This is a genomic window from Flavobacterium endophyticum (assembly GCF_003634455.1).
Classification (GTDB): Bacteria; Bacteroidota; Bacteroidia; order Flavobacteriales; family Flavobacteriaceae; genus Flavobacterium; species Flavobacterium endophyticum.
The window spans coordinates 170,698-286,040 of the sequence record NZ_RBLC01000003.1 but is presented as its reverse complement, the minus strand read 5'-3'; the positions used below and the strand labels follow the sequence as shown (position 1 = coordinate 286,040).

General features: G+C 39.0%; 106 protein-coding genes and 1 pseudogene (1 of these 107 running past the window's edge). 75 read left to right on the top strand and 32 right to left on the bottom strand.

Translation table 11 applies throughout. The annotated features are described in order from the left end of the window. Nucleotides 1-5: 5 nt before the first annotated feature. From CLV94_RS12790 to CLV94_RS12765, 6 genes are all read right to left on the bottom strand, one after another. Nucleotides 6-1,163: a 5-(carboxyamino)imidazole ribonucleotide synthase gene (locus CLV94_RS12790; RefSeq protein ID WP_121376949.1), complete on the bottom strand. Its 1,158-nt coding sequence runs from the start codon at nucleotides 1,161-1,163 to the stop codon at nucleotides 6-8. A gap of 52 nt (nucleotides 1,164-1,215) precedes the next feature. Continuing rightward, nucleotides 1,216-2,292, bottom strand: coding sequence for a serine hydrolase domain-containing protein (locus CLV94_RS12785; RefSeq protein WP_121376882.1), 1,077 nt, complete (start codon nucleotides 2,290-2,292; stop codon nucleotides 1,216-1,218). Between the two features lie 80 nt (nucleotides 2,293-2,372). Beyond that, nucleotides 2,373-3,032 carry a response regulator transcription factor gene (locus CLV94_RS12780; protein ID WP_121376881.1) on the bottom strand — a complete coding sequence of 220 codons (660 nt, stop codon included), beginning with the start codon at nucleotides 3,030-3,032 and terminating at the stop codon, nucleotides 2,373-2,375. A gap of 2 nt (nucleotides 3,033-3,034) precedes the next feature. Beyond that, nucleotides 3,035-3,811, bottom strand: coding sequence for a sensor histidine kinase (locus CLV94_RS12775; RefSeq protein WP_121376880.1), 777 nt, complete (start codon nucleotides 3,809-3,811; stop codon nucleotides 3,035-3,037). After that, a complete protein-coding gene (locus tag CLV94_RS12770; RefSeq protein ID WP_147406627.1) occupies nucleotides 3,801-4,451 on the bottom strand; it encodes a hypothetical protein in 651 nt (216 codons plus the stop codon). Before CLV94_RS12770 ends, CLV94_RS12775 begins: the two co-directional genes overlap by 11 nt. A gap of 30 nt (nucleotides 4,452-4,481) precedes the next feature. Beyond that, nucleotides 4,482-5,126, bottom strand: coding sequence for a hypothetical protein (locus CLV94_RS12765; protein WP_121376878.1), 645 nt, complete (start codon nucleotides 5,124-5,126; stop codon nucleotides 4,482-4,484). A gap of 268 nt (nucleotides 5,127-5,394) precedes the next feature. Here CLV94_RS12765 and CLV94_RS12760 point away from each other — a divergent pair, with 268 nt between their 5' ends. The 5 genes from CLV94_RS12760 to CLV94_RS12740 all read left to right on the top strand — a co-directional run bounded on the left by CLV94_RS12760 (nucleotide 5,395) and on the right by CLV94_RS12740 (nucleotide 9,475). Next, nucleotides 5,395-6,276, top strand: coding sequence for a caspase family protein (locus CLV94_RS12760; protein ID WP_121376877.1), 882 nt, complete (start codon nucleotides 5,395-5,397; stop codon nucleotides 6,274-6,276). Between the two features lie 2 nt (nucleotides 6,277-6,278). Next, nucleotides 6,279-7,601, top strand: a complete 1,323-nt coding sequence (locus CLV94_RS12755) for a DUF4831 family protein (protein ID WP_121376876.1) — start codon at nucleotides 6,279-6,281, stop codon at nucleotides 7,599-7,601. 29 nt (nucleotides 7,602-7,630) lie between these two features. Continuing rightward, nucleotides 7,631-8,263: a hypothetical protein gene (locus tag CLV94_RS12750; RefSeq protein ID WP_147406626.1), complete on the top strand. Its 633-nt coding sequence runs from the start codon at nucleotides 7,631-7,633 to the stop codon at nucleotides 8,261-8,263. A 33-nt stretch (nucleotides 8,264-8,296) separates the two neighbouring features. Continuing rightward, a complete protein-coding gene (locus tag CLV94_RS12745) occupies nucleotides 8,297-8,950 on the top strand; it encodes a hypothetical protein (protein ID WP_121376874.1) in 654 nt (217 codons plus the stop codon). A 297-nt stretch (nucleotides 8,951-9,247) separates the two neighbouring features. After that, on the top strand, nucleotides 9,248-9,475 hold the full coding sequence (locus tag CLV94_RS12740; protein ID WP_317125119.1) for a YqaE/Pmp3 family membrane protein: 228 nt from the start codon (nucleotides 9,248-9,250) through the stop codon (nucleotides 9,473-9,475). A gap of 50 nt (nucleotides 9,476-9,525) precedes the next feature. Here CLV94_RS12740 and CLV94_RS12735 read toward each other — a convergent pair whose 3' ends face one another. Next, nucleotides 9,526-10,164, bottom strand: a complete 639-nt coding sequence (locus tag CLV94_RS12735; protein WP_121376872.1) for a hypothetical protein — start codon at nucleotides 10,162-10,164, stop codon at nucleotides 9,526-9,528. A 134-nt stretch (nucleotides 10,165-10,298) separates the two neighbouring features. Here CLV94_RS12735 and CLV94_RS12730 point away from each other — a divergent pair, with 134 nt between their 5' ends. From CLV94_RS12730 to CLV94_RS12720, 3 genes are all read left to right on the top strand, one after another. Then, the gene (locus tag CLV94_RS12730; RefSeq protein WP_121376871.1) at nucleotides 10,299-11,744 is read left to right on the top strand and encodes a sensor histidine kinase; all 1,446 of its coding nucleotides are present in this window, start codon (nucleotides 10,299-10,301) and stop codon (nucleotides 11,742-11,744) included. After that, entirely contained in the window at nucleotides 11,741-12,418 is a 678-nt protein-coding gene (locus CLV94_RS12725) for a response regulator transcription factor (protein WP_121376870.1), read from the top strand. The genes CLV94_RS12730 and CLV94_RS12725 overlap by 4 nt, the downstream gene beginning before the upstream one ends. 71 nt (nucleotides 12,419-12,489) lie before the next feature. Continuing rightward, nucleotides 12,490-13,194 carry a DUF2461 domain-containing protein gene (locus CLV94_RS12720; RefSeq protein WP_121376869.1) on the top strand — a complete coding sequence of 235 codons (705 nt, stop codon included), beginning with the start codon at nucleotides 12,490-12,492 and terminating at the stop codon, nucleotides 13,192-13,194. Nucleotides 13,195-13,238: 44 nt separating this feature from the next. Here the strand turns inward: CLV94_RS12720 and CLV94_RS12715 are convergent, their stop codons facing one another. From CLV94_RS12715 to CLV94_RS12690, 5 genes are all read right to left on the bottom strand, one after another. Further along, a complete protein-coding gene (locus CLV94_RS12715) occupies nucleotides 13,239-14,282 on the bottom strand; it encodes an NAD(P)-dependent alcohol dehydrogenase (RefSeq protein ID WP_121376868.1) in 1,044 nt (347 codons plus the stop codon). Nucleotides 14,283-14,446: 164 nt separating this feature from the next. Further along, nucleotides 14,447-20,134: a T9SS type A sorting domain-containing protein gene (locus tag CLV94_RS12710; protein ID WP_121376867.1), complete on the bottom strand. Its 5,688-nt coding sequence runs from the start codon at nucleotides 20,132-20,134 to the stop codon at nucleotides 14,447-14,449. A gap of 16 nt (nucleotides 20,135-20,150) precedes the next feature. Next, a complete protein-coding gene (locus CLV94_RS12705) occupies nucleotides 20,151-21,278 on the bottom strand; it encodes an ABC transporter substrate-binding protein (protein ID WP_121376866.1) in 1,128 nt (375 codons plus the stop codon). A 39-nt stretch (nucleotides 21,279-21,317) separates the two neighbouring features. Next, nucleotides 21,318-21,899: a phage tail protein gene (locus CLV94_RS12700; RefSeq protein ID WP_121376865.1), complete on the bottom strand. Its 582-nt coding sequence runs from the start codon at nucleotides 21,897-21,899 to the stop codon at nucleotides 21,318-21,320. Between the two features lie 742 nt (nucleotides 21,900-22,641). Further along, complete coding sequence (locus CLV94_RS12690; protein WP_121376863.1) at nucleotides 22,642-23,052, bottom strand: helix-turn-helix domain-containing protein; 411 nt, start codon at nucleotides 23,050-23,052, stop codon at nucleotides 22,642-22,644. A gap of 351 nt (nucleotides 23,053-23,403) precedes the next feature. On the opposite strand from CLV94_RS12690, the gene CLV94_RS12685 reads away from it, so the two are divergent. Together CLV94_RS12685 and ppk1 are read left to right on the top strand one after the other, a co-directional pair. Further along, a complete protein-coding gene (locus tag CLV94_RS12685; RefSeq protein WP_121376862.1) occupies nucleotides 23,404-24,831 on the top strand; it encodes a T9SS type A sorting domain-containing protein in 1,428 nt (475 codons plus the stop codon). 78 nt (nucleotides 24,832-24,909) lie between these two features. Further along, the gene (gene ppk1 / locus CLV94_RS12680) at nucleotides 24,910-26,979 is read left to right on the top strand and encodes a polyphosphate kinase 1 (RefSeq protein ID WP_121376861.1); all 2,070 of its coding nucleotides are present in this window, start codon (nucleotides 24,910-24,912) and stop codon (nucleotides 26,977-26,979) included. Nucleotides 26,980-27,056: 77 nt separating this feature from the next. Here ppk1 and CLV94_RS12675 read toward each other — a convergent pair whose 3' ends face one another. Together CLV94_RS12675 and CLV94_RS12670 are read right to left on the bottom strand one after the other, a co-directional pair. Beyond that, nucleotides 27,057-27,611, bottom strand: coding sequence for a hypothetical protein (locus CLV94_RS12675; RefSeq protein WP_121376860.1), 555 nt, complete (start codon nucleotides 27,609-27,611; stop codon nucleotides 27,057-27,059). A 59-nt stretch (nucleotides 27,612-27,670) separates the two neighbouring features. Next, on the bottom strand, nucleotides 27,671-28,945 hold the full coding sequence (locus CLV94_RS12670) for a PQQ-dependent sugar dehydrogenase (RefSeq protein ID WP_121376859.1): 1,275 nt from the start codon (nucleotides 28,943-28,945) through the stop codon (nucleotides 27,671-27,673). Nucleotides 28,946-29,134: 189 nt separating this feature from the next. Here CLV94_RS12670 and CLV94_RS12665 point away from each other — a divergent pair, with 189 nt between their 5' ends. The 6 genes from CLV94_RS12665 (at nucleotide 29,135) to CLV94_RS12640 (ending at nucleotide 37,307) form a co-directional block, all read left to right on the top strand. Continuing rightward, on the top strand, nucleotides 29,135-29,665 hold the full coding sequence (locus CLV94_RS12665) for a phosphoribosyltransferase (RefSeq protein ID WP_121376858.1): 531 nt from the start codon (nucleotides 29,135-29,137) through the stop codon (nucleotides 29,663-29,665). Between the two features lie 67 nt (nucleotides 29,666-29,732). Beyond that, a complete protein-coding gene (locus tag CLV94_RS12660; protein ID WP_121376857.1) occupies nucleotides 29,733-30,305 on the top strand; it encodes an adenylate kinase in 573 nt (190 codons plus the stop codon). Nucleotides 30,306-30,320: 15 nt separating this feature from the next. After that, nucleotides 30,321-31,595: a hemolysin family protein gene (locus CLV94_RS12655; protein ID WP_121376856.1), complete on the top strand. Its 1,275-nt coding sequence runs from the start codon at nucleotides 30,321-30,323 to the stop codon at nucleotides 31,593-31,595. An 87-nt stretch (nucleotides 31,596-31,682) separates the two neighbouring features. Next, a complete protein-coding gene (gene obgE, locus CLV94_RS12650; RefSeq protein WP_121376855.1) occupies nucleotides 31,683-32,717 on the top strand; it encodes a GTPase ObgE in 1,035 nt (344 codons plus the stop codon). 243 nt (nucleotides 32,718-32,960) lie between these two features. Then, complete coding sequence (locus CLV94_RS12645; protein ID WP_121376854.1) at nucleotides 32,961-34,949, top strand: LTA synthase family protein; 1,989 nt, start codon at nucleotides 32,961-32,963, stop codon at nucleotides 34,947-34,949. 210 nt (nucleotides 34,950-35,159) lie between these two features. Continuing rightward, a complete protein-coding gene (locus tag CLV94_RS12640; protein WP_121376853.1) occupies nucleotides 35,160-37,307 on the top strand; it encodes a S46 family peptidase in 2,148 nt (715 codons plus the stop codon). 1,057 nt (nucleotides 37,308-38,364) lie between these two features. On the opposite strand, the pseudogene CLV94_RS12630 reads toward CLV94_RS12640, so the two are convergent. Beyond that, nucleotides 38,365-38,607, bottom strand: a pseudogene (locus CLV94_RS12630) (alpha-2-macroglobulin family protein); the annotation flags it as partial. A 113-nt stretch (nucleotides 38,608-38,720) separates the two neighbouring features. On the opposite strand from CLV94_RS12630, the gene CLV94_RS12625 reads away from it, so the two are divergent. Both CLV94_RS12625 and CLV94_RS12620 read left to right on the top strand, forming a co-directional pair. Continuing rightward, entirely contained in the window at nucleotides 38,721-39,581 is an 861-nt protein-coding gene (locus CLV94_RS12625; RefSeq protein WP_317125118.1) for a tetratricopeptide repeat protein, read from the top strand. Between the two features lie 64 nt (nucleotides 39,582-39,645). Beyond that, nucleotides 39,646-41,004 carry a UDP-N-acetylmuramate--L-alanine ligase gene (locus CLV94_RS12620; protein ID WP_121376850.1) on the top strand — a complete coding sequence of 453 codons (1,359 nt, stop codon included), beginning with the start codon at nucleotides 39,646-39,648 and terminating at the stop codon, nucleotides 41,002-41,004. Between the two features lie 34 nt (nucleotides 41,005-41,038). Here CLV94_RS12620 and CLV94_RS12615 read toward each other — a convergent pair whose 3' ends face one another. Beyond that, nucleotides 41,039-41,614, bottom strand: coding sequence for a DUF1287 domain-containing protein (locus CLV94_RS12615; protein ID WP_121376849.1), 576 nt, complete (start codon nucleotides 41,612-41,614; stop codon nucleotides 41,039-41,041). Between the two features lie 127 nt (nucleotides 41,615-41,741). Here CLV94_RS12615 and radC point away from each other — a divergent pair, with 127 nt between their 5' ends. Next, nucleotides 41,742-42,434, top strand: coding sequence for a RadC family protein (gene radC / locus CLV94_RS12610; RefSeq protein ID WP_121376848.1), 693 nt, complete (start codon nucleotides 41,742-41,744; stop codon nucleotides 42,432-42,434). A 7-nt stretch (nucleotides 42,435-42,441) separates the two neighbouring features. Here radC and CLV94_RS12605 read toward each other — a convergent pair whose 3' ends face one another. The 4 genes from CLV94_RS12605 to CLV94_RS12590 form a co-directional block, all read right to left on the bottom strand. Then, nucleotides 42,442-42,942 carry a hypothetical protein gene (locus CLV94_RS12605; RefSeq protein WP_121376847.1) on the bottom strand — a complete coding sequence of 167 codons (501 nt, stop codon included), beginning with the start codon at nucleotides 42,940-42,942 and terminating at the stop codon, nucleotides 42,442-42,444. Nucleotides 42,943-42,977: 35 nt separating this feature from the next. Next, nucleotides 42,978-44,162 carry a hypothetical protein gene (locus tag CLV94_RS12600; protein ID WP_121376846.1) on the bottom strand — a complete coding sequence of 395 codons (1,185 nt, stop codon included), beginning with the start codon at nucleotides 44,160-44,162 and terminating at the stop codon, nucleotides 42,978-42,980. A gap of 114 nt (nucleotides 44,163-44,276) precedes the next feature. Continuing rightward, nucleotides 44,277-44,687: a hypothetical protein gene (locus tag CLV94_RS12595; RefSeq protein ID WP_121376845.1), complete on the bottom strand. Its 411-nt coding sequence runs from the start codon at nucleotides 44,685-44,687 to the stop codon at nucleotides 44,277-44,279. Between the two features lie 11 nt (nucleotides 44,688-44,698). Next, the gene (locus CLV94_RS12590; protein WP_121376844.1) at nucleotides 44,699-45,196 is read right to left on the bottom strand and encodes an outer membrane beta-barrel protein; all 498 of its coding nucleotides are present in this window, start codon (nucleotides 45,194-45,196) and stop codon (nucleotides 44,699-44,701) included. Nucleotides 45,197-45,335: 139 nt separating this feature from the next. Between CLV94_RS12590 and CLV94_RS12585 the strand changes: the two genes are divergently transcribed. From CLV94_RS12585 to CLV94_RS12555, 7 genes are all read left to right on the top strand, one after another. Then, nucleotides 45,336-47,348: a tetratricopeptide repeat-containing sensor histidine kinase gene (locus CLV94_RS12585; RefSeq protein ID WP_121376843.1), complete on the top strand. Its 2,013-nt coding sequence runs from the start codon at nucleotides 45,336-45,338 to the stop codon at nucleotides 47,346-47,348. A gap of 6 nt (nucleotides 47,349-47,354) precedes the next feature. Continuing rightward, complete coding sequence (locus CLV94_RS12580; protein WP_121376842.1) at nucleotides 47,355-48,017, top strand: LuxR C-terminal-related transcriptional regulator; 663 nt, start codon at nucleotides 47,355-47,357, stop codon at nucleotides 48,015-48,017. A gap of 90 nt (nucleotides 48,018-48,107) precedes the next feature. After that, nucleotides 48,108-48,737 (top strand): ABC transporter ATP-binding protein, encoded by a 630-nt coding sequence (locus tag CLV94_RS12575; protein WP_121376947.1) that lies wholly within the window; start codon nucleotides 48,108-48,110, stop codon nucleotides 48,735-48,737. Beyond that, nucleotides 48,734-50,005 carry an ABC transporter permease gene (locus tag CLV94_RS12570; protein WP_121376841.1) on the top strand — a complete coding sequence of 424 codons (1,272 nt, stop codon included), beginning with the start codon at nucleotides 48,734-48,736 and terminating at the stop codon, nucleotides 50,003-50,005. Before CLV94_RS12575 ends, CLV94_RS12570 begins: the two co-directional genes overlap by 4 nt. After that, nucleotides 49,998-50,555, top strand: coding sequence for a hypothetical protein (locus CLV94_RS12565; protein WP_245982561.1), 558 nt, complete (start codon nucleotides 49,998-50,000; stop codon nucleotides 50,553-50,555). The genes CLV94_RS12570 and CLV94_RS12565 overlap by 8 nt, the downstream gene beginning before the upstream one ends. A gap of 1 nt (nucleotide 50,556) precedes the next feature. Then, nucleotides 50,557-51,243 carry a YjjG family noncanonical pyrimidine nucleotidase gene (locus CLV94_RS12560; RefSeq protein WP_121376840.1) on the top strand — a complete coding sequence of 229 codons (687 nt, stop codon included), beginning with the start codon at nucleotides 50,557-50,559 and terminating at the stop codon, nucleotides 51,241-51,243. 20 nt (nucleotides 51,244-51,263) lie between these two features. After that, nucleotides 51,264-51,980: a hypothetical protein gene (locus tag CLV94_RS12555; RefSeq protein ID WP_121376839.1), complete on the top strand. Its 717-nt coding sequence runs from the start codon at nucleotides 51,264-51,266 to the stop codon at nucleotides 51,978-51,980. A gap of 1 nt (nucleotide 51,981) precedes the next feature. Here CLV94_RS12555 and CLV94_RS12550 read toward each other — a convergent pair whose 3' ends face one another. Beyond that, nucleotides 51,982-53,259: a replication-associated recombination protein A gene (locus CLV94_RS12550; protein ID WP_121376838.1), complete on the bottom strand. Its 1,278-nt coding sequence runs from the start codon at nucleotides 53,257-53,259 to the stop codon at nucleotides 51,982-51,984. A gap of 206 nt (nucleotides 53,260-53,465) precedes the next feature. Here CLV94_RS12550 and CLV94_RS12545 point away from each other — a divergent pair, with 206 nt between their 5' ends. Then, nucleotides 53,466-54,260, top strand: a complete 795-nt coding sequence (locus CLV94_RS12545; RefSeq protein WP_121376837.1) for a rhomboid family intramembrane serine protease — start codon at nucleotides 53,466-53,468, stop codon at nucleotides 54,258-54,260. A 6-nt stretch (nucleotides 54,261-54,266) separates the two neighbouring features. Here the strand turns inward: CLV94_RS12545 and rlmB are convergent, their stop codons facing one another. The 5 genes from rlmB to CLV94_RS12520 form a co-directional block, all read right to left on the bottom strand. Further along, nucleotides 54,267-55,001, bottom strand: a complete 735-nt coding sequence (gene rlmB, locus CLV94_RS12540; protein WP_121376836.1) for a 23S rRNA (guanosine(2251)-2'-O)-methyltransferase RlmB — start codon at nucleotides 54,999-55,001, stop codon at nucleotides 54,267-54,269. Between the two features lie 89 nt (nucleotides 55,002-55,090). Continuing rightward, a complete protein-coding gene (locus CLV94_RS12535; protein WP_170148798.1) occupies nucleotides 55,091-56,026 on the bottom strand; it encodes a DUF1735 domain-containing protein in 936 nt (311 codons plus the stop codon). Between the two features lie 12 nt (nucleotides 56,027-56,038). Then, on the bottom strand, nucleotides 56,039-57,514 hold the full coding sequence (locus tag CLV94_RS12530; protein WP_121376834.1) for a SusD/RagB family nutrient-binding outer membrane lipoprotein: 1,476 nt from the start codon (nucleotides 57,512-57,514) through the stop codon (nucleotides 56,039-56,041). A gap of 10 nt (nucleotides 57,515-57,524) precedes the next feature. After that, a complete protein-coding gene (locus CLV94_RS12525; RefSeq protein ID WP_121376833.1) occupies nucleotides 57,525-60,608 on the bottom strand; it encodes a SusC/RagA family TonB-linked outer membrane protein in 3,084 nt (1,027 codons plus the stop codon). 108 nt (nucleotides 60,609-60,716) lie between these two features. Beyond that, a complete protein-coding gene (locus tag CLV94_RS12520) occupies nucleotides 60,717-62,333 on the bottom strand; it encodes a BamA/TamA family outer membrane protein (RefSeq protein WP_245982558.1) in 1,617 nt (538 codons plus the stop codon). A 288-nt stretch (nucleotides 62,334-62,621) separates the two neighbouring features. On the opposite strand from CLV94_RS12520, the gene rpsL reads away from it, so the two are divergent. From rpsL to carA, 33 genes are all read left to right on the top strand, one after another. Further along, complete coding sequence (gene rpsL, locus CLV94_RS12515) at nucleotides 62,622-63,005, top strand: 30S ribosomal protein S12 (RefSeq protein WP_007136570.1); 384 nt, start codon at nucleotides 62,622-62,624, stop codon at nucleotides 63,003-63,005. A 22-nt stretch (nucleotides 63,006-63,027) separates the two neighbouring features. Beyond that, the gene (gene rpsG, locus CLV94_RS12510; protein ID WP_121376831.1) at nucleotides 63,028-63,504 is read left to right on the top strand and encodes a 30S ribosomal protein S7; all 477 of its coding nucleotides are present in this window, start codon (nucleotides 63,028-63,030) and stop codon (nucleotides 63,502-63,504) included. A gap of 10 nt (nucleotides 63,505-63,514) precedes the next feature. Beyond that, nucleotides 63,515-65,671, top strand: coding sequence for an elongation factor G (fusA, locus tag CLV94_RS12505; protein ID WP_121376830.1), 2,157 nt, complete (start codon nucleotides 63,515-63,517; stop codon nucleotides 65,669-65,671). A 12-nt stretch (nucleotides 65,672-65,683) separates the two neighbouring features. Beyond that, complete coding sequence (rpsJ, locus tag CLV94_RS12500; protein WP_056068841.1) at nucleotides 65,684-65,989, top strand: 30S ribosomal protein S10; 306 nt, start codon at nucleotides 65,684-65,686, stop codon at nucleotides 65,987-65,989. Nucleotides 65,990-66,142: 153 nt separating this feature from the next. Continuing rightward, entirely contained in the window at nucleotides 66,143-66,757 is a 615-nt protein-coding gene (rplC, locus tag CLV94_RS12495; protein WP_121376829.1) for a 50S ribosomal protein L3, read from the top strand. Beyond that, nucleotides 66,757-67,386, top strand: a complete 630-nt coding sequence (rplD, locus tag CLV94_RS12490) for a 50S ribosomal protein L4 (protein ID WP_121376828.1) — start codon at nucleotides 66,757-66,759, stop codon at nucleotides 67,384-67,386. The genes rplC and rplD overlap by 1 nt, the downstream gene beginning before the upstream one ends. Nucleotides 67,387-67,392: 6 nt before the next feature. Beyond that, entirely contained in the window at nucleotides 67,393-67,683 is a 291-nt protein-coding gene (gene rplW, locus CLV94_RS12485) for a 50S ribosomal protein L23 (protein ID WP_121376827.1), read from the top strand. A gap of 16 nt (nucleotides 67,684-67,699) precedes the next feature. Then, nucleotides 67,700-68,524: a 50S ribosomal protein L2 gene (gene rplB / locus CLV94_RS12480; RefSeq protein ID WP_121376826.1), complete on the top strand. Its 825-nt coding sequence runs from the start codon at nucleotides 67,700-67,702 to the stop codon at nucleotides 68,522-68,524. A gap of 6 nt (nucleotides 68,525-68,530) precedes the next feature. Further along, on the top strand, nucleotides 68,531-68,809 hold the full coding sequence (gene rpsS, locus CLV94_RS12475; RefSeq protein ID WP_014085019.1) for a 30S ribosomal protein S19: 279 nt from the start codon (nucleotides 68,531-68,533) through the stop codon (nucleotides 68,807-68,809). Nucleotides 68,810-68,815: 6 nt separating this feature from the next. Then, complete coding sequence (gene rplV / locus CLV94_RS12470) at nucleotides 68,816-69,226, top strand: 50S ribosomal protein L22 (protein WP_121376825.1); 411 nt, start codon at nucleotides 68,816-68,818, stop codon at nucleotides 69,224-69,226. Nucleotides 69,227-69,231: 5 nt separating this feature from the next. After that, nucleotides 69,232-69,978: a 30S ribosomal protein S3 gene (gene rpsC, locus CLV94_RS12465; RefSeq protein ID WP_121376824.1), complete on the top strand. Its 747-nt coding sequence runs from the start codon at nucleotides 69,232-69,234 to the stop codon at nucleotides 69,976-69,978. An 18-nt stretch (nucleotides 69,979-69,996) separates the two neighbouring features. Continuing rightward, nucleotides 69,997-70,422, top strand: coding sequence for a 50S ribosomal protein L16 (rplP, locus tag CLV94_RS12460; protein WP_121376823.1), 426 nt, complete (start codon nucleotides 69,997-69,999; stop codon nucleotides 70,420-70,422). Between the two features lie 12 nt (nucleotides 70,423-70,434). After that, entirely contained in the window at nucleotides 70,435-70,626 is a 192-nt protein-coding gene (gene rpmC / locus CLV94_RS12455) for a 50S ribosomal protein L29 (RefSeq protein ID WP_121376822.1), read from the top strand. A gap of 17 nt (nucleotides 70,627-70,643) precedes the next feature. Continuing rightward, nucleotides 70,644-70,904 (top strand): 30S ribosomal protein S17, encoded by a 261-nt coding sequence (gene rpsQ / locus CLV94_RS12450; protein ID WP_121376821.1) that lies wholly within the window; start codon nucleotides 70,644-70,646, stop codon nucleotides 70,902-70,904. A gap of 2 nt (nucleotides 70,905-70,906) precedes the next feature. Continuing rightward, on the top strand, nucleotides 70,907-71,275 hold the full coding sequence (gene rplN / locus CLV94_RS12445; RefSeq protein WP_007803649.1) for a 50S ribosomal protein L14: 369 nt from the start codon (nucleotides 70,907-70,909) through the stop codon (nucleotides 71,273-71,275). Nucleotides 71,276-71,286: 11 nt separating this feature from the next. Further along, nucleotides 71,287-71,601, top strand: a complete 315-nt coding sequence (gene rplX / locus CLV94_RS12440) for a 50S ribosomal protein L24 (RefSeq protein WP_121376820.1) — start codon at nucleotides 71,287-71,289, stop codon at nucleotides 71,599-71,601. Nucleotides 71,602-71,603: 2 nt separating this feature from the next. After that, nucleotides 71,604-72,155, top strand: coding sequence for a 50S ribosomal protein L5 (rplE, locus tag CLV94_RS12435; RefSeq protein WP_121376819.1), 552 nt, complete (start codon nucleotides 71,604-71,606; stop codon nucleotides 72,153-72,155). 3 nt (nucleotides 72,156-72,158) lie between these two features. Then, nucleotides 72,159-72,428 carry a 30S ribosomal protein S14 gene (gene rpsN, locus CLV94_RS12430; RefSeq protein ID WP_035637316.1) on the top strand — a complete coding sequence of 90 codons (270 nt, stop codon included), beginning with the start codon at nucleotides 72,159-72,161 and terminating at the stop codon, nucleotides 72,426-72,428. Between the two features lie 153 nt (nucleotides 72,429-72,581). Next, complete coding sequence (gene rpsH, locus CLV94_RS12425; RefSeq protein ID WP_121376818.1) at nucleotides 72,582-72,980, top strand: 30S ribosomal protein S8; 399 nt, start codon at nucleotides 72,582-72,584, stop codon at nucleotides 72,978-72,980. Between the two features lie 15 nt (nucleotides 72,981-72,995). Continuing rightward, nucleotides 72,996-73,538: a 50S ribosomal protein L6 gene (gene rplF / locus CLV94_RS12420; RefSeq protein ID WP_121376817.1), complete on the top strand. Its 543-nt coding sequence runs from the start codon at nucleotides 72,996-72,998 to the stop codon at nucleotides 73,536-73,538. 12 nt (nucleotides 73,539-73,550) lie between these two features. Further along, nucleotides 73,551-73,904 carry a 50S ribosomal protein L18 gene (gene rplR / locus CLV94_RS12415; RefSeq protein ID WP_121376816.1) on the top strand — a complete coding sequence of 118 codons (354 nt, stop codon included), beginning with the start codon at nucleotides 73,551-73,553 and terminating at the stop codon, nucleotides 73,902-73,904. A gap of 6 nt (nucleotides 73,905-73,910) precedes the next feature. Beyond that, nucleotides 73,911-74,435 (top strand): 30S ribosomal protein S5, encoded by a 525-nt coding sequence (gene rpsE / locus CLV94_RS12410; protein WP_121376815.1) that lies wholly within the window; start codon nucleotides 73,911-73,913, stop codon nucleotides 74,433-74,435. Between the two features lie 12 nt (nucleotides 74,436-74,447). Then, nucleotides 74,448-74,630: a 50S ribosomal protein L30 gene (rpmD, locus tag CLV94_RS12405; protein ID WP_017495010.1), complete on the top strand. Its 183-nt coding sequence runs from the start codon at nucleotides 74,448-74,450 to the stop codon at nucleotides 74,628-74,630. 12 nt (nucleotides 74,631-74,642) lie between these two features. Next, the gene (rplO, locus tag CLV94_RS12400) at nucleotides 74,643-75,098 is read left to right on the top strand and encodes a 50S ribosomal protein L15 (RefSeq protein WP_056068809.1); all 456 of its coding nucleotides are present in this window, start codon (nucleotides 74,643-74,645) and stop codon (nucleotides 75,096-75,098) included. 14 nt (nucleotides 75,099-75,112) lie between these two features. After that, the gene (secY, locus tag CLV94_RS12395; RefSeq protein WP_121376814.1) at nucleotides 75,113-76,465 is read left to right on the top strand and encodes a preprotein translocase subunit SecY; all 1,353 of its coding nucleotides are present in this window, start codon (nucleotides 75,113-75,115) and stop codon (nucleotides 76,463-76,465) included. Nucleotides 76,466-76,470: 5 nt separating this feature from the next. Next, the gene (gene infA, locus CLV94_RS12390; protein WP_007136545.1) at nucleotides 76,471-76,686 is read left to right on the top strand and encodes a translation initiation factor IF-1; all 216 of its coding nucleotides are present in this window, start codon (nucleotides 76,471-76,473) and stop codon (nucleotides 76,684-76,686) included. Nucleotides 76,687-76,696: 10 nt separating this feature from the next. Next, complete coding sequence (gene ykgO, locus CLV94_RS12385; RefSeq protein ID WP_002987490.1) at nucleotides 76,697-76,813, top strand: type B 50S ribosomal protein L36; 117 nt, start codon at nucleotides 76,697-76,699, stop codon at nucleotides 76,811-76,813. 2 nt (nucleotides 76,814-76,815) lie between these two features. Next, a complete protein-coding gene (gene rpsM / locus CLV94_RS12380; protein WP_121376813.1) occupies nucleotides 76,816-77,190 on the top strand; it encodes a 30S ribosomal protein S13 in 375 nt (124 codons plus the stop codon). A gap of 8 nt (nucleotides 77,191-77,198) precedes the next feature. Further along, complete coding sequence (gene rpsK / locus CLV94_RS12375) at nucleotides 77,199-77,582, top strand: 30S ribosomal protein S11 (protein ID WP_027310821.1); 384 nt, start codon at nucleotides 77,199-77,201, stop codon at nucleotides 77,580-77,582. Nucleotides 77,583-77,669: 87 nt separating this feature from the next. Beyond that, on the top strand, nucleotides 77,670-78,275 hold the full coding sequence (gene rpsD, locus CLV94_RS12370) for a 30S ribosomal protein S4 (protein WP_121376812.1): 606 nt from the start codon (nucleotides 77,670-77,672) through the stop codon (nucleotides 78,273-78,275). 18 nt (nucleotides 78,276-78,293) lie between these two features. Beyond that, on the top strand, nucleotides 78,294-79,286 hold the full coding sequence (locus CLV94_RS12365; RefSeq protein ID WP_121376811.1) for a DNA-directed RNA polymerase subunit alpha: 993 nt from the start codon (nucleotides 78,294-78,296) through the stop codon (nucleotides 79,284-79,286). Between the two features lie 62 nt (nucleotides 79,287-79,348). Then, nucleotides 79,349-79,861: a 50S ribosomal protein L17 gene (gene rplQ, locus CLV94_RS12360; protein ID WP_121376810.1), complete on the top strand. Its 513-nt coding sequence runs from the start codon at nucleotides 79,349-79,351 to the stop codon at nucleotides 79,859-79,861. A 188-nt stretch (nucleotides 79,862-80,049) separates the two neighbouring features. Beyond that, nucleotides 80,050-81,162 (top strand): glutamine-hydrolyzing carbamoyl-phosphate synthase small subunit, encoded by a 1,113-nt coding sequence (gene carA, locus CLV94_RS12355; RefSeq protein WP_121376809.1) that lies wholly within the window; start codon nucleotides 80,050-80,052, stop codon nucleotides 81,160-81,162. Between the two features lie 128 nt (nucleotides 81,163-81,290). On the opposite strand, the gene CLV94_RS12350 is transcribed toward carA, so the two are convergent. After that, on the bottom strand, nucleotides 81,291-84,833 hold the full coding sequence (locus CLV94_RS12350; RefSeq protein WP_121376808.1) for a T9SS type A sorting domain-containing protein: 3,543 nt from the start codon (nucleotides 84,831-84,833) through the stop codon (nucleotides 81,291-81,293). Nucleotides 84,834-85,143: 310 nt separating this feature from the next. On the opposite strand from CLV94_RS12350, the gene eno reads away from it, so the two are divergent. From eno to CLV94_RS12325, 5 genes are all read left to right on the top strand, one after another. Beyond that, on the top strand, nucleotides 85,144-86,436 hold the full coding sequence (eno, locus tag CLV94_RS12345) for a phosphopyruvate hydratase (RefSeq protein ID WP_121376945.1): 1,293 nt from the start codon (nucleotides 85,144-85,146) through the stop codon (nucleotides 86,434-86,436). A 196-nt stretch (nucleotides 86,437-86,632) separates the two neighbouring features. Next, nucleotides 86,633-88,600 (top strand): tetratricopeptide repeat-containing sensor histidine kinase, encoded by a 1,968-nt coding sequence (locus CLV94_RS12340; protein ID WP_121376807.1) that lies wholly within the window; start codon nucleotides 86,633-86,635, stop codon nucleotides 88,598-88,600. Nucleotides 88,601-88,603: 3 nt separating this feature from the next. Continuing rightward, nucleotides 88,604-89,365, top strand: a complete 762-nt coding sequence (locus CLV94_RS12335) for a LytR/AlgR family response regulator transcription factor (RefSeq protein WP_121376806.1) — start codon at nucleotides 88,604-88,606, stop codon at nucleotides 89,363-89,365. Between the two features lie 108 nt (nucleotides 89,366-89,473). Continuing rightward, nucleotides 89,474-92,143: a T9SS type A sorting domain-containing protein gene (locus CLV94_RS12330; protein ID WP_121376805.1), complete on the top strand. Its 2,670-nt coding sequence runs from the start codon at nucleotides 89,474-89,476 to the stop codon at nucleotides 92,141-92,143. 246 nt (nucleotides 92,144-92,389) lie between these two features. Continuing rightward, on the top strand, nucleotides 92,390-93,673 hold the full coding sequence (locus tag CLV94_RS12325) for a citrate synthase (RefSeq protein WP_121376804.1): 1,284 nt from the start codon (nucleotides 92,390-92,392) through the stop codon (nucleotides 93,671-93,673). 27 nt (nucleotides 93,674-93,700) lie between these two features. On the opposite strand, the gene CLV94_RS12320 is transcribed toward CLV94_RS12325, so the two are convergent. Next, a complete protein-coding gene (locus tag CLV94_RS12320) occupies nucleotides 93,701-95,032 on the bottom strand; it encodes a hypothetical protein (RefSeq protein WP_147406625.1) in 1,332 nt (443 codons plus the stop codon). A gap of 70 nt (nucleotides 95,033-95,102) precedes the next feature. Between CLV94_RS12320 and CLV94_RS12315 the strand changes: the two genes are divergently transcribed. The 3 genes from CLV94_RS12315 (at nucleotide 95,103) to ctlX (ending at nucleotide 98,650) form a co-directional block, all read left to right on the top strand. After that, nucleotides 95,103-96,656: an NAD(P)/FAD-dependent oxidoreductase gene (locus CLV94_RS12315; RefSeq protein WP_121376802.1), complete on the top strand. Its 1,554-nt coding sequence runs from the start codon at nucleotides 95,103-95,105 to the stop codon at nucleotides 96,654-96,656. A 51-nt stretch (nucleotides 96,657-96,707) separates the two neighbouring features. Continuing rightward, entirely contained in the window at nucleotides 96,708-97,622 is a 915-nt protein-coding gene (locus CLV94_RS12310) for a dimethylarginine dimethylaminohydrolase family protein (RefSeq protein WP_121376801.1), read from the top strand. A 92-nt stretch (nucleotides 97,623-97,714) separates the two neighbouring features. Beyond that, a complete protein-coding gene (gene ctlX, locus CLV94_RS12305; protein WP_121376800.1) occupies nucleotides 97,715-98,650 on the top strand; it encodes a citrulline utilization hydrolase CtlX in 936 nt (311 codons plus the stop codon). A 49-nt stretch (nucleotides 98,651-98,699) separates the two neighbouring features. On the opposite strand, the gene CLV94_RS12300 is transcribed toward ctlX, so the two are convergent. After that, nucleotides 98,700-99,332, bottom strand: coding sequence for a MarC family NAAT transporter (locus CLV94_RS12300; protein WP_121376799.1), 633 nt, complete (start codon nucleotides 99,330-99,332; stop codon nucleotides 98,700-98,702). Between the two features lie 151 nt (nucleotides 99,333-99,483). On the opposite strand from CLV94_RS12300, the gene CLV94_RS12295 reads away from it, so the two are divergent. Beyond that, nucleotides 99,484-100,593: a carboxypeptidase-like regulatory domain-containing protein gene (locus tag CLV94_RS12295; protein ID WP_121376798.1), complete on the top strand. Its 1,110-nt coding sequence runs from the start codon at nucleotides 99,484-99,486 to the stop codon at nucleotides 100,591-100,593. A 69-nt stretch (nucleotides 100,594-100,662) separates the two neighbouring features. Then, complete coding sequence (locus CLV94_RS12290) at nucleotides 100,663-101,028, top strand: CoA-binding protein (protein WP_121376797.1); 366 nt, start codon at nucleotides 100,663-100,665, stop codon at nucleotides 101,026-101,028. A 50-nt stretch (nucleotides 101,029-101,078) separates the two neighbouring features. Here CLV94_RS12290 and CLV94_RS12285 read toward each other — a convergent pair whose 3' ends face one another. Further along, nucleotides 101,079-102,581, bottom strand: a complete 1,503-nt coding sequence (locus tag CLV94_RS12285; RefSeq protein ID WP_121376796.1) for a sodium:solute symporter — start codon at nucleotides 102,579-102,581, stop codon at nucleotides 101,079-101,081. A gap of 96 nt (nucleotides 102,582-102,677) precedes the next feature. Between CLV94_RS12285 and CLV94_RS12280 the strand changes: the two genes are divergently transcribed. The 5 genes from CLV94_RS12280 (at nucleotide 102,678) to CLV94_RS12260 (ending at nucleotide 108,050) form a co-directional block, all read left to right on the top strand. After that, complete coding sequence (locus CLV94_RS12280; RefSeq protein WP_121376795.1) at nucleotides 102,678-103,142, top strand: hypothetical protein; 465 nt, start codon at nucleotides 102,678-102,680, stop codon at nucleotides 103,140-103,142. A 112-nt stretch (nucleotides 103,143-103,254) separates the two neighbouring features. Continuing rightward, complete coding sequence (gene recR / locus CLV94_RS12275; RefSeq protein ID WP_121376794.1) at nucleotides 103,255-103,875, top strand: recombination mediator RecR; 621 nt, start codon at nucleotides 103,255-103,257, stop codon at nucleotides 103,873-103,875. Nucleotides 103,876-103,930: 55 nt separating this feature from the next. Further along, on the top strand, nucleotides 103,931-104,719 hold the full coding sequence (locus CLV94_RS12270) for a polysaccharide biosynthesis/export family protein (RefSeq protein WP_121376793.1): 789 nt from the start codon (nucleotides 103,931-103,933) through the stop codon (nucleotides 104,717-104,719). A gap of 8 nt (nucleotides 104,720-104,727) precedes the next feature. After that, nucleotides 104,728-107,169 (top strand): polysaccharide biosynthesis tyrosine autokinase, encoded by a 2,442-nt coding sequence (locus CLV94_RS12265; RefSeq protein WP_121376792.1) that lies wholly within the window; start codon nucleotides 104,728-104,730, stop codon nucleotides 107,167-107,169. Further along, the gene (locus tag CLV94_RS12260) at nucleotides 107,154-108,050 is read left to right on the top strand and encodes an ABC transporter permease (protein ID WP_245982556.1); all 897 of its coding nucleotides are present in this window, start codon (nucleotides 107,154-107,156) and stop codon (nucleotides 108,048-108,050) included. The genes CLV94_RS12265 and CLV94_RS12260 overlap by 16 nt, the downstream gene beginning before the upstream one ends. 77 nt (nucleotides 108,051-108,127) lie before the next feature. Here the strand turns inward: CLV94_RS12260 and CLV94_RS12255 are convergent, their stop codons facing one another. Both CLV94_RS12255 and CLV94_RS12250 read right to left on the bottom strand, forming a co-directional pair. Beyond that, nucleotides 108,128-109,027, bottom strand: coding sequence for a PorP/SprF family type IX secretion system membrane protein (locus CLV94_RS12255; RefSeq protein ID WP_170148797.1), 900 nt, complete (start codon nucleotides 109,025-109,027; stop codon nucleotides 108,128-108,130). 28 nt (nucleotides 109,028-109,055) lie between these two features. Next, nucleotides 109,056-115,343, bottom strand: partial view of a lectin-like domain-containing protein gene (locus tag CLV94_RS12250; protein WP_121376790.1) — the 3' portion only. The gene runs 1,602 nt beyond the window's last position; 6,288 of the gene's 7,890 nt are visible here — the last part of the coding sequence; its start codon lies beyond the right edge, outside the window; the stop codon is at nucleotides 109,056-109,058.

The window sequence follows — 115,343 nt, the reverse complement described above, 5'->3', positions numbered from 1 at the left end:
ATTCTTTATGAGTTGCTGATCACGCGTATCAGCTTTTTTACTTCCTCTGCAGTCTTTCTTGCTTCGGCTATATTTTCATTTACGATGGTCACATGGCCCATTTTTCTGAACGGTCTTGTTTCGCGTTTTCCATAAATATGAGGTGTCACGCCATCAATGGCTAATATCTTTTCAATGTTTTGGTATACGACTTGTCCGGAATGGCCTTCTTCGCCTACAAGATTCACCATGATTCCTGCAACCTTGCTGTCGGTGTTGCCCAAAGGCAAATCTAGGATGGCCCTTAAGTGGTTTTCAAACTGCGACGTGTAGCTGGCCTCAATACTGTAGTGGCCAGAATTATGCGGTCTCGGTGCTACTTCATTAATCAATATAGTATCATCTTCTGTCTGGAACATTTCAACTGCAAGCAAGCCTACATGTCCAAAGGCTTCAGAAACCTGCAAGGCAATGGCTCTTGCTTTTGCAGCTACCTTTTCGTCAATGCGCGCCGGACAGATGACATATTCTACCTGATTGGCTTCTGGATGAAATTCCATCTCTACCACAGGATACGTCTTGATGTCGCCTTTCGGGTTACGGACTACGATTACGGCCAATTCATTCTTAAACGGCACCATGTCTTCGGCAATGCATTCCACGTCGGGAAGATTCGCCAAGTCCGTTATAGATCTTGCGACTTTCACTCCGTTGCCATCATAACCGAATTCGGCACTTTTCCATACAAAAGGAAAGGAAACAGTAGTATTTTCTACAGCCGCTTTTAATGCTCCTAAAGCGTTGAATCTTTTGAATGGGGAAGTGGGCAGGCTGTTTGCTGTATAAAAATCTTTCTGCCTTCCTTTGTTCTGGATCTTGCGTAATGTTTTTGGAGAAGGATAGACTTTTAACCCTTCGGATTCTAATTTCTCCAAAGCCTCCAGATTTACGAGCTCGATTTCAAAAGTCAGGACATCTACCTTTTTTCCGAATTCATAAACAGTATCAAAATCCATAAGGTCGCCCTGAAAGAATTTATTGCATCCCATTCGGCTGGGAGCCTCTGCACTTGGGTCTAAGACATACGTCTGTATATCAAATTTTCGGGTGTCGGCCAGCAGCATCTTGCCAAGCTGTCCGCCTCCTAGTATTCCGAGCTTGAAATCGGATGAGAAGTAATTCATTGCTGTGTTGTTGTTTGCCACAAAGATAATCATTCTTTAGAATGATGGAATATCATCGTTTAGATTTAAATGCTTTCAATGCTTCCGATGCGATATCTCGGGTCAGTTGGGTAGGCGAATTGCAGTCGCAGTTGCTGAATCCGATGACATAAATATCCTCGCTTGGGATATACACTGCCATCGACTTGAAGCCGAAAATACTCCCGCCATGCTCTCTCGTTGCGGTTCCGTCCAGTTCCGTCAGATGCCAGCCATAGCCGTACTTAATGGGATCGCCATTGTTCAAGCTTTTTTTAGTGAAAGCCTTTTTTGCCGTCTTTTTATCCAGCAGCAGATTATTGTTTAGGGCATGCTGCCAATGCAGCATATCTACTGCGGTTGCCATCAGCGAGCCAGAAGAAAACGGAATCGTAAAGCTGATGCGCCCTTTGTTGACATACGCATTGTCTTTCTTGCGATAGCCGTAAGCCCTGTTTTTAATAATAGCGGTATCATCGGCATAACGTGAATCAGACATTCCGGCTTTTTCGAAAATGTGCTTCCGGATATAGGCCTCATAGGTTTCTCCAGAAACCAACTCGATGATATGGCCCAAAATCACATAACCCGAATTGTTGTATTCGAATTTTGCACCTGGCAGAAAATCAACAGGCTCATTCTTGAAGAAATCGATTATTTCTTTTGGCGTTAGGTCTTTCTGGGCAATCTGCTGCAGGGACTTCATTTTGGTGAAATCTTTAATACCCGAAGTATGCGTCAGCAGATGGTGCAAGGTAATCTTGTCGCCCGCAGGATAGTCTGGAATGTATTTAGAAATGCTGCTGTTGAGGTCAACCTTGCCTTCTTGTTCGAGCATCAGTATGGCAACAGCCGTGAATTGTTTGGTAATCGAGCCTATCTGGAAGACTTGGTCTGTGGTCATATTGACATCCAATTCCAGATTCGCTTTGCCAAATGCCTTATGGTAAACGGGCTTTCCGTCTTTTGCTACTAAGAACACGGCACCCGGCCCTTTTTTATCGGTAAAAACGTTCGAGATCAGGCTGTCGACCTTGCGTTCAAAATTTTGGGCAGGAGCAGCTATAAAGGCAGCAATAAGCAGTAGGGAAGTCGTTAGGAATTTCTTCATTTGTGAGAGGTTGATTTTAGCGCTTTGGACGACAAAAATGGTTACCCAGTTACAACCTCAAGACAAGCACTGCTGCAGTATTATATAAAAGGTGGCGTTATCTGGTATTTAAACGAAAATAAAACCAGTCCCACTTTCGATTTGATGCCGAACCGTTCAAACAAAGCTGTCCGGTACGATTCTATAGATTTTACAGACAATCCCATGCTGTCGGCCATCTGGTCATAGGTCAGTTCTCTTTCGTCGCACACCAGCTTTAAGAATTTCAGCTCTCTATCGGACAATAAGATCTGGCTTTTGGCGTCTTTGCTCGGAGATTCGTCATAATTCCGCATCCGCTTTAGTATTTCAGAAACGTTGTTGTAGCCGATTTTTACGATGTTGTCGATGGCAAACTTCAAATCGTGTGCGGTACAGTTTTTATGCAAAAAACCTCTGGCTCCGTGATGGTAGGCTGCATCGATAATCTGCTCGTCAAAATGCTGTGTAAGCAGCAGTACTTTGTATTCGCCTTCTATTTCTTCTAGCGCTTTCAGTACTTCTATGCCGTTCATTCCGGGCATGGAATAGTCCAATATAAACAAATCAGGCGGACTTTCTAAAGGGAGCGCCGCTAAAAAGTCGGCACCATTGTCAAATTCTGCCGTAATCGTATAATTGCTGATTTTTTCCAGCAGTTCTTTTAAACCCTGCCTGACGATCTTATGGTCGTCGATGATGCCTATGGTTGTCTTTTCCATGTCTAGGAGATTTTGTTTTCTGATAGCCGAATCTTTGTGCCTTCGCCGATTACAGAATAAATGTTTACGGAATAATCAATAATAGCGGCACGGCTGATGATGTTTTGTAGTCCCATTGTAGCGGTAGTGTCCTTTATCTTTTCATAGTCGAATCCCTTGCCATTGTCGGCAATGACCATTTCAAAACTCGGGCCAGTCCTTAAGCGAATTTCGATACGTCCGGCTTTTGAATGCTTGAAACAGTTATTCATGATTTCCTGAAAGATTCTATAAATCACGATCTTCTCATTCGTCGAAAATGCCCTTTTAGTGCTTCCTTTCTGTACAAGCTCAATAGGAATAGGCCCTTTCTGCAGGCGCAGTATTTCCGATTCGATAGCTTTTGTCAAATCCTGCTGTAGCAGTACTTGGTTGTTCAGGGAATGGCTGATGCTGCGTATGGACTGGGAAAGTCCGCTGACCGACTGAGACAGCGGCTGCAAGGTCTGGTTCAGCTCCGGCGAATCGAGCTTGAGATTTTCGATCTGGAAATTAATATAGGTGAGCTGCTGCCCGGCATCGTCATGCAGGTCTTGCGATATGTTCTGCAATACCTGTTCCTGTGTCTCGATGATAGCCGCATTCATTGCCTTTTGGAAATCAATATCTTTTTGGTAGATGACCTTAGTGTAGTTTTTGATTTTGCGGATATACAGCTTTACCAGTACCACGCAAAAGAGGATGAGGAGACTGATAAATAGCAGTCCGATAACGATTCCGAAGGCTACATCATTCACCATTTTTCAACTTTTTTTCACGATAAATATAAATGTTTATCAAAGAATAATAGACGATATTCACAAAGTAAGTAATAAAGGTATAAAGTTTTATATGGCCGAAAAGAAGGAATGAGGTAACGTTTTTGCTGTTGAAACCAAACATAAAGCTCAGTCCGAAGAAAAACAGTACGGGCGCTGTAAGCAGGATATATGTGTTAGACAGAAAAAAATCGAAACTTTCTTTCCTGAGCCTATAAGAACTCTCATAAATAAAGATGATTATATACAGAAAGGCACCAACGACAAAAGTATAATAGTTGAATTTTTGTGTCCCGTCAATAAAAAGAAGGCTGGCAATGGCAAAGAGTAAAAAAGCATATAGCAACAAGAATGCAGTTTTTTGAAAAACCGCATTCCTGGCTAATAGCCACAGCCATAATCCATGATGCAGGATAGCGCCAATTGTGGATTCCAAGACTATAGACTTTGAATAGAATAGCAATATTGAATTTGTCAATTCCATAAAAAAGCACACCAACAGAATTACGAGCAAAAACCGATGTGTGATGTTTTTCCATTTCAAGCTAGACAAAGCAAAAAGCAAAGTCAGCAGTACGAGAATCTTTAGGGGCTTTGAAAATTGATAAATAAACTCTACCATTCTTTAGTAAGATAATTAATTGTTGCTGTTTTAAAGCGGTGCTTTTTTGTATCCCGAAGCATCGATTCTAGGCTCATCAGAAAAGTCGAAAAAGGTTGCCGGGTTTTTGCCGTTCAAGACCCTGAAAATAATTGTCTCCTGCTTGCTGTTGCCGACTAGCGCCCACATAAATTCAAAACTGATGTCAAGGCCTTCGTTTTCTCTAGCAATACTCCTAAAAAGAGGAAGAGAATAGCAAACTTTTGTATCGCTAAATTTAGGCTCTATCTCAATGCCTGCAATTTCTTTAGACGCATCAAGCTTAAAGCCCACATATTTTTCATATGCTGAATAGGATTCTGTCAGCTTTTTCAAATCTTCCCATTTGATTGCAAAAGACTTGCCTGTACCGAGCTTAAACGGTGTGTGTTTTATCTCATGCGTTTCTATAGTACTCAAATAAAGCGTATCAATACATACAGCCTTCCCGTATTTTCTAAGCCAATCTGCCCTCAACGAATCTTTTTTTGGAGGCTCTAGCTTTAAATCATCAATTTTTCTATACTCTTCCAGTCCCAAGCATTCTTGCTGGTTTTTGGTAGCAGCCATAGCCCTTGTGTCGTCTTGCGTTTCTTCTTTCTCCTTGCATCCTATCATTGCCAACGACAGGAATAAGAATAGTACTGTTTTTTTCATAATTTAAATATTGGAGGTTTATAATTAAGTTCATGACAAAGTTGGCTCATATCCATTTCTGACTCAATAGGGTTTTCCCTATTTCGTCTGGGTTATTTCCCCATCGCACCATAGCCTAGCTAAAATATCACTTTTTTCTTAATAATTTATGTATTTGTTGCTATTTCAATGAGTTAGGGAAAAGCCTTTGGTGCAATAGGGTTTTCCCTATTGTTGCAGTCTAAGTGTCGCGGTAGCTTTGGCCTATACAACAGCAAACAGGCACATCATGAAAACAACCTCTTATATCCGATTACAAAATGTTCAGCAAGGTGCTGTCTTTTTATGCAGCTGTTTGCTCTTCATTTCCTGCACGATGAAAACAGATAAAATGGAAACAACCGAAGGATTGGCATTGCCCCAAGGAACGGGATATGCTTTGCTGGTAGGGGCAGCAAGAACCAGCCTTTCGGGCTATAGCAATGTGTTTACCGAAAGCGCACCCTATAATGTAGATGCCCTAGAAAGAATATTGCTGAAAAATGACTTCCAAGAGCAGCATATTGCCAAACTGCACTCGCCAAAAGCAGATGTGCTGAAAGCAAATCTCCTGTCGCAGCTCCATAAGCTCACGGAAAACGATCTTTTTGTTTTTTACTTTTTCGGGCATGGCGACCAAGTTCCTGATACCGGAGTTTTAGACGAAACAGGGGACAATAAAGATGAGGTATTGATTACGGAAGACAGGAAGCTGGTTGATGATGAGATATATGAAATACTGACCAGTATCAAGACCAAGGCAAGAGTGCTATTTATTGTAGATGCCTGCAACTCCGGCACCATTTATAAATCGATGCTGAGTTTCAGAAACAAAGGCCGGGCTATTCCAGCTTTCGGATTTCTTGAAGGGAAACAAGACAATGGAATGCAATTAGACTTCTTATACCTAGGAGCCACGCAAGACGGAAGCATCGCTACAGTATACGGTTCTACCAGCCCCTTCACTTCATTGATAGAGTCGGTACTAAAAGACAAATCTTTTGAAGGAAATTATAAAGACTATTTCGGCATCCTAAGCAAAGCCATGTGGGAAGATAAAATTTTTCCAACTTTCGAGACAGGCTACGCTTCGTCCCAATTTTTAAACCAACAACCTTTTAAAATCAATTAATTATGAAAAAAATCACCCCCCTTCTCGCAATTGTAGTATTGTGGAGCTGCTCCACGGTAAGGACATCGCAGCTGAATTCAGGAACAGCATCCAATGCAAACGGATTTTACTATGCCCTGCCGAAAACCATATTAACGGCCTCTTTTGAAATCGAAAAGAAGACTATCGAAGCAGGAAAATACAGCGAATATGCCCCATGCTTTGATATTGAAGTAGAAGAAACCGCTGGCACCTCCTATAAAATCAAGAATATGGAAATTACCTCTAGGTCTATACTAGATAAGACCAAAGTCTACCAAATGAATATGAGCCGAAATTTTTTGAACAAGAATGACTTTTCCCTTGAATATTCAAAAGATGGGGAACTGACTTCTTCGGATGTAAAAAACGAAAGCCAGATAGTACCGCTGATCAGCACCGTAGTCAATTATGCAACGCTGATTCCGGGGATAGCCGGATTAGGAAGCGAACCTGTAGCATCACTACATAGTCCATGCAATAACCAAGAAGAAAAGAAATACAAGCTGGCCAAGGAAAGCTACGATAAGATATTGATTTACCAAAGCATGCTGAAAAAAATTCTGGAGAATTCAGACGGCTCCAATAAAGAAGTAGTGGAGTTCAAGCTTCAAAAAGTCAATCAATTACGAGACGAACTGTTAAGCGATTTTACAGGAAAGATTACCATAAAAAGCGTAAAAATTCAATTTGAGATTGACCCAGAAGATATGGATGAAATCGGAAATGGAGCAAGCACCTACAACAAGATCAAGCTCTTTTCTATCGACAAGACCAAAGGAATCAAGATGGCGCCCGAGTTCTCCAATTATGTCACTACCGGATTTGAAAAAGAAGAAATTACGCCAACAGAAACTATCTATATCCAGCTTCATAAAATAGAAAAAGGGATAGGAGAGGTAGTCGCCAGCCATAATAAAAAAGACGATAAAAAAGCATCTTTCTATTATACTATTCCAGCCGAAGCGCGCTTCCAGATACTTAAAGAAACAAAAGACAAAAACACGGTCGAAAAACAAGTAGACCTTATGGTGCCGCAATACGGAATCGTAGCAGCAGGCCCTTCAAACATGAAAAACATGGTTTTTAAATTGCACCCAGGCCTCGGCTCCATCTTGTCCATTTCTGGAACGACTGCTACGGTAGATTTAGAAAAGCTTAATGCCGCCCCTGAAAAAATTTCAGGAATTCTGGACAAGTTTAAAAAAGAAGAGCCTGAAGATCCTAAAGACAAGCTGATCAAGCAGCTGGAACAAGACGTCAAGATAAAAGAGCTAAAAGACAAGCTGAATGCTGTTTCTGAATAAATATACCTCTAATGTAAAAACATACCGCAATGAAAAATAGCTTCTCCCTTATCTTTTGCCTTATCGCAATGGCCTCCTATTCTCAGAATACGCTCAATGCAGGCGGATGGTCTACTTCCGGACCGGGATCCTATACGCGTATCACCGCGACCAACAACCTTGACCAAAAAGTATATTCTATACAAAATACCATCCATATGGATGATGCGATTTTGGAATTTGAGATTATAGCAGACGGCGTAACAATACCGACAAAAATATATGAAGGCGGCGTTGTTGCTGTTGAAGGCAAAAGCATCTTTATCCGCCAGACCAAGCCTGGCAAGCAGATCAAGGGCAACTGGAAGACTATTCAGCAACCCGAAACAGCAGCCACGGTCATACCTTGGGTGGGCTATCCTTCGCTGAACAAAGAAATTCTTGTAGCCAGCCTCAAGACGGAGCAGGAATTTATTATCGAAATCCACGGCAGTCTTGACTGCAACGATGCGGCCTTTCAGGTATTTATTGATAATGTTCCCGTAAAAGACAGCAGCAACAATACGCTCACATTTTGGAACGGGAGCAGTCTTATAGGAAAAGGAAAATTAGTCGTAGTCAAGGTAAGCGGAAGCTGTACCGGCTCCAAGATCATAAGCGGCTATCTCAAGCTCAAGGCATAAAGACAATTCAGACCACTTTTAAAAAAGAAAACGATGAAAAAAATAATACAGGTACTGATACTGCTGGCTGTTTTTTCTGAAAGCGCTGTCGCGCAAGATCTGGCCCAACTGCAGGCAGGCAGTACGACCTTGTCTGCCGCTGCTACGGCTGAGTCATTAGACAATCTGGCATCCTGCTCGTTTGTACTGCCTTCGCTAGAATATAGGTTTGACGACCATCTAAAGCATGGCGTATTTTTAGGAATCAAAAAGGTAAACGCGCAAAAGAATTGCGATTGTTCTTCTACTATGGGCTCGCTATGTTATGCTGTGGGAGCTACTTATAGGGCTGCTGCAGGCTATTATCCTCATACAAAAACGGGCGATATAAGCCTTCATTATGGCTACCGATATTTGTTTCTGTATGGAGAATTGGGAGCCGGATATTCATTCAGTGCGAAAGAAGCTATGCCGGGACAGTTTTTTCATTTCGGGCCTTCCATAGGTTTTGACCTTCTTGCTATCCAAGCCAATGCAGGCTATTCTTTTACCACTGAAAAAATCAATGGGAAATCGGGAGCCTTTATGCTATCCATCGTATTCTCTCCAATAAGTTTGGAGAGAAATAAAGAATACAAAAGATCCGTAAAGACAATCAACAAATCTACTGCTACAGACAGGAAAAGCTTTAGGATGGATAAGGGATAATTGCACTTTTATTCTGCATAACAACATATTGCCTTTATAGTATGTCTATAGTGACTCTATAAAAAGTACAGTTTTTATAGAGTCACTATAGACTCATTATAGACTCACTATAGACTCACCTGCAATAAAACCCAAACAAAAGTACTATTATGACCAGCGTTTGTATGGCGCTAAACTATAGTAAGATCAGTATAAAATACCTTGTGTTAAAAAGAAAAAGCTAGAAAATATATAAGCCAGACTACAGTCTGGCTTATTTTTTTATGAATAAGAAAGAATATAATTTGCTATTTTTGATTGTCAATCATCAATCCAATCATCATGCGTTATGTTTTAGCTTTTTTTCTTCCTTGGCTCTCTTTGATATTGCAAGGGAAAGTTCTTTCAGGGATATTATGTCTTATTCTGCAGCTTACCATCATCGGATGGATTCCGGCTTTTATCTGGGCCGCTACCGCCTTGAACCGGATGTATGCCGACCGCAGGACAAATAGGGTCATACGTGCCATGAACGGCAACCGTTAAGGAAATTCTTCTCGGTTTGCCAGAGCCCCCGTTGCTTAGTTTGCAAACAGCTAGTTGCCGAACCTCATCTCGAATAAGATATAGTGCCGTATCCCGAATTCTTTGCCCCAGGTTTCGATGTCCTTGCCGCTGCTTTCAACCGCGCACCAGTATTTGTTGCCCTCTTTGTCTTCATACGGCAGTATATACGCAAAAGCATAGAACGGCTTGCCTGATACGATGGGGAAATGGGTGCCGAAATCCCTAAGGCTGTAATCGTCAGAACGCATGCTTTTGTATTCTTTTTGAATCTCGAAACGGTCAAACAGAAACTTTATCTTCAAGGACTTGTCCGATGATTTTTTTGCAATTACTGTGAGATTAAGGCTGTCATTTTCAATTTTTCCGATGTAGGAGTTTGTGGCCGAACTGAAGATCGTATCAGTCTTTTTTACCTTGCCATCCCAAATTTCTTTGGCTACCATATAATATTCCGTGCCCTTTAAAGCAGCTCCCGTAAATTTCGTAGTATAATAATCCATATTGTCGAAGCGCATGACATCCGTCAGTGCCTTGTTTTCGGAATAAGAATCGCTTTTCATTTTTATAGGGGGCAATGCATTTTCTTGCGCTGTTGCCGTAAAAAAAGGAAAAAAGAACCACAGTCCTGCCCAGCCTAAAGCAGCCGTTTTAATCGCATTTTTTTTCATCACTAAAGTATTTAGAGGTTATAGTGCAAAGGTAGGCTGGCGGTAAAGGCGCTGAGGTTAACCGCCCTGAATAAGGGTTAATTAGTGTTAATGAAAATGGCAAGGGCGCTTTTAAAATTTTATCTTTGGCTCGTATGAAGCGAAAGATACTATTGGCGTTTGTCCTGATGTCCTTTTGCGTTGCGGGAATCGCGGCGCTGCAGCTCTATTATAACTATGCGACCTATACCGCCGAGCGCAGGCAGTTTGAAAGAGATTGCAACGAGGCGCTTGAAGAAGCAGTCGACAGTTCTTTTGCCAGGCACCGCCGTATCGTGGTCGGAGAGTTCAAGGGATGGCTTTACGATCCTTCTTTCATCAAGATTACGGCCCGATGGAATCCAGATGCCAAGCAGACGGTATTTACGATAAAAGAAACAGAACCCTCGGCCATAGGGCAGAGTCAGTTTAGCATGGGCATCGAAGATTTTAAAGAAAGGCTGGATAGCATTACTCCCAAAGGTAGGACAGTGCTCGTCAACCACATGGCAAGGCAGGTGGATACTGAACTTAAAAAGGGCTATATTTGGTTCTATACCCAAAAGTTGGGAGACAGCCTTAACAAGCTATCGTATGACATGCCTCTGGAATTGGGAATCTTAAAGAAAGAATACCAAGCTTCGTTGCAGAAAAGAGGCATATCATTATCTTTTGACTTTAATAGAAAACCCGACGGCCAGACCTTTCAGACTAAAAAAGTAAACATTTCCTTGAGAAGGCCGCATAAGCAAAAGCTATTGCAGGCGACTATCGTCAACACCGACCTGTTCTTGCTCCGGCAGCTCAAATGGGTGTTGATAGGCTCGGTGCTGCTTATACTCATTACGCTTTCCTGCTTCTGGTACACCTTTAGGCTGCTGCTCACCCAGCACAAGATCAACACGATAAAAGACGATTTTATCAACAACATGACGCACGAGATCAATACGCCCTTGACCTCGATTGCTATTACTGCCGAAGCGCTAAAAAAGTTTAACCACGATAAGGAAACACAGGAGAATTATATTGAAATCATACGCCACCAGAGTGGCAAGCTCATCTCGCTTACCGATGAGATACTGGCTGCCGCGCGACTGGAAAGTTCAGAAATGGAACTAAAAGATACGATAGCCATCAGCACGCTGCTGCAGGAAATTGTTGCAGGGGCAGAAGGCAGCGCACAAATCTCTATTTCTTCTGAAGAGGATAGTGAAGTAAAAGGCAATAAAAAGCACCTGAGCAGGGCAATTGCCAACCTGATCGATAATGCGATAAAATATGCAGGATCAGAAAAGCCAATTATCGAGATACAAAGTTTTGCAGAACATAAACAGCTGACGATCAGGGTTGCCGACAATGGGCCTGGGATTTCTGATGAGCATAAAGAAGCAGTTTTCAGTCCGTTTTATCGCATACCGTCGGGCAACGTACATGATGTCAAAGGCTATGGCTTGGGACTGAACTATGTGAGGAAAGTAATAGCCGCCCACAAAGGCAGTATCAGCCTGAAAGATAATGTCCCGAACGGAAGCGTATTCACCATCAAATTGCCCTTGTCATGAAGCACACGATCCTTTTGGCAGAAGATGAGCCGTTCTTAGGAAAGGTCATCAAAGACAGTCTGGAAAAGGAGGGCTATGCAGTCGAACTGGCTCCTGACGGGAAAAGGGCGTGGGAAATCTACAAGAGCCATGCATTTTCTTTATGCATATTAGACGTGATGATGCCGTACAAAGACGGGTTCTCGCTGGCTTCGCAGATACGAAATGATGATCCGAAAATACCTTTGATGTTCCTTACGGCCAAATCGGATATAAAAGACGTGATGGCAGGTTATGCCAGCGGAGGGAATGATTATCTCAAGAAGCCGTTCAGTCTGGACGAGCTTTTTCTCAGGGTAAAAGAATTGCTCCGAAGGGCAGAACCAGAAAACGAGAAAAGCGACGAGCATCGGATAGGGAGCTATGTCTTTTTGCCGAAAAGGCAAGAACTGAAACATAACGGCGAGACCGTAAAGCTTTCTCATAGAGAAGCCCAATTGCTTGTCTTGCTATTGCAGCACAAGAATCAAGTGCTTGACAGGAAATCGGCCTTGCTGCTTCTTTGGGGCGACGATACTTTTTTTAATACCCGCACGATGGATGTCTATATAACGAAGCTTCGGAAAAAACTGGAAGGCGACCAAAGCATAGAAATCCTTAATATCAGGGGATTTGGCTATAAGCTGATTTGTTGATGTAAATACTCAGGAAACAGCATAAAATCTTTTGAAAAGAAGCTAACTTTGCAAAGCTAAAACCGCACGATATGGATACGAAAATGCCTGCCCGCATACCTGCTTCAAGCTTCGACTACCTCAAGATGCTCAAAGAGAATAACGATAGGGACTGGTTTAACGAGAACAAAGACCGCTACCTAAAAGAATACGACAGCCTAGAACATTTTGCCGATGCTCTGCTGCAGGAGCTCCGCAGTCATGATGTTATCGAGACTGCATCGGGCAAAAAAAGCCTGCACCGTATTTATAGGGATACGCGATTTTCTAAAGACAAGACGCCGTATAAGACCAATTGGAGCGGCGGCTATAAAAGAGCTACCGCACTCCGTAGGGGAGGCTATTATTTTCATATCGAGCCGGGCAACAGTTTTATTGCCGGAGGTTTTTGGGCTCCCAATACAGAAGACATAAAACGCATCCGCGAAGACATCAGTTCTGACCCCGATACGCTTCGGAAAATCATAGAGAGCAAGACCTTTAAAGCAACTTTTGGGTCATTGCAGGGAGAACAGCTCAAGACGACGCCCAAAGGTTTTGATGCTGCCGATAGCGCGATAGACTTATTACGTTACAAGCAGTTCCTACTCGTCAAGAGATTTACAGATGATGAGGTGCTGAGTCCTTCTTTTTTGAAAGAGGCCGACCAGACGTTCAAGAACATGCGTCCGTTTTTTGATTACATGAGCGAAGTGCTGACAACCGATGCCAATGGCGAGCCGCTTTATAGTAGCTAACTTGCAATAAGGTTTTATGATTTCTTTTTCTGTAACGCTTGCTTTTAAAGCGTTGCCATGTCGATAACAAAACGGTAGCGTACATCGCCTTTCAGCATCCTGTCATATGCATTCTGTATGTCCTTGATATCGATCATCTCGATTTCAGATACGATGCCATGCTCGGCGCAATAGTCCAGCATTTCTTGAGTTTCGGCTATGCCTCCGATTCCAGATCCTGCCAAACTCTTTCTGCCTCCTAACAAGCTAAACGCTGCTACTGGAGAAGGCTTTGAAGGAACGCCTACGCAGATATGTGTACCGTCTGTCTTCAATAAAGAAAGATAGAGGTTGAGGTCGTGTTCTGCCGAAACGGTGTCGAGTATGAAATCAAAAGAGTTTCGGGCTGCTGCCAGCTGTGCTTCGTCGGTTGTCACGACAAAATTATGGGCACCTAATTTTCGAGCATCTTGTTCTTTGTTAGGCGAAGTGCTCAATACGGTCACTTCGGCACCAAACGATACTCCGAACTTCACCGCCATATGGCCTAGTCCGCCCAATCCTAATACAGCTAATTTGTGTCCTTTTCCTACGTTCCAATGTCTAAGAGGCGAGTAGGTAGTGATTCCGGCACACAATAGTGGAGCGACAGCCGCAAGGTTTAATTTGTCTGAAACATGAAGCACGAAGTCTTCGTTTACGACTATGGTATTGGAGTAGCCACCATACGTTGGGGTCTTTCCGTCTTGTTCCAAGCCATTATAGGTCTGCGAGTTACCTTTCAGGCAGTATTGCTCTAAATCTTTCTGGCAGTTTTCACATTCGCGGCAAGAGTCTACCATACATCCCGTTCCGGCTATATCGCCTACCTTGAATTTCTTGACATGTTCGCCTACTTTGACTACGCGTCCTATGATTTCATGTCCAGGAACCATCGGGAAGATTCCGGGAAACCAGTCGTCTTTGATCTGGTGCAAGTCGGAGTGGCATACACCGCAATATTGGATGTCGAACTGTACGTCGTGAGGTCCTACTTCGCGTCTTTCAAAGGTCCATGGCGCTAAAGGACTTTGATTGTCCTGTGCAGCGTATGATTTTGTTGTTATCATTTTTGTTGTGTTTTAAGGGATTAGAATTCGTAACTACTAAGGTAGGGAAAAAAGCAATTGATTTTGTTAAGCTATTTTTAGCTTTTCTGCAGGCGTAAAAAAAAACCGCCCATGCAAGATGCACAGGCGGTTTCGGGGAACTATATTCACTTTAACCTAACTAATTATTCTCTCATCAAGCGTTTTACTTGAGTTCCTTGAGCAGTTGTTATCTTAACCAGATAAACTCCAGAAGGGAATCTTTCCATGTTGAACTGACGGCTTGAATGTGCAGTCTTGTTCGTGTCAGAAAGGATCAATTGTCCAGTGATAGAATATACTTCTATTTTTTCTGCTGTTACGTCTCTAGAGAATTCAACAGTCACCATTCCGTTTGTAGGGTTTGGATACAATCTCATTTTGATATCTCCAAATTCAGGAACAGAAAGACCGCAGAAATTGCTAGGGTCTGTAATAGTTACAGTAGCAGTAGCTGTTGCGACATTACCGCTGTTGTCAGTTACTGTTAATGTTACGGTATTCGCCCCAACATTACTACAGTTGAAAGTGCTAGGTGAAACAGTCACGCTTGCTATGCCGCAATTGTCTGTACTTCCGTTGTTAACCTGAGCCGCAGTGATTGTAGCAGCTCCAGCCGTAAGCGGTACGGTAATATTGCTTGTAACAACAGTCGGTGGTGTTGTGTCGGCAACCGTAGTAATTGTAAAGCTTTGCGTAGCCATACAAGAGTTAGCGTCGGTAACAGTTACTGTATAGGTTCCTGCTGCCAATCCTGTAGCCGTAGCTCCAGTGCCTCCAGACGGAGCCCATGAGAACGTGTAAGAACCTGTTCCTCCAGATACTCCTACTGATGCAGATCCATTAGAACCTCCAGTACAGCTTACGTTAGTCTGTGATGGAACGATAGCAATTGCAGATGGTGCTGTAATAGTAACCGTTCTTGTAATCTGACACAGATTAGCATCTTTTATAGTTACTGTATACGTTCCTGCAGCCAGTCCTGAAGCCGTAGCCGCAGTACCTCCTGATGGAGCCCATACATACGTATAGGTACCTGTTCCTCCTGTTGCTGTAACAGAAGCCGATCCGTTAGCACCGCCGTTGCAGCTTACGTTAGTCTGAGTCGTTGTAGCAGCAAGAGCAGCAGGCTCAGTCAAGGTAACCGTTCTTGTAATCTGACATGTATTAGCGTCAGTGATAGTCACAGTATAGGTTCCTGCGGACAGTCCAGAAGCCGTAGCTGCAGTACCTCCTGATGGAGCCCAAGCATAAGTATATGCACCTGTTCCTCCTGTTACTGTTACAGAAGCACTACCGTTAGCACCGCCATTACAGAGCAAGTTGATCTGTGATGTGGTAGCGGCAAGAGCAGCAGGCTCAGTCAAAGTAACCGTTCTTGTAATCTGACATAAATTAGCATCAGTAATAGTAACTGTGTACGTTCCAGCAGTCAGCCCTGTAGCCGTAGCTCCAGTACCTCCTGAAGGCGCCCATGAATACGTATAAGCGCCTGTACCTCCTGTTACCGTAACAGAAGCCGATCCGTTAGCACCGCCATTGCAGCTTACGTTAGTCTGAGATGTTGTAGCCGTAAGGGCCGCAGGCTCAGTTACCGTAACTGTTCTTGTAATCTGGCAAGTATTAGCGTCAGTAATAGTTACTGTGTATGTCCCAGCAGATAGTCCAGAAGCCGTAGCTCCAGTACCTCCTGAAGGGGCCCATGAAAACGTATAAGCGCCTGTACCTCCTGTTACCGTAACAGAAGCCGATCCGTTAGCACCGCCATTGCAGCTTACGTTAGTCTGAGATGTTGTAGCCGTAAGGGCCGCAGGCTCAGTTACCGTAACTGTTCTTGTAATCTGGCAAGTATTAGCGTCAGTAATAGTTACTGTGTATGTTCCAGCAGATAGTCCAGAAGCCGTAGCTCCAGTACCTCCTGAAGGTGCCCATGAATACGTATAAGCGCCTGTTCCTCCCGTTGCTGTAACAGAAGCAGTTCCGTTAGCACCGCCGTTGCAGCTTACGTTAGTCTGAGATGTTGTAGCGGTAAGAGCCGCAGGCTGGTTGACTGTAACGGTTCTTGTAATCTGGCAACCATTGAAATCGGTTACAGTTACGGTATAGGTTCCAGAAGCCAATCCTGAAGCAGTAGCATTCGTTCCTCCAGATGGAGCCCATGAATAGCTATAAGGCGTTGTTCCTCCAGTAGCCGATACGGTTGCTGTTCCGTTAGCACCGCCATTGCAGCTTACGTCTGTTTTTGATATAGTACCTCCCAATGCAGCCGCTGGCTGGTTGACTGTAACGGTTCTTGTAATTTGGCAAGCATTAGCATCTGTTACCGTTACTGTATATGTTCCTGCTGCTAGTCCTGTAGCAGTAGCTGCAGTTCCTCCAGATGGAGCCCAAGAATAAGTATAAGAAGGGGTACCTCCAGTTACGGCTACAGTTGCCGTACCGTTATTTCCACCATTGCAGCTTACGTCAGTTTTTGAAGCCGTTCCTGCCAAAGCAGCCGCTGGTTGGTTGACTGTAACGGTTCTTGTAATTTGGCAAGCATTAGCATCTGTTACCGTTACTGTATATGTTCCTGCAGCCAGTCCTGTAGCAGTAGCTGCAGTTCCTCCAGATGGAGCCCAAGAATAAGTATAAGAAGGTGTACCTCCAGTTACGGCTACAGTTGCCGTACCGTTATTTCCACCATTGCAGCTTACGTCAGTTTTTGAAGCCGTTCCTGCCAAAGCAGTAGGCTGAGTGATCGTAAAGCTTCGAGTAGCCTGACATGCATTATTGTCGGTCACAGTCACCGTATAAGTTCCTGCTGCCAATCCTGTTGCAGTAGCATTAGTTCCTCCAGACGGAGACCAAGAATAAGTATACGGAGGCGTACCGCCAGTTGGCGCTACTGTAGCTGTTCCGTTAGCGCCGCCATTGCAGCTTACGTCGGTTTTGCCACCGCCTGTTGCAGCTGATAAGGCTGTTGCTGGCTGGTTGACTGTTACCGTTCTTGTAATCTGACATCCGTTGAAATCCGTAACGGTCACAGTATAGGTTCCTGATGCCAGACCTGTTGCAGAGGCATTAGTTCCTCCTGAAGGCGACCATGAGTAAGAATATGGAGTTGTTCCTCCAGTCACGACTACAGTTGCTGTTCCGTTAGACCCGCCGTTGCAGCTTATGTCTGTTTTAGAAATCGTTCCACCAAGTGCAGCCGCTGGCTGGTTGATAGTAGTAGTTCTTGTAATCTGGCAGCCATTGAAATCGGTTACCGTTACGGTATAGGTTCCTGCTGTAAGGCCAGTAGCCATAGCATTAGTTCCTCCAGAAGGCGACCATGAGTAAGAGTATGGGGTTGTTCCTCCAGTCACGGCTACAGATGCTGTTCCATTAGAACCGCCGTTGCAGCTTATGTCTGTTTTAGTAATTATTCCGCCTAGTGCAGTTGCTGGCTGATTGACAGTCACAGTTCTTGTAATCTGGCAACCATTGAAATCAGTTACAGTTACGGTATAAGTTCCTGCTGCCAATCCTGTTGCGGTAGCATTAGTTCCTCCAGATGGAGCCCACGAGTAAGAATATGGGGTTGTTCCTCCGGTCACAGATACTGTTGCTGTTCCGTTAGAACCGCCGTTGCAGCTTACGTCTGTTTTAGTAGCCGTTCCGCCTAGTGCCGCCGCCGACACGTTACTTACCGTTGGAGAAACTGTACCAGTACAACCATTGGCATCCGTAATGGTTACCGTATAGGTTCCTGCTGCCAATCCGGTGCGGTCTTCGGTAGTAATACCGCCGCCCCAGTTAAAGGTATAAGGACCTACACCTCCAGTTGGTGTCAGGTTGATAGCACCTGTATTGCCTCCAAAACAAGCAATATTGGTCACTACAGTAACTGCAGATACGGCTGCTGCTGGTTGGGTTACCACAATGCCAGAAACGGTACCTGTACAGCCGTTAGCATCAGTAATGGTTACCGAATAGGTTCCTGCTGTCAATGTAGTACGGTCTTCGGTAGTGACACCGCCGCCCCAGTTAAAAGTATAGGGGCCTACTCCGCCTGTTGGCGTAAGGTTGATAGCACCTGTATTACCTCCAAAGCAAGCCACATTGGTTACTACTGTAGTTCCAGATACGACTGCTGCTGGCTGGCCTACTGTAATGCCAGAAACGGTACCTGTACAGCCGTTGGCGTCAGTAATGGTTACTGAGTAGGTACCTGCCGTCAATAAGACACGGTCTTCGGTAGTAGCACCGCCAACCCAGTTAAAGGTATAAGGACCTACACCGCCTGTTGGCGTAAGGTTGATAGCGCCTGTATTGCCTCCAAAGCAGGCAACGTTGGTTACTACTGTAGTTCCAGATATTGCTGCTGCCGGCTGGCCTACTGCAATGTTGCTAATTGTACGTGTACAGCTATTCGCATCGGTAATGGTTACCGAATAGGTTCCTGCTGTCAATCCGGTACGGTCTTCGGTAGTAATACCGCCGCCCCAGTTAAAGGTATAAGGACCAACTCCGCCTGATGGCGTAAGGTTGATAGCACCTGTATTGCCTCCAAAGCAAGCCACATTGGTTACTGTCGTAGTTCCATTAAGTACAGGAGGTTGTGTTATTGTAAATGATCTTGTAGCCGTACATCCGATATTGTCGGTAACGGTAACAGTGTAAACTCCTACTGCTAAACCAGCAGCAGTAGCATTAGTTCCTCCAGATGGAGCCCAAGAATAGGTATATGGACCTGTACCTCCTGTAGGAGCTACTGTAGCCGTTCCGTTATTGCCACCATTACAGCTTACTGTTGTGAAACTTCCTGATGTTAGTACAATGGCTGGGTTTACGTTTACTGTGATTGATGCACATGATCCTGGCGTCACACAGCCGCCTTCACCACGAACATAATAAGTAGTCGTTACTGTCGGGCTTACTGTAAAAGATCCAGTAGAAGTAGAAGTAACTGGTGTTCCGCCACATGATCCAGAATAGACATGCCAAGCGGTAGCACTGTTCAACGTTCCAGTAATTGTAATCGTTCTGCTAGAACCGTTGCAAAGTGTTGCAGTAGATGCTGTCAATGTAGGAACCGTTGGGTTTGTACAGTTGATGCACGTTACTGAAGGTGTCGGATAGCTAGCTGGCGTAATGCCATACACAGGCGTGTTAGCGCTTACCCAGTTCGCTGGATTGTTGATTGCCGCGCGAAGCGCAATAGAAGTTCCTGTAAGTGTTCCGTTGTATTTTGCATTTGCTAATTCTGGCCCTGGTGCCGGAAATAATGAAATACAATCTACTCCGTTTGTCAGGCCTGTTGGGACTGCAGAATCTGAAGTTGCCCAGTTCATGCTGCTTGCTGATGGTGGGTTCCATGTAGTTACAGGGTCGTACTTTGTCGAATTGAAATCGGCATGGATAGCTGCAATAAAAATAGGCGAAGCAGGAGCTACGCCAGACGTTGACTGATATGCAATCATCTGATCACCTCCAGAAAGGTTAAAGCCAGTACCCTGAGCAAAAGTAACAGCTCCGCCTCCGGTTACTGTAAGTACGTCTGCAGAAGTTTCTACAACCGAAATAATCTTTCCGCAGGTAATTCCGGATGGAATTACAAAGGACAGATGGGGTTCGCCGTTACCGGTCATCCATTCGTCTCCGTCCCATCCTTGTTCGGTGAGATAGAGTGTCTCGCCAGCTGGCAGGTCGTTCAGTGCAATAAATGCAAAGCCGTCCGGACCGCTGGTGTTGTAGCCTATAAAGGCGATATCGCCTTTTTGCATAGTCTGTGCTTCCGACTTGACTCCGGTCAGGAGGCAAATCATGAAAAACAGGCAGGCTTTAAAAAAAGTAAAGTTTGTTTTCATATGGTTAATTTAAGGTTTAATGACATAAATAAGCGTTATGCCAGCCGCCAGCCGCTACCGGCGTGCTGTCTGACATGATTTTTTGGATAAATTCTCCGTTGTTTTTCAAGACGGCTTCGATCTGTGTTTCGTCTTCTGTCATCTTGAAAATATAGTGGTCAAAACGGGTCCTGTTTGTATCAGAATGAAACTCCATTTTTCCTCTTGGGCCTTCAGGAGCGTCTTCCATTCTTTCTATCAGCCTATCCAAAGCAGGAATGCCGTCGGAGTCTCTAAGCAGCGACTCGACTATGAGTCCTGATTCGTATCCGAGCATGCTGAAAACGCTAGGTTTTTCATGGAGAATGGCTTTGTATTTTTCTATAAACAGGGTGTTTTTCTTGTTTTTAAGATTTTCTGACCAAGGGGCTACAACCAAAATATCGCCTTCAAAAGCGTCTTTGTATTCTTGTCTTATCCTGTCGCTTATCGAAAATGAGGTAAAATAGAAGGGGTAGTTTTGTGCCAGCTTGTTTTTTATAAGATAAGAAGCATGTTCTTCGGCATAAATGCCGCTATGAAAAGCAAAAATGGCTTCTGGTTTTAAAGGAGCCAACGTTTCTTGCATGCAGTCTGCTTCATTTTCTCTTGGATTCAGAGGAGTGATGTAATGTCCTGAGAATTCTGAATTGTTTTGATACAGTCCAATCTCTACGGCTTGATTGATGCCGTAGCCAGAATCATAGTAGGAAGAAGAGGTCGCAATGTTCTTGTAATTCTGGGCTAAGTACTGTCCCAAATAATAAGAAGACTCCGCTATGCCAAATGAATTGACATATACGCCTCGTTTTTTTTGTAGGGCATAAGGAAGATTAGAACCGATGTCTGTGGCTAACAGAAAAAGATCATGGCTGGAGGCATATTCATATACGCTCGCGATGTTGCGATGGCCAAAGAAACCGACAAAAAACCTGATATCTTCTTGAAAAGAGAGTTTTTGCATCTTGTCGATAATCATCTTTTCGTCTGCTCCAATGCCTATGCTTTCAATATAAAATTTAACATTTAGGCCATTCAGCTTAATACCGCGCATAAAATCGCGGTCAAGGAAAGGGTATTGCTTTGATTGGGGCAGCAACATTCCGATTTTTAGTTCAGAATTCATAATTGTAAAATAAAGGGGGATTTGACTCCCCCATTAAAATTAGTTTCTTGAAGGGAAAATTCCTTCTAGAGCAATGCTCATGTATATTCCTAAGTAAGGATTACGTATTCCAAAAGGCTGGCTGCCACCTGAAATGCTAGTAGAACCGCTGATAGCCGAATGAACGCCTCCCAAAGTAGCAGTTCCGCTTGGAGACTCTCTGTAGATTTCTGGCATACTGCCTGAATCTCCTAAGCCGTTAGCGCCACTGTCTACCGTGTTGCTTGCGCTAGTACTGTTGGTAGCCGTTATAACAGTAGTTACATTTGCCATTCCGTTAACCAATGCGTGGGCGTGCATAGGCATATTGCCTTGTGTCAAAGTCATGCTTTCAACTCCTCCAACTTGTCCTTGAACAATATTAGACAGCCCAGGTCCTGTTCCTGGATGAACAATAGATCTTCCTCTCAAATCAGGAAGCGCGAATGTAGTTTGCCCATTTCCGCCATAGGTAGTTCCTAAAAGTGAAAACAAAGCTGTGTTTGAAGCGATTGACATAAGTTGGCCATCGCAGAAAGCCCATCCTCTAGGAGGGAAGTTAAATCCATAAGCCTGAATTTGGCCAAGAAAAGGTTCGAACATAGTTTTAAAGGTTTTAAGTTAAAATGTTTATTGTTTGTTTAATTTTAAATCAATTGTGAGGAGGGAATTTTTGCACTGAAAAGCAGATTTTTCTTTCATCTGCCAGTCTTCTTGCATTTCATGAGGGTGTTGAAACGCAGCTATGTCGCATTTTATCCTCTTTTTTGTGAAGGATAAGGAGCGAAAGACCATGAAAATGCTTCGTGCAATTGCTAGTGTGGGAGTTTCTTGGACAGCAACAGTATACATAACAAAAGATTTAGCAGGTTAGTTGGGACTTTCTCTTCGAATGCTTTGTTTTTCGACTTTTCAAAATTGCGATTTTTAGAAATCGCATACAATACCACAATTTTGGTATATTTTTGCCTCACCTAATTTAGTGAGGTGATTTTGAGTGCTTTTTTGTACTAATTTTAGTATAGAAACAGGCGTAGCAAGGCATTTGCCTATCGAACGATGGTCGTTATGTTCACATTTTGTGAAGCCAAAAAAGGATGTAAGGAAAAGGGCAGGGATTTAAAAAGAAGCCTAATTTTTATAGAAGCTATTTTATTTCCATTCTTTTTGCTACATCTATCGATTTCGATATTCTGAAATCATAGAGGTTAATTAAGAATGCTAATCCAATTGTATTTTATTATTAGGAAAGAGAAAAATGTTTCCTGTAGGAAGTAATAAATCCGAAAATCTTAATAGGATTGGCTCTTTTTGTGATAATCGGGGTGATTCACAAAATTGTTTATTAGTTGTCGGAAGCGCTATCAGTGTTTTTGCCGAATTCTATTTTGGCATCGATTATCTTTTTTAAGAAATCTTTGTCGTTTCTTAAGTCTTCCACTTCACGTTCTAATATCTCAATTGTCTGGTTTTTGGCATCCACAACACTGCCTTTGTTGATAAGAAACTCGCTTTCAGGTTCTTTTAGCGTATGGTTGTCAGGCTGAAGGAAGTCATTCTCATAAATAGTGCCTTTTATAAAATAATAAACAGAAACGTTTACCGATTTCGAAATCTCAATCAAGAAATCTAAAGTGATTTCTTTCGATTTGAAACGGTTTTGCAAGTTTTGGGGAGAAATGTCTAGTCTTTTTGCAACTTCATTTAGTTGTATGTCAAGTAATTGCAATTTTTTCTTTAAAATTTTCCCGTCCATATGAAAATAAATTTGTTTATTATAAATAAATATGTTTACTTTGTGACATATAATAGACCTATCAGCTATTATTGTGATAAAACGCAAGAACCAATATAGAAAAATATGGCATACAATGGCATATTTAATAAACTTGCCATGGCTTTGCGTTTCTGCCAAAAACGTAAAGTTATTGTTTTTTTCGTATCTGCAATAGGCAAAAACTAAAAAAAATACCCTGATTTCTGTAGGCTATCAGACGGTACGTATTTTTGATAGCAGTGCGGACGCATTTTCTATGCAGTCGCTTATTTATTCTTGATTATAAATTTCTTACATTGCAGGAGCTATTAAACCCTAAATGAGTTCCTTATGAAGATAATTTTACTTTCTTCTCTTGTGTTTCTTTCGCTGTGCACGGCATCAAAAGCCCAAAATTTTACGTTAAAACCCACTCCTGATATAGTAGGGCTCCAATATAGTTCTGTTGATTTTGCGGATATCGACGGCGATGGCGATCTTGATCTTTTTACTGGAGGCGCCGATCCAAGCTACATACTAACGTCAAGGATGTATAAAAATGACGGCAGTGGGAATTTTACGCTATCGGACGGAACTACTTTTATCAAGATCCGTGAAGGTGCTGCGGCTTTCGGAGACGTGAATGGCGATAATTTTCCAGATTTGGTTGTTGCTGGTAATACGCCGGGTCCGACAACCAAGCTGTATATCAACAATGGTTCTGGAAACTATAGCCTTTCGACGGTGGAATTTACACAGAGCACCTATGGCGCTTTGGCTTTTGGCGATATCGATAATGACGGTGATAATGACTTGGTGGTTACAGGTTTTTCTACCAGCTTCTATGGCATTACGGAATTGTATAAAAATGATGGCAATGGCAATTTTACGCTACTTACTGCGGCCCAGAGCGGCTTTACTGCACCGGGTGTTTTTAGGAGTTCTGTAGTTCTAGAAGACTTTGACGGCGACGGCTTTCTTGATGTTTTTGTTACCGGAAATACCTCAAACAATATACTCGTGAACACTTTGTATAAGAATAACGGAAATGGCAGTTTTACGATACGTGCCACGCCGATAGCGCCTATCCAGACAGGTTCTGTTTCGGCAGGGGATTTTGATAATGATGGTGACAAAGATCTGCTTGTTGTTGGTGCGGATGCTGTAAGTGCGAAAGTGGCGCTTTTGTATAGCAATGACGGCAATGGCAACTTTACGCTGGTTCCTGACGTTCCTTTTATAGGCGCGCAGTACGGAAGAAGTGTTTTTGCCGATGTGAACAATGACGGCTATCCCGATGTTTTTATCTCAGGCTACAGGAATCCGAATAGGAGGGCTGATCTGTATATGAATAATGGCGCTTCGGGAGGATTTACTCCAGCGACAGTTCCTTTTCAAGGATTGAATAATGCCGATGTGGCATTTGCCGATGTGGATGGCGATACTGATTTGGACTTTTTGGTCACCGGACTGTCTGAAGCCGGAACGATATCGAAACTTTATCTTAACGAACTTTTTCTGGGTATAGAAAATCCGGAAGCAAAAAATATCCGCTTTTATCCAAATCCGGTTGCAGCATCGCTTTATATGACGCTGCCTTCGGGAGTACAAGCGCTGAAGGCTGATGTGTATTCGCTTTTCGGACAGCTTGTACATTCGGAAGATTTTGCAGACGGCATCAATCCAATCGTACACTTTGATGCTCTTGCTGCGGGAGTCTACCTTATGAAGGTAACAACCGATTCGGGAACACAGGTACAGCGCATCGTGAAATCATGACAATGCCAGAAAAGAATAATAGTATCTTAATGATTTAGTCATCCTAAATTAATATTTTTATATCTATTTTGATACTATATGATTCTGGAAACCAAGAGCAAAGAAGCTGGCTTAAAGCCTAATTTTTTTGACAGAGATGTCAGCTGGCTGTCGTTTAACGAAAGAGTGCTTCATGAAGCGGCTGCTGCTGATGTGCCGCTTTTTGAAAGGATAAAGTTTCTTTCTATCTACTCTTCTAATCTCGACGAATTTTACCGAGTGAGGATACCGTCACTGATGGCACTGAAGAAAATTTCTAAAAGCGAAGCCGAAAATGGTTTTGCCTATCAGCATATCTTGGACAAGATCCAGCATATCGTAGATGACCAGCAGCATGTTTTTGGGACTATAATATCAGAAAAAATACTTCCTGCCCTTAAGAAAGAAAAATTCCATCTGCTCTATAACGAGTCTATTCGAGATACTATTCACGAAGAAATTACCCATTATTTTTTTACGGAAGTACTGGCGTTTATACAAGTTGTCGACATGTCGGCTAAAGAAATGGATTTCTTTCCAGAAAATAATAAGCTGTATAAGCTTGTTGCGATTGAAGAAGGAGCCGACTTGTACAAGCTGTTTATCTTGAATATTCCTTCAGACGATTTGCCGCGCTTTTTTTCTGTAAAAAAAGGAACCAAAAACTATATTCTCTTTTTAGATGATATCATAAAATTTGGACTCTCGCTTATCTTTAAAGATCAAAAACTGCTGGCAGATTATAATTTCAAGATTACTCGCGATGCAGCCTTGGAACTCGATGACGAATATGATGAAGCCATGGCCGAAAAAATGGAAAAAAAAATTGCCAAGCGCGATTATAGCTTTGCGACCCGTTTTTTGTTTGATTATAGGATGCCGCCTCCGTTTTTGCAATCGCTGATTGATGCCTTTAAGCTAAAAGATGCTACTGTTGTCTTGGGCGGATGTTATCACAATCTGAAAGATCTGGCTTCATTGCCTTTGAAAAAAGAGAGCCTGTCGTATCCTAAAATAACGCCGATTTCTACAGCCGTGCCTTTAGGAAAAAATCTTTTTGAAGTTGTTGCAGAAAAAGACATGCTGTTTCACGTGCCTTATCAGTCGTATGACGGCGTGTTGCGCTTTTTTAATGAAGCATCTATAAACCAAGATGTCGAAGAAGTGTATGTAACGCTGTATCGCGTGGCCAGCGATTCGAAAATTGCCAATGCTTTGATCAGTGCGGCAAAAAATGGCAAGAAAGTTACGGTTGTGGTGGAATTAAAAGCAAGGTTTGATGAAGCCAACAATATAAAATGGTCTAAGCAGTTGAAAAAAGCAGGGGTGAAGATCGTCTATAGCATTCCGTCGCTAAAAGTACACGCCAAGATAGCGCTCGTAAAGTTCAAGAAACAGAGCAAACTAGCTCCTATAGGTTTGTTTGCGACCGGAAACTTGAATGAAAACACGGCACGATTTTATACGGACCATATCTTGATGACCGCCCATAAAGAAATGCTGAAGGACTTGGAGAAAGCCTTCCATTTACTGGCAACCATTAAAAAAAATCCCAAGAAATATAAGATTGATTTCAAGCATCTGCTGGTAGCCAAATTCAACTTGAGAGAGAAGTTTATTGCTTTGATTGACAACGAAATCCAGAATCATAAAAAAGGCTTGAGTTCCGGAATAACAATCAAGCTGAACAATCTGGAAGAAAAGAGTCTGATTGAAAAATTATACGAAGCGTCTAAATCAGGCGTAAAAATTCAATTAATTGTCAGGGGAATATGCTGTCTTGTTCCAGGAATTCCGGGTATGAGCGAAACAATTTCCGTAAGGCGAATTGTGGACAGGAATCTGGAACATGGAAGGATTTTTGTGTTTGATAATAATGGCGATCCATTGATTTATATGGGTTCTGCGGATTGGATGAATCGAAATATTTATAATAGGATTGAAGTCTGCTTCCCGATTTATGATCCAAATTTAAAAAAGGAATTATTGGATATCTTGGACTTTCAGCTTGAAGATAACGTCAAAGCGGTATGGATCGGTTCAGCGCTTCAAAATATTCCAGTTAGAAATGATAAGACATTAGTACGTTCGCAGGAAAAAATCTATGAATACCTGTCTGAAAAAGCTTGATGGGCTCCATCAAGTTTCAACACTGATTAATTCAATTCGCTATAGCCTGCATTTTTATCTGACTAAAAAATTCGTTCCTATTTTAGTTTCGTCAGGATTTCTTTAGAAGCCAATTTATAAGCAGCCGAATGATTCGGATAGTCTTGTTGCAAAATAACTTTCAGCTCCGGATAAACCCAGTCTTTCACTTTTCCAAAAGAATAAAGCGCTCTCATGGCATATGCTTTTGTTGCTACTTTTTGGTCGGTAATGAGCCAATCGAAGCAAGATTCGATCATGAGTTCAAGCTGATTGTCTGTCAGAAAGACTTCTCCTGATTTTAGCTTTTTGAGATGGTGGCTCGCCGAAAAAAGACAAATTTTTGAAACGGAACGAAGTGCGCCGTCATGCGAATAAGAAGAAAGCGTCTTGCAGAAAACATCCAGATAAGGAGAAAGCCAGTCGATTTTTCTTTCATAAACCAGTTCCGAAACCCAGCAGGCTTTATGGTGGCTCTTGTCTTTTATAGTAAAGAAAACGAACATCAAATCGTGCAATAATTCTGGGTTTTCGCAAACTTCGTTTGACAAAGATTCCCGACTTGGACGGTGCGCTGTGCTTTTTTCTAATTTTTGGATAAAATCAGAATTCATTTATGCTGTTATTTTGAGCTACTTGGCGTAAAAGTATTAAAATAATTATATTCTAAAAGCTATTTTTTAAAGGCTACTCTCCAAATGGTATTGCCGCTGTCGTCATTTACTAAAAGCGATCCGTCGTTCATGACGGTTACGGCAACAGGACGACCGTAAACCTCTGCTTTTTTCTCATCGGCTATAAATCCGGTCAGGAAATCTATCGGTTTTCCAGCAGGTTTTCCATTTTTGAAAGGAACAAAAAGCACTTTGTACCCGCTTAATATCGAACGATTCCAGGAACCGTGCTGTCCGACAAAAGCGCCATTTCTATACTCGGCAGGAAATGCCTGTTTGTCATAAAATGCTAACCCAAGCGATGCCGTGTGCGTGCCTACAGGAACGTCTGGAACAAGGGATTTGGCAACGAGTTCTTTGCCTTGGCCTTTCATTCGAGGGTCTTCAATCTGTCCGTAATACGAATAGGGCCACCCATAAAATCCTTCTCTTTTAACGCTGGTGATATAATCAGGAACGAGTTCGTCGCCTAAGTCATCACGCTCGTTTACGGCTGTCCAAAGTTCATTGTTTGCAGGATTCCAGTCCATCCCGACAGGATTCCTCAATCCGCTGGCATAGATTTTTTCTCCTGTGCCGTCTGGATTTATTTCAAGTATGTTGGCGCGCCTTTTTTCTACTTCCATGCCATGCTCGGCATTGTTGCTGGCCGATCCTACAGAAACATATATTTTTGATCCGTCTGGACTAGCCAAAAGGTTTCTTGTCCAATGATTGTTGTAGCCTCCGGCAGGAAGCTCCAAAATCTTCTCTCCGCTTCCTTGGAGCTTCAGGTCGCCTTGTTTATAAGGAAAGCGGTATAATCCATCGGTATTGGCGATATAAAAATAGTTGCCTAGGATGAGCATTCCGAAAGGCATATTCAGGCCTTCCTTAAAGATTTCTCTAGTTTCAAAAACACCATCGTTGTCCTTGTCTCGAAAAACTGTAATCTGATTGGCGCTTTTAAAAGTGCTGCTTTCCACCACAAAAATGTCATTGTTTGGAGCGATGTAGGTCCAACGCGGGTTCTTGAGACCGTCTGCAAATTTGGTGACTACAAAACCTTCAGTGGCTTTGGGTGTGACTCCGGCAGGCCATTCTTTCATCTGGCTTCTCTTGGTGACAGATTCAGAAGAATAGGGAGCAGGAAGCGTAAGGTCACCGATAGCAGTTTTTACGACAACATCGCCTTGTTTTGAGGCCTGTTTTTTTTCTTGTTTTGAAACCTGTCCATTACAAGATAGGAAAGAAAAAGCGATGCTTGTTATTAGGAGTGAAATTCTCGTTTTCATAGCTGGAAAAGTTTTAGCGGTTCTTTTTTCGAAGCTTGAATTTACTGATTTTAAATTTTTTATCCTCTGGACCTGCAGAATATTAAATATTATTTAACAAAAATAAAATTGTAATAAAACTGAAATAAATTGTAAAATAGCTGGATTCTATTTTAGTATATTTGCAACTTATTATTTAACAATATAATTGTGATACAGCTTCACGACAAACATTTTGTTCCTTTCATCAGCGCAAAGGAAATTGATGCTGCCATAGCCAAGATGGCGCAGGAAGTGGCAGAAGACCTAGACGAAGAGATACCCCTGTTTGTGGGCGTTTTGAACGGCGCCTTTATGGTTGTTTCAGACTTCATGAAACACTATCCAAAAGCTTGCGAAGTGAGCTTTGTGAAATTAGCCTCCTATGAAGGCATTTCTACAACCAATGAAGTAAAAAAACTCATTGGGCTTAATCAAGATTTATCGGGAAGAACCGTTGTCGTAATAGAAGATATTGTCGACACGGGAAATACTTTGGTCGAACTGAAAGCCATGTTTGAAGCGCAAAATGTAAGGCAGCTCAAAATCGCTACTTTGTTTTTAAAGCCCGAAGCGTATAAAAAAGATATAAAAATTGATTATATTGGTATTGAAATTCCGAACAGATTCATCGTTGGGTTTGGTTTGGATTATGACGGACTGGGAAGAAACATTCCGGAAGTATACCAATTGAAAGAATAATAAAATCTAAAGATTACAACATTTTGGATTGAAAAATCCTGGCATATAATAACTCACAACTAACACAATGATTAATATCGTATTATTTGGAAAGCCTGGGGCAGGAAAAGGAACACAGGCCGAATTCTTAAAAGGAAAATACAATCTGACCCATCTTTCAACGGGTGATATTTTTAGATTTAATATTAAAAATGAAACGGAACTTGGCAAATTGGCGAAGACCTATATGGACAAAGGTGATTTAGTTCCAGACGAAGTAACAATACAGATGCTTCAAAGCGAGGTTGATAAAAATCCAGAATCTAGAGGGTTTCTTTTTGACGGATTTCCAAGAACTTTGTCGCAAGCAGAAGCTTTAGATAAATTTTTGGAGTCTAAAGATGAAAAAATTACGGCAACGGTTGCTTTGGAAGCCAATGATGAGATATTGGTAAAAAGACTTTTAGAAAGAGGAAAAACATCAGGTAGACCTGATGACCAAGATGAAGAAAAAATCAGGAACCGTTATCAAGAATACAACGAAAAAACAGCTCCATTAATGGACTATTATAAAGCACAAAATAAATTTCATGCTGTGGACGGAATTGGTTCCATAGAAGAAATTACACATCGATTAAGTACTGTAATCGATAGCCTTTAACTTAATTTATAAATCTTGGAAATAGCTATAATTTTCTTTTTAATCCTTTTGAATGGTGTTTTTTCGATGTCGGAAATCGCATTGATATCAGCGCGAAAAAACAGATTGGAAACTTCTGCAAAAAAGGGGAATACGAGCGCTAAAACCGCACTGGATTTGGCCAATTCACCAAACAAATTTTTGTCGACTGTTCAAATCGGAATCACATTAATCGGAATCTTAACAGGTATTTATTCAGGTGATAAAGTCACTGATGATGTAAAGATTTTCTTAGACCAGTTTGAAGTCCTTCAACCGTATTCTGCCAATCTTTCTGTTGGAATTGTAGTTGTTGTGCTGACTTTCTTCTCATTGGTATTGGGCGAATTGCTTCCAAAAAGAATAGGATTGAATTATCCAGAGTCTATCGCAAAAACGGTAGCCTTGCCGATGAAAATAATCTCGGTTATCACGGCTCCGTTTATCTGGCTTTTGACCATTTCTACAGAATCGTTACTAAAATTATTCCGAATCAGGCCTACTGCCGATGGAAAAGTAACTGAGGAAGAAATCAAGGCCATTATCAAAGAAGGAACTGAGGTCGGCGAAGTACAAGAAATCGAACAAGATATCGTGGAACGTGTTTTCCACATTGGTGACAGAAAGGTAAACTCCTTGATGACCCACAGGAAATCGGTTGATTATCTTTCTTTAGAAGATGATTTTGCTACGTTAAAGCAAAAAGTTTTAGACGAAATCCACTCCGTTTATCCGGTATGTGAAGAAAGTTTAGATGAAGTAGTAGGCGTTGTATTGCTTAAGGATTTGTTCGCCAAATTTGAAAACGGCAACTTCAACCTAAGAGAAATAATGAAGGAACCGGTCTATTTGATCGAACACACTTCGGCTTATAAGGCGTTGGATATTTTCAAGAAAACTAAAGTACATTATGCTATCGTGACCGACGAGTACGGAATCACGCAAGGGATGATTACTTTAAATGATATCTTGGAAGCTCTAGTTGGCGATGCTTCTGATTTTTATCATGAAGAATTCCAGCTTGTAGCTAGAGAAGACGGGACTTGGTTAGTGGACGGACATTATTCGCTCCATGACTTTTTGACCTATTTTGATTTGGACGAGCTTATCAATGATTATGAAGTTACGACAGTGAGCGGCTTGATCATGACAGAGCTTTCCTATATTCCGAAACAAGGCGAAAAACTAATCTGGAACCTATTCGAACTAGAAGTTATAGATATGGACGGCGTTAAAATCGACAAGGTTTTGGTGCGTTCACTAAAAGAATAAATAAAATAAACAGTATAGAGTTTAAGGTTTAAAGTCAGCAGAATACTGTTGCTTTAAACCTTAAAATTTACACTTTAAACAAAGAAAATGACAGAGGGAAATTTTGTAGATTACGTTAAGATTTATGTTTCTTCCGGAAAAGGAGGAAAAGGATCGACGCATTTGCATAGAGAGAAATTTATTGAAAAAGGCGGTCCGGATGGTGGAGACGGCGGACGCGGTGGACACGTATATTTAGTGGGAAACAAAGGGCTTTGGACGTTGTTTCACTTAAAGTTTGCAAAACACGTTAAAGCTGGTCACGGCGGCGATGGTGGAAGCGCGAGAAGCACGGGTGCTGATGGAGAAGATAAATTTATCGAAGTTCCGTTAGGAACTGTTGTCCGTGATAAAGAAACCAACGAAATTTTATTTGAGATTACCGAACACGGCGAGAAAAAAATTGTTGCAAAAGGAGGAAAAGGAGGTCTAGGAAACTGGCACTTTAGAAGCTCTACCAACCAGACGCCAAGATATTCGCAGCCTGGAATGCCAGCCAACGAAATTGACGTAATCTTAGAACTTAAAGTTCTGGCAGATGTTGGTTTGGTAGGTTTTCCAAATGCAGGAAAATCGACTTTGCTGTCGGTACTGACTTCGGCTAAGCCAAAAATTGCCGACTATCCTTTTACGACATTAAAGCCAAATTTAGGAATTGTAGCCTACAGGGATTTTCAATCGTTTGTAATGGCCGATATTCCGGGTATTATTGAAGGCGCTGCAGAAGGAAAAGGACTCGGGCATTATTTCTTGAGACATATCGAAAGAAATTCAGTCCTGTTGTTTTTGATTCCGGCAGATGCCGACGATATCAAAAAAGAATATGAAATTCTTTTGGATGAATTACGTCGCTACAATCCAGAGATTTTAGATAAGGAAAGATTTATCGTGATTTCAAAATCAGACATGCTCGATGAGGAGCTGAAAGCCGAAATGAAAGCACAACTAGATAAAGATTTCAAAGGATTAAAATACCATTTCATCTCTTCGATAGCCAATCAAGGCTTGCTAGAATTGAAAGACAAGCTTTGGGAAATGCTGAATTCTGAAGAAAATCAGATTCAGGCTACTCCAGAAGCATAAAAAAAGCGACTCATTGAGTCGCTTTTTTATATTTTGTTTTCATCAATTCGTTTGAAAAACTCATCTCTATAGATAGCGCCTGTCGGCAGCATCTGACTGTAATTTTCTAGAGATTATTAATCAAATGTAAATTATTCGTTATTTTTGCGTGAATATATTTTGAGTCCCCCACCCGTTCTTCTGATACCGCAGAATCGATGCTGTATAAGCCTCATCTTCAGAAGGACACAATGGTTAGATTTTATGAAAATCAACTGGAAAAATGATTTTACTGTCATGGCATTGCGGCTTTTGGTCGTGTATGTCGCTTTTATGCTCGGAAGATTACTCTTTTATTATTTTAATGATGACCTGATCGATCCGATACGTGGAAAAGATATCATTTCGCTGCTCAGGGGAAGCCTGATGTTTGATACGGTTTCGATATTGTATCTGAACCTTCCGTTTATCTTTTTATCGCTAGTGCCTTTTCGATTTAGGGAAAAAGCAAATTACCAAAAGAAACTTTTCTGGGTTTATATGGGCTTGAATAGTCTTGGACTGCTAGTCAATTTTGCAGACGTATTTTACTATCCATACAAACAATCTAGACTGGTTTTAGGCGACTTGTTTCTGGTAAAAGAAGATAGTTTTTCGCTTCTTATAATCGATTTCATAGCCGATTATTGGTATGGCTTTATTTTCTATTTCATTATCCTCGGATTGCTCAGCGTGGGCTATAAGCTTATCGGAAACGGAAAATCGGTTCTTACGAATAATCGCGATTACTATCTTGTCAATTCGGCTTATCTAGGCGTAATGGTTTTCTTGACTGTATTTTTTGTCAGGGGAGCAAGTCTTTCTAAAGCTTCGTTTCCGATTTCCATGAGCGACGCTTTTCTTTATACGGATAATGCTTCTCATACTTCCTTGATATTAAGCAATCCTTTTTGCCTTTTCCGTACTATCGGCAAATCTAAGAAAGTCCCGAAACTTGAATATTTTGATAAACGAACTGCCGCGGCTTATTTGCCGACCACACACAAGCCTTCTTCTTCAAATATGTTTTCCATCGACAAGAAAACAAATGTCTTTATAATAATTTTGGAAAGTTTTGGAAAGGCGCACATCAAGAGTCTTTCGGACCAGTTCAAGCCGAAGCAGCCGACGAATACTCCTTTTTTGGATTCGCTTTTTAATGAAGGCTATCTTTTTACGAATGCCTACCAGAACGGCTACCGTTCTATGGATGCCCTGCCTGCTATTTGGGCTTCCATCCCGACATTTAAGGAGCCGTTTTTGTCATTGCCGAACTCGGTTGCAGATTATTATGCGCTTCCGGCTTGTATGAACGAAATGGGCTATCATACAGCTTTCATGCATGGCGCTGTAAAGGAATCGATGGGCTTTGTTTCGTTTGGAAAAAATCTTGATATTAAAGAATTCCAATCGAGAGAAGAATATGAAGAAGAAAGAGGCGATGATGATTTTGATGGCAAATGGGGAATCTGGGATCATAAATTCTGGCCTTTCGTGCATGAAAAGGTCAACCAAATGCCGAAGCCTTTTTTTACGACTGTTTTTACTTTGTCGTCTCACCATCCGTTTAGCATTCCAAAAGGATTTGAAAATAAATTCTCCGAAGGAACGCTTCCGATACATCGTGCCATAAAGTATTCGGATTATGCACTCAAGATCTTTTTTGAAAGTATCAGGAATGAGCCATGGTTTAAGAATACGTTGTTTATCATTACGGCCGATCATGCATCGGGAGCAGATTCGCCAAAGTTTTTGAAACCGCCGTATGATTACTCGATTCCGATTTTGTTTTATCATCCGGGCAAAAACTTCAGAGGAACAGATGACAAAATCATGCAGCATATTGACATCATGCCAACACTTTTAGGAATGCTTGATTACCACAAGCCTTATTTTGCTTTTGGAAAGAATCATTTTGATATCGAAGCTCAAAAGGATCATTTTGCTATCAATTTTTCAAATAGTGCTTTTAACTGTACGACAGATTCGCATTATTATCAGTTTAATGAAAAGGACGTACTGGTCAAGGCAGATTATAGAAAAGATCCGCTCTGGAAAAATAATCTTATTAAAAAGAAGACAGCGGAAGACGAAAAAGACATCAAGTATTTTAAGGCGTTCATCCAACAATACTATTTCCACTTGGGCGAAAGGAATTTCCTGCCTGAAAAAGCCGCCAAGAGAACCAAGGAGTTTGCGGATCTGTATAAGTAAGATCAGGAAGCAAATTTCTCTAGGGATAAGTCTAAAGTAAAAGTTAAAAATTGCGATAACGATTTAGTTTTCTCCTTGATTATAGGCCTAAAATTGTAAAATGAAGTATATTCGCATCGCGAAAATATATATGTTCGCGGTCAAAAATGTAACAAAAATGCATTTTTAAAGACTACTAGCATATATCTATTAAACTTTAAATACTATTCAATGAAAAAAATTATTTTATCCTTAATTACGGCGATACTGCTTGTTCCGACAACGGTAAAGGCTGACGAAGGAATGTGGTTTTTGATGTTCATCGAGCGTTTGAATCACCGTGACATGCAAAAAATGGGATTGCAGCTGACATCAGAAGAAATCTACAGCATCAACCATTCAAGTATCAAAGACGCTATCGTCCAATTTAATGGTGGCTGTACGGCTGAAATTATTTCTAACCAAGGTTTGGTTTTGACAAACCACCACTGTGGTTACGATGCGATTGCAGAAGTTTCTACTCCAAAAGAAAATTATTTGAGAGATGGTTTTTGGGCAAAAGACAAAAAGTCTGAAATCAAACCAAGCTCTCTTTATGTGCGTTTCTTTGTAAGAATGGACGATGTTTCTAAACGAATCCTTTCTAAAGTTACGGATAACATGAACGAGGCGGAGCGTGAGAAAGCGATCAACCAAGAAATTGCAAAAATCCAAAAAGAAAATGACGAAGGTGGAAAATATACAGTTTCTGTTCGTTCGTTTTTCCAAGGAAATGAATACTACTATTTCGTTTACCAAGATTATAAAGATGTTCGTTTAGTAGGAACTCCGCCAGAAAGCATCGGTAAATTTGGTGGCGATACAGACAACTGGGAATGGCCTCGTCATACGGGAGATTTCTCTATGTTTAGAGTATATGCTGATAAAGACGGAAATCCTGCTGAATATTCTGTAGACAACGTTCCGTTGAAACCAAAACACCACTTGCCAATCAGCTTGAAAGGTGTTCAAGAAAATGATTTTGCGATGATCTTAGGATATCCTGGAAGAACCAACCGTTGGATGCCAGCTGGAGGAATCGAGCAAAACGTGAAATTTGCATACCCTGCTTGGGTTGAAGGTTCTAAAACAGGAATGGACGCTATGAAATTCCACATGGATAAAAGCGACCAAGTTCGTTTGGACTATGCATCTAAATATGCTTCTGTAGCAAACTACTGGAAAAACCGTCAAGGAATGATTGATGCGTTGACTAAATTCAAAACTGCGGCTACTAAGCAAAAAGAAGAGGCTGAATTTAACAAATGGGCAAACAAGCCTGAAAACAAACAAAAGTATGGCGATGTTGTTGCTACCATCAATAAATATTATGCTGCAACAAACGAAAAGTCAAGACATGATAACTACTTGACTTCTATCTTGAGAAACAGCAGCTTGGCTGCAGGTCCGTCAAGCATAGGAAATGCTGCTACGGCTTATGCTAAAGAAAACGATGCTAAAAAGGCAGAAATGCTTCCAAGAATCCAAGCAATGGTTGATGGTATCTACGAAGGATTCTACCTTCCTGTGGAAAGAGACGTATTGATTGCTGAATTAAACTTATATGCTTCAAAAGCGGGTTATAAATTGGCTCCTTATGTTGAAGAATTGGCAAAAGTGAACAAAAACGATTTTACAAAATTTGTAGATGAGGCTTTGGCTGAAAGTGTTTTTGCTACGAAAGAAAAAGCAGAAGCATTCTTGAAAAATCCAAATCTTGAGGTTTTGAAAACCGACAAGTTGTACTTGCTTTCTTCTAGCATTTTGGCTACTTACAGAAACAAGCCTGAAGATCTTGCAAAATTGGAGAATGATTTCCAAAAATCATTCCGTCTACTTGTAGAAGGATTGCGTGAATCTAAATTGAACAAAATCCAATATCCAGATGCGAATTCGACTTTGCGTTTAACGTATGGAAAAGTTCGTGCTTTGCCTGCTGACAAGAGAAATGATGCAAAAATCAACAACTACACTACGCTTCAAGGAACAATCAAAAAGTACAAGCCAAACGATCAAGAGTTTGACTTGCCAAAAAGATTGATCGAATTGAACGAGAAAAAAGATTTCGGACAGTATGCTGACAAAAACGGGTATATGCCTGTTAACTTCTTGACAGATAATGATATTACGGGAGGTAACTCAGGTTCTCCTGTATTGAATGGAAAAGGAGAGCTTATTGGTGTTGCTTTTGACGGAAACATCGAGGCTATGGCGGGTGACGTAATCTTTGATTCGAAATTGCAAAGAACCATCAATGTGGATATTCGTTATGTATTGTTTATCATCGATAAATATGCGGGAGCGAAACATATTGTTGACGAAATGACAATCGCAAAATAATTTTTTAGATTAGTTATTAGTTCAAATAGTTTAAAAAGCCGTTTCAATTTTGAAACGGCTTTTTTTTATGATGTATTGAACTTGAGGGATGACGGGACTTCCGTAAGCGGCAAAAGAGCTTCCGTAGGCGACAAATTAATTTCGGAAGCGGAAAACAGGCTTCCGTAGGCGGAAAAAGGATTTTGGAAAGTGGCAAACGAATTTCCACAGTTGGAAAAGCAGCTTCCTACGGCGGAAAATAAGCTTCCGTAGCTGGAAAAGAAGCTTTGGAAGACGTAAAATGAATTTCGGAAAGCGGCAAATTAGCTTTCCAAAAGGTTATAAAAGTTTCCGTAGGTGGCAAAAAGGCTTCGAAAGACGGAGAAGCAGCTTCCTATGGTAGCAAATGAATTTCGGAAGATGAAATATAGTGTATTTAATTGACTGTATTTGGTTTTCAATAATTTATATTTTAAAAAAGGTAGCTAGGAAAAGGAGGCGAAATGCCTCCTTTTTTATTGAAAAATATTTTTTCTGCAAAATTCTCTTACGAATGTGTGCTGAAAACCACCGCATATATCTTCTCCTAGTTACTTAAAAAAAAATAATTAAAAATTGAAATTATGTAAATGTTTTTAAAACAAGGATATTTAAGTTTGAGGAAACTTAACGCTTGACATTATGTATAAAACTACCAATCACCCCCAAAGGTATGCTTACAAAAAGGAATTGCGATTTACGGCCTCCGCTATTAACGTTTTGTTCTTCTTTTTTGCCCTGTTGATCATGGCTTACCTGGCCATAAGAATTAATAGAAATATAGAAGAGTCAAGATCCAGAGAAATAGAAAAAGTTGCTAAAGTAAAATATAGGCAGTAATTCGAATTTATGTATTTGGACCGTTTCGGGTCCTGAAACTTTACATTGCTACCTGTCGAGTCAATTCTCTAATAAAGTTTTCTGAGAGTATGTCTCTGGAATTTGATGTTTTTGAAAACTATTTTATGCTATACTTAACGTATAAAAAATGCCTAGGATAAGACTAGGCATTTTTTGTTTTTACAATTGTGATTGTAGTTTATTCTTTTACTTTTACGCGGATTCCTTTACTATGACTTGAAAATTCTGGCGCATACATGCTTTGGATTGTCGTAATCCCATTTGAGAATTCACCTTGATTGTTTACTCGAACATCGTATTCGAGAATGTACTTCCCTTTGCTAATATTGTCAAAGAAAAAGTGTGTCGCTGCATCTTTTGTACTCATATAATATCCTAAGCCGTCTTGCCATTTGTATTGCGAAAGCACATCTACAGGTTCAAAAGCTTCATAAACCTTGCTCCAATGTTTATCTAAATTTTGGGCTGTTATTGAAAGGGAGAAAAATAGGATCAGTAATTGTATAATTTTTTTCATAAAAGACGTTTTATACTATGGAGCATTATTTTTATAAAAAGGTTGTAAAGGCCAGAAATAAAAAAGCAGACATAAATTTGTCAACAATATACTACTTTTCTTTATTCTCCCAAATCAATAAAATCCAGCCTGCTATTCCAAATCATTTTCCTATTTTTGAAACGCTAAAACAAAATCTATTGAAACGCTTTTTTTTAATTTTACTCTTATTTCCAATGGTCGTCTTTTCGCAATCAGAATATGCGAAAGGGGAGCAGTTTTTTAAGAGGGGGGAGTACGAAAAGGCGAAGGAAATCTTTTTGGCGATTTATCAAAAGAAGCCTAAGGATCTTGGTGTTATTGAGTATTTAGGGGACATTGATGGGCATGCTAAAAAGTGGGATGGGGCTTTTGGTTACTATGAGAAGTTAGTAGAGCTCAAGCCTTCGGAGGCTAATTATCATTATAAATATGGCGGTGCATTGGCGATGAAGGCTAAAGAGAGCAGCAAGTTCAAGGCTTTGGGGATGATTGATGATGTGGAAGATGCTTTTAAGAAGGCAATCGAGTTAAATCCAAAGCACATAGAGGCACGTTGGGCTTTGGTCGAATTGTATCTGCAGTTGCCTGGAATTATTGGCGGAAGCGAAAGAAAAGCGCAAAAGTATGCGGATGAATTGATGGTGCTTTCTACTGTAGACGGTTATCTTTCTAAAGGGCATATCGCGGAATATTTTAAACGGTATAAAGAAGCGGAGAAGTATTATAAAAAAGCAGTGGAAACTGGCGGATCAAAAACGACTTATAAAAAGTTGGCTGATTTGTATAAGAATAAGATGAAACAGCCGGAAAAAGCGAAAGCGGTTCTGGACGAATATACTGAAAAGAGCAAAACATAATTTAGGAACCATTCTAGGATTGCATTCTATACGATTCTAATCTGGTTCCGTATCAGACATTTAAATGAGAACACATTTTATAGCAATTGGCGGAAGCGCCATGCACAATCTTGCCATAGCGTTGCATGAAAAAGGTTATCAAGTAACCGGAAGCGATGATGCTATTTTTGAGCCGTCAAAAACGCGTTTGGAAAAAAGAGGGCTGCTGCCAGAAGAATTGGGCTGGTTTCCGGAGAAAATAACATCGGATATCGAATCTGTAATTCTCGGGATGCATGCTAAAGCGGATAATCCGGAATTGTTGAAAGCGCAGGAATTGGGCTTGAAAATTTATTCGTATCCAGAATTTCTGTATGAGCAGTCAAAGAACAAGACGAGAGTAGTGATAGGCGGATCACACGGAAAGACTACCATTACGTCAATGATTCTTCATGTGATGCATTATCATGGCATTAAAGTGGATTATATGGTTGGGGCTCAATTGGAGGGGTTTGATACGATGGTGCATCTGACAGAGGAAAATGATTTTATTGTTTTGGAAGGTGACGAGTATTTGTCTTCGCCAATGGACAGACGTCCGAAGTTTCATCTTTATCAGCCGAATATTGCTTTGATTTCGGGAATTGCTTGGGATCATATCAATGTTTTTCCGACCTATGAAAATTATGTGGAACAGTTTGAGATTTTTATCCAAAAAATAACGAACGGAGGCATCTTGGTGTATAATGAGGATGATGCTGAAGTGAAAAGAGTTGCCGAAGCCGCGACAAATCCTATTCGAAAGATTCCGTATTCTACGCCAAAATATACCGTAGAGAACGGAACTACTTTGCTCGAGACTCCAGAGGGCGCTATGCCCATCGAGGTTTTTGGCGCGCACAATTTGAACAATCTGGCCGGAGCTAAATGGATCTGCCAAAATATGGGCGTTGATGAGGCTGATTTTTATGAAGCGATTTCGAGTTTTAAAGGCGCTTCAAAGCGTCTGGAAAAAATTGGGGAGAGCAAGAAGAATGTGGCTTATAAAGATTTTGCGCATTCTCCAAGCAAAGTGGCGGCGACTACGAAAGCGGTTAAGGAGCAATATCCTGACAGAAAATTAATTGCTTGCCTAGAATTGCATACTTACAGCAGCCTTAATGCTGAGTTCTTGAAAGAATATGAAGGGGCTCTTGATTCGGCTGATGTTGCGGTAGTTTTTTATTCGCCTGATGCTGTAAAAATCAAGCAGCTTGAAGAGGTAACGTATGAACAGATTGCAAAATCGTTTAATCGTGAGGACTTGATAATTTATACCAACCCAGCCGCTTTTAAGGAGTATCTTTTCCATCTGAAATTTGATACTGAGGCTATTGCCTTATTGTTGATGAGTTCTGGAAATTATGGAGGCTTGAATTTTGATGAGGTAAAAACGTTACTGTAAAAAAAATAGATTAGGCGGGTCAGATTTGGCTCGCTTATTTTTTGAATTGATAATGCCCGGTTATTTTATACTTGAAAAGACAGTCTTCTAAAACTTGTCCAGCTCCTACATTATGGACAATGAGGTTGCGTTTTCCATCGGATGTTTTTCTGTTTGTCACGATTCCGATATGAGGCATTCTTTCGCCAATCATCCACGTTACTAGATCGCCTGTTTTGTAATCGGCAGCTGCATCTGTCACTTTTAGGCTTTTGCCAAAACGAGTAAAAAAGACTTGAAGGTTTGGAACCCTGCGGTGGTCGATATTGGTATCTGTGTTTTTTAATCCCCAGTTTTTAGGATATTTTGAGAAGTTCTGCTTCATGTCTTCATGTACTTCTTTCTGCAGGTCGATTCCTAATTTTCTGTAGGCTCGTATGACAACATCAGTACATACGCCTTTGTCTTTTGGAACATCTCCGTTAGGATATTTTATAGAAAAATAGCTTGAGTCGTAGGTAACTTTATCTTTTGTTAGCGTAATTGCTGCATCGGAAAGTCTTTCGGAAAAAGTCTTTTCGACAGTAATGGAACAGAATAGGAGGAGTGCCAGTGGATAAAAATACTTCATGAACTAAGTTGTTTATAGCTATAACGTTAAAGAGGAGAAATATTTTGTGTTGGATGAGAATTATTGCGGAAGATATTTGTTCTTCTACTATATTTGTATCTTATACTTCTATTTTAATTTAAACGCCATGCAAAGCAATAGACCTCCTTCTATCAAGAATTGGGCTGATGATGACAAGCCTCGTGAAAAACTAAAAGACAAAGGCAAAGAAGCCTTGAGCAATGCAGAACTTATCGCCATCTTGATTGGTTCTGGAAATTTTACTGAAAGTGCCGTCGCCTTAAGCAAACGCATATTAGCAAGCGTTGAAAACCTAAATGCTTTAGGAAAGCTTTCTAGAGAGCAATTGATAACTTTTAACGGAATTGGAGAAGCAAAGGCGATTACCATAATTGCCGCAATGGAATTGGGACGCCGTCGCCGTTCTGAAGATACGGGCAAGAATATCAAAATAACTTCTAGCAAGGTTGTTTTTGAAATAATGCAGCCCATAATAGGCGAGCTTCCGCACGAAGAATTTTGGATTATCTATTTGAATAATTCCAATGGAATACTTCACAAATACCAGTTAAGTAAAGGAGGAATAACAGGGACGGTCGTTGATGTCCGTCTTGTCTTTAAAGTGGCTATTGAACAGAATGCTACGGCAATAATCTTGGCGCACAATCATCCTTCTGGGGTGTTGTATCCAAGCGAAGCCGACAGGAAGATTACTAAGAAATTAAAGACTGCCGGCGAAAATTTGGATATCAGGGTTTTGGATCATGTTATAATTACCGAAAACTCGTATTATAGTTTTGGCGATGATGGTATTTTATAATAAATTTTTATTCTAAGCTAAAGGCAAACATAAAGTCATTGGAACCAAAAAAGTATTCTCCTGGAGCCAAATTTTTAGCTACTAGGTAATAATATCCGTCTTTTATTTTTTCTAGAGTGTAGCTAATCTTTTCGTAGGAGGTTGAGGTACTGGTAACTTTAGCTTTAGTGGTTACCAAAACTCTTTTGTCTTTTCGTACTTCAAATTTTACTAAGTCGAAAACAGAGGTTGGATCGGTTCCTGGATTTACCTTCACTATAAATTTTAGTGGGTTTTTATTTGCAATCTTGACGGAAGATTTGGTTCCGTTTAAATAGAAGCCTCCTTCTGCGCTAAATAATCCTTTGGCTTTGGCCATTGTATTGTACTGCGATTTTTCAAGCTCGATTAATTCGTTAGTGCTGGTGTTGAAATAGGCCGGCTTGTCATTAAATTCAGGTAATTTTGTCTGGGCCTTGCTGCTTGTGAATGCTAGTAGTAGGAGTACTATGATACTGTAGTTTTTCATTTTTTTAATATTACCAGCCCAAAAGGGCCTTGTTATTATTTTACGTTTGCATCAAATTCTTGGATGATTTTATAGTTTTTATCCTTAAGGATGATTTTGTACATGCCTTTTTCTAAAATGAAATCGGCTGTAGTTTGCTTATTTGTGATTTCAATAATATCGGCCGGAACTCCATTCTGCTCAACTTCATTTTTTCTGTAGGCAAGAGCCAAAATAGGATATTGGGTAATTTTAGATTTTGGAACGGTATGTGTTTTTCGTTGTCCGTCTATTGTCAACCAATCGGGACGGCCGTTTATATATTCGGTGATGGGATGAATTATCCTGCAATCTGTTTGGTCATTTGTTTCTCCGCCATTGAATAATTTTCCGTTTCCGTTAACTAGGACTACCGATTCTTTAGGATTGGCCATCAAGACATAAGGATTGGTAAACTTAGGATTGCCTTTTTCGGTATACGTCACTTGGTCAATCGTAAAAGGATCGATATTTGTTTTTTCTTTTAATCGGCCAGCCATAGCTTTCTCCCAATTTTTGTTGGTCGGGGTTCCTTCTATCACATGATCCCAGCCACAATGGATCAGAAATTTTGAATTTGGATTTTTTCTGATTAATTGCGCAATATTCTCTGCTTCTTCAATTTCTCTTTCTTTGCCATTCTTGCCGCTTGCTGCTTCATATTCAAATAAGACAAAACCGATTTTCAATGCTTCTTTTAATAAATTCGCCATTTGTGGTTCTTTTACATAGAAGCCGCTTTCCATGACTGGGAATTTTCGTTCGTTTATTAATGAGTCTGCAAGTGCTTCGAGACCGAAAAAGCGATATCCATTATCGTATAAGCCTTGTAAAAGCGAAGCGGTAAAAACTCTGTGCCTGTTGTTATGATGCGCTTCATTGATAATGATGATTTTTTCGTCTTTTGAGCGATTTATAATGTATTCCTTTGCATTCTTTTTCTGGAATGAATTGAAGTATAGGCTGTCTTCTTTGCTTATTTTTTTGATTGTACCTCCATTCTTATCCCAGGTTTCTAGAGCTTTTGTGTAATATTCACTGATTGAATAATCGGTTGCTCCCATCTGATATCTCCATGGCAGGGTATCTTTTTGAATTTTCGCTTCAATATCTTTTGAAAACAGATATGTTTCTTTATCAGCCTGAGCTGCAATTTTTAGAGTAAAAAGTGAAATGAAAATATACTTAAAGCTGTGTCTCATAATGGTTGTGATTTCTATTGGGCTAACCAGATAATTATTTTGCCATAAATATATTTTCTTTTACTTGATTATGTACTATTGCCTCATGCCTATATGTCGTTTTGAAAGTAACTTTTAAGGGAATATAAAAGTCAAGGTCTCAAAACTAAAGGAACCATTTGAATCTGCAATCTTGTTGCTTTGGCGCACGATGCTGTTGTTATGGTATATTTTTAAACTGACGTTTTGACCTACAACGCCAGGATTTTGTAATACGGCATTACCGCTGATTCCGATGCCTGTAACATTATCTTGGTAATTGATAGTTTTGCTCCATGGCAATGAAGTAATCGTTTCGGTCGTGTTTCCGGTTACATTATTATTGTAGACGATAAATATATGGCCGGTAAAGTTGCCTGTTATTTCAAATTTTGCCGTTTTATTTGGCGACGGATTGCCGCCATTGCCATTGCTATCGTCACTGCTACAAGAAATGGTTATTGCAATTAATAGGATTGCAAAAAATGCTGTTAGTCTTTTTTTCATAGTTGTATTTTTTAATTTAATAAATAAGTAATTCCAATTTTTCCTCCAGTGGTCACATTTCCACTTCTGAGTTCTAGGTTTACGGCAAACTTTTCATTAAAGAAATACCTTCCGCCAATTTGAACTCCAACACCAAATGGTTCGTCATCTACTAAATAGGTATTGGTATCTGAGTCTTTGAATTTCCAGTTGTAATAGTTTAGGTTAAGACCCGCATACGCATCCCATTCGTTTGAAATTTCTAGTAGTTCATTAAAATGATAATTACCATTGGCCTGTAGTCCTATAATGGTACTTTTGATTCCATACGTGGTATAGGACTGATAGGAAGCTTCCAGTCCGACGGTAATCGGATTTGAAATCATGTAATCTGCACCAAAATAAATTGGGGTTGACCAGTTGGATGTTCCGAAACCGGCATTTAGTTGAATTTTTCCTTTTTCGAGTGGGGCCTGAGCAAAGGAAGAAATTGTGAGTAAAAGCACAGATAAGTTGATAAGTCTTTTCATTTAATTTTTTTTAATTGATTTGTTTTTTAAGGTGTTGTGCAAATTTAGATAGGGCATTTAAATTCGAATTAATCATAAAAAGGTATAATTGAATACCTGAAATCAGGTAATTTTTAGTCTTTTACTGAAAATCCAGAGAATGGTCATTACATTTGTGGCTTATCTCAACAAAATGAAGCGATTGTATCTTTTTTTCTTGGTGTTTGCTGCGTATCTGGGGCATGCTCAAAAAATCAGTACATTAAATGATTATGAGATTTCTATTGATAGCTTGAAAAATGCTATTGCTGCTAGTACATCGGATAGCTTGAGATGCATCATGAACTACAGGCTGGCTTATATTTATACTAAAAATGTCGATAAAAAAGAAGTAGGACTTGCCTATTTAAAAAAAGGGAATGAATTAGTAAAAAATAATAGCTACTTAAAAGATGTATCGTACTATTATAATTCGCTTTTCCTTACTTTGGAAAAAGGGAATTTGGCAAAGTTTGAAAAAGCTGACGAAGTCTTAAAAAAATACAATAGCAAAGAGATATATGTAGTAAGGTCTAAAATACTTTTTAATATAGGGCTACTGTATCAGCGGGAAAACGAGCCTTTAAAAACAATAGAAGTCTTATTAAAACGGGCAATTCCTGTTGCAGAAAAAAGTAAGGATAGCCAAGAGCTGTCTAATTTGTATAAGCTAATTGCTGTTGTTTTTTATAATAATGAAGATATAGACAAAACGAAATATTATTTAGACCTGTCTATTAAGACTTTGGAGCAGGGGAAGAATAAAAAAAGCCGCTACAACGAAGATTTGATCGAATTGTATTTGTTTAATGTAGAGGTTTTGTCGGTTCAGAAAAAAACAAAGGAAGCTTTTGAGTATCTCGGAAAAGCTGAAAATTTATTACAATCGTATCCGCTAAAATCGCTATACATCGAATATTATTTTGCTAAAGGAAGCTTGAACCAAGAAATTAAAAACTATGACTTGGCGATTTCAGATTATGACAAGGGCATCAAATTATCAGAACGTAATGCCAATTCTACTTTAGTACAACGATTCAAGCTTATGAAGTACGAGGTTTTTATGCTTCAGAATAAACTCGAAAGTGCTAAAAATTTGCTATTGGATGTTTTTAAAAACAGCGACATGAATATTAAGGATAAGGCTTATTATTCGTATGAGCTATCGAAAATTTATCGAAAATTAAATGATTTTGAAAAGGCTTACCTGTATAATGAGCAGTATATTCAACTAAAAGATAGCTTGGGTGTAGCATTTGAAGCGGATAAAATTGCAGACATTGAGGCTAAATACAATAAACTAGAAAATGAGAATAAGATAAAAAAGCTAACTATTGAAAAACAAGCTACCTTATTAAATCAGAAGAAGAACACGCTGTTTCATTTGCTATTGTATTTTGCGCTTATCTGCGTTTTGATATTTACCTATTTTATTTGGAAAAACTTAAAAAACCAAAAAAAGATAACGGCTCAAAAAGAGATAAATCATTTTCAGAAACTAAATAATTTAAAAAGAGAAAAGGAGATTGAGATTATGCAGACCATGATCGATGTAGAGGAAGCAGAAAGGAAAAGAGTCGCTAGGGATTTGCATGATAGCATAGGCAGCAAGCTATCTGCCTTGAAAATTATATTTGCCAATACGCAAGCCAAAAAGGATACAGATGCGATTAAAATTAATGCTATTTTGGAAACTTCGATATCAGAATTACGACAGATTTCGTATAATTTGGTTCCAGAATCGTTGTTGAAATTAGGCTTAGACAAAGCTCTTGGCGATTTGTGCTTTACTCTAAAATCGGATAGTGTTTCGATAGAATTTCATTCGTATGAAATTGATAATTCGATGCCGTTGACCACACAGACCACTATTTTTAGGATTGTTCAAGAACTATTGAATAATGCCTTAAAACATGCAAGAGCGACCCAGATTTTAGTTTCTTGCAGCCAAAACGCGAATAGATTCTTTATTTCTATAGAAGATAACGGAATTGGTTTTGATAGTTCAAGAATAGAAGAAAACCTAGGGCTAGGAATAAAAAATATAAAAAGCAGAATAGAGCTTTTAAAAGGAAGCCTTGATTGTGAAAGTAACTCCAAAGGCACTTCCTATAATATAGAACTTGAAGTCTGACAAATTATGGAAAATAAAAAACTGAGTATTGCTATTTTAGATGATCATCCTTTAATTATTGAGGGATTGTCTACTCTTTTTTCGAATCATGAAGAATTTGATTTATTGGGCGGTTTTAACAAAAGTGAGGATTTATATAGTTTCGAAGAAATTGATAAAATAGATGTCTTGCTCTTGGATATCTTTTTTGGCGATAATAATGGAATTGATATTTGTTTTGAGTTAAAGAAGAAATATCCTAAGATGATCATATTAGGAATCAGTAGCCAGTCTGAAAGAAGCATTGTATTGCAATTGATTAAACAAGGCGCTTCCGGCTATCTATTAAAAACCGCAAAAAATGAAGAATACATCCATTGCATAAAAGAAGCGGCGAAAGGGAAGATGGTCTTTAGCAAAGAAGTGCAGGTTATGCTAGATAAGATACAATTGTCTGATTTAAAATCGATTCCTAGGCTGACTAAAAGAGAAAAAGAAATATTGGCTCTATTGATAAAAGGAAAATCTACACAAGAAATATCAGAAGAATTGTTTTTGAGCTTTCTGACCATACAAACTCACAGAAGGAACCTGCTCCAAAAGTTTGATGTTAAAAATTCTCTCGAGCTAATTAATTTTGCCAATGAAAATGGATTGCTTAATGATGCCCATTTTTCCAATAGTTTTTAGTTAGCGGAGAGTATTTTATAAGTTCTGGTTAACAATTTTTTTTAAAGTATTTCAGTATCTTGCACTCCGCTTGCAGAAATGACTTTATCTATGATCCAGACCAAGAATCTCGCTTTTTCCTATAGCGGGAAAGTGAATTTTAATTTCCCCGATATTTCCTTGGAAAGCGGCCAGGTACTTTTGATTACCGGTGGTTCTGGAAAAGGGAAGACTACATTGCTCCATCTGTTAGGAGGATTGCTCAAAGCCCAGTCGGGCTCTATCCGTATAGGTGATACAAATATTGAAAGCCTTTCGGATAAAAATCTAGATAAATTTAGAGGTAAGAATATAGGCCTGATCTTGCAGCAGCCACATTTTGTAGAAGCATTTTCTGTTTTAGAAAATGTGGTTCTTTCTTCTTGGCTGGCAACCGGACAAAAAGCTGAAGAAAAAGCAACATCGCTTTTGACAGAATTAGGCTTGGCTGACCAAATGACCAAATTAACATCGCGCTTGAGTATCGGACAACAGCAAAGAGTTTCTATTGCAAGAGCCTTGATAAATGAGCCGCAGCTGCTTTTGGCAGATGAGCCTACATCAAGCTTAGATGATGAAAATGCTTTTAATGTAGCCGATCTGCTTTCGAAGTTGTCGAAAGAATATGGAGCAGCACTAATTATAGTTACTCACGATCAGAGATTGAAAGATCGTTTTTCTAATCAAATTACATTGTTATGATTGTCAAATTAGCTTGGAAAAATATCTGGTTCAAACCTTTAAATACGATATTGAGCATCATCTTGCTGACGGCCAGTGTTGCTATAATTTCTCTGTTGATTTTGCTTCAGGAACAATTTGAAAAACAGTTCTCAAGCAATATTGACGGTGTTGATGTGGTACTAGGTGCTCAAGGAAGCCCTTTGCAATTAATACTTTCTTCCGTATATCAGGTGGATGCACCGACGGGCAACATTAGCTATGATGAAGCTAAAACGTGGATGAAACATCCCTTTGTGAAAAGCGCCATCCCTTTGGCTTTTGGAGATAATTATAGGGGTTTTAAGATTGTCGGTACTACACCTGACTATCTAGAAAAATACGGAGCCACTGTTTTAGAAGGCAAGCTGTTTCAGAAAGATTTTGAAGTCGTAATTGGAAGCGAAATCGCAAAAAAATTAAACATAAAGGTTGGGGATAAGTTCTTCGGTTCACATGGCGATGCGGCAGAAGGAGAAGTTCATGAAGAATTCGCTTATCATGTCAGCGGTATTGCAGGTCCAACAGGAAAAGTCATCGACAACCTTATTTTGTGCAACATTCCTAGCGTCTGGGCGATGCATGATGCCCACGAACACGCGGAAGAAAATCCAGAACATGGCGAAGAAGGACATATTCATTTTGAAGGTGATGAGCACGAACATCACGATCATGACCATCAAGCTGAAACATCAGAGCAAGGAAAAGAAATAACGGCGGTATTGATAAAATTCAGGAATAAAATGGGATTTGTGACTTGGCCGAGATTGATAGCGCAAAACACGAAGATGCAGGCTGCTTCCCCAGCAATCGAAATCAACAGACTGTTTTCCTTATTTGGAATAGGATTACAGGCCTTGCAGTACTTGGCTTATGGCATCATGCTGATTTCTGGAATCAGTATCTTTATAGCGCTCTATACTACCTTGAAAGAACGCAAATACGAATTTGCCCTGTTACGAGTAAGCGGAGCCAGTCGATTGCAGTTGCTGAATTTAGTATTGTTTGAGAGCATATTATTATGTGTTGTCGGATTTATTTTCGGCACTATTGTTGGAAGAGTTGCGTTATTGCTCATATCCTCTTCAACAGACCAAGAATATAAGATGACTTTTAACCCTTTTGCTTTTGTATGGGAGAAGGAGGGAATTCTGTTCTTAGCTGCTATCTTTGTAGGACTATTGGCGGCAGCCATTCCTGCCGTAAAAGCATACCGATTGAATATTTCAAAAACTTTAGCAAATGCGTAAGACTTATTATTTTAGTATAGCCCTTTTTGTTTTTTTTATTTTTTCTGACGCAACTTTTTTGCAGAAACAGAATCTAACGATAAAAGAATCCAATTCTCCTGCTGTGCAGAGGGCGAGTTTTTTGCCAGAAATCAAGGCTTTTTCCAAATTTGAATCGAAATCTTTTGTTGCAATTGATACTTTGAATTGGAAATTGCTGGGAGCTATCAAGTTTGTAAAAAAACCGAGCAAGACATATCCCGACGGCGTGATGTTTCCGATAATAAACTCTACGCTAAAGGCAAAAAACAAGAAAAGGATAGCAATGTCTGGGTTTATCGTCCCGATAGATAATACGACTTATGCGTTGAGCAAGAATGTTTTTGCAGCCTGCTTTTTTTGCGGCCAGGCAGGACCGGAAACTATTATGGGAATTAAATTCAGAGGTAGCACTCCTAAATTGAAGACGGATCAATATGTTACCTTAGAAGGTAACTTCAGGATAAATGAAAATGATGTAGAAGACTGGATCTACCATATTGAGGATGCAGTAATCGTAAAAGGAAAATAAATTGGAAACGAAGATTTTAGATATTTTCTTTGATTTAGACCACACGTTGTGGGATTTTGAAAAGAACTCGGCACTGGCATTTGAAACGGTTCTTGAAAAGCATAAAATAGGCGTAAATGTTCAGGATTTTGTGACGCGATATGTGCCTATAAATACCAAATATTGGAAGCTGTATCAAAATGATGAAGTCACGCAAGAGCAATTGCGTTATGGCAGGCTGAAAGATGCTTTTACTGAATTGGAATTTGAGATTGATGATGCCATGATTCATCTGCTTGCGGAAGAATACATTCACTATCTTCCACAATTCAACCATCTTTATGATGGAACGATTGAGCTTTTGGAGTATTTGAAGCCAAAATACCGACTGCATATCATTACAAATGGATTCCACCAGATTCAGAATAATAAACTGGTCAATTCTAACATAGTGCATTATTTTGAAACGATTACGAATTCTGAAAATGCTGGGGTGAAGAAGCCCCATCCTCAAATATTTAATTATGCTTTAGATCTGGCAAAATGTTCCAAAGAAACAAGCATTATGATTGGCGATAATCTAGAAGCCGATATCGAAGGCGCATTGAATGTAGGACTCGATGTCATCTTTTTTAATGAACATAATTTAGAAACACATCCAAATATCAAGCAGGTAAATCATTTACTGGCTTTAAAAAAATATCTTTAAACACTTAAGAGTTACTCAATATGAAAAAATACATCCTGATTTTATCGTTATTTATTTCCCTTGCAGCTTCAGCACAAAAAGTGCTAAATGACTATAAATATGTCATCGTTCCTGTGCGTTATGATTTTTTGCAAGGAGATAATAAATTTAGACTTAATACGATTACCAAATTCAACCTTACAAAAATAGGATTCCTTGCTTTTTATGAAAATGAAAACCTGCCTCAAGAAGCTGGTGGCGATAGATGCAACAAGTTGTTTGTTGATGTAGAAAAAGAAAATTCCTTGTTGGCTACAAAACTTGTAATCGTGTTTAAGGACTGCAATAACAAGGTGGTTTATAAAACAGAGGCAGGTAAAAGTACAGTAAAAGAATATGAAGTTGCCTATCCTGAAGCTTTAGAAAAAGCGTTTGGGCAGCTTTACAATTACGGCTATAAGTATAAAGGACCAGCTATTGCAACTAACACAGCCTCTACGAGCACAGCTCCTAAATCTTCAGCAGCTCCTGAAGATGCAGCTGATATGCTTTTCGCTCAGCCAATCCCGAATGGGTATCAGCTTATTGATAAAACGCCGAAAGTAGTGCTTAAAATATTCAAGACTTCACAACCAGATTATTTTACGGCACAATCCGAAACGATTAATGGTGCAGTAATAAAAAAGAATGGAGAATGGATTTTAGAATACTATAAAGACGAAAAGCTGGTTTCAGAAAAACTGCTGATTAAATTCTAGGCTAATATCCGTATTTGTCTTTCCAACGATTTTTTAAAAATTCCCTTGTCGAATTTTCCCTGGAATTATTTCCTGGAATATAGATAGGGGTATTTTTTATTTCATCCGGCAAGAACTCTTGTTCTGCAAAGTTGTTTTGATAGTCATGGGCATATTTATAATCTTCCCCATAACCTAACTCTTTCATCAGTTTTGTCGGCGCATTTCTCAAATGGATCGGAATGGGCAAGTCTCCAGTCTGTTTTACAATCTGCTGTGCTTTTCCGATTGCCATATAAGAGGAATTACTTTTAGGAGAAGTTGCCAGATACACGGCACATTGACTCAAGATTATCCTGCTCTCTGGATAGCCTATCGTGGACACGGCCTGAAACGTATTATTAGCCATGATGAAGGCAGTTGGGTTGGCATTGCCAATGTCTTCACTGGAAAGAATCAGCATACGTCTTGCGATAAATTTGACGTCTTCGCCTCCTTCAATCATTCGCGCCAGCCAATATACCGCTCCGTTCGGATCGCTGCCGCGTATGGATTTTATAAAAGCAGAGATGATATCATAATGCTGCTCGCCAGTTTTGTCATACAATACAGTGTTTTGCTGCACGAGTTTTAGGACAGAATCATTGGTGATTACAATCTTTTCGTCGTTTGAAGCATTCACCACAAGGTCGAAAATATTCAGCAGTTTACGGCCGTCTCCACCTGAAAGTCTTAGTAAAGCTTCAGTTTCTTTCAGTTCGATATTCTTTTCTTTTAAAAAAACATCTGTCCTCATGGCTCTTTCGAGCAAGGCTTCGAGGTCTGATTTTGAGAAAGCATTTAATATGTAGACCTGACAACGCGACAGTAAGGCGGGAATTACTTCAAAACTAGGGTTTTCTGTAGTCGCGCCGATTAATGTCACCCAGCCTTTTTCTACAGCTGCTAAAAGTGAATCTTGCTGTGATTTGCTAAAGCGATGTATCTCGTCAATAAAGAGGATAGGGTTTTTAGCAGTAAATAATCCGCCGCTCTGTTTGGCTTTGTCAATAACATCACGCACGTCTTTTACGCCAGAATTGATCGCGCTCAAGATATAAAACGGACGTTTTGATTCTTGCGCGATAATTTGAGCCAAAGTCGTTTTTCCGGTACCAGGTGGTCCCCAGAAAATTAATGAAGGAATGATTCCTTTTGCGATTTGCTGTGTCAATGACCCGTTCGGACCTACCAATTGCGGCTGGCCGAGGTAATCTTCGAGTTGTTGTGGACGAATTCGTTCTGCTAATGGTGCTTCCATTTTGTAAAATTACAGAATTGTACAAGTTTTTTTGAGATTGAAGCGCACAAACTTTTGTGAAAATTTAAATAAACCAATTTAGGTTTATATCGTTTTTTGCTTTTGCAATGAGTGATTTTTTTTCTGTGATGCTGACAAAATAGCACCCAAAAAAAAGTGGATAAATTTTTGACTGTTTTTTGAAGAATAATAATCTTACAAAAGCAATGGACGACAAAAATCTAAAATTCTCCCCCTCAGTTTTGGCATGGCCATTATTTTTCGTAGTCTTTTTGTGGATTATTTTTTGGGCAGAAATACGCTTTAAGCTTAACCTCACGGAATTTGGAATTTATCCTAGAACTTTTACGGGATTGAGAGGCATCTTGTTCAGTCCATTTCTTCATGGGGATATCGAGCATCTTTATAATAACTCTATTCCGTTATTTCTTTTGGTGGCGGCGCTTCGTTTCTTTTATCGAAATCAGGCGTTGAAAGTGATAGGGTATGGCATATTACTTTCCGGCTTTTTGACATGGGTTATCGGAAGAGAATCCTATCATATTGGTGCCAGCGGCTTGATTTATGTCTTAGTGAGTTTTATCTTTTTTAAAGGTATCCAGACAAAATATTACAGACTGGTTGCTTTGTCGCTGACCATCATTTTATTGTACGGAGGAATGATATGGTATATTTTTCCAGGCGTACAGCAGGGAATTTCATGGGAAGGTCATTTAGCAGGACTTATTACAGGCTATATTTTTTCTTTAGTCATAAAGACTCCCGAATACCAAAAGCCTATTGTTTATGACTGGGAAAAACCCGATTTTAATCCCGAGGAGGATTTATTTATGAGGCATTTTGATGAAAACGGTAATTTCCGGAATCTTCCTAAACCAGAAGAAGATATTGAAATTAGGAATGAGGAATTTTTCAGATCAAATTTTAATGTATTCTATAACGTCGTTCCTGCCAATCCAGAAGATAGTCATGATGGCATTATCGAAAAGAAGGAAGATTGATTGCTTTTAGCTTCTTTGCCTTACAGCTTCATAAAGAAAAGCACCGCAAGCTACAGACACATTTAGCGAAGCAATCGTACCAAACATTGGAAGCTTTGCTTTTTCATCTACAATCTTTAAAACAGATGGATTAACGCCTCGGTCTTCAGAACCCATGATAATTGCTATCGGCTCGTTTAATTCAAGGTCGTAAATATTCTGGTCTGTTTTTTCGGTAGCCGCAATGGTTTTTATTCCTGATCCTTGAAGGTGGAAGATAGCATCTTTGATATGTTCTACTTTGCAGATAGGCACATTAAAAACAGCTCCGGCAGATGTTTTTACGGTATCGCCGTTTACAGGAGCAGAGCCTTGTTTTTGAACGATGATTCCGTTTACGCCAGTACATTCTGCTGTCCTAATTATAGCTCCGAAATTACGGGCATCGGATATTTGGTCTAGGATAAGAAATAGGGGAGTCTTGCCGCTTTCTGCAACTTCTTCGATCAAAGTTTCAAGATTATGGAAAGAAATCGGAGCAATCGTGGCAACAGCGCCTTGGTGATTGCTTGGTGTCAGCTTGTTCAATTTTTCTACAGGAACGTAGGAGAAATTTACGCTGGCGCGTTTCATGACCTTCATCAGGTCTTTCATCAATTCGCCTTGCGCATCTTTTTGGATGAATACTTTATCAATCTCTTTTCCTGCCTGAATGGCTTCAATAATTGCCCTGATTCCGAAAATTTGGTGTTCTTTTTCCATGGGGCAAAGATAGCGTAAAGTTATAAAGAAATAAAAATAAAAAAGCTGGCAGATTTAACCGCCAGCTTTCTGTTATTTAAAAGTAAAAACTAATTTGTTTGGAAAACCTCAGGCCAGTCTACATTGCCTTCTCGGGTTAGCGTAACTGTTCCGCCATCTCCCCATGTATTTCTCCATGTGAATACCATGACAGGTCCCGTAACGCTGATGATGTTGTAAGTAAAGGTATCTGCATATTGGTCGGATCCGCTAAAAAGGAATTCACGACATACCCATGTAAAGAAAGCGCCATCTGGTCCAACTGCAGGATCGTCTTCATACACTTGCTCATAAAGACCGAACGAAGCATCATCAAGACTGTATTTTCCTACTCGCCCAGCTTCTTGACCTGCACCTGGAGCCGCTTCAGTCCATGTCACGGTACCGCTGATTGTGCCAGAAATTGCATTGCCAGTACTAGTTCCTTCGCCATCACCTACTTGCATTGCTGTTTGCGTATAAGAATGCGTTCCAGACAAATCGTCTGTAATCGGACATAATGGTTTTAGGTTGATTATAATCGTTCCAGTAGATTCTTTTGTGGAAACTCCAACAGGAAAGTTTCCAGTTGCTGTTGTTAGTTTTAACGCTATTGTCAAAGGAACTGGCAGATCAGGATCTAAAGATGAAGAAAGTATCTTGATCGGGAATGTAGTTTCCGTTTCGCCAGCTGGAAAAGTGAAAGTTCCATTGTTTAGAATCACAAAGTTCGTGCCTTCTACAGCAGTTGTCTTTGCAGGATCAATTTCATAGGTAACTGCCACATCAGAAGGAGCTGCCGAGCCATTGCCGCCAACCAATCTAGCCGGAACCTCGAATTCGGCTTCTTCCATGCCGATATCAAACGTACCGTCAATAGTGCTAGATGGAAAATCGATAATGTTTACTCCGTTACCAAAATCTGTTACATCATCATCTACGAGGCAGGAGGAGAGTGTTGCTACTATAATGGCAACAATCACTATTTTGAATTTAAAGTTTTTCATAGTCATATTTTATTAGTTATCCCAAAAAATAGGAGATGTAAAAGCATCGTCAGTAGTCTGGTTTGGAACATTTGCAGAATTTGCTACATATTCTGAATTAGGATACATTAATCGGATAGGGCGTTGCGGCCTGCTGGCAATCAATGATAAAGGAATTCCAGAAGGGAAGCCGGTTCTCGTGTATTCAATCCAAGATTCGATTCCGTTTATGCTGTTTAAGGCAATCCATTTTTGAGTTCCAATAGCCTCCAATTCATTTCCAGCAGAAGCTGTCCATCCGATAAGATTGGTAGATTGAGAATAATAAGTTGTTGCTTGGGCTGCTGTCAATCCTAAAGTCTCATAAGAAGCTTGAATTCCTGACTCATACAATGTCTGCGCAGTTCCTGGCATATATCCTTTTACGACAGCTTCCGCTTGCAGCAAATAGCTTTCTGCAGCAGTTAAGATATAAGCATCTTGAGTGAAGTTCTTTAATACGCCGTTTCCTAATCCTGAGAAAGGGACAACCACTGTTCCTTGTTCATCTGGAGCGCCTTGGTTTATTCCTGCAAAACCTCCGCCAGGAATTGGAGCATAGATTTTTTCCAATCGGGTATCGTTTGTGTTAGAAAGATAATCGATAGTGTATTTCGTTCCTTTTAAAGATCGGTTGTCACTGGTTGGACTTCCTGATAATGTTGTTCCGTACGTTTCAAAAAACGGATTCATCTTTCCTGTACTGGTTATATACCCAGGATTGCTTGTCACATTTTCAGTTATGAACCCGCTTCCTTCTTCTATGATGTCTTGGAATTTATCTGCAATATAAGCTTGTTTAGAAGGCATTCCAGATTGACGGATAAGGATTCTCATTTTTATAGTATTGGCAAATTTTACCCATTCGTCCATATCGCCATGAAGCATAATGTCATTGTCTTCGGGACTTAAAGCATCTGAAGGAGCATTTTTGATCAAGTCGATAGCTGCATCTAACTGCACGATTAAGTCATCATATACAAATTCTGCATCGTCATATACAGGAGTCAATTCTTTATCTCTTTGTAATGCCTCTGTGTAAGGGATATCTCCGTATAAATCTACAAGATATTGAAAATAGAAAGCCTTCATTATCTTAGCAATTCCTCTGTAATTGTCATAGCCTTCTAAGGTAGTCTGGTCAATTTGGTTGAAATTGGAAATCGTCAAATATAGATTGTCCCAAACATCATTATAGAAAGTACTGTTGACGATATATTGCATTTCATCTTGATAGGCAATAAATTCTTCGATGTTATTAGACCAGTTGTATACCATGAAATTCCCAACTTGGTTCATCCTGACATTTAGCCTTTGGGCTCCTGAATTTTGCGAACTGGCCAACAGCAATTCAGGTTTAACGTTTGTCGGATTATTTGGATCTTCATTAATATCTAGATAGTCGCTGCAGGAAAACAGCAAGAAAAAAGGAGCAATTAATAATGCGCTTTTTTTGAATATATTTTTCATTTTTCTTGAATTAGAAGGTTAAAGTAACGTTGAAACCATAGGTTCTAGTCGGAGGAACTTCATCTACGCTTCCAACTCCTACAGCATTTCCGGTAGTGAATCCAAACTCTGGATCTGTGTATCTGTTTGCTTTTGGCAGGATCATAAATACGTTTCTTGCATTAGCTCCGATAGTGATGCCTTCAAAAGGAGAATTGTCTAGCATTTTTTTAGAAAAAGTATAACTGAATGCAATCTCACGGCATTTGAAAGCGGTCGCATCTACTACGTAGTTTTCTGAAATGTTGCTGTATACCGAATCCCAGAATGGCTGACCTCCGCTTGAAGTGGTAATGCTTGTATTTGGCGTATACACTCCTGGAGCGCTTTGGTAGGATGAATTAGGAAATACGAACGGTAACCTTCCGGATTGAGCACTTTGTACTGATGAACCTGTAAAATCAAGCATCTGCCCAATTTCGTTATAGAATACGTGACCAGTTCTGTAATCAAAAACAGCCGATAGCCTAAATCCTTTGTAGTTCAAGTTTGTTGAAAGACCTACGATATAGTCAGGAGTTGTTTTTCCTAGATTTTTCAAGGCAGAAGACTGTATAGGATTACCCGTTGCTTGGTCAATGATTACTCTTCCTTGATCGTCTCTTTCATAAGCAGTTCCTTTGATGATCGGATATTCTTCACCAACAACAGCATAAACTCCAGCTGTAGTAAATCCACCTAAAGAAAGTTCATTAACACCAGGCAATAAGCTTTTTACTTCTGTCTTTGGAGCACTATAGCTTACTCTTAGATCCCAGTTCCAATCTTCGGTCTGTATTGGTGTGAAGCCTAAATCCAATTCAAATCCTTTCGTCTGTAATTCTCCAGCATTCAGCAATGCTCTTGTCGCTCCTGAAGAAGAAGAGGCTGCCGCATTAATGATTTGGTCTGTAGAGTTAGAAATATAATAGCTGGCATCAAGTGATATTCTTTTTTTGAAGAACTCTAAATTCAGGTCAAATTCTTTTGAAGTCGTAAACTCTGGTTTTAAATTAGCCAAAGCTACGGTGTTGCTCAGGTTGAAAGAAGTCAAGTCGCCATAAGGAAATCCTACCGACCTGATGTATGTGTTTTGATTGGCATAGGCAGAAGTTGAATTTCCTACTTTAGTATAACTCGCTGTTACTTTTGCGAACGTTAATACGTTTCCTTTCAATTCAGGGAAAGCAGATGTTGGTATGAACGAAACGCCATAACTAGGGTAGAAGAAAGAATTGTTCTCTTTTATCAAGGCAGAAGACCAGTCGTTTCTTCCCGTAACGTTCAAGAACAAATAGTCTCTAAATCCAATTTCAGCACTGCCGTAAAGTCCGATGCTTCTTAGCCTAGAATTGAATTCGGCTCCTCTCAACTCTCCAGTTCTCATAGATACGTTATAGAGCCCTTCAACCACTAAGTTGTCCCCTCGGATTCCCAATTCTTTTGTCTTGATGTCTCTGATGTTTTGGCCAAGCGTAATTTTTGCGCTAATGTCATCGTTAAGCTTAAAGTCGAAATTGAACATCAAGTCGCTGTTGATTCTTCTTTCATAATTTGAACCGTCAGAAACTCCTTGGTTTAAATCTTCACGGCCGCTTCCGTCGGTGAAAATATGCCCATTGTTGGTGTTTTTGAAAGTGGATGTCAATAAGCTTAAACCTCCTCTGTATAATACATTGAACCAATCGTTTACTTTGTAGCCTAAGTCGATAGAACCTTGGAACCTGTCAGAATACGAAACTTGACGCGAATTCTTTAAAATCCAATATGGGTTATAGGCATAATTTGTAAAATAATCTTGTAAATCTCCTTGCGAATAAACTTCTAATGGGATGTTGATAGGAGTTTGCAGTAACTGGCTATAGACGCTTCGTCCGCCGTCAGGCTCGCTAAAAAAGGATGATTCGTCATCGCTTCCAGTTAGGTTTCCAGCAACATCGGTCTTGTCTGTAAAGTAAGAAACGTTCCCAGCAACATTCCAGTTTCCAGAGGTTTTGCTCGTGTTTAATCTAAATGTGTTTTTATGATAAACATCTCCAGGTATAATTCCTTCCGTTTTTACATCTTGAGCCGAGAAGAACAGGTTGCTGTTTTCGTCGCCTTGCGATATAGAAAAACCATTTTGTTTTGTTGTACCAACATTGAAAAAATCTTTAATATTATTTTTTCTGGCAGTATATGTAAATTCTCTGATGGTTCCATCAGCCAATTCAGGACCAACCTGTACTAATGATCCGTCTAATGGTGCTCCCCAGTTTGTGTTTTCTACAGGATCAAGCTCTCCAGCCCATCCTTGTCCGAATTTTGTCTGTCTATCTGGAATAAATTGTACTTTCTCAAATGTAATTGTCGAGTTGACTTGTAAGGTCATCTTGCCATTTTTTCCTTTTTTAGTAGTAATCATGATAGCTCCGTTTGATCCGGCGGAGCCATAAAGAGCTGCCGCATTGGCTCCTTTTAGGATAGTAGTGCTCTCGATATCATTCGGATTCAGCTCGCTTAACGTATTCAAGGCGGAAGGAACTCCGTCAATTACGATCAAAGCTTCATTATTCCCAGAGATAGATCTTGCGCCTCTAAGCACAACTCTTGTTTGCGGATTAACACCGCTGTTGATCGTGTTAATCTGCAATCCTGAAACTTTTCCGACCAAGGCAGTTGCAGCATTTACGGCTTTGGCTTGGTTCAGCTCATCGGATTTGACAACCTGCGTGGAATAACTCAGCTCTTTTGGGTTTCTTCTTATCCCAAGAGCGGTTACTACAACGGTCTCAAGCTGTGTAGCATCGTCTTTTAAAATAATGTTGAAATTAGTAGCGGTGGCTGGAACTTCTTGAGTCGCCATCCCCATGAAACTGAAAACTAGGATGTCAGTAGGAGAGGCCTTGATTTGGAATTTGCCATCGAAATCGGTTTGCGTGCCGTTTGTAGTTCCTTTGATGGCGATACTGACTCCAGGGAGCGGTAACCCGCTTTCGTCCGCAACAGTGCCTGAAATTGTCCTTTCTTGCGCAAATGAAATCTGCATAATTAACGCCAGGACTAGCGTTAATAGACCATTTAACTTTGTTTTCATTATGTATAGGTTTGAATTAGTTAAATCAAATTTCTTAATAAAATCTTAACAAACCTATACTTTTTTTAAAATTGTTTTTACTATATTGATGTTTTGAAGTATTAATTGTTAAAATCTGGCTTTAAAGCTAATATGAACAATTGAGTTAGATAGCTTGATTTGCTGATTGCCCGTACTTCCGTTTGCATAAACAATATTGAACAATCCGTTTTTTGTCAACAAGCCAAATCCAAATCCCAAGCCAAGCAAGTTGCCATCATTGTCTGTGGTCTTGTCTTGGTAATAGCCAAAGTCGATAATAGAATGGATATAAATTGTTGGGGCCAAGACATATCTGTATTCTGTAAGTATCGAAGAGAAAAGATTGGCCTGTAAGCTATTTTCGTTAAAGCCGCGAATCGAGTTGATGCCTCCGAAACGGAAGAGCTCGTTGGTGATATAACTGTCGCTTTGCAGTAGGAAATTCTGGCTCCGGATGGCGACGATATTTTTATTGTTCAAATAGAAGTTATGCCGGAGATCAATATTGGTGAAGAATTGGTTGTTTTTTGAAGCTTCAGAATTTCTCTTCCCTACACCTCCCTTAATATTGATTAACGTTTTGTCTGGAAATAAAAAATCTTCGTTTCTGAATTTGGTAAACTCAAAATTGGAAGTAAAGAAAGAATTGTCAAAATCAGTTATCGTTGAACTGTTCAGGTTTTGGATATCATTAGATTCTGTTGACTGGTAGCCGACGTACAGTCTGGTGTTGTAATTAAAATAATAGCCCAGGTCAATAGCCGTCTGCGTGTTTTGGAATGTGCTGTCCTGCTTAAAAATATTCAATTGTGCCTTGATGCCTAGAGGGCTCCTGAAAATATAAGGCAACTCGATATTGACGTTGAAGGTCTTCTGGTCGTTTCCATCACTTTTCCAGTATAAATTGAAACGTTCGCCTACATTTAGGGAATTGACAAGCAGCAGGTCGAGATAGCCATTTACTTTCAAGTCGCCATTGTCGTCATTTCCAAAACCTATAAAACCGTCAAAACGATTTGGTTTTGATTTTTCTACATAGACATAGACTTTAGTCGTGTCATTCATAAATAAGATTTCAGGGTATTTGGTCTGAGTGACGAACTGAAACTGATTGAAATCATTATGGATGTTTTTGAGGCTTTCCTGATTAAAGACCTTGTTGCGATAGCGGCGCTTGATTTCCTTTTTGTGTCCTTCGGGAAATTTATCATAACCGTTGATTACAATATCATTGACTTGGCGTAATTTTTCAGTTTCGAAACTCAAATCGGCCAAGAGAATGCCTTTCTGTTTTTTCAAGTTTACCAATTGAAGCTTCGCTAAGGAATACCCGCGGCGTTCCAAAGTGTTCAAAGTAGTAGTGAAGAAGGTTTCCGTTTCGCTAAAAGCAAGTTTTAAAGTGTCTTCAGTATTTTCTAAAATTCCCAGTTTTTGTAATTCCGAATTGCGACCTATATATATATGTATGGATTTGGTCTTTTGGCCCAATTGAAACTTGAACAGGAAAGTGCTGTCGTTTTGTTTCTTATTTTCTAGAATTTCATTTTCTAAAAAGCCGAAACGTTTCAGTTTTTCAGAAAAAATATTGGCTTCATCAACAATGCTTTTGGCATTGCTGTGATTTTTTACATAACCGATAGAATCTATTGTTTTTAAATCACTTTGAGAATCGGCCGTAATCTTTAAATGAAGCTTTTGGCCCAATGCGTTTAGGCTGAAAAAAATACAAAAAGAAATAAAAAGAAAACTTTTCAAAATAAGCTAATTGTTAAAACGGATGGCTTTTGGTGCTCAAATATTTTTAAGCATTTTACTATTTGTAAGCCTCAGTAAAAGTAACGCAAAAATCCAACGAATAATATATAAAAAATAAATGTTGGCTAATCTGTTTGAAAATTAATGAATTAAGGTTTGTTTAAAAAAAAATAATTATTACATTTGCAACCCCGTAAAAAGCGGGAAATTAAATCATAATATATTTTAGTATTAATTATGCCAACAATTCAACAATTAGTAAGAACTGGAAGAACTCAGATAACTAAGAAGAGTAAATCGGTTGCTTTAGATTCTTGTCCTCAAAGAAGAGGGGTTTGTACGCGTGTTTACACTACTACACCAAAAAAACCAAACTCTGCAATGCGTAAAGTAGCGCGTGTACGTTTGACAAATGGTAATGAGGTGAATGCTTATATCCCTGGAGAAGGACATAACCTACAAGAGCACTCGATAGTATTAGTTAGGGGTGGAAGGGTAAAAGATTTACCAGGAGTTAGATACCACATCGTTCGTGGAGCGCTTGATACATCAGGTGTTGCAGGAAGAACGCAAAGAAGATCTAAGTATGGTGCAAAACGCCCAAAAGAAGCAAAAAAGTAATTTAAACTTTTAAAGTAAAGACATGAGAAAAAGACAGGCCAAAAAAAGACCTCTTTTACCAGATCCAAAATTTAACGATCAGTTAGTAACGCGTTTTGTGAACAACTTAATGTGGGATGGTAAAAAATCAACTGCTTTCAAAGTATTCTATGATGCATTGGAAATCGTAGAAAACAAGAAACAAGACGCAGAAAAATCTTCATTGGAAATCTGGAAAGATGCTTTGACTAACGTTATGCCTCACGTAGAAGTACGTAGCCGTAGAGTTGGTGGAGCTACATTCCAAATCCCAATGCAAATCAGACCAGATCGTAAAATCTCTATGGCAATGAAGTGGATGATACTTTATGCTCGTAGAAGAAATGAGAAATCTATGGCTCAAAAACTAGCTTCTGAAGTTTTAGCTGCTGCTAAAGAAGAAGGTGCTGCTGTTAAAAAGAGAATGGATACTCACAAGATGGCTGAAGCAAACAAAGCATTCTCTCACTTTAGATTTTAATCATTAAGAAATGGCTAGAGATTTAAAATACACAAGAAATATCGGAATTGCTGCTCATATTGATGCTGGTAAAACAACAACAACTGAGCGTATCCTTTTTTATACTGGAAAATCACATAAGATTGGTGAGGTGCACGATGGTGCTGCAACAATGGACTGGATGGCTCAAGAGCAAGAGAGAGGTATTACAATTACTTCTGCTGCTACAACTTGTGAGTGGAACTTTCCAACTGAACAAGGAAAAGCACTTCCGGAAAGCAAGCCTTATCACTTTAACATCATCGATACTCCTGGACACGTTGACTTTACCGTTGAGGTAAACCGTTCTTTGAGAGTATTAGATGGATTGGTTTTCTTGTTTAGTGCAGTTGATGGTGTTGAGCCTCAATCTGAGACTAACTGGAGACTTGCTGACCAATACAGAGTTCCTCGTATGGGATTCGTAAATAAAATGGACCGTCAAGGTTCAAACTTCTTAGGAGTTTGCCAACAGGTTCGTGATATGTTGAAATCAAACGCTGTGGCAATTACGTTGCCAATCGGTGATGAGATCGACTTTAAAGGTGTGGTTGACTTAGTGAAAAATCAAGCTATCGTATGGCATGATGAAACACAAGGTGCTACGTTTGATATCGTGCCTATCCCTGCGGATATGGTTGACGAAGTTAAACAATACCGTTCTATCTTGATCGAGGCAGTTGCTGATTATGATGAAAACCTTTTAGATAAGTATATGGAAGATGAATCTTCTATTACTGAAGAGGAAATCAACACAGCATTAAGAGCGGCCACAATTGACATGGCTATCATTCCTATGATTGCTGGTTCTTCTTTCAAAAACAAAGGAGTTCAGTTCATGTTGGATGCTGTATGTAAATATTTGCCTTCTCCGTTAGATAAAGAAGGTATCGAAGGAATTGATCCTGATGATGCTGATTTATTAGAAGAAGACCAAACTAAAATCTTGCGTAAGCCAGATGTAAAAGAGCCATTTGCTGCTCTTGCATTTAAGATTGCAACTGACCCATTTGTAGGTCGTTTGGCTTTCTTCCGTGCTTATTCTGGTCGTTTAGATGCAGGTTCTTATGTTTTGAACACGCGTTCAGGAAACAAAGAAAGAATCTCTCGTATCTACCAAATGCACGCTAACAAGCAAAATCCTATCGAGTACATTGAGGCTGGAGATATTGGAGCTGCTGTTGGATTTAAGGATATCAAAACTGGAGATACATTGTGTGATGAAAAACACCCAATCATTCTTGAGTCAATGAAATTCCCTGATCCGGTAATTGGTATCGCGATTGAGCCTAAGACTAAGGCTGACGTAGATAAAATGGGTATGGCTTTGGCTAAATTGGCTGAAGAAGATCCAACGTTTACAGTTAGAACAGATGAGGCTTCAGGTCAAACTATTATCTCAGGTATGGGTGAGCTTCACTTAGATATCTTGGTTGATAGAATGAAACGTGAGTTCAAAGTAGAGGTAAACCAAGGTGAGCCTCAAGTAGAATATAAAGAAGCGTTCACAAGATCAGCTCAACATAGAGAAACGTACAAAAAACAATCTGGAGGTCGTGGTAAATTCGGTGATATCGTATTTAGAATCGAGCCTGCTGATGAAGTTGACGGTAAAGTTCCAGTTGGATTGCAATTTGTTAACGAAGTAAAAGGTGGTAACGTTCCTAAAGAATATATCCCAGCTGTTGAAAAAGGTTTCAGAGAAGCTATGAAGCAAGGTCCTTTAGCAGGATATGCTGTAGATAGCTTGAAAGTAACTTTATTAGACGGATCTTTCCACCCTGTGGATTCTGATGCTCTTTCTTTCGAATTAGCTGCGAAAATGGGTTACAAAGAGTCTGGAAAAGCTGCAGGTGCTGTTATCCTTGAGCCTATCATGAAAATTGAGGTTATTACTCCAGAAGAAAACATGGGTGATATCGTTGGTGACTTGAACCGTCGTAGAGGTCAAGTAAATGATATGGGTGACAGAAATGGTGCTAAAACTATCAAGGCTGATGTGCCATTATCAGAAATGTTCGGTTATGTTACAACATTAAGAACATTGTCATCAGGTAGAGCTACTTCAACAATGGAGTTTTCTCACTATGCTGAAACGCCTTCTAATATTTCAGAAGCGGTAATCAAAAAAGCAAAAGGTAACGCTTAATTCTAAAGAAAAATGAGTCAAAAAATCAGAATAAAACTAAAATCTTACGATCACAATTTGGTAGACAAGTCTGCTGAGAAGATTGTAAAAACTGTAAAAAGTACAGGTGCAGTGGTAACAGGACCAATTCCGTTGCCAACTCACAAAAAGATTTTTACTGTGTTGCGTTCTCCGCACGTTAACAAAAAATCAAGAGAGCAATTTGAAGTAATGTCATACAAAAGATTGTTAGACATTTATTCTTCTTCATCAAAAACAATCGACGCTCTAATGAAATTAGAGTTGCCAAGTGGAGTTGAAGTAGAGATCAAAGTATAAGTATCTCATTAAGAAAGTAACACATTATTTAGACGAAAAAATATTTTTAGGAATAACCGCAAATTATTTATACTTTTGCGCCTCCAAAAATAGAACGTCGTTTAAATAATGTGTTCTATATTTTGTATTTTAATAATTAATAATTAATATTTTATGTCTGGGTTAATTGGTAGAAAAATCGGCATGACTAGTATTTTCGATGAAAACGGGAAAAACATTCCTTGTACAGTAATCGAAGCTGGACCATGCGTTGTTACCCAAGTCAGAACCAAAGGTGTTGACGGGTATGAAGCGTTACAACTTGGTTTCGATGACAAAAACGAGAAACACTCCACTAAAGCTGACTTAGGTCACTTTAAAAAAGCTGGTACTGTTGCTAAGAAAAAAGTCGTTGAATTCAAGTTTGAAAACGAACACAAATTAGGTGATGTATTAACAGTTGATGTTTTTACAGAAGGCGAATTTGTAGATGTTCAAGGTGTATCTAAAGGTAAAGGTTTCCAAGGTGTTGTAAAACGTCACGGTTTTGGTGGTGTTGGACAAGCTACACATGGTCAGCACAACCGTTTAAGAGCGCCAGGATCTGTAGGAGCTTCTTCTTATCCTTCTAGAGTATTCAAAGGAATGCGTATGGCAGGAAGAATGGGAACTGATAATGTGACTGTTCAAAATTTAAGAGTTTTGAAAGTTGTTGCTGAGAAGAACCTACTTTTAGTAAAAGGATGTGTTCCAGGACACAATAACTCTTATGTAATCATTCAGAAGTAATGGAAGTAAAAGTTTTAAATTTCAACGGAAAAGAAACTGGCAGAACGATCACTCTTTCTGATTCAGTATTCGCAATTGAGCCAAATAATCACGCAGTATACCTTGATGTAAAGCAATATCTTGCTAACCAAAGACAAGGAACGCACAAAGCTAAAGAAAGAGCTGAAGTTGCAGGATCTACTCGTAAGATTAAAAAGCAAAAAGGAACAGGTACAGCTCGTGCTGGTAGTGCTAAGAACCCTTTGTTTAAAGGTGGAGGTACAGTTTTCGGCCCAAGACCAAGAAGCTATTCATTCAAATTGAATAAAAACTTGAAACGTTTGGCAAGAAAATCGGCTTTCTCAATTAAAGCAAAAGAGTCAAATATTATAGTATTAGAAGATTTCAATTTTGAAGTTCCAAACACTAAAAATTTCATTAACGTTTTGAAAGCTTTAGGGTTAGAGAATAAAAAATCTTTGTTTGTGTTGGGAGAGTCAAATAAAAATGTATATTTGTCCTCACGCAATTTAAAGGCGTCTAGCGTTGTAACTAGTTCAGAATTAAGTACTTATGCTATTTTAAATGCAAATAATTTAGTGCTTTTAGAAGGGTCTTTAGAAGGAATTGAAGAAAATTTAAGCAAATAATAGGCCATGAGTATCATAATTAAACCTATAATTACAGAAAAAATTACCAAAGATGGTGAGGTTTTCAATCGCTTTGGATTCATTGTTGACAAAAGAGCAAACAAAATTCAAATTAAGAATGCTATCGAGGCAGCTTATGGAATTACAGTTGTTGAAGTGAACACAATGAACTACAGAGCTGATAGATCTACTAAATACACTAAAAGTGGTATTATCAATGGAAAGACAAATGCTTATAAAAAAGCAATTGTTCAAGTACAAGAAGGAGAAACGATAGATTTTTATAATAATATCTAATAAATAAGGCAGAAACATGTCAGTTAGAAAATTAAAACCTATTACCCCGGGTCAGCGTTTTAGAGTTGTTAATGGTTTTGACGCCATTACAACTGATAAGCCGGAGCGTTCATTGATCGCACCGATAAAAAACTCAGGAGGTAGAAATAGTCAAGGAAAGATGACCATGCGTTATACGGGTGGTGGTCACAAGCAGAGATATCGTATTATTGATTTCAAAAGAACAAAAGATGGAATTCCAGCTTCTGTGAAATCAATTGAATACGATCCAAATCGTACTGCATTCATCGCTTTGTTAGCTTATGCTGATGGAGAGAAAACTTATATTATCGCTCAAAACGGATTGCAAGTTGGTCAGAAAGTAGTTTCTGGTCCAGAAGCATCTCCAGAAATCGGTAATACATTGCCTTTGAGTAAAATTCCTTTGGGAACTGTTATCTCTTGTATTGAGTTGCGTCCAGGTCAAGGAGCTGTTATTGCTCGTTCTGCTGGAACTTTCGCTCAATTAATGGCAAGAGATGGAAAATATGCTACAATCAAAATGCCTTCAGGTGAGACAAGATTAATCTTGCTTACTTGTTCTGCTACAATTGGAGCTGTATCTAATTCTGATCATCAATTAGTAGTATCTGGTAAAGCAGGTAGAACTAGATGGTTAGGTAGAAGACCTAGAACAAGACCAGTTGCGATGAACCCTGTTGATCACCCAATGGGTGGTGGAGAAGGACGTTCTTCAGGAGGACACCCACGTTCAAGAAACGGAGTTCCTGCTAAAGGTTACAGAACGCGTTCTAAGCAAAATCCGAGTAACAAGTATATCGTAGAACGTAGAAAGAAATAATAAGATATGGCACGTTCATTAAAAAAAGGACCTTTCGTTCACTATAAATTAGATAAGAAAGTTCAAGAAAATATTGAAAAAGGTAACAAAGGAGTTGTAAAGACTTGGTCTAGAGCTTCGATGATTACTCCAGATTTTGTTGGACAAACTATCGCAGTTCATAACGGTCGTCAGTTTGTACCGGTTTACGTAACAGAAAACATGGTAGGTCACAAATTAGGAGAATTTTCACCAACAAGATCTTTTAGAGGTCACGCTGGAGCAAAAAATAAAGGTAAAAAATAAGAAGCAATGGGAGTTCGTAAAAGAGAAAGAGCTGAAGGCATCAAAGAAGCTAATAAGCAAGTTGCCTTCGCAAAATTGAATAACTGCCCTACTTCACCTAGAAAAATGCGCTTAGTAGCAGATCTAGTAAGAGGTCAGAAAGTGGAAAGAGCTTTGAATATTTTAAGATTCAGCTCTAAAGAAGCTTCAAGAAAGTTAGAAAAACTTTTGTTATCTGCAATCAACAACTGGGAGCAGAAAAATGCAGAAGGTAACGTAGCTGAAGCAGGCTTGATTATTAAAGAGATCAGAGTAGATGGTGGAATGATGTTGAAAAGACTTCGTCCAGCTCCACAAGGTCGCGCACATAGAATTAGAAAACGTTCTAACCACGTAACTATCGTATTAGGACAATTAGATAACACACAAAGCAATTAATAAAGATGGGACAAAAGACAAATCCGATTGGAAACAGGCTTGGTATCATCAGAGGATGGGATTCAAACTGGTATGGTGGAAATGATTACGGTGACAAACTTGCCGAAGATCACAAAATCAGAAAGTACATCCACGCTCGTTTATCAAAAGCTAGTGTATCAAAAGTAATCATCGAGAGAACTTTGAAACTTGTAACCGTTACTATCACTACTGCTAGACCAGGTATCATTATCGGGAAAGGTGGCCAAGAGGTAGACAAGTTGAAAGAAGAACTTAAGAAAATTACTGACAAAGAGGTTCAAATCAACATCTTTGAAATTAAAAGACCAGAACTAGATGCTTACCTAGTAGGTACTAGCATTGCTCGTCAAATTGAAAGTCGTATTTCTTACAGAAGAGCAATTAAAATGGCTATCGCTGCCGCTATGCGTATGAACGCAGAAGGTGTGAAAGTTATGATTTCAGGTCGTTTGAACGGTGCTGAGATGGCACGTTCAGAAATGTTCAAAGAAGGAAGAATTCCTCTATCAACTTTCAGAGCTGACATTGATTACGCACTTGCTGAGGCTCACACTACTTACGGTAGAATGGGAATCAAAGTGTGGATCATGAAAGGTGAAGTTTACGGCAAACGTGATTTGTCTCCACTAGTTGGAATGGACAAAAAACAAGCTGGAAGCGGTAAAGGCGGAGATGCTCCTCGTGGCAAATCTGACAGAAACAGCAAACCAAACCCACGTAAAAGAAAGTAATTTTTAAATTAAAGAAAAATGTTACAGCCTAAAAGAACAAAATACCGCAAGGTACAGAAGGGTAAAATGAAAGGAAACTCTCAAAGAGGGCATGAACTTTCTAATGGAATGTTTGGTATTAAATCTGTTCATGAAACTGGAATGTTCCTAACTTCTCGTCAAATCGAGGCGGCACGTATCGCTGCAACTCGTTTTATGAAAAGAGAAGGTCAATTATGGATCAAAATATTTCCAGACAAACCAATCACAAAGAAGCCTCTTGAAGTACGTATGGGTAAAGGTAAAGGTGCAGTTGAATATTGGGCTGCAGTTGTTAAACCCGGAAGAATTATGTTTGAAGTTGGAGGAGTACCTTTGTCTGTTGCAAAAGAAGCTTTGCGTCTTGCAGCACAAAAACTTCCAGTAAAAACTAAGTTTGTCGTAGCTAGAGATTTCGAAGCATAATCAATTTTTATTATGAAACAATCAGAAATTAAAGATCTGTCTGCAGCTGAGTTACAAGAGAAACTTAGTCAGTTAAAAAAGACATATGCCGACCTAAAAAATGCTCACGCTATTTCTCCAATTGAAAATCCGCTTCAAATCAGAAGCCTAAGAAGATCAGTTGCAAGAATCGCTACAGAGTTAAGCAAAAGAGAGCTACAGTAATTGTATTCTGCTAAAAGATGGAAGAAAAAAGAAATTTAAGAAAAGAGAGAATCGGTGTTGTTACTAGCAATAAAATGGAGAAATCTATTGTTGTTTCTGAAACAAGAAGAGTAAAACACCCTTTATACGGTAAGTTCGTGTTGAAAACTAAAAAATACGTTGCACACGACGAAACAAACGACTGTAACATTGGAGATACTGTAAGAATTAGCGAAACGCGTCCTTTAAGTAAATCAAAATGTTGGAGATTAGTTGAAATCATTGAAAGAGCTAAATAATTATGGTACAACAAGAATCAAGACTAAAAGTAGCAGATAACACAGGAGCTAAAGAAGTTTTAACTATCCGTGTTTTAGGAGGTACCAAAAGAAGGTATGCCTCTGTTGGTGACAAGATTGTAGTATCTATCAAAGATGCAACTCCAAACGGAAACGTAAAAAAAGGAGCTGTTTCAACTGCAGTTGTTGTACGTACCAAAAAAGAAGTGAGAAGAGCCGATGGTTCTTATATCCGTTTCGATGACAATGCATGTGTTCTTTTGAATGCTGCAGGTGAAATGAGAGGAACTCGTGTTTTTGGTCCAGTAGCAAGAGAGCTTCGTGAAAAACAATTCATGAAGATTGTATCATTAGCACCAGAAGTGCTTTAATTATTTACAAGATGATAAAGCTAAAAATCAAATCAGGAGATACAGTAAGAGTTATCGCAGGTGACCATAAAGGTTCTGAAGGTAAAGTTGTACGTGTAGATCGTGAAAAAAATAAAGCGATTGTTGAAGGTGTTAACATGGTTTCAAAACACACGAAACCAAGTGCGAAAAACCCTCAAGGTGGTATCGTTAAGAAAGAAGCTCCAATACATATTTCTAACCTATCTCTTATAGATCCTAAAACTAAGGAAGCTACAAGAACAGGTGTGAAAGTAGAAGGAGATAAGAAAGTAAGATTTTCAAAAAAATCTAATCAAGTATTATAGTGATGGCTTATATACCTAGACTAAAACAAGAATATAAGGACAGAGTGATCTCTGCACTTAAAGAAGAATTCGGTTACAAAAACGTAATGCAAGTTCCTAAATTGGAAAAAATCGTTTTGAGCCGTGGAGTTGGTGCCGCTGTATCTGATAAAAAACTTATCGATTATGCAGTTGAAGAGTTGACAAAAATTACAGGTCAAAAAGCAGTATCAACTATTTCTAAGAAAGACGTTGCGTCATTCAAATTGAGAAAAGGAATGCCAATTGGTGCAAAAGTTACTTTGCGTGGCGAAAGAATGTATGAGTTCTTAGACAGATTGATTACATCTTCATTGCCACGAGTAAGAGACTTTAGCGGAATCAAAGCTACTGGTTTTGACGGAAGAGGAAATTACAACCTTGGAGTTTTGGAACAAATCATTTTCCCAGAAATTGATATTGACAAAGTAAATAAAATCTCAGGAATGGACATTACCTTTGTTACGACTGCAAAAACAGACAAAGAAGCGAAGTCATTATTAGCAGAATTAGGATTACCTTTTAAAAAGAATTAAGTTATGGCTAAAGAATCAATGAAAGCCCGTGAGGTAAAAAGAGAAAAAACGGTAGCAAAGTATGCTGAAAAAAGAAAAGCTTTATTAGAAGCTGGAGATTATGAAGGCCTACAAAAATTACCGAAAAATGCTTCTCCTGTTCGTTTGCACAACCGTTGCAAATTAACTGGAAGACCTAGAGGGTATATGCGTCAATTCGGTATTTCACGTGTAACTTTCCGTGAAATGGCTAATAATGGATTGATACCAGGAGTTAAAAAAGCCAGCTGGTAAAATCAAAAATTTTGTTTTCTCGACAGATAGTTGTAAGTTTGCCGGATTTTTGCCGCGAACCGGCAACTATCTGTTGATTAATTAGTAAGTTTTAATGGTTTCAGGTTCTACCGGAAAGTCCGGGACGAATACCAAAACCGCAATTTTAATTATATGTATACAGATCCTATTGCGGATTATTTGACAAGAGTTAGAAACGCTGTGGCTGCAAACCACAAAGTCGTTGAAATTCCTGCTTCTAATCTTAAAAAAGAAATCACAAAGATTTTATTTGATCAAGGTTATATCTTGAGCTACAAATTTGAAGACAACTCTGTTCAGGGTTCAATCAAAATCGCTTTGAAGTATGATAAAGATACTAAAGAGCCGGTAATCAAAGATATCCAAAGAATTAGTAAACCAGGTTTGCGTAAATATGCAGGTGCTTCTAACCTTCCAAGAATCCTTAACGGATTAGGAATTGCTATTGTTTCTACATCAAGAGGATTGATGACTGGAAAACAAGCTAAGCAATTGAACATTGGTGGTGAGGTAATTTGTTACGTATACTAATAAAACGACTTAACGATGTCAAGAATAGGTAAAAATCCAATTGTAGTTCCAGCTGGAGTAACTGTAGAAGTTGCAGAAGGAGTAATTACAGTAAAAGGAAAATTAGGTCAACTTACTCAGGAATATTCTGATGTTACTGTAAAAGTTGAAGATGGTCAAGTTCTAGTTGAAAGATCATCTGATCAAAAAGATCAAAGAGCAAAACACGGATTATATAGATCATTAATCAATAACATGATTATTGGTGTATCTGAAGGTTTTACAAAAGAATTAGAATTGGTTGGGGTAGGTTACAGAGCTTCTAACCAAGGACAAAAACTTGACTTGGCTCTTGGATTTTCTCATAACATCATTTTAGAAATCGCTCCTGAAGTTAAATTGGAGACAGTTTCTGAGAAAGGTAAAAATCCAATCGTAAAATTAACATCTTTCGATAAACAACTTGTAGGACAAGTGGCTGCGAAAATTAGAAATTTCCGTAAACCAGAACCTTACAAAGGAAAAGGAGTTAAGTTTGTTGGTGAAGTATTAAGAAGAAAAGCAGGTAAATCAGCTTAAAAATAAAAGATTATGTCATTAACAAAATCTGAAAGAAGACAGAGAATTAAATTCAGAATCAGAAAAATCGTAAGCGGTACTGCCGCAAAACCAAGACTTTCTGTATTCAGAAGTAACAAAGAAATCTATGCACAGCTCATAGACGATGTAAATGGTGTTACTTTATTGGCTGCTTCATCTAGAGAGAAAGAAGTAGGTACTAAAGGTACAAACGTTGAAGTTGCAGCATCAGTTGGAAAATTGGTAGCAGAAAAAGCGTTAAAAGCCGGAATTGAAACTGTTACCTTCGATAGAGGTGGGTATCTATATCACGGTCGTATTAAATCATTAGCAGAAGGCGCTAGAGCGGCTGGACTTAAATTCTAAGAAATTATGTATCATAAATACAAAAACGTAGAGTTAGTAAAACCAAGTGGACTTGAATTAAAGGATCGTTTGGTGAGTGTGAACCGTGTAACTAAAGTTACAAAAGGTGGTAGAGCTTTTGGTTTTTCTGCAATTGTAGTTGTAGGCGACGAGAATGGTGTAGTTGGACATGGTCTTGGAAAATCTAAAGATGTTTCTGAAGCTATTGCTAAAGCAGTAGAAGATGCAAAGAAAAATCTTGTGAAAATTCCATTGAGCAGCAAAACTGTTCCTCACGAACAAAAAGGTAAATTTGGTGGAGCACGTGTTTTCTTGATCCCTGCATCTCATGGTACAGGAGTTATCGCTGGTGGAGCTGTTCGTTCAGTTCTTGAATCAGTTGGAATTCACGACGTATTGTCAAAATCTCAAGGTTCTTCGAATCCTCACAACGTGGTAAAAGCAACTTTTGATGCTTTATTGCAAATGAGAAGCGCTTATACTGTTGCAAAACAAAGAGGTGTTTCTTTAGAGAAAGTTTTTAAAGGTTAATTCAAGGAAATTATGGCGAAATTATTAGTAAAACAAGTTAGAAGCAAAATCAATTGTCCTCTATCTCAGAAAAGAGGTCTTGAAGCTTTAGGTCTTCGTAAAATGGGACAAGTTGTGGAGCATGATTCAAATCCTGCTATCCTTGGGATGATAAACAAAGTAAAACACTTAGTTTCTGTTGAAGAAGCTAAATAACAAATTATAGTTATGAATTTAAGTAACTTACAGCCAGCTGAAGGCTCAACGCACAATCAAAACAAAAGATTAGGTAGAGGAGAAGGTTCTGGAAAAGGTGGTACTTCTGCAAGAGGTCACAAAGGAGCTAAATCTCGTTCTGGTTATTCTAAAAAGATTGGTTTTGAAGGAGGTCAAATGCCACTTCAAAGACGTGTGCCTAAATTTGGTTTCAAAAACATCAATCGTAAAGAATACGAAGGTGTAAACCTTGATACGCTTCAAGCTTTGGTTGATAATGGAATTGTTACAGATAATACTGTTGATATGACAGTTTTCGTAGCTAACCGTTTGGCAACTAAAAACGAAATCGTAAAGATTTTGGGAAGAGGTGAATTGAAAGCTAAATTAAAGGTAACCGCTCATAAATTTACTGCTACTGCAAAAGCTGCAATCGAAGCTGCTGGTGGAGAAGCCGTAACTTTATAATTCTTATAATCAAGATGAAGAAATTTATAGAATCGTTAAGCAATGTTTGGAAGATTGAAGAACTAAAAAATAGAATTTTAGTTACTCTTGGTTTGTTATTGGTGTATCGTTTTGGTGCTCAGGTAACACTTCCAGGTATTGATGCGACTAAGTTAAATGGACTTACTGATCAAACAAAAGAAGGAATAGGATGGTTAATCGATGTATTTACAGGTGGTGCGTTTTCGCAAGCATCTGTATTTGCATTGGGTATCATGCCGTATATCTCTGCATCTATTGTAGTTCAATTGATGGGTATTGCTGTGCCTTACCTTCAAAAACTACAGAAAGATGGTGAAAGTGGGAGAAAGAAAATGAACCAAATCACGCGTTGGTTGACTATTGTTATTACTTTAGTTCAAGCGCCAGGTTATATTTTCAATCTTTACAGAACTTTGCCAGGAGAAGCTTTCCTTTCTAATGTGAACCCAGGATTGATCTCGCCTTTTGCGTTCCAGTTCTTATCTGTGGTAATACTTGTTTCAGGTACTATCTTCGCAATGTGGCTGGGTGAAAAAATTACTGATAAAGGAATTGGAAACGGTATATCGTTATTGATCATGGTAGGTATTATTGCGAGAATGCCACAAGCATTCATCCAAGAATTCTCTACTAGAGTAACAAACAATAACGGTGGTCCAATGCTATTGGTTTTCGAAGTAATAATTTGGTTGCTCGTCATCGTAGCTTGTGTTCTATTAGTAATGGCCGTTCGAAAGATTCCGGTGCAGTATGCTCGTCGTACCGCTTCTGGTGAATTCGAACAAGGAGGAAACAGACAGTGGATTCCATTGAAGCTTAACGCTTCTGGAGTTATGCCGATCATTTTTGCTCAAGCAATTATGTTCATTCCTGCTGCTTTGGCTGGTCTATCTAGTTCAGAAACAGCTACTTCAGTGAGTACCGCTTTCCAGAATATCTTCGGATGGCAGTATAATCTGGTTTTTGCTCTGTTAATCATAGTTTTTACTTACTTTTACACCGCAATTACAGTACCTACAAATAAAATGGCAGATGATCTAAAAAGAAGTGGTGGTTTCATTCCTGGAATTAGACCGGGAGCAGAAACTTCTGAGTTTTTAGATAAAATCATGTCCTATATAACGTTCCCAGGTTCATTATTTCTTGCTTTAATAGCTGTGTTCCCAGCAATTGTTGTAAGTGTTTTGAGTGTTCAACCATCTTGGGCCTTGTTTTATGGAGGTACATCGTTATTGATTATGGTTGGAGTTGCAAGTGATACTATCCAGCAAATTAATTCTTATTTGTTGAACAAGCATTACGACGGTTTGATGAAAAGTGGTAAAAATAGAAAAGCAGTAGCTTAATTTTTATGGCAAAACAATCAGCAATAGAACAAGACGGATCCATCATCGAAGCATTATCAAATGCGATGTTCCGTGTAGAGTTAGAAAATGGACATATTGTAATTGCTCACATCTCTGGAAAAATGCGTATGCATTATATCAAGTTATTGCCTGGCGATAAAGTGAAACTAGAAATGAGTCCTTACGATCTGTCAAAAGCAAGAATTACTTATAGATACTAAAGCTATTAAAATGAAAGTAAGAGCATCAGTTAAAAAAAGAAGTGCCGAGTGCATTATCGTACGAAGAAAAGGAAGATTGTACGTTATTAATAAAAAGAATCCTAGATTTAAACAAAGACAAGGATAGTTATGGCAAGAATAGCAGGGGTAGATATACCTAAAAACAAAAGAGGAGTTATCGCTTTAACTTATATCTTCGGAATAGGAAAAAGCAGAGCTATTGAGATTTTAGAAAAAGCTCAAGTAAGCCAAGATACTAAAGTTCAAGATTGGAATGATGACGAAATCGGAGCTATCCGTGATGCCGTTTCATATTTCAAAATCGAAGGTGAATTGCGTTCAGAGATTTCATTAAACATCAAACGTTTGATGGATATCGGATGCTACAGAGGAATCCGTCACAGATCTGGTCTTCCATTAAGAGGACAAAGAACTAAGAACAACTCTAGAACAAGAAAAGGTAAAAGAAAAACTGTTGCTAACAAGAAAAAAGCAACTAAATAATAAGTAGTATGGCTAAGGCAAGTGCAAAAAAACGTAAAGTTATCGTTGAATCAACAGGCGAAGCTCATATTAGTGCAACTTTTAACAACATCATCATTTCTTTGACTAACAAAAAAGGTGAAGTTATTTCTTGGTCTTCAGCTGGTAAAATGGGCTTCAGAGGTTCTAAAAAGAATACTCCATATGCAGCTCAAATGGCAGCAGAAGATTGTAGCAAAGTAGCGTTAGAAGCTGGACTTAAAAAAGTGAAAGTTTATGTAAAAGGACCAGGAAACGGACGTGAGTCTGCTATCCGTTCACTACATAACGGTGGAATTGAAGTAACAGAAATCATTGACGTTACTCCAATGCCTCACAATGGATGTCGTCCTCCAAAAAGACGTAGAGTTTAATTATATTTAAGTATAACTAGGTAGATCATAGATTATCGGAGGATATGACCTGAATTCATAATCTCTACCTTAATTTAATTTTTAGAAATGGCAAGATATACTGGTCCAAAAACTAAAATTGCTCGTAAATTCGGCGAAGCAATCTTCGGAGATGACAAATCTTTCGAAAAAAGAAATTATCCACCTGGACAACACGGGATGGCTAAAAAAAGAGGTAAGAAATCTGAATATGCTGTCCAGTTGATGGAAAAGCAAAAAGCTAAATATTCTTATGGAATTTTAGAAAAACAATTCAGAAACTTATTCGAAAAAGCTTCTGCTACTAAAGGAGTAACAGGTGAAGTTCTTTTACAACTTTGTGAGGCTAGATTAGATAACGTAGTATTCAGAATGGGTATCGCTCCTTCTAGAAGAGCTGCACGTCAAATCGTTTCTCACAGACACATCACTGTTAACGGTGAAAATGTAAATATTCCTTCTTATCACCTAAAACCTGGAGATAAAGTAGCTGTTCGTGAAAAATCTAAATCTTTAGAAGCTATCGAGCGTTCATTATCTAATTCTAGTCACGTTTACGAGTGGATTACTTGGAACAATGACCTTAAAGAAGGTACTTTCGTTTCAGTTCCAGCGAGACTTCAAATTCCAGAAAATATCAAAGAACAGCTAATCGTAGAGTTGTATAACAAATAATAGACACTAGTCGAACATATGGCAATATTTAATTTTCAGAAGCCCGATAAAGTTATCATGATCGATTCAACCGATTTTGAAGGTAAGTTTGAATTCAGACCTTTAGAACCTGGCTATGGATTGACTGTTGGTAATGCACTTAGAAGAGTCTTGCTTTCCGCTTTAGAAGGATATGCAATTACATCTGTTCGTATCGAAGGTGTAGATCACGAGTTTTCTACAATTTCAGGAGTAGTTGAAGATGTTACAGAAATTATCCTTAATCTAAAACAAGTACGTTTCAAACGTCAGATTGAAGATATCGATAACGAATCTGTTTCTATCTCAATTTCTGGCAAAGACCAGATTACTGCTGGAGATTTTCAAAAATTTATTTCTGGATTCCAAGTATTGAACCCAGAATTGGTTATCTGCAACTTAGATAGCAAGGTTAACTTGAATATGGAGTTAACTATTGAAAAAGGTAGAGGATACGTTCCTGCAGAAGAGAACAAAAAACAAAACGCTGCCATCGGTACTATCTTCACGGATTCTATCTTTACTCCGGTAAAGAACGTGAAATATGCAATAGAAAACTTCCGTGTTGAGCAAAAAACAGATTACGAGAAATTAGTTTTTGAAATCAAAACTGATGGATCAATCAATCCAAAAGATGCTCTTACAGAAGCTGCTAAAGTTTTGATACACCATTTCATGCTGTTCTCTGATGAAAGAATAACACTTGAAGCTGATGAAATCGCTCAGACAGAATCATATGACGAAGAGTCATTGCACATGAGACAATTGCTTAAAACTAAGCTTGTTGATATGGATCTGTCAGTGAGAGCATTAAATTGCTTGAAAGCGGCTGAAGTGGATACACTCGGAGATCTAGTATCTTTCAATAAGAATGACTTGATGAAGTTCCGTAATTTCGGTAAAAAATCATTGACTGAGCTTGATGAGCTTGTGGCTGTGAAAAACCTACATTTCGGTATGGATCTAGCAAAATACAAATTAGATAAAGAATAAATTACTTCATATTTTGCTCTCCAAAGAGGATTGAAGCAAGATGGAGTTAAAAAAAACACGTCATGAGACACGGAAAAAAATTCAACCACTTAAGCAGACAGACAGCGCATAGAAAAGCTATGTTGTCTAATATGGCTTGTTCTCTAATAGAGCACAAACGTATTAATACTACTGTTGCTAAAGCTAAAGCGCTTAAACAATTTGTTGAGCCTTTGATTACAAAATCAAAACAAGACACTACTCATAACAGACGTATTGTTTTTGCTTACCTTAGAAGTAAATATGCGGTAACTGATCTTTTCAGAGACGTAGCTGCTAAAGTTGGAGATCGTCCAGGTGGATACACACGTATCATCAAACTTGGAAATCGTCTAGGTGATAACGCTGATATGGCGATGATCGAGCTAGTTGATTTCAACGAACTTTACAACGGTGGTAAAAAAGAAGTTAAAAAAGCTAAAAGCCGTCGTGGTGGAAAAGCTAAAAAAGCAGAAGAAACTGCTGTTGAAGAAGCTCCAAAGGCTGAAGCTCCAGCTGCACCAGCTGCCGAAACTTCTACAGACGCTGCAGAATAATGAAGAAATTCATTTCATAAATAAAAAAAGGATAAGCTATTATAGTTTATCCTTTTTTTTTGCCCATTCCAATACTACTTGGGTATAAAACGAGACAGAAAAATTCTTGGAGAAATAAATTTTCAGAAACTCCAAATTTGAATTAAATTTGCAATCGCATTCCGCAACTACACAACACAACACTAAAAATGAAATACACAACACGACAAAAAGCAATCCTCCTGCTAAGTGACGGAACAATTTTTTATGGAAAATCCATTGGAATAGAAGGAACTACGTTTGGCGAAGTCTGCTTCAATACCGGAATGACAGGCTACCAAGAAATCTTTACCGATCCGTCTTATTTCGGACAGATCATGGTGGCGACTAATGCGCACATCGGTAACTACGGTGTCAATGCCGAAGATATCGAGGCCGACCAGATTATGATTTCTGGATTAGTGTGTAAAAACTTTTCATTCAGCCATTCCCGTGCAAATTCTTCTGGAAGCTTGGAGGACTATTTCAAAAAGCAAAACTTGGTTTGCATTTCTGATGTAGATACAAGAGCCTTGGTAAGCTATATCCGCGATAATGGAGCGATGAACGCTGTAATCTCTACCGACGGAAAATCTATTGATGAACTAAAAGCCTTATTGGCAAAAGTTCCAGACATGAAAGGGTTGGAATTAGCGTCAAAAGTTTCTACTAAAGAGCCTTACTTCGTCGGACAAGAAACGGCAACTTATAAAATTGCTGCCTTAGATCTGGGCATAAAGAAGAACATCTTGAGAAATCTTGCCAAAAGAGACTGTTATATAAAAGTGTTTCCTTTTGATGCAACCTATGAAGAGATGAAAGCGTTTAATCCAGATGGATTCTTCCTTTCTAATGGTCCTGGTGACCCAGACCCTCTTTATGGCGCTATTGATATTGCTAAGAAAATCTTGGCCAATGACGATCCTGTTTTCGGAATCTGTCTCGGACATCAAGTTTTGGCGCTTGCTAACGGAATCTCTACGTATAAGATGTTTAACGGGCATAGGGGAATAAACCATCCTGTGAAGAATGAGATTACCGGAAAAGGAGAAATCACGTCGCAAAACCACGGATTTGCCGTAAACCGCGAAGAACTAGAAAAACATCCAGATCTAGAAATCACGCACCTTCATATCAATGATGGCACGGTAGCCGGAATGCGCATGAAGAACAAAAACTGCTTTTCTGTACAATACCATCCAGAAGCAAGTCCTGGTCCGCATGATTCCTCTTATCTGTTCGACCAATTTATCGAGAACATAAAGAAAGCTGTCAAAGCTTAACTAGTATAAAAAGACGCTGTAAAGCGTCTTTTTTTTGTTTGCTATAAATTGAATCTGTATTGCTTGACAGCCAGCCAAAAAAAAGAGCCACTGTAAGTGGCTCTTTCAATTTGTGGTACTTAGGATTATTATTGTTTCACCACCTTTATTGTTTTTGTCTGTCCTTGAGACGTCACTTTTACCAAGTACGATCCCGTAGGAAGCGCAGACATATCAATTTTTCCTTCGGTACTATTAATGACTTTTGAAGCTACATTTTGTCCTAATAAATTAAATACTTGGACATCAGAAATATCTTGGTCATATGATAGGTTTAAAACGCCACTTACTGGGTTTGGATAGGCTCTAAAGTTCGTGCTGTCAAATGCAGGAGTGCTCAATGTCGGGCTCCAAGCTCCTATAGAAAACAGTTCTTCTTCGTCATTCGAATACTCCCATACCCTGATATAGACTATTTCTCCAGGAGTTCTTCCTGTCAAGTTGATTCTTGAATAGTTTCCAGACGAACCAGAATCATCATCACATTCCACCAATTCAAGAGCATCACAAGTACCAGAATAAACGGCTAGGCCAGAATCGAAAGAAGTATCACTAGAACCAGTAGGGTTTCCAGTTTGAATTGTAAGTTTTCCATCCGCAGGAATAACCACCTTATACCAAACATCACCACCGCTATAGCTAGCGCAATCCGGATCAGGAATAGAAGTTGTGGCTGCTGAATCTGTAGCTCCGATGATAGTTGAATTTACAGCTCCGCCTGCATACGTAGTAGCTGCAGTAAGCGTTATGGCATTGGCGCAATCGTCGTTGGCTGGAGGAGGAGGCAAAATGCCCACACAGATATCAAAAGTAGTCGATCCGATAATATCTTCACCATAACTAAATACTCTTACATAATACGTAGTGCCAACAACCAATCCAGAAATAATACTTGAATCCGGATCGCTAACGTTTAAGCTTTCCAACTGTCCGCCACACATTCCTTGCAGCACTTCATGAACTAGATCAGACGGATCGCCATCTACATCCAATAAGCTGATTTTATGAGAAGTAGCTGTTGCTACAAAAGTATACCAAACGTCGTCATCTGGAGTCCCAGAACCATTATCTCCCTCTCCAGAGTCTGTTGCTCCAGCTATCGTACCTGCTGTTTTTGCAGTGCAAGACCCATCTGTGTTAACCGTAAGCGCTACAGCAGCAGTACAATCATCATTTGCTGGAGCTGGAGGCTGTGATCCTATACAGATATCAAATGTAGTTGATTCCGGAATATCATCGTAATAGCTATATACCCTTACGTAATATGTCGCGCCTACAGTTAATCCTGTCGCAAAGCTAGACTCAGAAGTACTGTTATCTAAGCTTATTAACGATGTACAGGTTCCATCCATTAACTCATGTACGAGATAAGTTATGTCGCCTTCTACGTTAAGTATACTGATTTTATGAGAAGTTGCTGTTGCTACAAAGCTATACCATACGTCATCATCTGCCTCGCCGTTTTCTGTTTCTACTCCAGAATCTGTAGCGCTGGCTAATGTACCTGCTGTTGTTGCTGTGCAAGACAAATCAGGATTTACGGTAAGTACTACCGCGCCTGTACATTCGTCATTTGCCGGAGCTGGAGGCAAGGTACCGATACAGATATCAAAAGTTGTCGATTCAGGAGCATTTGTGCCATAACTGAATACCCTTACATAATAGGTCGTGCCGATAGTAAGTCCAGAGGCTGTGCTTATATCATCATCGCTGCTATTTAAGATTGTCAATGCAGTACAATTTCCATCCATCACTTCATGTACCAGATCTGTTTGGTCTCCATTTGAATTCAGCAAACTGATTTTGTGAGTCGTAGAAGTTGCTACAAAGCTAAACCAAACGTCATCATCAGCTGTTCCAGTGTCAGCACCAATACCAGAATTGGTAGCGCTAACTAATGTTCCGGCAGTTTTTGATGTACACAATAAATCAGAATTAACCGTCAGTGCCACTGCGCCCGCACATTCGTCGTTTGCAGGAGCCGTAGGAGGAATTCCGATACAGACATCAAAAGTAGTTGATTCTGCTCCGCTATCTCCATAAGTGAATACTCTAAGATAGTAGGTAGTGCCTATAGTCAGCCCAGTAATTAAGCTCGAATCGCTATCGCTTGCCTGTAGGCTCAATAACTGTCCGCCGCAAGATCCTTCCAATACTTCATGTACAAGATCCGTTTCATCACCTTCTACATTTAGTAGTTTTATCCTGTGTGAAGTTGCTGTAGCAGTAAAAGTAAACCATACATCATCATCGGCTGTTCCAACACCGCTAACCACTTCCCCTGAATCTGTTGCGCTTACTACAGTTCCAGATGTTCTTAAAGTACAAGAATTGTTAGTATTTACAGCAATCGAAATAGCGCCCGTACAATCGTCGTTAGCCGGAGCTGCAGGCGGAACACCTACGCAGATATTAAAAGTTGTCGATTCAGGAACTGTATCGCTATAACTAAAAACGCGTATATAATAGGTAGTACCTACAGTCAGTCCCGTAGCAAGGCTTGAATCGTTATCATTTGAAGTCAAGGTAACCAACGATCCGCAGGCGCCATCCATTACTTCATGAACAAGATCTGTCAAATCACCTTCTGCATCTAATATTTTGATTCTATGCGAAGTTGCTGTAGCTACAAAGCTATACCATACATCATCATCCGCACTTCCAGTGGCTGTCGTGATTCCTGAATCTGTAGCGCCAGCCAAGATTCCTCCCGTTCTAGAAGAGCAAGACGCATCCGTATTTACAGTAAGAGCAATGGCATCGGTACATTCATCATTAGTTAAGGTCGGCAATGTGGTGATGCAGATGTTAAAAGTAGTTACAGCAGGATCAGATCCGTAGCTGAATACTCTTATATAATACGTAGTGCCTACGGTCAATCCAGAAATAAGGCTTGTGTCGTTGTCGCTTGAGCTTAAGACTGCCAAGGTTCCACAAGTTCCGCCCAGAACTTCATGTACTAAGTCAGTAGTGTCACCTTCTACATCTTTCAGGCTGATTCTGTGGGAAGCCGCTGTTGCTACAAAGCTATACCAAACGTCATCGTCTGCAGTTCCGGTCTCGGTTTCTATTCCAGAATCGGTAGCGCCAACCAAAATACCGCTGCCCATTGAAGAACAAGTTAGGTTTGGATTTGCCGTTAAAGCAATGGCTGTAGCACAATTGTCATTGGTAAGAGCCGGCAGCGTGCTGACACAGATGTCAAAAGTTGTAGATGCAGGATCGTCATAATAGCTATAGACCCTTACATAATAGGTTGTGCCAACAGTAAGTCCAGAAACAATACTAGAATCTAGATCTGCAGAGCTTAATATAGTCAAGGATCCGCAAGTACCGCCCATCACTTCATGAGCAAGATCAGTTTCGTCGCCTTCTACATTCGATAAGCTAATTTTGTGAGCTGTGGCCGTTGCCACGAAAGAGTACCAGACATCATCGTCTGCATCTCCAGTATCCGCTTCGAACCCAGAATCGGTTGCTCCAGATAAGGTTCCAGAAGTTCCTCCCGTACAATTAAGACCAGGATTTACACTTAGTGAAACTGCATTTGCACAGTTGTCATTGCTAGGCGCTTGCGCATACGTCTGCCAATAAAAAGCAAATAAGGCAAATAAAAATAGTTGTTTTTTCATATTAGTTAGTTGTTTGATTAACAAGAATCTAATATGTGCATTTTATGAGTGAAATACAATTGTGATTTAGAATTCGATGGTTTTGATTTAGAATTCGTAAAAATAAGAAAGAACGTACAAGGCAATTTATAACCCTTTTTTGCAAGCAAAGTCCAAATCAAAAAACGATTAAATGCAAAAAAGAAATACTAATTGCTAAAACGTTTGCGTTTATAAGTTTTTAAAAAATAAAAGATTTCGGATTTTAAAATCCTTAAATTTGTTTTTTATTGAAAGAAACAATCAAATAATAACAAATAAACAATCAATAATGAGCAGAATTATTAAAATCCACGCTAGACAGATTCTTGATTCTAGAGGAAATCCAACTATTGAAGTCGATGTAGTAACAGAACACGGAATTCTTGGAAGAGCTGCTGTTCCATCTGGAGCTTCAACTGGAGAACATGAAGCGGTAGAACTTCGCGATGGCGGAAAAGCATTCATGGGCAAAGGAGTTATGAAAGCTGTAGAAAATGTAAACATTAAAATTGCTGAAGAATTATTAGGAACTTCTGTTTTTGAGCAAAACCTGATTGACCAAAGAATGATTGAGTTGGATGGCACTCCAAACAAATCGACACTTGGAGCCAATGCAATTCTTGGCGTTTCTTTAGCGGTTGCAAAAGCGGCTGCTAATGAATTAGGAATGCCTTTATATCGTTATGTTGGTGGTGTTTCTGGAAATACGCTTCCAGTTCCGATGATGAATATCATCAATGGAGGTTCTCACTCGGATGCACCGATTGCTTTCCAGGAATTTATGATTATGCCTGTTAAAGCAAAAACATTTTCTCAAGCTATGCAGATGGGAACTGAGATTTTCCACAATCTGAAAAAAGTATTGCATGACAGAGGCTTGAGTACAGCTGTTGGAGATGAAGGAGGTTTTGCGCCAAACTTGGCTGGCGGAACAGAAGATGCGCTAGATTCGATCAAAAAAGCCGTTGAAAATGCAGGCTATACTTTTGGCGATGACGTGAAGATTGCTCTTGACTGTGCGGCTTCGGAGTTTTATGTAAACGGAAATTACGATTATAAAAAATTTGAAGGCGAAACCGGAAAAATCCGTTCTTCAAAAGAACAAGCAGAATATTTGGCCGAATTGGCTTCGAAATATCCGATCATCTCTATCGAAGACGGTATGCAGGAAAATGATTGGGACGGCTGGAAATACCTTACCGAACTTATCGGAGATAAAGTACAGTTAGTAGGAGACGATTTGTTTGTGACGAATGTAGAACGTCTTAAGACAGGAATCGATAAAGGAATTGCCAATTCCATCTTGGTAAAAGTGAACCAAATTGGTACTTTGACTGAAACTATCGCAGCCGTAAACATGGCGCACAATGCAGGATATACTTCTGTAATGTCGCACCGTTCTGGTGAAACAGAAGATAATACAATTGCTGATTTGGCAGTAGCATTGAATTGCGGACAAATCAAGACGGGTTCTGCATCGCGTTCTGACCGTATGGCAAAATACAACCAATTGTTGCGTATCGAAGAAGAATTGGGAAGCACAGCTTATTTTCCTGGAGAAAAAGCTTTCAAGATTAAATAATTTAGTTATCTTTAGAACTATAAGCCCTTTTAGATTTCAACTTCTAAAAGGGTTTTTTTATGAAATCAAATTCTAATTTGAAACCATCGAATTCTAAGTCTGGTCGCTAGTGGCACTGTGGAAATGTTATTTTTGTTTATGTCATTGTTTTTAAAAAGCATATCATTGCATTTTAAGAGATAAAAAACGTTTTAGAATGAAGTTAAAAGCCCTATTTATCTGCTTTTTTATACTGTTTTATGCTGATTTCTATTCACAAGAAAAGACTATTGACAGCCTAAAAGGGGTTTTGGAGCATTCTAAAAACGATATCGACAGGACCGTACTCCTTAATGCTATCGCGACAGAATATATGTCGAGCGATCCCAAAATGATGCAGGAGTATGCTACTAAAGCTCTAGAACTCTCCCAAAGAATCAAATATAAAATTGAAGAAGGCAATGCCTATTTGAATTTAGGAAATGTGAATGTTATTCTTGGGAAATATGCTGCCGCCCTTGACCATTTTTATAATGCGCAGAATATCTTCGAAACAGAAATTACCTCCGATGCTAAAAATAGATTAGAAATTAAAAAAGGCCTGGCTCGTGCATATGGAAGCTTAGGAATTGTTTTTTCAGAACAAAGCAACTATGCGAAGGCTCTGCAGTATCATTTGAAAGCGGTAAAAGTATATGAAGAAATCAAGGACGAAGGGCGGATGGCTCGGATTTATAATAATATCGGAATCGTCTACCAAGCGCTCAAAGAAGATTTCAAAGCCTTAGACTATTTTATAAAGGCCCAAAAACTTCAAGAAAAAACAGGCGATATGACGGTCGGTATTACCACTACGAATATCGGCAACATCTATTTAAGGCAGAAAAACTATCCCAAAGCGCTCGAATATTATACAAAATCAAAAAATACATTCGACAAGAGCAAGGATGTCAGAGGACTCGGAGAATTATACAATAACTTAGGTTCTTATTATTCACAGACAGGAAATCCGACAATGGCTCTAGAAAACTGGAACAAAGCCATTGCCGAATTCAGATCGATAGATGATAAATTCGGAATTTCGGATACCTATTCACATCTTGGGAATTTTTATTTTAGCCAAAAGAAATACAATGAGGCTTTAGAGAATGCAAATAATGCGCTGCGTCTGGCAAAAGAACTAGATGTTTTAGAGCAGACCATGAATTCTCAAAAGCTGATAAGTGCTATTTATGAAGCACAAAACAATCCGATTCTTGCCTTCCAGCATTATAAGCTGTATACCACTGCAAAAGACAGCCTTATCAGCCATGAGAATATCAGAAAAAGCGTGCAGGCAGAAATGAACTTCGACTTTGAAAAAAGAGAGGCACTGCAAGAAGAAGCTCATGAAAAGAAAGAATTGCTTTTTAAAGAACAAAATAAAAGGTATAGGCTTCAGACTATTTTCGGAGCATTGCTAGTCCTTCTGTTTTTTGGAATCATCTTCCTTATCTATAATAGGATGCAGCTGAAAAAAACACTGACACTTCAGAAAGAATTAGCAGAATACGAACAAAAAGCGCTTCATCTTCAAATGAATCCGCATTTTGTGTTTAATTGCCTCGGTTCGATTTCCAGCTTTATTGTACAGAACGGTACAGATTCGGCAATTAAATACCTTTCAAAGTTCTCCAAATTAATGCGATTGACGCTGGAGTATTCCAAAGAATCGTTAATCCCAATCGACAAGGAAATCGAAGGCCTGCAAAATTATTTGGAACTGGAGCAGCTTCGTTCCGATAAAATGTTTAATTTCAGCATCACCAAAAGTGATGAGATAGAAGACGATGTGGCGCTGCCGCCTCTTTTATTGCAACCTTTTGTAGAGAATGCGATCCTTCATGGATTGATACCTAAAAAAGAAGTCGGTAAAATTGATATCGAATTTTTATTGCAAGGTGAAAGCTTGATCTGTACGATTGTTGACAATGGTATTGGTTTTGAAAAATCACAAGAATTAAAAGCATCGTCTGTTTCTATTCATAAATCAATGGCTTTAGATATTACGAGAAAGCGACTCGAAATGATGGAAGCCGTCACGTCAAAGACTTCAAAAGTCGAGATAAAAGAATTAAAAGACGATCATGGAAATCCAAAAGGCACAGAAGTGATTCTGTACCTGCCAATACAATACATCAAATAGAATATGATAACAGCTTTATTGATTGATGATGATAGCAATTTAAGAAACGGGATGAAAAGCCTGTTGAATCGCTATGCGCCAGAAATTAAGATATTAGGAGAAGCAGACAGCGTAAAAACAGGCATTAAGGCTATTGACAGCCTTAAGCCGCAAGTAGTCTTTTTGGATATCCAGCTTACAGACGGTACCGGTTTTGATATTTTAGAAAAACTAGCCCAGAAGAACGGCAAATCATCTTCTCATATTGTTTTTGTTACGGCCCATGAAGAGTATGCAATCAAAGCATTTCGTTTCAGCGCTTTAGATTTCCTTTTAAAGCCTGTTGATCCCGAAGAATTAGAGAAGGTTATTGAAAAGATCAAAAATGCTTTAGAAAAAAACGATAACTACGCACACATTGACTTGCTGTTGGAAAACATCAGGAAAAAAGTCGATAATTTTAAAAGAATAGCGCTTTCTACAGCAGATGGCATACATCTGTTGGAAGTCAGCGATATCATACGGTGCGAATCCGAAGACAATTACACTAAATTCTATGTCAAGAACGGCAAGCCCATATTGATTTCGAAAACACTGAAAGAATATGAGGAATTATTAGGGGAGCACGGATTCGAAAGAATCCATCAGTCCCATTTAATCAACCTTTCTTGCCTGAAATCCTACATCAAAAAAGACGGTGGCTATGTGATTATGGCCGACAATAGCAAGCTCCCAATCTCGCAACGAAAAAAAGAACGATTGCAAGAATTGTTGAAATTGATTTAGCGAATTCTAACTCAAAATCACAAAATTCTAGTTAAATTCTTTTTTTAACACCTACTTTATTATATTTGGAAATATATATTTAGGTAAAAAGCTAAAAATGATGGTTATATGAAAAGACTATTACTTTATGGGTTGCTTTTCTTTTATGGATTTATAAACGCGCAAAACGTTTATATCCTTGACTCATCTTTTAAAAACAAATTACTTGCTGCCGATAGTTCTAACGCCATTGCGAAGGATAACAGTGGCAATCCGATACGAATTGATGCTAATCAGGACGGGGAAATCCAAGCAAGCGAAGCATTACAAGTTGTTGAATTAGACATTTCTTCTTCCAATATTTTTCATCTGCTTGGGATTGATGCTTTTTCAAATTTAAAAGCACTTAAATGCGGACATAATACAATACAAACGCTCGATCTTTCGGGCAATACTAGTCTTGAATTTGTAGAATGCTACGACAATATGATTTCTTCTCTGAATTTGGCAGGACTTGTTAACTTGTCTTATTTGGATTGTAGGCTTATGGCAGGACAGCTTACTTCTCTAAATCTTGCCGGACTAACGGGATTGAAAACCCTGAAGTGCGGGCGTAATAATCTAACATCTTTAAATCTCTCTTCGCTAACAAATCTGATAGAATTGGATTGCAGCATTTCTGATATATCGAGCCTGAATCTTTCAGGACTCGTGAATTTAAAATCGTTGGATTGCAGTTTGAACCTTCTTTCTTCTTTAGATGTCACGCCTTTAGTGAGTCTGGAGAATTTTGATTATTCCTATAACAATCTTGCATCGCTAAATATTTCTTCATTAACCTCATTAAAGAAATTATCATGCAATTCGATTGGTCTTACGTCTTTGGATTTGTCACCATTTCCAAATTTGGTTTTTCTGAGTTGCCATAGCAATCTGCTGTCTTCTCTGGATCTTTTAAATTCTGACAACTTAGTAACATTAGAATGTGGTGCTAACCAATTAACATCTCTCAATGTCTCGAATCTCACCAGCATGACTTCTCTGATGTGCGGTTATAATGATCTTGTTGCTCTAGATTTGTCAGGATTGACAAACCTTGAATATTTAGATTGTAGCAACAATGCGATTACGGCCATAGGCACGCAGGGACTAGATAGTCTTGTTAGAATCCTTTGTGGTAACAATGCAATTACAGCGCTAGATATGAGCCATTCGCCTCATGTAACTTTTTTGTCTTGCGAGAACAATTCTTTGCTGGCAACAGTTAATTTGAAAAATGGTACTTCTTTTACAGAAATTCCGATCATTGGATTTGAATTTCAAAATACGCCAAGCTTGGCTTATGTTTGCTCAGACGAAGAAGAAAGCGAGCTATTGCAAAGTTTCTTCTCAGGGTTAGGGGCGAATATATCCGTTTCTCCTTATTGTACTTTTACTCCTGGCGGTGACTATAACACGATTACAGGCATTGTCAGATTGGATGCAAATGGCAACGGATGCGATGCTAGTGATGCTGCACAGCCTTTTATAAAAATGAAAATAAGCGATGGGACAGAAGAAGAAGCCGTCTTTTTAAATTCAGAAACAAACTATGCTTTTTATACTCAGGAGGGTACGTTTACGGTAACTCCTGCTACTGAAAACGCTTCGTTCTTTTCTTTTGGCCCAACGAACGCCGTGGTCAATTTTCCAGATGTAGACAACACGGTCTATACGCAGAACTTCTGTATTACGCCTAACGGTACGCACCCAGATGTCGAAATTGCTATTGCGCCAATTGTTCCGGCAAGGCCAGGGTTTGATGCGGTTTATAAAGTAGTTTACAAAAACAACGGAAACCAAACAATATCACAGACTTCAGGAATAACGCTGCTGTATAATCAAAATCTTATGAGCTTTGTATCTTCAACTCCGACTGAACGCTCTCAGGGCCTTGGAAGGATTAGCTGGGATTACACAAACCTGCATCCTTTTGAAGCCAGAAGCTTTAATGTGACGATGAATATCAACAGGCCTACCGATGGCAACCCTGTAAATATTAATGATGTGCTGAATTTTACAGCCTCTGTTACGTTGCCAAATGGCGATGAAAATATGGCTGACAACTCCTTTGCGCTCCGCCAGACTGTGGTAGGTTCGTATGATCCGAACGATATACAATGTCTTCAAGGTGATATTGTTCCACCTTCAGAAATAGGAGATTATCTTCACTATTTAATCCGTTTTGAAAATACAGGAACAGCTGCAGCTCAAAACATAGTCATCCGCGATGAAATTAATGATGCGGAATACGATGCTTCCAGCATACAGATATTAAATACCTCTCATAAAATGACAAGGGCTAATGTAAAAGGCAATCTAGCAGAGTTCATTCTGAAAAATGTTTCTATAGATTCTGGCGGACATGGCAATATTTTATTGAAGATCAAATCGAAACAAGACCTTTCAGCGGAAAGTACTGTTTCACATAGGGTGGGCATTTATTTCGATTATAATTCTCCAGTAATAACCAACGATGCAACCACTATTTTCAAAGCATTATCAGTAGGAGAGCATGAAGTAGACAAATCAATCATGATTTATCCGAACCCTGTAAGCAAGCTGCTGAATGTGAAAGCAGATGGTATAATCCGTTCTGTACAGCTATTCGATGCGCAAGGAAGAATATTGATGACTCAATTGCTTGGAGAAAACAATACAAGCTTAGATCTTTCAGCGTATGCCAACGGTGTATACTATATTAAAATCCTTACCGATGAAGGCGCAAAAACAGAGAAAGTAGTCAATAAGAAAAACTAACAAAGGAAACTTGAAATAGCATATTGAAACAAAATCCATTCAAATTATTAAGGTTAAAGAAATAATTTAATTTCAGCCTGCCGATTGACTTTGGCAGGCTTTTTTTTGACTGCGCCATATATATCAAGTTTGCAAAATTTAAAGAAATATTAACGAAATCGTTACCGTATTACTTTTTAGTTATTGCCGAATTGCCTATTTTTGTTAAATTATATTTTTCAATTTTAAATAATTCCCAATAATATTATGTCAAAAACAGCAATATTAGAAATTGACGGTAACAGACACGAATTTCCAGTAATAGTTGGAACAGAAAACGAAGTTGCTATCGATATCGATAAACTACGCAGCGCAACCGGCGCCATAACTCTTGATCCAGGTTATAAAAATTCAGGATCATGCAAAAGTGAAATTACTTTCCTAGATGGAGAAGAAGGAATCTTGCGCTACAGAGGTTATTCAATCGAAGAATTGGCAGAAAAAGCCGATTTTCTTGAAGTTTCTTACCTTCTTATTTTCGGCGAATTGCCAACAGCAAAACAATTAGAGCAATTCGAGACTGATATCAGAAAATACACTTTGGTGAACGAAGAAATGAAAAATATCATTGACGGTTTTCCAAAAAATGCACACCCAATGGGAGTTTTGTCTTGCTTGACCAGTGCACTTACAGCTTTTAACCCGAAATCTGTAAATGTTGAAAATGAAAAAGACATGTATGAGGCCGTTTGTAAAACCATGGGTAAATTCCTTGTAATTGCAACTTGGACGTACAGAAAAAGCATGGGCTTCCCATTAAATTATTATGACAATACTAAAGGATATGTTGAAAACTTCATGCGTTTGATGTTTGAATTGCCAACAGGACCTTATACTGCTAACCCAACAATTGTTGCGGCTTTAGATAAATTGTTTATCCTTCACGCTGACCACGAGCAAAACTGTTCTACTTCAACAGTAAGAATGGTGGGTTCTTCTCATGCAGGATTGTTTGCTTCTATCTCAGCTGGAGTTTCAGCTCTTTGGGGCCCTCTTCACGGTGGTGCTAACCAAGCAGTTTTGGAAATGCTTGAAGAAATCCAAAAAAATGGAGGCGATGCTGATAAATATTTGGAAAAAGCAAAAGACAAAAACGATCCTTTCCGTTTGATGGGCTTCGGACATAGAGTGTATAAAAACTTTGATCCAAGAGCAAAAATCATCAAGAAAGCAGCTGATGAGGTGCTTGCTACTTTAGGTGTTAACGACCCAATTCTGAACATCGCTAAAAAATTAGAAGAAGCGGCATTAGTTGACGAATACTTCGTATCAAGAAAATTATATCCAAACGTAGATTTCTATTCTGGAATTATCTACCGTGCATTAGGGATCCCAACGGATATGTTTACGGTTCTTTTTGCTATCGGACGTCTTCCAGGATGGATTGCGCAATGGAAAGAAATGCGTGTAAACAAAGAGCCAATTGGCCGTCCAAGACAAGTTTATGTGGGAGCTCCATTGAGAGATTTCGTTCCTTTTGAGAAAAGATAATTTTCAAAAAATAGTTTTAAAAAAGCTTCACTTGATTGTGGAGCTTTTTTTTGCTCTAAAATTTTCCCAGCTGATTACGGCAATGACTATAAGAATTCCCTGTAATGGCATCATATAACGCGAAGCATTCACAGGACCTGTGATTAAAATAGCATACGCTATAAAAAGGATAATGTAGCTATTTCTGAAATTAATCTCTTTTCTTTTTTTCCAAAGGAGCTTGAATATAAGTGTCCATTTTAATAAGGCAATAAGAAATAACGGAATCAGTATAAGGATTATCCAAAAGTATTTATAATCCAAGAAGTTAGTCACAGTTGTCTTTAGTCCCGCTGTGCTTAGCATATTTAAGAACCCGCTATTTGTGTCATATTTTTCAATAAGTGTCATCAAGTCGAACCTTCCTGGATCAATAGCTCCACGGATAGCTCCATACAAATGGAAAGCTGTATAGGAGACAAGGTTTTCTTTGATAGTCTTTTTTCCTTCTAACGCTAAGAATTCGCTCCATTCTTTAAAGTTAGGTAATTTTTCTGCTTCGACATAAATACTCTCTTTCCATGAATTAGCAACTTCAGTGCTTTCCTTTTGAGCTTTAAAAAGATAAAGATTATAATCAATCAGGTTGATATTTTGCATGGACGAAAAATGAAAATAGCCAGTTCTTTCTTTATTAAAGCCCATATAGCCAATCGTAAATAGCAAGGGAATAAGAACAGAAAAACTAAAAGTCCTTGTCTTTATAAAATAAAAGCCAAACAATAGGATATTGACAAACGAAAAAAGATAAAAGGCAGGCTTTAAAAATATCAAGGCTGTAAGAATGAGTTGGATAAGTAACATTTTCTTTGCGTTTAGCGGAGCAATAAGTAGCAAGGCCAGCAAAAGAAGCAACGTCATGACAAGAACTTCTGTCATGATCAGATGGGTATAGATAAAAATAGAAGGCGTTAGCAGAATAAATATTGATAATAATCGGAATGATTTTCCTCCTAATTTTTGAAATAACCTTAAAATCAGATAAATGTTGAAGAATCCAACTAGTGTTTGAAGCAAGATGATGACCAAATCGTTAGAAAATCCAGGAAAAAGAATCAATAGCGGATATAAAAAAGGCCTTTTGGTTAGTAAGGTACCTTTAACAAAATCAGAGGTGGAAGAAAAATATTCTCCGCTTTTTAAAAGTTCTGCTGTTGCGAAATAATCATCAGAATCAGGTAGTCGAAAATCTCCTTGCGCAATCCTGAGCCCTAAAAAAACAAGCATAAAAAAACTCAGCAATAAAAAATATTTCTTGAATTCTGATTCGGCTGGGTTGTTGAAAAAAGTCGTCAATCGTGTTTTTTTAAGAGTTTTCAAGCAAACAAACTTACTCAAAATATTGGAAACTAATTTTAGGAAATGTAGATTTGTCAACCATAGGAGTAAGATGAAAAATAAAAAGGCAATTATTATCGGAGGTGGTCCGGCTGGCTTGACTGCTGCGTATGAATTTATTCAAAATACCGATATTCAGCCTATTGTTTTAGAACAAAGTGAGTTTTGGGGAGGGATTTCCAGAACCGTCAACTACAAAGGAAATCGTATTGATATTGGAGGACATCGCTTTTTCTCAAAATCGGACGTTATTATGGATTGGTGGTGCAAGATTTTGCCCATTTTATCAGAAGAAAAGACAATCAAGATTTCCTATCAGAATAAATCAAAAGAATTAAATACGATTGATTTTCCTTCTAAGGGTAAAAATCTTGATAACGTAATGTTGGTACGTAGTCGTAAATCAAGAATATATTATCAAAAACAATTCTTTGATTATCCGATTTCGCTTACACCAGAAACTGTTTTGAAACTGGGACTTTTTAATACGTTCTTGATCGGAATGAGCTATCTTAAAAGTGTTGCGTTTCCAATTAAACATGAAAAGAATTTAGAAGATTTTTTTATCAATCGCTTTGGTAAAAAACTATATAAGACATTTTTTAAAGATTATACGGAGAAAGTCTGGGGCATAAAATGCACAGAAATCAGTTCGGAATGGGGAGCGCAAAGAATCAAGGGACTTTCGATCAGGAAGTCGGTTGCTCATTTCTTGAATAAAAAGTTCTCCAAAAAAACAGACAAGAACATTAGTCAAAAAGATACCGAAACGTCTTTGATTGAATATTTCCTATATCCTAAATTCGGCCCAGGACAGATGTGGGAAGAAGTGGCCCGAAAAGTTGTTGAAAACAAAGGTGAGCTTCATCAGAATTTGAAAGTTCTTAAAATTGAAACGCAAGGCAATAAGATAGTATCTGTTACAGCACAAAATCAATTGACCAAAGAAGAAGTTGTCTTTGAAGGAGATTATTTTATTTCAACAATGCCCGTTCAGGAACTTATTGCTTCTCTTGAAACTGAAGTTCCGCAAAATGTTAGTGAAATTGCTCAAGGACTGGTGTATCGTGATTTTATAACGGTTGGATTGCTCCTGAAAAAAATGACGAAAGAGGAGATTACAGACAATTGGATTTACATTCAAGAACCATATGTGAAAGTAGGAAGGTTGCAGATTTTTAATAATTGGAGTCCGTTTTTGGTAAAAGACGAAACTACGAAATGGGTCGGACTGGAATATTTCTGCTATGAAGGCGACGATCTTTGGAACAAATCCGAAGATGACATGAAACAACTAGCCATCGACGAAATGGTAGAAATTGGAATGATTCGCCGTCAAGATGTTTTGGATAGCGTAGTCATCAAGATGCCAAAAACCTACCCGGCGTATTTCGGAACGTATGAAAAATTCAATGAAATTATCGATTATGCGAACCAATTTGAAAACCTATTTTTGATCGGAAGAAACGGAATGCACAAATACAACAATCAAGATCATTCGATGCTTACCGCTATCCAAGCCGTCCAAAATATAAAAAACGGTGTTTCCAGCAAGGACAATATCTGGGCCATCAATACGGAGCAAGAATATCACGAAGAAAAATAAACTTAACAAATAATAAAAAGCCTTTTTTATCTTTGTCAAAAGCCAAAAGCTATGTTGCAATTAAATGTAAAAAACGAAACGTCAAGATTAAAAGCAGTAGTGTTGGGCTCTGCACTAAATAATGGTCCGACGCCGACTGCTGAAGAAGCCTATGATCCAAAATCATTAGAGCATATCCTTGCAGGAACCTATCCTGTAGAAAAAGACATGGTCAATGAAATGGAAGCTTTCAATAAAGTATTTCAAAAATACGACGTAAAAGTATTCCGTCCTGAAATGATTGAAAATTACAATCAGATTTTCACTAGAGATATTGGATTTGTGATTGACGATGTTTTCGTAAAAGCAAACATTCTGCCCGATCGCGAAAGAGAATTAGACGCGATCCAATACGTTATAGAACAGATCAATCCAGCAAAAGTTGTCCGTCCGCCAGAAGAAGTACATATCGAAGGCGGTGATGTGATGCTTTGGAACGATTATATTTTTATCGGGACTTATAAAGGAACAGATTATAAAGATTATATTACGGCTCGAACGAACATGCAAGGCGTTAATTATATCAAAGAATTATTTCCGCATAAAAAAGTAAGGGAATTTGATTTAGTAAAGTCAAAAATCGAAGCTAGAGATAATGCTCTGCATTTGGATTGCTGCTTCCAGCCTGTAGGAAAGGATAAAGGCATCATCTATAAAAGCGGTTTCCGACAAGAATCGGACTATATGTTTTTAGTGGAGCTTTTCGGGAAAGACAATCTTTTCCATATTGACAGGGACGAAATGTACAATATGAACTCGAATGTTTTTTCTATTGCAGAAGATGTAGTCGTTTCAGAAAGAAACTTTACAAGATTGAACAATTGGTTGCGTAGCCAAGGATTTACGGTTGAAGAAATTCCATATGCCGAAATTGCAAAACAAGAAGGCTTGCTCAGATGCTCCACCTTGCCATTAATTAGAGATTAATCAGTTTTTAGAATACAGTTGTGTCGATTTTGATATTTCAACTATCAACTATCAATTATCAACTGTAAACTACCAACTATCAACTATAAATTATGAAACAAACGACAAATTCCATTTTGATGATTCGTCCGGTAGCTTTCCGAATGAATGAACAGACAGCGGTAAACAATTATTACCAAAAAGTATTGGATGGATTGCTTCCAGAAACGGTGAACGCAAAAGCGCAACAGGAATTTGATGCTTTTGTAGAAAAACTAAGAGCGGTTGGGATCAATGTGACGGTTGTTGAAGACACTAAAACTCCAGATACGCCTGATTCTATTTTTCCAAACAACTGGATTTCTTTTCATGAAAATGGCGACGTTGCCTTATATCCGATGTTTGCCGAAAACCGCCGTGAAGAACGTCGCGAAGATATCTTAGATTTATTGGAAGACGAAGGTTACAGAATCGATAATATTGTGGATTATACTTCTGCCGAAGAAGATAATATCTTTCTAGAAGGAACGGGCAGTTTGTTGTTGGATAGAGCGAATGGAAAAGCCTATTGCGCCTTATCTCCAAGAGCCGATGAAGAACTTTTTATTGAATTTTGCGAAGACTTTGATTATGCTCCGGTAATTTTTGAAGCTTTCCAGACAGTCAATGGCGAAAGAAAACTAATCTACCACACCAACGTCATGATGTGTTTGGGCGAGACTTTTGCTGTTATCTGTGCCGATTGCATTGATGATAAAAAAGAAAGAAAAATGGTCTTGGATAACCTAAAAGCAGATGGAAAAGAAATTATCCTGATTACCGAAGACCAAGTCAATAACTTTGCAGGAAACATGTTGGAAGTTAGAGGAAAGGACGATAAACGATATTTAATCATGAGTGCAGCGGCTTATAAAAGCCTAAAGCCTGTACAGATTGAGAAATTAGAATACCACTGCGAAATTATCAGCTCAAGCCTTGATACCATTGAAGCTTGTGGCGGCGGAAGTGCACGATGCATGATGGCGGAGATATTCCTTCCTAAAGAATAATGACATACAAAAATAAGCAAAAAGCCCCGAAAAATTCGGGGCTTTTGTTTTATTGAAAAGATATCGTTTTTATGATATTTACTACAGAGCTGCTAATGTACTGCACTCCGATTGCAATTACTATAAAACCTATAATTCTTGAGATTGCTACAATTCCAGAAGCTCCTAGGATTCTCGAAAGATAATGAGCGCTTCGCATGACCAAAAAGATAACGATGGCAACTGTAGCTATCGAAAGGCAGACGATAATTTGTTCGTCCAGTAGTTTATAATCTTGATATAAGGCGATTAAAAGCGAAATTGATCCAGGACCTGCAAGCATCGGAATCGCAAGCGGTGTCAAGGCAATGTCATTTCTATTTTGGGCATCGTTTTCCACTTTTTTATTGACGCCTCTGGTCTTATTAAACCTTCCAGAAAGCAAGGCAAATCCGGAATTCAAAATGATTAATCCTCCAGCAATCCTTAAGGCATCAATGCTGATTCCGAAAAAGTTTAGCACATATTGTCCTATAAAAAAGGAGATAATCAGAATTATAAAAACATTGATTGCTGTCCAAAGCGATATCCTGGAGCGCTCTTCTTTGGTGTCTTGCTGAGTCAGTCCCACAAAAATTGGTACGGCTCCTAAAGGATTGATAACTGAAAAAAGTGCAGCGAAAACATAAATGAAAATCTCCATAGTTTTTGTTGTAAAATTAAAATCGGAAATGCTGGATGTAGTAAAGTTATAAATAAATTATCATTATCAAACACCAAGTTATATTTTATACGCGTGGCATAGGAAGGAAATTCCATATTCAATATATTTGTAATTCACCATTCTTTTTAAAATGAAGCTCTTAAAGAAAATTGTCCTTTTACTGATTTTATTTTCCATATCGCAAGTTCATTCACAGATATTGGAAGGCCATGTGTATGACATGCAAAATAATGTTTTGCAAGCCGCAACAGTGTATCTAGATGGAACTACTATCTCGACTGTGACAGATGCCGAAGGCTATTTCAAGATTAATGGAAACGGAAATAGTCAGGCTGCTTTGATAATTAGCTATGTCGGATATAAGACGATACGGTTGGAGAATCCTTTTCAAAACAAACAGATTCGGGCTTTGATGGAAGAAGAAGCAATCGCCATGGTTGAGGTTGTTCTCGAAAAAGGACCCTTTACCCGAAAAGAGATGCTGAAAGCTTTCAAGGAACAATTTCTTGGAACTACAGAAGCCGGACTTTCGTGCAAAATCCTAAATGAAGACGATATTAATGTGTTTTACGATATCACAACAAATACTTTGAGCGCTACTTCGCATAAACCGATCAAAATAAAAAACGCTTATCTGGGCTATGAAGTTTTCTTCGAATTGGTAGATTTTAATGTTGAATATAGGAAAAGAAGCCTGTCCAGTTTTTCTATTGCGAAAAGCTATTTTGCAGGTTCAACATTTTATAAAGAATTGTCCCAAACTAAAAAGATAAATAAAAGAAGGACGCAATCTTATTTGGGATCGACTTCTCATTTTGTAAATACGATAGCGAACGAAAGCTGGGAGAAAGAAAAACTGGCTCTTTTTGTAGACCGATTTAAAGTAGATCCAAAAGAATATTTTAAAGTGAGCGATACTTTGGGCATGAAAAAAGTTACGCTCATTAAAGAGCCCACAAAGAAAACTGCCGTATATAAAAAAGAAGGCACTGCTACTAATTTTGACGGGACGAAAAAAATAGAAGTTTTAAAATACGAAGAAGTTAAAATACCTTTTAATATTATGTATGACGGCAAAAAGCAATCGCTTGCTGACTTTATCGAAAAAGTTCTCATAGTTGACAATAACGGAAACTTTCAGCCTTTATATGGCGTGATGGTTGGAGGATATCTAGGTTCTTTGAAAGTAGGAGACATGCTCCCGATAGATTATTACCAAACCATCAAAGGAACTTATTGATGTTATTGTTTTAATAAAAATAGTGCTTCCGCCCTGAAAATAAGTAAATTTGCATCTATATATTTATCCATGAAAAACAAAAAGACATTAGTATTAGGAGCTTCGTCGAACCCGGCACGCTATTCGTATATGGCAATAAGAAGCCTAACTGGGAAGGGACATTCTGTAGTTGCGATAGGCTTGAAAGAAGAAGAAGTTTTGGGCGTAAAAATCCAGACCAAACAAATTCCGTTTACAAATATTGATACGGTTACTTTATACCTGAATCCGCAACGCCAAAGAGATTATTACAACTATGTCATTTCCTTGTCTCCAAAAAGAGTAATCTTTAATCCTGGTACGGAAAATCCAGAATTTTACCAGCTTTTAAAAGTAAATAACATCAAAGTGGAAGTTGCCTGTACTTTAGTACTGCTTTCAACGAATCAGTTTTAAGAATACGAAATGGCTTGGATATTCCAAGTCATTTTTATTTTGAAAGAAGATTAAAATCGTGTTTCCTTTGTAGCCTTTTTGCTGATTAAAAGCAATCCTAAAAAGGTCAGGCCGCCGTTAAGGATAATCAGCTCTTCGGCAAATTGATAATTTCCAAATAACTCCGTAGAATACGAGCTGATACAGAAAGTAATTGCCGGAGCCAATATGCAGACAATCGGAACAAGTTTGTCATTGACCGTTTTTGTTTTCATAAATAGCCCAAAAGAATACAATCCCAAGAGCGGGCCATATGTGTATGCCGCGACTTTAAAAATCAATCCTACTACAGCATCGCTGTTTAAAAGATAGATTACCAAAATCACAAGGAACATCAATAGCGAAAACCCAATATGGACAAAATGCCTAGTTCGCACCATGTTCGGGTTCAAAGCATTCTCAGCCTTGTCCATTCCTAAAAAGTCTACACAGAAAGAAGTGGTCAATGCAGTTAATGCTGAATCTGTGGTTGCAAAAGTAGCTGCTGTTAAGCCTAATAAAAATACAATCGACGGAATCAAAGTCAAGTAATTAAAAGCAATTTCAGGGAATAACAAATCCGTTCTTGGCTTTCCAGTTACAGCATCCAAAGGAACACTGATGCCGTTTTTTTCTGCATAGATATAAAGCAACGCACCTACGCTCAAGAAGAAAATATTGATAACCACAAATATTCCCGTAAATGTAAACATGTTTTTTTGAGCCTCACCAATATTTTTACAGCTTAAGTTTTTCTGCATTAAGTCTTGGTCAAGTCCGACCATGGCTATGGTTACAAAAATACCTCCCAAAATCTGCTTCCAGAAATAATTGCTTTTGAGCCAATCTTCGAAGAAAAATACTTTAGAATAATTGCTGTTTTTTACGGCTTCAAATGCTTCGGGAATATTGTAATTCAAACTGTCGCAGATAAAATAAATCGTAAAAATAACAGAAGAAACTAAGAATAAGGTCTGCAAAGTATCAGTAATAATAATCGTTTTTAGGCCGCCGCGATAGGTATAAGCAAAAATCAGCCCAAGCGAAATCAAGACGGTAACCCAAAACGGAACTCCAAAAGCATCAAAAACATAACGTTGTAAAACGATAACCACTAGGTAAAGCCGTGCTGCAGAACCAATCGTACGACTTATCAAAAAAATAGAAGCCGCCGTTTTGTACGAAATATGGCCCAGTCGCTGTTCGATATATCCATAAATTGATGTTAGGTTCATACGGTAATACAGCGGAAGCAGTACTTTTGCAATCAAGATAAAACCAATCGCATTTCCCAAAACAAACTGAAAATATTTAAATTGGATATCAGGCGAACCGACCTGCCCAGGAACAGAAATAAAAGTCACGCCAGACAAGGCTGTCCCAATCATTCCAAAAGCGACAAGATACCATTTAGAATTTTTATTGGCCTTAAAAAAAGCATCATTGCCTGAATCTTTCTTGCTGACCCTATTGGAAATCAATATCAATATCCCGAAATAAATGACGATTATGAGTAGAATGGTAAGTGGCTGCATCAGTCTGAGTTTATTGCAAAGCAAATAAAATTTAATCAAAAATAGCAATTAATCATAGTTTTATTCTAAATTTGATATAAATCAAAAAGAAAATAAATGAAAAAAATCGTTACTGCAGTTGTCCTGTTTTTAGTTTCCTATGCAGGCTTTGCGCAAGAAGAGGCCGTTTCTGACGTCAAGATTGATATGAATTTCAATAAGTCCTTATTCCCAATGGCAGAAGGAAATATGTACATGTCGACAGAACCAGTAGCCTTTATAATGGCTAACCTGATGTCGCAGTCTTATGAAGAAGCAAAAAAAGAAATGCAGGCTATTGGAGAAGACAAAGATCTGACAGAAGTAAAAAAAGGCGAACTGAATGAAAAAGGCAAAAGCATCTTATACCAGACAGCCATGATCAAAAACGATCAAGGACAAGATTTGGTTATGGAAATTTATGTCGTAAAAGTCGATGAGCAGAATACGATTATGGTTTCCGGAGGCTATGATGTCAAAGCCAAAACGACTTTCAAAGACGAGATAAAAAAAGCAGCAGTATCTGCAAAAGCAGTCAAATAGCTTTTATATAAAAAACAAATAAAAAGCTTCCTGTTGATCAGGAGGCTTTTTTGTTTAAAACAGTCTTTATGCATATTAGGAATCAAGGCGCTGTTTAGTATATTTGCAGTCTATGGAATTTTCTTCAAAACTTTTAGAAAAAGCAGTTTATGAAATGTCCCAATTGCCAGGAATAGGCAAGCGGACTGCATTGCGATTGGTCTTGCATTTGCTAAAACAACCTAAAGAGCAGACCGGTTTGCTGTCTCAAGCGCTTTTGAACATGCGTGAAGAAATCAAATTCTGTCAAAGTTGCCACAATATTTCCGATGTTGCCATCTGTGAGATATGTTCCAATCAAAACCGTGACCATCAGCTGATTTGCGTCGTTGAAGATATCCGTGATGTCATGGCCATTGAAAACACAGGGCAATTTAGAGGAATTTATCACGTTTTAGGAGGCAAGATTTCCCCTATCGACGGAATCGGACCGAGCCAGCTCAACATTCCAACATTGGTCGAAAAAGTAAAAACAGGAAATATCCGCGAACTTATTTTTGCCTTAAGCTCGACTATGGAAGGCGATACGACCAATTTTTACATCTACAGGCAGATAAAAGAATGCGATATCGTTACATCTACGATTGCCCGAGGAATTTCAGTAGGCGATGAGCTAGAATATGCTGATGAAGTAACGCTTGGAAGGAGTATCCTGCACCGCGTACCCTTCGAAAATTCATTCAAAAATACGTAGAATTGTTTACCAGATTCTAAATGAAAAACTATATTTGTTTACTAAAAAATTGATAATGAAGAAGGCGCTTCTGTTTCTTTTGATATTGACGGCTGTTATTTTTACCTCTTGCGTCCCTAGCCAAGATTTGATCTACCTTCAGAAAAAAAATGATTCTGAAAGTACTCCTTCCGTAAATCCGGTAATGGCAAAGCCTTATAGAGTACAGACTAACGATATCTTAAGCATCAAAATCAAGGCATTAGACGCCAAATTGGTCGAAATGTTCAATGCTTCGGAGACGAATCTAAATGCTCAAAGTGAACAAAGCTTATACTTCAATGGTTATTCTGTTGACGATCATGGAAACATACGAATTCCCGTTTTAGGAGAAGTAAATGTACTCGGATTTACTCTGGAAGAAATCAGAATTAAGATCGAAAAACAATTGCTGGATGAATACTTTAACAAAGAAGCCAATATTTTTGTGAATGTCAAACTTGCCGGGCTTCGTTATACTGTAAATGGCGAAATTGCTTCACCAGGAACCAAAACCTTATTTCAAGAAAAGGTTAATGTGTTGGAAGCCATTGCCAATTCTGGCGACATAACTATGGTCGGAAACAGAAAAGAAGTAACAATTATTCGCCAATATCCGCACGGAACCGAAATGCATACGCTTGACCTGACCGATAGAAACGTGATGAATTCCCCTTACTATTATATACAGCCTAACGATTATATTTATATTAAGCCATTAAAACAAAAATCTTGGGGAACCGGAACGACTGGAATTCAGTCGCTCGGAACCATCATTACCCTGATTTCTTTGGTTACCACAACAATAGTGCTTTTAAATAGATAATCATAACCATGCTTGACCCAAAAGACTTTTCATTTTTTGAGAATCAAAACAATTTCGATTTCAAAGGTTTCTTGATAAAAATATTGAGCTACTGGAAATGGTTTTTGGCAAGCCTTATCGTTTGTTTCGTGATTGCCTATCAGGTAAATGTCCGAAAAGAGAAAATCTACGGAATGGAGAGCCTTATCGCCATTCGTGAAGAAAGCAATCCGTTTTTTACCTCAAATACGAGCTTGGTTTTTAACTGGGGCGGTACGTCAGATAAAGTACAGACCATCATAACTACCCTGAAATCGCGTTCCCATAATGAAATCGTCGTGGCCAAATTGGAATATTATATCAAATATTTCAAGCAAGGAAAATACAATATGATTGATGCTTATGGCGAAGCTCCTTTTAAGGTCAATATTGATAAAACCAAAGGACAACTTTCGGGAATTCCTATCAAAATAAAATTTGTAAATGCTTCCGAATACGAACTTTCGCTAGCCTTTGAAAGTGAAAACGTCAATCTCATCAATTATTATGATGAAAGCAACAGCCAGATTGCCGTTCCAGTAGGAGAATATACCAAGAAATTTAAAGTAGGGCAGCAGGTACAATTACCGTATCTGAAATGGAAACTGCAATTAAAACCCGATGCAAATTCCTATGCCGGAAAAGAATATTTTGTGCGATTTGACAATTTCAATAGCGTTGTCGGCCAATACCAAGGCATCAGCGTAGAGAGCGACAATAAAGGAGGCTCGATATTGAAGCTGGCTATGCAGGGCACAAATAAGGCCCGTATGGTCGATTATCTGAATACAACGGTTGAGGTTTTAAAAAAGAACCAACTCGACAGCAAGAACCAATTTGCCATCAATACGATTGCTTTCATCGACAGTACCTTGATAGAAATGGAAGGTCAGTTGAAAGGTACCGAAGGCCAATTGAAAGATTTTAGAAGAGGAAAAAATGTCCTTGAATTAGAAAACGGAGGCGGAATAATATCTGAAAAACTTACAAGCTTAGATGTAGAAAGAGATGCTATCAATCGTAAGATTTCTTATTATAATACTTTAAAATCGTATTTGAATAATAGCGTCGATTATTCAAAACTGCCAGCTCCAGCTGTTGCCGGAATCGACGATCCAAATATTGTCGGAAACGTTTCTAGGCTGATAGCGCTTTCTATCCAGCGTTCAGAAAAAGCTTATGCGGTAAAGAACGATAGATTTTTTAGAGATTTTGACAATGAGATGGAGTCTATCAAAAAAGTCCTTTTAGAAAATATAGCATCGGCAAAATCGGTAATCCAGAACGACTTGGCGCTGGTCAATGCCCGAATCGGACAAGCCGAAAGTACTATTAAGCGACTTCCTGAAGACCAGCAAGATTTGCTTAAGATTACGAGAAAATACGATCTAGCCGAAAATATCTTCAATACTTTTCTTGAAAAAAGGAATGAAGCCAACATTGTCAAGGCGGCTAATCTTTCGGATATTCATTTTATTGATTCCGCAAAAGATACCGGCGGCGGATTGATTGGTCCAAAAACCAGCGTAAACTATGTACTAGCTTTGTTTTTAGGATTGATGATTCCTCTGATGATTGTTTTCATCATCACATTCATGGACAACAGTATTCATACGGCCGAAGATATTTCTAGGTTGACAAAAATCCCGTTGCTTGGTGTTGTCGGCAAAAAGAAGACGCCTAGCAATCTTGCGGTTCTTGAAAAGCCTAAATCGGCTTTGGCAGAATCTTTTAGGGCTATACGTTCTTCCCTTCAATTTTTGTATAAAAAGCAAAACCTTTCGGGTGCAAAAACCTTGATGCTCACTTCGTCTATCAGTGGCGAAGGAAAAACCTTCTGCTCGATTAATATTGCTACTGTTTTTGCCTTGAGCGAAAAAAAGACCGTTATCGTAGGATTGGATTTGAGAAAGCCTAAGATTTTTGGCGATTTCAATCTTGACAATACTTTCGGGGTGGTCAATTATTTGATCGGACAAAAAACAGCAGATGAGATCATCCAAAAAACACAAATTTCATTTTTAGATGTTATTACCTCGGGGCCTATTCCTCCAAATCCAGCAGAATTGATTTTGGGTGATAGCATGAAGGAACTTTTAGATGACCTAAAGAATCGATACGATTATATTATTTTGGACACGCCGCCTGTCGGTCTAGTTTCTGATGCGCTAGAACTCGCACAATATTGTGATGCTACTTTATATGTTGTCCGCCAAAATGTGACCAAAAAAGGAATGCTTGCTTTGGTAAACGACAAACATAAGAGAGGCGAGCTTAGCAATATCAGCATTATTTTTAATGGCTACGAAAGCAAGGCCAGATATGGTTACGGCTATGGCTATGGCTACGGAGATTACAGTAATGGATATCATGACGAAGAAGAGTCAGGAAATCGTTTAAAAAGAATATCTAAAAAATGGCTGAGAAAATAACAAAAGAGATGGAAAACAGCCTGAAAGACCAGCAATGGCTCTATGAAATAACACCGAAGAGGAAATTAGTTTCCTTTAATTTTAGAGAAGTTTGGCGGTATCGCGACTTGCTGTTGCTGTTTGTCAAAAGAGATATAGTGACGTATTACAAGCAAACGATTCTCGGGCCGTTGTGGTTTTTGATTCAGCCGCTATTGACTTCTATAATCCAATTTGTAATTTTTAATAAGATTGCCCAAATTGAGTCGGACGGGATTAACTACTTCCTTTTTGCGCTGGCCGGAAACACATTATGGTTTTATTTTTCAGACTGTTTTAAGTCTACATCAGATACTTTTAAATCCAACCAGAATATTTTTGGTAAGGTTTATTTTCCAAGAGTTATCATGCCGATGTCGGTAACGATATCCAATCTTTTGAAATTCGGGATACAGTTTTTGTTTTTTATTTGCGTGATGTTCTATTTTATCGCGAAAGGAAAAGCAACGCTGCCGAATTGGGAAATCGTTTTTACGCCAATCCTTTTGCTTTTAATGGCATTGATTTCTCTTGGATTTGGAATGATAATTTCTTCTCTTACGACAAAATATAGAGACTTGACTTTTTTGGTGGGTTTCGGAGTACAGCTTTATATGTACTTGACTCCTGTGGTTTATCCGACTTCTTTAGTAGTAAAAAAATTGAAACCGTATGGTTATGAAAATCTTGTTTATCTAAATCCGCTGACAAGTCTTTTCGAGTTTTTTAAATACTCTTTTTTAGGAAAAGGTGAGTTTACAGCCTTTGGACTTATCTACTCTGTGGTATTTTCAATCGTGATTTTCTTGTTAGGCCTTTTAGTTTTTAATAAGACCGAAAAGAATTTTATTGATACTGTTTAAAAAGAACTCTAAATAAAATAAGAAAGCGGGGACAATTGTCCCCGCTTTCTGTTTGCCAAAATTTGTAATCAAAACATTTAGTTTGCTTTTGGCGTTAAGTTGAATCGCAAATAAAACTCATGTGTTCCATTAGTCACGCTTGCAATTTCATCTCTTAGCGAATGCTCGTAAGCGTATCCGAAATCAAGCCAGTTGTTGACTTTTATGGTTGCTAATCCACTGATAGCTTTGTCGGTTCTATAAGCAGCACCCAGTTCAAATTGTTTCTTGTAATTCAAAACTCCCGTAATATCTAAAGAAGTAGGGGCTCCATTTACATAACGAAACAATGTCGAAGGCTTCAGTATGAAATTTTCATTCAATTTGATATCATAACCTCCGCTTAAATAGATATGCGGCCTGTCTGAAGCAACTGTTGCAACGCCATCTTGATTTTTAGCACGTTGTGTGCTGAGCATTTTTGGAGAAGAAAGCGAGATGTAATACTTTTCATGCTTCAAATAGGCGCCAATTCCAAAATTTGGATTAAACCTGCTGATATTGACCAATGACGGATCTGGAGACACATTGTAGGTCTGTAATCCATTCACATTTACGTCGTAGAAATTTCCTCCTGCTTTTACTCCTAAATAAAGATCAAGCGTTTCGTTCATAGGAATCAAATAAGAGAAGTCTGCAAAAACCGAAGTTTGTTTTTCTACGAAGGTTTTGTCGTTTATCACAGAAAGTCCAATACCTAATCTTTTTCCGGTAGGCGTTCCGAAAGAAACAGCCTGAGTTTCGGGAGCATCTTTTACTCCGGCCCATTGGCTCTTGAAACTGCTTGAGATTATGGTTTCACCATCAGCCCCTGCATAAGCAGGGTTGATGATGTTCATGTTATTTCTGTAGATTGTAAAGTTGGTTTCCTGTTGTCCGTACGCGAAAGCGGCAAAGAAAAATAACAGTACAGCGTTTAATTTATATAATGTTTTCATAATGATTGTCATTTTTATTTATTGCTGATTATCGTGTAAGGTAAATCCATCCTTCATAAGCAGGAGTTCCATTTCCTAAATCAATTTGATAATAGTATGAGGACTCTGGAAGCGGATTGCTAGAACCTTTATAATGACCATTCCAATCATTTTTGTATCCTTTGGCACTGAATACTTCAGAACCCCATCTGTTGAATACTTTTACTACAGAATTTGGATAGTTCGTGATGTTGATAATTTGCCAAGTATCATTGACTCCGTCGCCGTTTGGTGTAAAGGCTTGAGAAATGTTGATTTCTGTCAAGTCGCAAACGTCTCCGATTCCATCTTTATCGATATCTTCCTGACCTGGGTTATAGGTGAACGGACAGTTGTCTGATTCGTTTAGAACACCGTCATTATCGTAATCGTCGTCGCAAGCATCGCCAATTCCGTCGTTGTCAGTATCAATCTGATCTGGATTGGAAGTAAGCGGACAGTTGTCGATTGAATCTTCAATACCGTCGTTGTCATCGTCAGAATCACAGTTGTCTGGTATTCCATCGCCATCATTATCGCCAAAAGTATTGATTACGGTAACGATAGCTTCAGCTTCTGAGACATTTCCATGAACGTCTGTAACGGTCATTGTCACGAAGTTGGTTCCCGTTTCGCCGCAGTTAAATGCGGTCTGGCTTATTGTAATAGAGGCGATGCCGCAATTATCTGAAGAGCCATTATTAATATCCATAGCGGTAACATAAGCCATTCCTTCTGCGTCAAGAGAAATGGTTACGTCCTGCGTGATTGCAAATGGAGCCATTGCATCTTGAACGGTTATTATAGCCGTATTCGAAGCTGTATTTCCGTTAACATCAATTACTGTTAAAGTCACTGTGTTTGGACCCACGTTTGTACAGTTAAAACTTGTTACATCTAGTGTATAAGTTGCAATCGCGCAATTATCTGTAGATCCATTATTAACCTGGGCCGGAGCAATTGTCACCTGTCCATTTACATCTAACTGGACTGTGATATTCTGCGTAATTACTGTCGGAACAATAGAATCAACTACAGTTACGATTGCTGTATTTGAAGCTGTATTTCCGTTTACGTCAGTTGCTGTTAAAGTCACCGTATTTGTACCTACGTTAGCACAATTAAAACTTGTTACATCCAGTGCATACGTTGCAATAGTACAATTGTCTGATGAGCCATTGTTGATCTGGGCTGGAGTAATCGTTGCTTGTCCGTTAGCGTCTAACTGAACAGTGATGTTCTGAGTGATTACTGTCGGAGCGATCAAATCTTGAACCGTTACAATAGCCGTGTTAGATGAAACGTTTCCGCTTGCATCTGTTGCTGTAAGGGTTACTGTGTTTGCGCCCACATTGGTACAAGTAAAGTCAGAAATATCAAGAGTATATATAACGCCTGAACAGTTGTCTGAAGAACCATTGTTTATTTGAGCAGGAGTGATTACCGCTTGTCCGTTTGCATCCAATTGAACCGTGATATTCTGCGTAATTACTGTCGGAGCAATTTGGTCGACAACCGTTATGATAGCTGTTTGTGTCGAAATGTTTCCGTTGACATCAGTTACCGTAAGTGTTACTGTGTTTGGACCAACGTTTGTACAGTCAAAACTTGTTGCATCTAGCGTATAAGTTGCAATCGCACAATTGTCTGTAGAGCCATTGTTGATCTGAGCAGGAGTAATTGTCGCTTGTCCGTTAGCATCTAAGTTGACAGTCATGTTCTGCGTAATTACTGTCGGAGCAATTTGATCAACTACAGTTACTATTGCTGTATTTGAAGCAGCATTTCCATAATTGTCTGTTACGGTAAGAGCCACTGTGTTTGGACCCACATTTGTGCAATTGAAAGCAGCTATGTCAAGAGCATACGAAGCAATACCGCAATTATCTGTTGAACCATTGTTGATTTGAGCAGGAGTAATTGTTGCTTGTCCAGCAGTGTCTAATTGTACTGTAATGTTTTGAGTAACTACAGTAGGAGCCATCATGTCGGCAACAGTAATTATAGCTGTTGTAGAAGCATAATTTCCGTTTACATCAACACCAAATAGCGTAATCGTGTTAGTAGATCCAATATCTGAACAATTAAAGAAAGAACGAGAGATTCCCATCGTTTCGATAGCACAGTTGTCAAAAGAACCATTGTTTACATCTGCAATAGTCAAAGTATATTCACCATTGATATTTAGGTGAACCGTCACGTTTTGAGCAATCATTGTTGGAAGGATGTTATCTTCAACAGTTACTACAGCAGTATTTGAAGCCACATTTCCATTGACATCTGTTACAGTCAAAGTCACTGTGTTTGGACCGACATTTGTACAGTTGAAAGCAGTTGTGTCTAAAGCATAGGTCGCAATAGCGCAATTGTCAAAAGAACCGTTGTTTATTTGTGCAGGCATGATTGTCGCTTGCCCGTTAGCATCTAATTGTACCGTAATATTTTGTGTAAGAACAGTAGGGTTGATATTGTCTTCTACTGTTACTACAGCGGTATCCGAAGCGGCATTTCCATAGATATCTGTCACTGTCAAGATCACGGTATTCGGACCTACATTTGTACAGTCGAAAGCTGTCTTATCTAATGAATAAGTTGCAATAGCACAGTTGTCAGTCGATACATTATTGATTTGTGCAGGCGTAATTGTTGCTTGACCGTTTGTATCTAATTCAATAGTGATATTTTGGGTCAATACTATAGGAGCCATAACATCTTCTACAGTCACGACAGCGGTATTTGAGGCCGAATTTCCGTTTACGTCAGTCACAGTCAGGGTTACGGTATTCGGACCTACTTTTGTACAGTCAAAAGCCGTAGTGTCTAAAGCATAAGTTGCGATAGTACAATTGTCAGTCGACGCATTGTCAATCTGTGCAGGAGTAATCGTAGCCTGTCCGTTGGCATCTAGCTGAACGGTGATATTCTGCGTAAGCACGATCGGCGCGATTGAATCTTCTACAGTCACGACAGCGGTATTCGAAGCTGAATTTCCGTTTACGTCAGTCACAGTCAAGGTTACGGTATTCGGACCTACGTTTGTACAGTCAAAAGCCGTAGTGTCTAAAGCATAAGTTGCGATAGTACAATTGTCAGTCGACGCATTGTCAATCTGTGCAGGAGTAATCGTAGCCTGTCCGTTGGCATCTAGCTGAACGGTGATATTCTGCGTAAGCACGATCGGCGCGATTGAATCTTCTACAGTTACTACTGCAGTATTTGAAGCCGAGTTTCCGTTTACGTCAGTCACAGTCAAGGTTACGGTATTCGGTCCAACGTTTGTACAGTCGAAACTTGTTATGTCTAGAGCATAAGTCGCGATAATACAGTTGTCAGTCGATGCATTGTCAATCTGTGCAGGCGTGATTGTTGCCTGTCCGTTGGCATCTAGCTGAACGGTGATATTCTGAGTAAGCACGATCGGCGCGATTGAATCTTCTACAGTTACAACAGCGGTATTCGAAGCCGAATTTCCGTTTACGTCAGTCACAGTCAAGGTTACGGTATTCGGACCTACGTTTGTACAGTCAAAAGCCGTGTCGTCTAAAGCATAAGTCGCGATAGCGCAGTTGTCAGTCGACGCATTGTTAATCTGTGCAGGCGTGATTGTTGCCTGCCCGTTGGCATCTAGCTGAACGGTGATATTCTGTGTAAGCACGATCGGTGCGATTGAATCTTCGACAGTTACTATAGCAGTATTTGAAGCTAAATTGCCACTAGCATCTGTTCCTGTCAAAGTCACGGTATTCGATCCTACATTTGTACAGTCAAAAGCCGTGTTGTCTAAAGCATAAGTTACGATAGCACAATTGTCGAAAGAACCATTATTTACAGCTGCAGGAACAATTACTGCTTGTCCATTAGCGTCTAATTGAACCGTAATGTTCTGAGTGATGATTGTTGGATTGATAATGTCTTGAACCGTTACAACTGCTGTTGAGGTTCCGACATTTCCATGGATATCTGCCACCGATAATGTTACCGTGTTTGCTCCAGTCTCAGAGCAATTAAAAGTAGTTTTGCTTAACGAATAAGAAGCAATACCGCAATTGTCTGTTGAGCCATTGTTGATTTGGGCAGGAGTAATCGTAGCTTGGCCATTTGCGTCTAGCTGTACTGTAATGTTTTGAGTAATTACATTAGGAGCCATCACGTCGGCTACAGTTACAACTGCGGTAGCCGCGCCTAAATTACCTGAAGGATCATTCCCAAAAAGCGTAATGGTGAAACTTTGTCCAGCATCAACGCAGGTAAATAAAGCTCTGGTAATTCCGAGATTAGAAATACTGCAATTGTCATAAGAACCATTGTTTACTTCTGACGGGACTAAATTGTAAATACCGGCTGCATTTAGATGTACGGTGATATTTTGGGTAATAATAGTCGGATTTGTAGTGTCTTGAACCGTTACTACTGCTGTTGAAGAAGAAGTATTTCCGCTAGCATCAGTGGCTGTAAGCGTTACTGTATTTGGACCTAGATTAGAACAGTTGAACGTGCTTGGACTTACTGTTAATGAAGTAATTCCTACGTTGTCAAAAGAACCGTTGTTTACTTGGGCAGGAGTTAGGACCACTTGACCATTGGCAGCAATTGATACAGTTGTGTTTTGCGTTATTACTGTTGGAGCGATGTTATCAATAACCGTTACGGTTGATGTTGCCGTGCCCACATTTCCTTTTGCATCAGTTACAGTCAATGTTACTGTATTGGCTCCTAAATTTGTTCCATTAAAAGTAAGCGGAGAAGCTGTAATAGTAGCAATACCGCAATTGTCAGACGAACCATTGTTTATAGCCGCAGCTGTTGTTGAGCCTTGCCCGTTTGTTCCTAAATAAACAGTAACGTTTTGGGCAATAGCTGTAGGATTTACAGTATCGTTAAAAGTAACATTAAATGTTCTTGTAGCGGTAGAACCATCGCCATCTGTTACTGTTAACGTTACAGTTGAAGTTCCGAATTGTCCCGTTACAGGAGTGAAATTTACTGTTCTTGTAGCTCCAGTTCCTGAAATCGAAATATTGGCCAAAGGAAGCAAAGCTGTATTCGTAGAGCCAGTAGCCTGAAGCGAAATATTAGCTACAGGTGATTCACTGTCAGCTACGGTGGCAGTAACTGAACCTGGAGTATTATAGCAATAGCTTTGGTTTGCAATAGCTGAAATTGTAGGTGGCGTGCTTACAATCGATGTCAAGCAGTAGCCGTTAAAACGTACTCTGTGTTCGCTTGTAGAACCTCCAGTTGCTGCTGTGAATCCCCAATACGCATACTGATTTCCTAAAATAGTAGTAGGAATATCAATTACAGTATTGAAGATTACCGAGCCTTCATAAGTTACCTTAAACGTTTTTGAAGCAGCAATCCACTCAAAAACAGCATCGTGCCAATTACCATCTTCTATCTGTCCGGCATTATAGTAAGGTGCAAACTCAGAATGAGCTGAAGTGATTTGTGCTTGACCATTTCTTACAATCGCGATATGGTCATTCGAAATAGGATCTGAACCAGGATTGTAATATGTATCAAACTCTACCGCTAGAGAAGGCGTAATGCCTTGATATCCTACTCCGCCTCCCAAAGTGCCTTGGTTGGATGATAAAGGTTGCAATACAAAAGCAAGTCCGTCAGCTCCTGCGTCGGATGAACCAAAATAAAGTTGCGTACTGATTTTGAAGTTTTCGTTCAAGTCAAGTCTTGCTTTCCCCCAAACAGAACCGAATAGATTGCCTATGTTTTCTGTAAGACGTGCTTCATTTCCGATTAAGATAGCATTTCCATTTGTTATAACATCTGATGCGTTAAAAGTGTTGCATGGAGTTATGTAGATTGAAAAGCTTGTTGTGGCAGTACAGCTATTGTTGTTTGCTGTTACAGTATAGCTCACAGAAGATTGCGACCCTGTTGGAGTTCCTGAAATGGTTCCATTGGCAGTGTTAAAAGTTAACCCGGCTGGCAAAGCTGGCGAAATACTCCAGTTTGTACTAGCGCCGCCTGTATTTGTAACGGCAATAGGAGTAATCGTCTGGCTTTGGTATAAATTATAGGTAGCCGATGCGTACGAAATTACAGGGAACTGGTTTACTGTTAGAGTAAAGGTCGTCGTCGCAGTAGCGCCTAATTGGTCAGTGACTGTAAGTGTTATTGTAGCCGTTCCATGTTGGTTGGCTGCTGGCGTTACAGTGACAGTTCTATTCGTACCTGTGCCCCCTAAAACGATATTTGAAACTGGGACAAGGGTTGTATTTGAAGAACTTCTAGTTACTGTCAGGTTGACTGCAGCAGTTTCAACATCGGCAACTGT

Excerpts from the sequence above, each read along its gene's own strand:
- CLV94_RS12790 (WP_121376949.1), bottom strand. The coding sequence starts at position 1,163 with ATGAATTACTTCTCATCCGATTTCAAGCTCGGAATACTAGGAGGCGGA.
- CLV94_RS12785 (WP_121376882.1), bottom strand. The coding sequence starts at position 2,292 with ATGAAGAAATTCCTAACGACTTCCCTACTGCTTATTGCTGCCTTTATA.
- CLV94_RS12780 (WP_121376881.1), bottom strand. The coding sequence starts at position 3,032 with ATGGAAAAGACAACCATAGGCATCATCGACGACCATAAGATCGTCAGG.
- CLV94_RS12775 (WP_121376880.1), bottom strand. The coding sequence starts at position 3,811 with ATGGTGAATGATGTAGCCTTCGGAATCGTTATCGGACTGCTATTTATC.
- CLV94_RS12770 (WP_147406627.1), bottom strand. The coding sequence starts at position 4,451 with ATGGTAGAGTTTATTTATCAATTTTCAAAGCCCCTAAAGATTCTCGTA.
- CLV94_RS12765 (WP_121376878.1), bottom strand. The coding sequence starts at position 5,126 with ATGAAAAAAACAGTACTATTCTTATTCCTGTCGTTGGCAATGATAGGA.
- CLV94_RS12760 (WP_121376877.1), top strand. The coding sequence starts at position 5,395 with ATGAAAACAACCTCTTATATCCGATTACAAAATGTTCAGCAAGGTGCT.
- CLV94_RS12755 (WP_121376876.1), top strand. The coding sequence starts at position 6,279 with ATGAAAAAAATCACCCCCCTTCTCGCAATTGTAGTATTGTGGAGCTGC.
- CLV94_RS12750 (WP_147406626.1), top strand. The coding sequence starts at position 7,631 with ATGAAAAATAGCTTCTCCCTTATCTTTTGCCTTATCGCAATGGCCTCC.
- CLV94_RS12745 (WP_121376874.1), top strand. The coding sequence starts at position 8,297 with ATGAAAAAAATAATACAGGTACTGATACTGCTGGCTGTTTTTTCTGAA.
- CLV94_RS12735 (WP_121376872.1), bottom strand. The coding sequence starts at position 10,164 with ATGAAAAAAAATGCGATTAAAACGGCTGCTTTAGGCTGGGCAGGACTG.
- CLV94_RS12730 (WP_121376871.1), top strand. The coding sequence starts at position 10,299 with ATGAAGCGAAAGATACTATTGGCGTTTGTCCTGATGTCCTTTTGCGTT.
- CLV94_RS12725 (WP_121376870.1), top strand. The coding sequence starts at position 11,741 with ATGAAGCACACGATCCTTTTGGCAGAAGATGAGCCGTTCTTAGGAAAG.
- CLV94_RS12720 (WP_121376869.1), top strand. The coding sequence starts at position 12,490 with ATGGATACGAAAATGCCTGCCCGCATACCTGCTTCAAGCTTCGACTAC.
- CLV94_RS12715 (WP_121376868.1), bottom strand. The coding sequence starts at position 14,282 with ATGATAACAACAAAATCATACGCTGCACAGGACAATCAAAGTCCTTTA.
- CLV94_RS12710 (WP_121376867.1), bottom strand. The coding sequence starts at position 20,134 with ATGAAAACAAACTTTACTTTTTTTAAAGCCTGCCTGTTTTTCATGATT.
- CLV94_RS12705 (WP_121376866.1), bottom strand. The coding sequence starts at position 21,278 with ATGAATTCTGAACTAAAAATCGGAATGTTGCTGCCCCAATCAAAGCAA.
- CLV94_RS12700 (WP_121376865.1), bottom strand. The coding sequence starts at position 21,899 with ATGTTCGAACCTTTTCTTGGCCAAATTCAGGCTTATGGATTTAACTTC.
- CLV94_RS12690 (WP_121376863.1), bottom strand. The coding sequence starts at position 23,052 with ATGGACGGGAAAATTTTAAAGAAAAAATTGCAATTACTTGACATACAA.
- CLV94_RS12685 (WP_121376862.1), top strand. The coding sequence starts at position 23,404 with ATGAAGATAATTTTACTTTCTTCTCTTGTGTTTCTTTCGCTGTGCACG.
- ppk1 (WP_121376861.1), top strand. The coding sequence starts at position 24,910 with ATGATTCTGGAAACCAAGAGCAAAGAAGCTGGCTTAAAGCCTAATTTT.
- CLV94_RS12675 (WP_121376860.1), bottom strand. The coding sequence starts at position 27,611 with ATGAATTCTGATTTTATCCAAAAATTAGAAAAAAGCACAGCGCACCGT.
- CLV94_RS12670 (WP_121376859.1), bottom strand. The coding sequence starts at position 28,945 with ATGAAAACGAGAATTTCACTCCTAATAACAAGCATCGCTTTTTCTTTC.
- CLV94_RS12660 (WP_121376857.1), top strand. The coding sequence starts at position 29,733 with ATGATTAATATCGTATTATTTGGAAAGCCTGGGGCAGGAAAAGGAACA.
- obgE (WP_121376855.1), top strand. The coding sequence starts at position 31,683 with ATGACAGAGGGAAATTTTGTAGATTACGTTAAGATTTATGTTTCTTCC.
- CLV94_RS12645 (WP_121376854.1), top strand. The coding sequence starts at position 32,961 with ATGAAAATCAACTGGAAAAATGATTTTACTGTCATGGCATTGCGGCTT.
- CLV94_RS12640 (WP_121376853.1), top strand. The coding sequence starts at position 35,160 with ATGAAAAAAATTATTTTATCCTTAATTACGGCGATACTGCTTGTTCCG.
- CLV94_RS12625 (WP_317125118.1), top strand. The coding sequence starts at position 38,721 with ATGGAGCATTATTTTTATAAAAAGGTTGTAAAGGCCAGAAATAAAAAA.
- CLV94_RS12620 (WP_121376850.1), top strand. The coding sequence starts at position 39,646 with ATGAGAACACATTTTATAGCAATTGGCGGAAGCGCCATGCACAATCTT.
- CLV94_RS12615 (WP_121376849.1), bottom strand. The coding sequence starts at position 41,614 with ATGAAGTATTTTTATCCACTGGCACTCCTCCTATTCTGTTCCATTACT.
- radC (WP_121376848.1), top strand. The coding sequence starts at position 41,742 with ATGCAAAGCAATAGACCTCCTTCTATCAAGAATTGGGCTGATGATGAC.
- CLV94_RS12605 (WP_121376847.1), bottom strand. The coding sequence starts at position 42,942 with ATGAAAAACTACAGTATCATAGTACTCCTACTACTAGCATTCACAAGC.
- CLV94_RS12600 (WP_121376846.1), bottom strand. The coding sequence starts at position 44,162 with ATGAGACACAGCTTTAAGTATATTTTCATTTCACTTTTTACTCTAAAA.
- CLV94_RS12595 (WP_121376845.1), bottom strand. The coding sequence starts at position 44,687 with ATGAAAAAAAGACTAACAGCATTTTTTGCAATCCTATTAATTGCAATA.
- CLV94_RS12590 (WP_121376844.1), bottom strand. The coding sequence starts at position 45,196 with ATGAAAAGACTTATCAACTTATCTGTGCTTTTACTCACAATTTCTTCC.
- CLV94_RS12585 (WP_121376843.1), top strand. The coding sequence starts at position 45,336 with ATGGTCATTACATTTGTGGCTTATCTCAACAAAATGAAGCGATTGTAT.
- CLV94_RS12580 (WP_121376842.1), top strand. The coding sequence starts at position 47,355 with ATGGAAAATAAAAAACTGAGTATTGCTATTTTAGATGATCATCCTTTA.
- CLV94_RS12575 (WP_121376947.1), top strand. The coding sequence starts at position 48,108 with ATGATCCAGACCAAGAATCTCGCTTTTTCCTATAGCGGGAAAGTGAAT.
- CLV94_RS12570 (WP_121376841.1), top strand. The coding sequence starts at position 48,734 with ATGATTGTCAAATTAGCTTGGAAAAATATCTGGTTCAAACCTTTAAAT.
- CLV94_RS12565 (WP_245982561.1), top strand. The coding sequence starts at position 49,998 with ATGCGTAAGACTTATTATTTTAGTATAGCCCTTTTTGTTTTTTTTATT.
- CLV94_RS12555 (WP_121376839.1), top strand. The coding sequence starts at position 51,264 with ATGAAAAAATACATCCTGATTTTATCGTTATTTATTTCCCTTGCAGCT.
- CLV94_RS12550 (WP_121376838.1), bottom strand. The coding sequence starts at position 53,259 with ATGGAAGCACCATTAGCAGAACGAATTCGTCCACAACAACTCGAAGAT.
- CLV94_RS12545 (WP_121376837.1), top strand. The coding sequence starts at position 53,466 with ATGGACGACAAAAATCTAAAATTCTCCCCCTCAGTTTTGGCATGGCCA.
- rlmB (WP_121376836.1), bottom strand. The coding sequence starts at position 55,001 with ATGGAAAAAGAACACCAAATTTTCGGAATCAGGGCAATTATTGAAGCC.
- CLV94_RS12535 (WP_170148798.1), bottom strand. The coding sequence starts at position 56,026 with ATGAAAAACTTTAAATTCAAAATAGTGATTGTTGCCATTATAGTAGCA.
- CLV94_RS12530 (WP_121376834.1), bottom strand. The coding sequence starts at position 57,514 with ATGAAAAATATATTCAAAAAAAGCGCATTATTAATTGCTCCTTTTTTC.
- CLV94_RS12525 (WP_121376833.1), bottom strand. The coding sequence starts at position 60,608 with ATGAAAACAAAGTTAAATGGTCTATTAACGCTAGTCCTGGCGTTAATT.
- rpsL (WP_007136570.1), top strand. The coding sequence starts at position 62,622 with ATGCCAACAATTCAACAATTAGTAAGAACTGGAAGAACTCAGATAACT.
- rpsG (WP_121376831.1), top strand. The coding sequence starts at position 63,028 with ATGAGAAAAAGACAGGCCAAAAAAAGACCTCTTTTACCAGATCCAAAA.
- fusA (WP_121376830.1), top strand. The coding sequence starts at position 63,515 with ATGGCTAGAGATTTAAAATACACAAGAAATATCGGAATTGCTGCTCAT.
- rpsJ (WP_056068841.1), top strand. The coding sequence starts at position 65,684 with ATGAGTCAAAAAATCAGAATAAAACTAAAATCTTACGATCACAATTTG.
- rplC (WP_121376829.1), top strand. The coding sequence starts at position 66,143 with ATGTCTGGGTTAATTGGTAGAAAAATCGGCATGACTAGTATTTTCGAT.
- rplD (WP_121376828.1), top strand. The coding sequence starts at position 66,757 with ATGGAAGTAAAAGTTTTAAATTTCAACGGAAAAGAAACTGGCAGAACG.
- rplW (WP_121376827.1), top strand. The coding sequence starts at position 67,393 with ATGAGTATCATAATTAAACCTATAATTACAGAAAAAATTACCAAAGAT.
- rplB (WP_121376826.1), top strand. The coding sequence starts at position 67,700 with ATGTCAGTTAGAAAATTAAAACCTATTACCCCGGGTCAGCGTTTTAGA.
- rpsS (WP_014085019.1), top strand. The coding sequence starts at position 68,531 with ATGGCACGTTCATTAAAAAAAGGACCTTTCGTTCACTATAAATTAGAT.
- rplV (WP_121376825.1), top strand. The coding sequence starts at position 68,816 with ATGGGAGTTCGTAAAAGAGAAAGAGCTGAAGGCATCAAAGAAGCTAAT.
- rpsC (WP_121376824.1), top strand. The coding sequence starts at position 69,232 with ATGGGACAAAAGACAAATCCGATTGGAAACAGGCTTGGTATCATCAGA.
- rplP (WP_121376823.1), top strand. The coding sequence starts at position 69,997 with ATGTTACAGCCTAAAAGAACAAAATACCGCAAGGTACAGAAGGGTAAA.
- rpmC (WP_121376822.1), top strand. The coding sequence starts at position 70,435 with ATGAAACAATCAGAAATTAAAGATCTGTCTGCAGCTGAGTTACAAGAG.
- rpsQ (WP_121376821.1), top strand. The coding sequence starts at position 70,644 with ATGGAAGAAAAAAGAAATTTAAGAAAAGAGAGAATCGGTGTTGTTACT.
- rplN (WP_007803649.1), top strand. The coding sequence starts at position 70,907 with ATGGTACAACAAGAATCAAGACTAAAAGTAGCAGATAACACAGGAGCT.
- rplX (WP_121376820.1), top strand. The coding sequence starts at position 71,287 with ATGATAAAGCTAAAAATCAAATCAGGAGATACAGTAAGAGTTATCGCA.
- rplE (WP_121376819.1), top strand. The coding sequence starts at position 71,604 with ATGGCTTATATACCTAGACTAAAACAAGAATATAAGGACAGAGTGATC.
- rpsN (WP_035637316.1), top strand. The coding sequence starts at position 72,159 with ATGGCTAAAGAATCAATGAAAGCCCGTGAGGTAAAAAGAGAAAAAACG.
- rpsH (WP_121376818.1), top strand. The coding sequence starts at position 72,582 with ATGTATACAGATCCTATTGCGGATTATTTGACAAGAGTTAGAAACGCT.
- rplF (WP_121376817.1), top strand. The coding sequence starts at position 72,996 with ATGTCAAGAATAGGTAAAAATCCAATTGTAGTTCCAGCTGGAGTAACT.
- rplR (WP_121376816.1), top strand. The coding sequence starts at position 73,551 with ATGTCATTAACAAAATCTGAAAGAAGACAGAGAATTAAATTCAGAATC.
- rpsE (WP_121376815.1), top strand. The coding sequence starts at position 73,911 with ATGTATCATAAATACAAAAACGTAGAGTTAGTAAAACCAAGTGGACTT.
- rpmD (WP_017495010.1), top strand. The coding sequence starts at position 74,448 with ATGGCGAAATTATTAGTAAAACAAGTTAGAAGCAAAATCAATTGTCCT.
- rplO (WP_056068809.1), top strand. The coding sequence starts at position 74,643 with ATGAATTTAAGTAACTTACAGCCAGCTGAAGGCTCAACGCACAATCAA.
- secY (WP_121376814.1), top strand. The coding sequence starts at position 75,113 with ATGAAGAAATTTATAGAATCGTTAAGCAATGTTTGGAAGATTGAAGAA.
- infA (WP_007136545.1), top strand. The coding sequence starts at position 76,471 with ATGGCAAAACAATCAGCAATAGAACAAGACGGATCCATCATCGAAGCA.
- ykgO (WP_002987490.1), top strand. The coding sequence starts at position 76,697 with ATGAAAGTAAGAGCATCAGTTAAAAAAAGAAGTGCCGAGTGCATTATC.
- rpsM (WP_121376813.1), top strand. The coding sequence starts at position 76,816 with ATGGCAAGAATAGCAGGGGTAGATATACCTAAAAACAAAAGAGGAGTT.
- rpsK (WP_027310821.1), top strand. The coding sequence starts at position 77,199 with ATGGCTAAGGCAAGTGCAAAAAAACGTAAAGTTATCGTTGAATCAACA.
- rpsD (WP_121376812.1), top strand. The coding sequence starts at position 77,670 with ATGGCAAGATATACTGGTCCAAAAACTAAAATTGCTCGTAAATTCGGC.
- CLV94_RS12365 (WP_121376811.1), top strand. The coding sequence starts at position 78,294 with ATGGCAATATTTAATTTTCAGAAGCCCGATAAAGTTATCATGATCGAT.
- rplQ (WP_121376810.1), top strand. The coding sequence starts at position 79,349 with ATGAGACACGGAAAAAAATTCAACCACTTAAGCAGACAGACAGCGCAT.
- carA (WP_121376809.1), top strand. The coding sequence starts at position 80,050 with ATGAAATACACAACACGACAAAAAGCAATCCTCCTGCTAAGTGACGGA.
- CLV94_RS12350 (WP_121376808.1), bottom strand. The coding sequence starts at position 84,833 with ATGAAAAAACAACTATTTTTATTTGCCTTATTTGCTTTTTATTGGCAG.
- eno (WP_121376945.1), top strand. The coding sequence starts at position 85,144 with ATGAGCAGAATTATTAAAATCCACGCTAGACAGATTCTTGATTCTAGA.
- CLV94_RS12340 (WP_121376807.1), top strand. The coding sequence starts at position 86,633 with ATGAAGTTAAAAGCCCTATTTATCTGCTTTTTTATACTGTTTTATGCT.
- CLV94_RS12335 (WP_121376806.1), top strand. The coding sequence starts at position 88,604 with ATGATAACAGCTTTATTGATTGATGATGATAGCAATTTAAGAAACGGG.
- CLV94_RS12330 (WP_121376805.1), top strand. The coding sequence starts at position 89,474 with ATGAAAAGACTATTACTTTATGGGTTGCTTTTCTTTTATGGATTTATA.
- CLV94_RS12325 (WP_121376804.1), top strand. The coding sequence starts at position 92,390 with ATGTCAAAAACAGCAATATTAGAAATTGACGGTAACAGACACGAATTT.
- CLV94_RS12315 (WP_121376802.1), top strand. The coding sequence starts at position 95,103 with ATGAAAAATAAAAAGGCAATTATTATCGGAGGTGGTCCGGCTGGCTTG.
- CLV94_RS12310 (WP_121376801.1), top strand. The coding sequence starts at position 96,708 with ATGTTGCAATTAAATGTAAAAAACGAAACGTCAAGATTAAAAGCAGTA.
- ctlX (WP_121376800.1), top strand. The coding sequence starts at position 97,715 with ATGAAACAAACGACAAATTCCATTTTGATGATTCGTCCGGTAGCTTTC.
- CLV94_RS12300 (WP_121376799.1), bottom strand. The coding sequence starts at position 99,332 with ATGGAGATTTTCATTTATGTTTTCGCTGCACTTTTTTCAGTTATCAAT.
- CLV94_RS12295 (WP_121376798.1), top strand. The coding sequence starts at position 99,484 with ATGAAGCTCTTAAAGAAAATTGTCCTTTTACTGATTTTATTTTCCATA.
- CLV94_RS12290 (WP_121376797.1), top strand. The coding sequence starts at position 100,663 with ATGAAAAACAAAAAGACATTAGTATTAGGAGCTTCGTCGAACCCGGCA.
- CLV94_RS12285 (WP_121376796.1), bottom strand. The coding sequence starts at position 102,581 with ATGCAGCCACTTACCATTCTACTCATAATCGTCATTTATTTCGGGATA.
- CLV94_RS12280 (WP_121376795.1), top strand. The coding sequence starts at position 102,678 with ATGAAAAAAATCGTTACTGCAGTTGTCCTGTTTTTAGTTTCCTATGCA.
- recR (WP_121376794.1), top strand. The coding sequence starts at position 103,255 with ATGGAATTTTCTTCAAAACTTTTAGAAAAAGCAGTTTATGAAATGTCC.
- CLV94_RS12270 (WP_121376793.1), top strand. The coding sequence starts at position 103,931 with ATGAAGAAGGCGCTTCTGTTTCTTTTGATATTGACGGCTGTTATTTTT.
- CLV94_RS12265 (WP_121376792.1), top strand. The coding sequence starts at position 104,728 with ATGCTTGACCCAAAAGACTTTTCATTTTTTGAGAATCAAAACAATTTC.
- CLV94_RS12260 (WP_245982556.1), top strand. The coding sequence starts at position 107,154 with ATGGCTGAGAAAATAACAAAAGAGATGGAAAACAGCCTGAAAGACCAG.
- CLV94_RS12255 (WP_170148797.1), bottom strand. The coding sequence starts at position 109,027 with ATGAAAACATTATATAAATTAAACGCTGTACTGTTATTTTTCTTTGCC.